We start from the raw sequence: 115,343 nt of genomic DNA on the forward strand, positions 1-115,343 counted from the left end.
AGTATTTGGCAAGCTATACAGCGAACTCGATTATGGGCATTCTTATTCAATGGCATAAAGAAGATTATTTGCTTGCGCCTGAGACATTAAACAAATATATTTATGAATTTTATCGCTTAAACGAAACTTTAAAAAAGGACAACTAAACTTATTGTATTAATGTCCTTCTTATTATCTCTGTACTTCACTTTCATAGGTAGCAATCCACTGATCTACCGTCATTTTTTTGCTCAGTTCCCCTATCAGGTCATATGGTATATGTTTTGTTGAGGTCCAGCGAATACAGCTTTTCCCCATATTCAGCTTTGTAGGCACCGCTTCGGCATAAGCTTCCTGAAACCATTTGAGAAGTTCAGGATTACTGTAGATGCCCATATGATAAAGCCCAATATGGCGCTTTTGTGGAGCAAGCGCCAAAAACGGTAATGGTGTGTTCGGTGTTACATGATACCCTTTTGGATAGGTTGTTATTGGTACATTATATACGATCATATTCCGGTCAATTGACTTTTCAAACCCTGGCGGCAAGTTTTCATCAATTGTCTCCATTAATTTTATATAAGCACCGTGCCACTTCTCATCAATTTGCGCGACAAATTCATCAATCATCCACTGCACCCCTATTCTGTTTATTATTTTGAGCGTAGCAGAAAACTGTAAAAAAATACATAAAAAACGCATGGAAGTAATGAAACTTCTCATGCGTTTTCGTTTAAATTATTTTGTATCTGCCGCTTTGCTTTCGGTACAAAAATAACTTTAATTATTTTGCAGCTTGGAATTTAGCTTCTACTACGTCCCAGTTCACTACGTTCCAGAATGCACCGATGTAATCTGGACGACGGTTTTGGTAGTTTAAGTAGTATGCGTGCTCCCAAACGTCTAAGCCTAGGATTGGCGTTTTGCCTTCCATTACTGGAGAGTCTTGGTTTGGAGTTGAAGTAACAGCTACACCGTCACCATCAACAATTAACCATGCCCAACCTGAACCGAAACGAGTTGTTGCAGCTTTTGCGAATTCTTCTTTAAAAGCGTCAAATGAACCGAATTTTGCATCGATTGCAGCAGCTACTTCACCTACTGGAGTGTTAGAACCGCCTGGAGCGATTAATTCCCAGAATAATGTGTGGTTAGCATGTCCGCCACCGTTGTTACGTACAGCAGTTTGTTTGTCAGCTGGTAAAGCATCGATGTTAGCGATTAACTCGTTGATGTCTTTGTCAGCGTATTCTGTACCTTCTACTGCTGCGTTTAAGTTTGTTACGTAAGTATTGTGGTGTTTAGAGTGGTGAATTTCCATTGTTTTTGCATCGATATGTGGTTCCAATGCGTCGTAAGCGTAAGTTAATTCTGGTAATTTGAATGCCATGTTAATATTCCTCCCTGGAACAAGTAATTAATGTTGATTACAATACTAGGTTATCAAAAAATGATTCCTCATTCAATGAAAAAAACAGTAATATTTGCATTTCAGTCTTTTGACGGAAAGGCTGCGGATTACTTATATTGCCTGTTGTTTGTAATCTTTCCTATACCAGTGTAAGCGATACCTATTTGATTTTACAAATATTTGCTCCTCATCATTTCAATCTGCTTCAATTATTAATAAAAAATTAAATGGCAATAAAAAACAAGACAATCATAACTACTTGAATGATCCCTTTTGTTACGACCGATGTTAAGAATCCTACAACTGATCCAACACCGACTTTAATTGCCTGCTGTAGATTGCTTCGTGTCACAATTAATTCACCAATGATCGCACCGATAAACGGCCCCGCGATGATACCCGCAAACGGTATAACAAATGGGCCGATCAATAAACCGATCGTGCTTCCCCACATACCTGCTTTTGATCCGCCAAATTTTTTCACTCCGATCAGATTCGAGATCGTATCTGCCGCAAATAACAGTGCAACAAATAGTAGTTCAATTACCCAGAACCACCACGACAATTCGGTGAAACTATAAAACAGCCCATAAACGATAAACCCGCCAAGTAAAAATAAGACGGATGGGATAATCGGATATACTAAACCGATAAACGCAATAATAAACAGCGCAATAATAAGTGTCCATGCAATAATATCCACTTATTTCACTTCCTTTCTAATCTTCTTCCTATTATGTTTTCACAAATTATACGTAATTTACGAAGAAAAGATTCAATTTAATTTTCCGAGTTCAAATCAAAATTTTTTCATGTTACACTACTTTGTAAAGGAGTATTCGATTATTATGAAAATTTCACATATGCAGTTATTTATACATAGTTTAACGAGCCCTAAAAAGCTGGGTGCATACCGAATTCTATCAATCGGAAAAGTGATGCAGTATGCCTTTTTAATGATTACCCTTATTACTGCTTTTTCATTCGGCCAATTTATTAATGCCGGGACAGCCGAGATTTTCGGCTATTCGGAAATTGAGGAGTATGCACAAAATATTCAGTGGATTGTTTATCCGATTGCCATTGTATTTTTATTTGTACTGAATACGTCGATCTATTTTATTAAAGTAAGTTTGTATGCACTAGCAGGCCAATTTTTCATTAGGCCGATGAGACGCCGGGGCGAATATCGTCAAGTATGGCGAACAGCTGTTTTTTCAAGTACGTGGGGAACAGTATTGACGATGTTCGGAAATCTGTTTTTGATCTCACAAACTATTATCACACTTAGTAGTATTTTTATTACAATGTTCTTTATAATCGTTGCCTTAACAAAATATCCCGTACAAAAATAATAAATTCTCCTTCTGAATCATATAGTTTAACAATCTATTAACGAGTTGAATTGTAGAGAAAAGGAGGATTTTTTTTGCGCTTTTTAATAGCTTCCATTGTTCTTTTGCTGTTTGCATTTGTCATTAAAGTAGATTTACAAGAAGGTACGCTCCCATTAGCATCCTTTTATGCTGCTCCACAATCATGTGAGGAAGGTGAACAAGGAAGCTACGTTGTCGTAAAAATCCAACAGGACGATACAATTTACAGCCTATTTTCAGCAACTCCCTCGCCTATTAAAACCACTTTTCCTGAAAGACTTGCCCAATTTTATCAACTTAATCCGCATTTAAATTTACAGCCACTTGTGCCTGGAGATACCGTCCTAATCCCAATCATCTCGAACGTGAAGGAAAATTGTCTAAATTGAATTCATAATGTTTCTTCCTTGTTCTTCTTTTCATACACTGATAAAATAAGGAACAGTGACGGCTTACATATCGTTATATCTATTAGGAGATGTAACACATTAAAAGCCTGAAAAGGAGAGAATTTTTCATGAGTGAAATCGTTCACCGTACGAAAACACGTCCTGTGCGTGTCGGTAACTTAACAATTGGTGGTAATAACGAAGTCGTAATCCAAAGTATGTGTACGACGAAAACACATGATGTAGAAGCAACTGTTGCCGAAATTAAACGTTTAGAAGAGGCAGGTTGTCAGATCGTACGTATTGCAGTACCCGATGAGCGTGCTGCAAATGCAATACCTGATATAAAAAAACAAATTAATATCCCATTAGTAGCGGATATTCACTTTGATTACAAATTAGCATTAAAAGCCATTGAAGGTGGCATCGATAAAGTACGTATCAACCCGGGTAACATCGGACGCCGCGAAAAAGTAGAGGCAGTTGTAAATGCGGCAAAAGCAAAAGGTATACCAATCCGAATCGGTGTTAATGCCGGTTCTTTAGAGCGTCATATCCTCGAAAAATACGGTTACCCTACTGCAGATGGAATGGTGGAATCTGCATTGCACCACATAAAAATTTTAGAAGACTTGGATTTCCATGACATTATCGTTTCGATGAAAGCATCAGACGTAAACTTGGCAATTGAAGCATATGAAAAAGCATCAAAAGCATTCAATTATCCACTGCATTTAGGTATTACAGAATCAGGTACATTATTTGCCGGTACTGTTAAATCAGCTGCCGGTTTAGGTGCGATTTTATCTAAAGGTATCGGGAATACTTTACGTATTTCTTTATCTGCAGATCCAGTGGAAGAAATTAAAGTAGCTCGTGAATTATTAAAATCATTCGGCTTGGCATCAAATATGGCGACATTAATTTCTTGTCCGACTTGCGGTCGTATCGAAATCGATTTAATTTCAATTGCCAACGAAGTAGAAGAATATATTTCAAAACTGAATGTTCCGTTAAAAGTAGCTGTTTTAGGCTGTGCGGTAAACGGTCCTGGTGAAGCACGTGAAGCGGATATCGGCATTGCCGGTGCTCGTGGCGAAGGGCTTTTATTCATGAAAGGTAAAACAGTTCGTAAAGTTCCGGAAGAAACAATGGTGGAAGAACTGAAGAAAGAAATCGATAAATTAGCTGCTGAAATGGTGGCTAAGCGTGAAGCAGAAGCTAATGCAACTGTGTAAAGAAAAGAGGTAATGGAAATGACAAACTTAAAACATCGGTTCGGCATTGATATTGACGGGACTGTTACATGTCCTGCCACATTGATTCCACATATTAATAAACAGTACAATATTAATATGACGCTACAAGATGTAACGGAATATGATTTTTTAAGTGGCTTTCCGCACCCTGTAGACCGCGCGCAGTTTCAAGCCTGGTTTAAAGAAAACGAGCCACGAATGTATGAAGTGAGTGAGCTTGCTGAAGATGCGCACCGCATTTTAACAGGCTGGCAAAACCAGTATGAGCTTTATTATATTTCTGCACGTGGAGAAAATGTTTTCGATATTACGAAAAACTGGTTTGATCAATTTAAAGTTCCTTACAACCATATCGAATGTATCGGCAGTCATAACAAAATTGCCATCGCAAAAAAGCATGCAGTAGAAGCTTTTTTCGAAGACAAACATGATAATGCAGTGGAAATTGCCGAAGAGCTTAAAATTCCTGTCATTTTATTTGATACGCCATACAATCAAATGCCTGTACCGAATAATGTCATTCGCGTTAATAATTGGGTAGAAGCTAACGAATGGATTCTTAAAAACTTTTAATTGAACGAATCAATTTTCATGTAACTAAAAGGGTCAACTCAGAGTAATCTTGCTGAGTTGACCCTTTTTTATTGGATTAAAAAATGCTGCCGCACTCCGTAATCGTTGTCGCCAAGTCTTCACGGTAATGATCATGCTGCAAGTTCAAGCTATTCACATTGACCTCGTTTCCGCCTAGTGAGGAATGGATATACTCATCATTACCAATATACATCGCTACATGGCCAGGGAAGAAAATCAGATCTCCCGGCTTTAAGTTGTCGCCTTCTATTTTCCTTAATGGGAAACCTTCCTCTATTTTCGCATCACGGTAAATAAAAGCACCGTTCAGCATATACGCCATTGATACAAGACCTGAACAGTCAATGCCTAAAGGCGTTTTTCCGCCCCATCGATATGGTGTTCCCATATAGCGAAAAGCAGTTTCCACGACTTGTTTGCGAAATTCTTCTTCATTTGTCGTATATACTTTAACACGCTCCTGAATCCAGGCTGACCGTACATACCCTTCTTCTCCTGTAACAAGCTGCACTTTTGCCCAAGTTGGATCAAGCCCTGCTTCCAGAATAACTTTAATAAAAGCGCCTCGTGTCAATGTCAGGATGTTTTCACTTTGTATTTTTGGAGCTTTAAGGACATCGGCAAAGCTTTGAGTAACGACATCATTTGCTTCATATACCCAGTTTACTGTAGGTTCAGTTCCAACGTACAAGTTGGATTTTAGTGTAAAGCCTTCGTAACGGTAAAACGTTCGTATTTTGACCCAATTATCATCAATTTCTTCTTGTACTTCGACTGGCATCCCGTACAACGCCTCATCGATTAACTCTGAATGTCGGTCTGGTGCTGCATGTAAACTTGCAATCTTCATTTTCACAACGGCATTCAATCAATTCCCTCCTCCTGTTTTGTAAAATAATCGTAGACTATTTTAGAAATAGTACCAATCGTTTGTCTCGCTTTGTCATTGTCGGTCACTTCTGTAATGAAAACTCCGATAAAATAATCGCGTTCTTTTGCCAAAACAATTCCAGTGTCATGGTCGACTGTATCGAGACCGCCTGTTTTATGCGCGATTTTTACATCATCTACGATATAGCGTTTAAGTGATTCGTGACTGCGCTGCCTGCTCAAAATATCGAGTGCAACTGCATTCCACTCTTTTGTAAGCAGCGTACTTCTATATATTTGCCGGAAAAGGTGTTGCATATCCTGCGCTGTTGTTTCATTATCAAAGCCAAGCTTTTGACGTTCAAAATCCATCATCTTCCGCTGGACCCGAGTATTATGTAAGCCAATTTCTTTAAAATAGTTATTGAATGCATCCATGCCTAATAAATCAATACATACATTTGTAGCTGTATTGTCACTCGTAATTGTCATCCAAAGTAACAGCTCGTGCAGTGTAGCTCGAGTTTGCCTCTGCTCAGTTATAATACTGAACTCGACCATGTTTTCCGGTGCAATTTCATAAACGTGATTCAAATTGCCGTTCGTTTTTTGCAAATGCGCCAAAATAGCAATGAGAATCGGCACTTTGATAATACTTGCACTGCTGAAAATTTCCTCGCCCCGATTTTCCCATACAATCTCGTTAGTATTGTAATCTTCGACAATGACATGCACTTTATATGGGCACTGTGCAATAATGCGATCAAGTTGTTTATGCATCGAACTAACCTACAACCCGAATTGATTTATTCGTCGCATCGACTGTTACGGTTTTACCAAGCGGCAATGACATCGTCGGCAGCACATGACCACATGTTACATCTTTTAATATTGGAATATTCAAAGGTACTAAAATTTCTTCAAATACCGTATCCAAACTCAAATTATTTTCTGGGTTATTTACATCCATTGGCCCACAATCTGTCCACGCACCCAGCACAATACCCGACAGCTGCTGAAGTTTCCCCGACAATGATAGCTGTGTCAGCATCCGGTCGATCCGCTGTACATTTTCATCGATGTCTTCCAAAAACAGAATTTTGCCTGTCAAATCAATCTCGTACGGTGTTCCTAGAGATGCTGCTACAAGTGTTAAATTGCCTCCAGCTAATTCCCCTGTAGCAGTACCGGGAACAACCGTGTTCATATTCTGGCCTTTCGCATTTTCCAGGAAATAATCACTCCATCCGGTATTCGTCACACTGTTGATGAAATACCCCCATGTATAGTCATCCATTTCAGGACGAATAAATTCCGTTGACGGCATCGGTGTATGGTACGTTACAAAGCCGCAGTGCTGACTGAATACAATATGCAGTGCTGTAACATCACTGTAGCCTGCAAATACTTTCGGGTTTTCTCTAATCATCTCCAGATCAAGCATCGGTAAAATTCGTGTTGCCCCATAGCCTCCGCGAATACAAAAAATACCGTCTATTTCAGGATTTCGGAACATGTCATTCAACTCTTTTGCGCGCAGCTCATCACTGCCTCCAAAATAACCGTGTCGCGCTCTGCACGTTTCCCCTACAACTACATGGAAACCCAGCTTCTCCACCGCCTGAATCGCTCGTTCGATACGATGTTCCGGTGTTGCTCCCGATGCGCTGATTAATGCTACAATATCGCCTTTTTTCAGTGACTTCGGAATTATCATTGCCATCGTCTACACTCCACTTCCGGCAAGCACCGCCCGATACTGTGCCTGCTCTTCTTGATTGGCCAATACGAAATGTCCTTCTTCAATTTCAACAAATTCGGGTGGGTCCATTTCATATTGATGGACAGTCGGATCATACACCTGCAGCTTTTTTCTGCGCTCTTTTAACGGATTCGGTTCTGGAACGGCTGCCAGTAATGCTTTCGTATAAGGATGCAGCGGATTATTAAACAGCTTTTCTGTTTCACCTAGTTCAACGATTTTCCCCTTATAAATGACCGCCGTCCGATCAGTTATAAAGCGGACAATCGACAGGTCATGGGCGATAAATAAATACGTTAACTCACGATGTTCCTGTAAGCTGGATAATAAGTTCAATACTTGAGCACGAATCGAAACGTCCAGCGCAGAGATCGGTTCATCCGCTACGATAAATTCCGGTTCCATGACAAGTGCTCTGGCAATACCGATACGTTGACGTTGCCCGCCTGAAAACTCATGCGGGAAACGTGAAGCAAATTCCGGCAGCAGTCCGACTTCCAGTAATGCTTTTTTTACTTTATCGATCCGCTCCTGTTCATTGGTGTACCGTTTATTGTTAATCAGGCCTTCCGAAACAATATAGTCAACCTTTGCACGTTCATTTAAAGATGCGCCCGGGTCCTGGAAAATCATTTGAATCTTTTGTGTAATTTCGCGGTCCCATGCACTGGAAATACGGCCATTAATCGGTTTTCCATGGAATAGAATTTCTCCGTTTGTTATCGGATTAATGCGCATAATCGCACGGCCAATCGTCGTTTTGCCTGAACCGGATTCCCCGACAAGCCCGAATGTTTCACCTTTATATATATCGAAGCTCACATTATCCACCGCTTTGAACTGTTTTTTACCTTGTCCAAAAACGATATCAATATTTTTCACTTCAATCAGTTTTTCATAATTAATTTTAGTCATTTGCATATTGTCTCCCTTCTGCGAAAAAGGCTTGCAACACTTCAGGGGGCTCTACTTTCGGTGCCTTTGGATCAAGCAGCCACGTGCGTGCATAATGGGTATCGGTCACTTTGAAAAAAGGCGGACGTTCAACAAAGTCAATTTTCAGTGCATATTGATTCCTAGGTGCAAACGCATCCCCTTTAATTTCTTTAAATAAATTCGGCGGTGTTCCTTTAATTGAATATAATTCTTCCCCTTTATTTCCCAATTGAGGGAGTGACGAAATTAAGGCCCATGTATACGGATGTTTCGCGTCGAAAAACACTTCCTCAGTTTGTCCAACTTCAATAATATCCCCTGCATACATAACTGCTATCCTGTCCGCAACTTTTGCCACGACACCTAAATCATGCGTAATATAAATTGTCGTCAACAAATACTTCTCCTGCAAATTTGTTAACAGCTGCAAGATTTGCGCCTGTATCGTTACATCCAGTGCTGTTGTCGGCTCATCACATATTAGGATTTGCGGGTTGCAGGCAACAGCAATCGCGATTACGATTCGCTGACGCATCCCGCCGGAAAATTCATGCGGGTATTGCTTATAGCGGCGCGCAACATCATGAATCCCAACATCACGCAGCAGCTGCAATGTTTTTTCATATGCTTCGTTCCCTTTTAATCCTTGGTGCAGCACGACACTTTCTTCAATCTGTTTTCCAATTGTTTTCAGCGGATTAAGCGAAGTCATCGGGTCTTGTGTAACCATGGCGATTTTTTTGCCGCGAACTTTGAGCCAATCCGCCTCTGTTTTGAATTTCGATAAATCATGACCATCAAAGTGGATTTGTCCATCCGCAATATAGCCGTTTTTATCAAGCAGACCCATGATAGACTTTACTAACACCGATTTCCCTGAACCTGATTCCCCTACGATTGCAAGACTTTCTCCCTTATATAAATCGAGCGAAATATCTCGGATAGCCGTCAATGTTTGTCCACGCAGTTTAAATTTTATGACTAGATTTTCGATGGATAATATTTTTTCCTGTTCCATATAACGCCCTCCTCTTTAAACGTGATTTTTCGGATCTGCCGCATCTGCAAATGCATTCCCGATAATATAAAAGGCAATTGTAATGACACTCAGCACGATACTTGGGAAAATAAGCTGATAACGTAAATCCGGTGACATCATCAGTACCCGTCCTTCATTGATCAAGTTTCCTAATGATGGCTCACTAACCGGCAATCCGAGGCCGATATATGTTAAAAATACTTCCGCACCAATTGCAGCCGGCACTGCTAAACTCATTCGCAGCATAATAACCGAAATTAAATATGGAAGCAGGTTTTTCAAGATAATTTTGTAGCCGGGCGTTCCTAATGTTTTGGATGCCAGATTGTACTCACGGTCGCGCAGTATAACGATCTGATTTCGCAGGAAGCGTGCCATTTCTACCCAGCCTGTTATACACATGGCGATAATGATCGTCGAGACGCCAGGTCGTAAAATATACGCCATTAAAATCAGCACAATCGTTGTCGGAATATTATCCACGATATTGTATAGTTGGGTGATCGGTGCCTCGAGTTTTCGCGAATAGCCCCATAAAGCCCCTACTGTAAAGCCGATCAGCACTTCGATAATAGCTACAGCAAAACCGATAAATAATGAAGTTCTTGTCCCTTCCCAAATTCGGGACCACAAATCCTGACCGATGGAGTTTGTCCCAAAAATATATTCATCATTTGGAGCAACATTCCGGTCCTGCATTCCTGTGTCCGGATTTAAATAAATTTGAGTCGGCGATTTCTGATCTGGTAAATAAGGTTGGACAAATGTAAATGCAATCAATACGATCACAAAGACAAGCAAAAATACAGCAATTTTATTTTTACTAAAGGAGCGGAAGGTCGAACGCCAATAAGAGTAATTGGAATAAGCTGTTTCTTCCGCTTTTGCATCATCGACAGCGGCAAAATCAAACATATGATCCTGCAGCTGTTCTGTTGATTTTTCCGAAATATTTTGAATCTCTTTCGTGAAAATTCCCATTAGCGTACACTGTCCCCTTTCCCTAGTTTAATTCGAGGGTCAACAATTGCCATCAGTAAGTCCCCTAAAATTAACCCAATGATCCCTAGTGAAGAAAATACAAGCACTAAACCTTGTACGACATTGTTATCCTGGCGCTGTATCGCATCTACGAGCAATCCACCCATACCTGGAATCGAAAATAATGATTCAATGTAAATCGAACCGGTAATCGTAAATAAAATTGTTGCAGGTAAATATTGCGCCATTGGTATGAATGCATTTCTCATCACATGGCGGAACATAATCGTACGTTCTGTCACACCTTTTGCACGTGCAAGCTTAATATAATCCTTGTTCAGCTCATCTACCATATAGCGTCGCATCCACATTGCATAAGAAGCAATCGGACCAAGTGCCAAACAGATTAACGGTAAGATAAAACTCCGTGGATTGTATTCATCAAACAGCATCGGCAAATTGAACCATTCCGAAATATACATTTGAATCATAAGGAAATACACCATCGCCGGTACTGCTACTACAATAACGATATAGCCTGTGCCGAGCCTGTCGAGCCAGCGTCCTTTAAACTGGGCCATTAAAATGCCCAACGGTACTCCAACTAGTAGTGAGAGCGCTACAGCCCCTAATCCGAACAAGATAGAATACATCATTTTATCTTGAATAATGTCAAGTACTGGTACATCTGTACGGTATGTAATCGATTTTCCTAAGTCGCCTTGAATAAGGTCAATGTAGAAGTTTTTTAGTTGGACTAACAACGGATCCCGTAAGCCAAGATTTGTTAAATAGATTTCCTGTTGTTCTGGCGACATCTTTTCTGCTGCCGCGCCTAAATAGCCTTCGTCAGGCATTAATCGTAACAGGGAGAAAACTATTGTAATGATGATAAATAACGTCAATATGGATTGCGCGAATCGTTTCGCAATATACTTTAACAAACACGTTCCCTCCTCAGTAATTCTTCAGCGTTATGCGTCCGGTGTCTTGTTTGTCGCTTGCGTCAATTACTCTTTTAATGAATTCGTAACATCGCCCGAATGAAGTATATAAAAGCAGAAAGGAGATGCAGAAACATCCTGTCATCTCCTAATCTACCTCCATTTAAAATGCCTCCGTATTAATTAGAAGTGTTTGCTAATGCTTCCGCACGTTCTTTTTCCCATGCTTCTTTAGCAGACTTGAATTCTTCATTACTCATTGGCTTTTCTAGGATAGACTGACCTTTAAACTTCTCGGATGTAACACCAAATGGCGAATATTGTGATTCAAATGGATTTAATTTTGAAGCAGTATAACCACCGCCGCCTACAGCATACGGAATAACAAATGCTTCCTCAATTAAAAATGCCTCTGCCTTTGCAAATAGCTCATAACGTACTGCCGGATCTACTTCTGCTTTTGCAGCTTCGACTAGCTTGTTATATTCACTGTTATAACCTTCTGCCATTTCCGGCTTATTATATGTTCCTCCTTCTGTAAATGGATCTGTATACGTGGACGGGTCAGCAAAGTCCGGACCCCAGTTTGCTTCGATCATTGAGAACTTACCAGGGCGACGTACTTCACCAAGGAATCCTGTCGCTGGACCTGCAAATAGTTCCACATCGATGTAATCAGCACCTAAAAGGTTTTCAAGCTGTTGTTCCACTACTTGTGAACGGTTTGCCCATTCTGGTGAACCAGAGTTGTATGGCAATAATACCTTTACTGGGAATGTTGCTTTACCAGCTAATGCAGCCAACGCCGCCTCTTTATGTTCAAGAGCTAAATCTTTGTTAAATGAATCTGTTTCTGTAATTGCTTTTAATGGCTCAAGCATTGTGTAATCTACACCTTCAACATCCACAAAGTTCTTCGGTGTAATTGTATTTGATAATAAATCTTGTGGATTGTATGGCTCGATTGTTAACATCGCCGATACACGGTCAAGCGCATGATAAAGCGATTTACGGAAATCTTTATTGTTTACTGCGACTTTCCAGTTTTCAGGCTCATACTCTGCATCATATTGTGGATCAAAGTTTAATGCATAGAAGTATGTGTAGAAGTTATTTGTGTTTTGGCGTACTAAATCTTTTTTGTCGTCACTGTTTAACCATTCATCCAAAATGGATGTCGGAATTAATGCACCATCAATTTCATCACGTAAGAACAGTTCAGGTGCAACTGTTGCTGCTTCTTTATTGTACTTATAGCGGATACGATCGATTTTCACTGTTTCTTTATCCCAGTAAGCATCGTTTTTCACAAGTACACGCTCATTCTGAGGTTCGAATTTATCTAAAATATATGCGCCATTATATAAAATATTCTCGCGAGTCGTTCCGAACGCATCGCCTTTTTCAGCTAAGAATTCCCCGTTTACCGGGAAGAAACATACATAGTTCAGCATCGATAAAAAGTATGGTGTCGGAGCTTCCAATGTATATTCAAGCGTTGTTTCATCAATCGCTTTAATACCTACTTCCGAGAAATCCGTTACTTCGCCATTGTAGAAGGCATCACCATTTTTCACGACTGTTGCAATCCACGCTGTTGCAGATTCGTTTTTCGCATCAAGCACATAATTTAAACCGTCTACAAAATCCTGTGCCACAACATTTTCTACATCTTTACCTTCATGGTCTACCCACTTTACATCATCACGAAGTTTGAATGTCCATACAGTTGCATCTTCATTGGATTCCCAGCTTTCTGCTAATCCCGGCTTAACAACTCCGTATTGGTCATATTCTATTAATCCTTCTACTAAATTTGCAGATAATGCAAATTCATTTGTTTCTGCTGTTTTTAAATAGTTCAGCGTTTTAATTTCACCCGAATACACTGTTCGATATTCCGATGCTTCACCAGAATCCGATGAATCACCACATGCTGCTAGTACGAGTACAAACATACAAAGTAATGCTAACAAAGATTTTTTCAAAATCATTTCCCCCATTTCTCTTTTCTATCTGGCTAAGTAAGCCTCTATTAATAACCCGATACCGGGAGCATCGGTCATCTGAATATTCTCCCCTTCGAAAATCGGCCCCCCTCCAATTGGATCTTCACTGCACAAACTTGGTCCATCTAAATCGACCATTGTGACATTTTTGCTGGCTGCTGCAAAATGCGCAGCTGCACTGACACTAATTTTTGTTTCAAGCATACAGCCAATCATACAAGCGACACCATTTGCCTCTGCAATGTGGTTAATTTGTTGTGCTTTCGAAATACCCCCTGTTTTCATCAGCTTAATATTTATTAAATCCGCGGCCCGCTTTTCAATGACCTCGATCGCTTGCTTTGGAGAAAATACACTTTCATCCGCCAAAATATTTGTAAACGTATTGCTTGTGACATATTGCATGCCCTTCACATCACTGTAGTGTACAGGCTGTTCAACGAGCTCGATATCCGCCCCCTTATCTTCAAGCTGTCCAATGATTTTTACAGCTTCTTTTGCATTCCATCCTTGGTTGGCATCAACTCTTAATGTAATTTCAGGTCCTACTGCTTTTCGAATTGCCATAACCCGTTCAACATCATCTACTGGATTTTTACCGACTTTCACTTTTATAATGGAAAAGCCCCGTTTAACAGCTGCTAAACTGTCTTTCACCATTTCATCTGTTCCATTCACGCTAATCGTGATGTCCGTTGTAATGTTCTTTCGATAGCCCCCTAGCAATTTATAAAGGGGCGCATTGTATTGTTTCGCCCATAAATCATAAAGAGCAATTTCGACCGCCGCTTTAGCACTCGTATTTTGGTAGAGACACGCATCGACCTTTTGACAAAGCAGCGCAATTTCATCAATTTCAACTCCGATAATCGATGGTGCTATCACTTCTTCTATCGCATAGCGGATTGATGAAAGTGTCTCTCCTGTAATGACATGGGTCGGCGCAGCTTCACCAATGCCGATTAGTCCGTTATCGGTAAAAATAAAGACGGCGATATTTCGTATACTATTTACTGTACGTAGTGCTGTTTTAAACGGGGTAATAAGAGGTGCATCGACAAGCCCCAACTCAACCTTTGATATTTTCATAGATTCACCTGCTTTAAGTTAAAAATTGTAACAGTCTCAACACTTCAAAATAATCAGTCGTTTCGAACTGGACTGTATTATGCGGTTTAAATGTTGCGCCTGGATAGAACGAATTCCGGTATGCTTTAATATGATCCTTATAAATAATTTCCACCGTAAAGTGTTTCGGCAATTCTATTTGAAGTTTTGTTCGCTCAATCTTCATCGCCTTTTCAACAAGATGTTTCGTCTGCTTTAATGTCGTTTGCGGACTTACATTAATTGTTGCATGACCGACTCCCTCTTTTGTTGCGAATGTGACGATTTGGTCATTGTAGCGGGCGATATGTTCTGTCAATGCCTGGTCTCCGCTGGCAAAAGCAACCGGTACATCATGGAGGGCTGCTGCATATGTATTTATTAAAAATTCACTAGCATATTCCCCGTTTATTTTGACATCCGCCAATAAGCTCAATGTATGGGCAAGCGGGTTCTTCTCACTTCCGCCCTCACTGTGATAGCCAATAAAAATCGCCCGGTCAAAACTGCTATCCAATCCGGCAACCATGCACATCGGCTCTTGTGTCCATCCGCGAATGATTTTTACATTCTCCGGCAAGTTTTCAATAAGAATATTTCGGCCGGAATCATGTGCATCCTTCAGTAAAATTTCATTAGCACCACCTGCAAATGCCCCTTCAATTGCGGCAAGCACTTCTTTTGTCATTTGTTTTTGAAACTGGGCGTAATCCGGAGCGCTCAGTTCGGTTTCACTCCACACGGTTGTGCCCGTTATCCCCTCGATGTCCGCACTTATATATACTTTCATTTATAACATTTCTCCTTTCATTTTTTATTTATTCATCAGTCTAGAATAACAATTTAGAAGATTTAGATTTTTCAGTCTTTTATTTATAATCTATAAAATACCATACTTATTTCGATTGTGGAAGTTTTTTCTAATAGTTTTCTCAATAAAATAATTAAATTATAAAGTGCCAAAACCTAGATAAATAGCATTATTTTAAAAAAGATTAAACATATTATCCCAATAGATATTATATTTTCATAAGAAAAAAGCCTTCTACATAGATGTTATGTAAAAGACTCAATAAACTTTCTAATGGAAAAATACATTATTCGACAAAATTATAACTTTGGACTTTATGATTATTTCTTCCCGCTGTAGTTTTAGCTTGCGACAAAGAATTCAGGATTGCTTCTTCTGTCGCTTCGACAGCTGCCATAAATAATGAGTTCATGACGTCATGATCTTCCCTAATCTGTTGGCGACTTTCCAGTTCACCATCGAATTGATGATTTACTGTACAGGCTGTTGTAAAACCGATGACAATATCTCCGCTCCCATGGGAATAATGGCTGCCTGTTCTCCCTAACCCTATGCCGCATCGTTTTATAACTCGTTTCAGCTGGCGGCTGCTTAATGGGGCATCTGTCGCCATTACAATAATAATAGAGCCATCTGTAGGACTAATTGTCGATTCTCCGTTGACAGCCGTTACCTTATACCGTTCTGTCAAAAATTCGCTCGCCTTGCCAAAGTTACTCAATACGAGGCATCCGACAGTATATTTTTGGCCAGCCTTATCTTCAACGATGCGTGAAGAGCTGCCAATTCCTCCTTTATAGCCAAAGCAAACCATACCTTTTCCTGCTCCGACTGCTCCCTCTTCTATAACATCTGTTTTAGCTTGCTGTATGGCTTCAATTGCATGTTCAGGTGTCACCGGAAAATGACGGATGGAGTTTAAATGGCTATCATTGCATTCGCCGACAACGATATTAACTGTACCAGTCGAAATTCCGATCTCTTCGTTTTGTTCAAGTAAATACCGGAGTGTCCCTTGTGATACGTTTGGTACCCCAAATGTATTAGTTAGCATTATCGGCGACTCGATTACACCAAGTTCATCCACTTGAACGAGACCGGTTGTTTTACCGAAGCCGTTTAATACATAGCTGGCTGCTGTTACCTTTTCCCGAAAAAGATTGCCTTGATGCGGTAAAATAGCCGTTACTCCGGTACAGGCAGCATCACCTGAATCATTTAACGGATAATCCAATGTCACATGCCCGACACTTATACCTTCAATATCGGTAATACAGTTTTTATCCCCTGAAGGCAATTGTCCAATCTTTATACCCAATTCACGTACTTTCATTGTCTGTTCTCCTTTAATCATTTATGTAGTTAGTTTTATCGTAAACAACTATTTCCCAAAAGAAAACAGAAAAAAGACACTTCCTCCCACGAGGTCGCATCTTTTTCATCATATCGAAATGAATTTATGATCTATTAATACTTCTCACTCACACAAAATTATATTTCCAGAATTCCTCTTGTCCAACGATCAACAAAGCTTTCAAAAGTAATGCCATATTTGTTGTACACTTCATGATACACAAAGTAAATTCCAAGTTTGTCTAGCAATTCATCATTAATCCGCATTAAAAATCACTCACTTTCGATTATTTAGATGATGGACTTTTCAGCGCCAAGCGATTCCTATCTATTTCTAATCATACCCAGAGTTGCGAACGTTATTCATCACCAAACAATGCAAACAATTTCGGTAAAGGATTTCTTTATTCAACCAATTAACGAACTGTTACAATTTTTTCACAATCTGTTTCAAAATCGGTGCGAATCTTTCATCACAATTTAGTAAGATGAATGAAATGACAGCATTGGAGGGATTCTAATGAGAAGATTTAGTTTAGTAATATTTACTGTAATTTTATTGGCTGGATGTGGTGATACGGTAGCGGATTTAAAAGAGGCGGCAGCAGGTATTAATTCCAAGGCAAATGAAGCAGCTTCAGCTATTTCAATCGATGTCCATTCCATTCGAGCTACTGAAATCGAATTCGACAATAAAACTTTTACTATTAACGACTTATTTAAGACTATATTACGCGATGTTCAATGGGATTATGACGACAGCGATGAAACCCAGCAGTTGAAAATCACAGGGACTTGGCAAGATAACGGTTTATTCGCCCATCATTCATTTTCTGCGAGCCAAAAAGAACTGTTAAAAGAAAATGACGAAGTAGAAGTTATTCTTTCATTTAACAACGGCACAATGGATGAAATAAAAACAAAAGTATCCATGAAAATGGATGGTCAGACACTTATAAAAGAAGATGGTCAGGAAATTCTTCATCACTTATACAAAACCTACACAAAATAACAATTTCTTTATTCTGCTTAAATCCGAATTTTCTATCCATTTTGTTTAGCATTAATACAAGAGGGAATATGATTATTATCTAAACTTTTAGGAGGTCATATTATGTCAAACGGATTTACAGATAAACTAAAAGGCGCAGGAAACAAAATTAAAGGTGAAGTAAAAGAAGAAATCGGTAAAAATACAAATGATCCATCTTTACAAGTGGATGGTCAGCGCGATCAGCTAAAAGGGGAAGCACAGGAAAGAGTTGCTGATGTTAAAGATAAAATTACAACTAAAATCGACGAATATCGAAAATAAGGTTTACAGAAACTAGTAAAATATTTACTAGTTTCTTTTTTATGCGTTAAAATAGTTAACATACTCTATTTTTTATCAAGTACTTTGGACTCAATTAAAAGGGATATTTTTATATTAATATAATCTCGCTTTAAATTTATAGGAATTTTGTTATACTTTAGTTAAAATACACATTACTTTTTAAAGGGGAAGTTAGAATGACCATTGATCAATTTATACCCCTATCAAAAGACCGCTTATTTAATTGGCTAAAAACCTTAAGTAACCAGCTTTCGAAAGGATCGCTCATCATTGATATAAATGATGAAAATTTACCTATTTTACATGCTAATCCACACTTTTTAAAATTTACATCATTTGAAATGAATGAATTGCTTCATCAAAATATCAATATTTTGAATGGACACAGAACGAATGCAACATCTATTGAAGAATTGAATTTACATTTAAAATCAAGTGTAGCAAAGAAATTTACGATTTTGCATTATACGAAAGAAGGATCCGCTTTTTGGAACTCGATTACACTGCATCCGATTCGAAATGAAGACAATGTAATTCAGTATATTTTATTAACTTGCGAAGATACAACGGAAGCAGAGTTAAATAAAATGGTTTATAAATTGGAGCATGAAGTTTATGAAGCGATTGATCATGAAGATAATCTGGAGTCAATTTTAAATTTAATTACCGAGAAGATAGAACTTTTCTATATTCGCGATGTGTATTGTGCCATCCACATTTTTGATGAAAAATGTGAAATTAAATCGTTAGGTACACATTCATTGCCATTGGAAATTATTAGAGAACTAAATATATTAGAAATTACTCCTAATACTAGCCTGAATTCGAACGCAGTTTATTTAAAGGACTTTGCTCCAAAAGATCATCGTTTAGATCTTTATAAACATTGGCAACTTAATTTTATCCATGGTTCATGGACAAAGCCTATTTTAACTCCTCAAAATGAAGTAAGCGGCATTTTGACCCTGTTCAACCAGGATGCAACAGAGCTAAAGCAAATTGATATTAATTACTTAAACCGATTGGCCTTGCTGATCCAATTAGCCATTAAATATGCTGAACAGAAAATTGAGCTTAGCAGACTTGCTTTTTTTGATGTTGAAACAAATTTACCAAACCTCCATTATTTCAAATCTGAATTATCAGAATGGATTAATGTCGGCAACTCGGGATTAGTCGCAATTCTACATCCTTCAGAATTTAATAAGGTCGTTGATTTATACGGAAGAAACGCCGGAGCCGATTTACTCCGTCAAGTGGCAGATCGAATGCAAATATATTTTCCGGAAAGTGATTCACTAATTTCACGTTTTTCAAATTCGCTCATTTTCGGAAAAGTTGACGAAAATGATTGTTTCCTTGCCTATAATAAGCATCTTGAATCGATCACACAATTGCCTTTTATAATCGATGGTAAAGAAATCTATATTACATTAAAAATCGGTTATACAGTATTTAATCAGTCGATGACAGTCGAACAAAGCATTCACCAGGCTGATATCGCCTTATCCAATGCACAGAAGCGGACTGGGACGAGCTATGCTGTATATGAAGATAATAGTACAAAACAATTGACGGAAGAAATGGATATCCTCAATCAATTGGCTTATGGGCTTCAACATGAAGAATTTGAAGTTTATTTGCAGCCTAAGATTAACTTCCAGACAATTGAAGTAGAAGGTTTTGAAGCACTATCTCGTTGGAATTCGAGCAAACTTGGTTTTATTTCACCAGTAAAATATATCCCGATCGCTGAACAAACCGGAAAAATTAAAGCGATTGATTTACTGAATTTTAAACAGATCCTTGTCTGGCTTCAAAATCGAATAAATGAGAATAAAAAGATTTTACCGATTGCGCTCAATATTTCGCCGGACCATTTTTACGATCCGAATTTCCTGCAAAATATAAGAGATATATTTTATCAATATAATGTCCCGCCGTATTATATAAAGCTGGAAGTAACGGAAAGTATTGAATTGGTGGACTTTAAAAAAGCAAAAGAGATTTTAAATCAACTAAGACTTATGGGCATTGAATGTTCGATCGACGATTTTGGAATCGGCTTTTCTTCATTAAGTTATTTGCCCCAGTTGCCCTTTTCTGAAATCAAAATTGACCGCAGCTTTGTCAGCGCAATGAATGAACCTGGGATGTATGCAATCGTTCAAACGATCATCCAATTGGCGAAAAATATTCAAATGCGTCCCATTGCCGAAGGAATTGAAACAGAAGAACAACTTGCAATGCTTCAACAACTTGGCTGTCCTGCCGGTCAAGGCTATTACTTCTATAAACCGATGTCTATTACCGAAGCAGAACAATTGCTGGACACGAAAAAAACAGCTGACGGGAAGTAAATCACCTTCCGTCAGCTGTTTTCTTAGTTAATAGTGTTCGGTAAATCTTTTGATATGAATGCGATTAAATCGTGTAGATTTTGCTCGCTCACTCCATGGCCTACCGGATAAGTTCTGAATGTTACGTCCGTGTCATAGTCGTTGAAAAAACGAACGGCATGCTCTGCCCATTCAATCGGAAAATCATAATCATATTCCCCGTGAGAAATAAAGATTTTAGATTTATCCATCGTTTTTTTACTATATTCAAGCGCAGCGAATTCCGGTAAATAACCGCTTAATGCTGCTGTTCCACGAATGGCATTGCCCATCACCATTGCAAGTGACTGTGCCATCGCTGCCCCTTGGTTGAAGCCAACAACATATATTTGCTGTTCATCCAAATTGAATTCCCAAATGGCTTCTTTAATAAATAATTCAATACCTTTCAGCACTTTATCAAAGATGGCACGATTCGGCTTACCCTCTTCTTCAAATGTATAAAATGCATAGCCGGGACGATGTTTAATCGGCCCTTGCAAACTAAAAATATGACAATTTGTTGAAAATGAATCAACAAGTTGCAGTAAATCGTTTTCATCGCTCCCTAATCCATGCAGTAAGAAAATCGCCGGTTGCTTATCTGCATCTACTTTAGGTGCTTTGTGTAAATAAATAAATGGTGTGTTCATTTTATATCTCCTTTTAAGAAAGCGTCATTTTATTGACAAGCTGGTCCGTGTAATAAGCCATATAGCCATCTAGCAATTTGATTGTTTCCTCGATATCGCCTTCTGTTAAAATATTTGCATTTTTAGCACAAGCAACTGCCAAAAAATCAATTCGGTATGCATGCTCTACCGATGCATACGCATAATCGTATATCACATCTTCATCTTCTATCTTTAATGCTTCATATTGCTGATGGAAAGCTTTCTTATAATCATCCATTTTCTCTCCGACACTGTTGCGAATTTGCATTTGCTGTGCCATTAATTCATTTTCGATATAAGAAACGCTTGGCACTTTTCCTGAACTGAATGTTTCCCGAACAAGATCTGTCCATGCAATTTTATTTTCCACATAATACGCAATATTTAACATTAATCGATCATAAAAATCAGTCGTTGATGTGGAGGAAGCTCTTTTTTCATCAATATTTTTTTGAAGCATTGTTTGGAATTTTTCAAGGTCCGCTTTATTCGATAGGAAATAAAGTGTCTGTTCGATATATGTAGTAATTTCTTTTTGCTTATTTTCTGCTGTCATTATTCATCCACATCCTTCATCTGATACTTCCATATTGCTTTATTATCGTACCATTCCTTCAGTAAAATCGCACGTTATCCAATTATTTGTATGGGCATATTGTATCTGAATTTGCTCTTTTTGCCAAAGCTTTTTTCTTATCGTCTAAACAATTAGCCAGGCTTCCGATTGATTTAGAAATGAAAAAATGCCACTTGCCATAGTAGACAAGTGACATTTTGAGCTTCGAATTAAAGTGCTTTTACTTTCGCAACTACATTTTCTACTGTGAAGCCGTATTCTTTTAACACAATTTTCTCTGGAGCCGATGCACCAAATTTATCGATTGCCAATACATCGCCTTCAAAGCCAACATATTTATGCCAGCCAAGTGATGCACCCATCTCAATTGCTAAACGCTTCGTCACAGCTTTTGGTAATACAGATTCTTTGTATTCCTTCGACTGTTTTTCAAAGCGGTCCATTGATGGCATTGATACAACAGATGCGTCAATTCCTTCTGCAAGCAATGCTTTTTTCGCTTCTACCGCCAAGCCAACTTCAGAACCAGTTGCAATTAACAGTGCATCCGGAGTTTCTTTAGCTGAAGCTGAAACAACATATGCGCCTTTTTCAACACCTTCGTATACTGTCTCTGTTGCAACATCCAATACCGGCAAGTTTTGACGAGATAATACTAATACAGTTGGCGTTGATTTGCTCTCAACAGCTAATTTCCATGCAGCTACAGATTCATTTGCATCTGCAGGACGGATCACTGAAAGATTCGGCATTGCACGTAATGATGCTAAATGCTCGACTGGCTCATGTGTAGGACCATCTTCCCCTACTGCAATTGAGTCATGTGTAAACACGTATGTTACAGGTAATCCCATTAATGCAGATAAACGAATTGCTGGGCGTACATAGTCGGAGAATACAAAGAAAGTACCGCCAAATACGTTTAAGCCTCCATGTAATGCCATACCGTTCAGCGCAGCACCCATAGCAAATTCACGAACACCAAACCAAATATTACGGCCTTCCGGAGTTTCAGCAAAGAAATCGCCAGCGCCTTTAATTGTTGTTTTGTTTGAGCCTGCTAAGTCAGCAGAACCTCCGAAGAATGATGGAGTAGTTTTAGCAATTGCATTGATTGCATCACCAGATGATGAACGAGTAGCTACTGCAGTACCTGCTTCATATACAGGTAATTCAGATGCAAAGTTCTCTGGTAATTTGTTTTCCATTGCGTTTACAAACTGTGCAGCCAGTTCTGGATATTCGTTTTTGTAGCTTTCGAATAATTCATTCCATGCTGTTTCTGCTTGTACACCTTGTACTTCACTTGCAGCTTTAAATGTATCATATACTTCAGTTGGAATGAAGAATGGCTCATGTTCCCAAGCGTATGCAGCTTTTGTTAAAGTAACTTCATCAAGTCCTAAAGGAGCACCATGTGAATCTGCTTTACCGGATTTGTTAGGAGAACCAAAACCGATAACAGTTTTCACTTCGATTACAGTTGGGCCGCCAGTATTTTGTTTCGCTTTTTCAATAGCTGAATTAATTTCCACGATATCTGTACCGTCTGCAACTTTTAAATAGTTCCAGCCGTATGATTCAAAACGTTTTTGGATGTTTTCCGAGAATGACTTTTCTAAATCACCATCAAGTGAAATGTCATTTGAATCATATAGGACAATTAATTTATCCAGTTTTAAGTGACCTGCAAGAGAAATCGCTTCTGCAGCAACACCTTCCATTAAATCTCCGTCACCGCATAGTGCAAATGTATAGTGGTCTACAATGTCTTTACCTGGCTTGTTGTATGTTGCTGCCAAGTGACGTTCAGCCATAGCCATACCTACTGACATTGCAATACCTTGTCCTAATGGACCAGTTGTCGCTTCTACACCAACTGTATGACCATATTCAGGATGTCCCGGTGTTTTTGAATTCCATTGACGGAAGTTTTTGATCTCTTCCATCTCTAATCCGTAGCCACCTAGATGCAATAAACTATATAAAAGCATGGAACCATGTCCAGCTGATAATACAAAACGGTCACGATTATACCAATTAGGATTTTGTGGGTTATGGCGTAAATGCTTCGTCCACAATGTATAGGCCATAGGTGCAGCACCCATTGGTAAACCCGGGTGACCTGAATTTGCTTTTTCAATTGCGTCGATTGATAGTGTACGGATTGCGTTAATTGCTAACTGATCCATCTGTTGTGTCATTATGTGACATCCTTTCCTCGTACGATATTTATACATTTTATAGTGTAGACAAATTTTCACAAGAAAACAATAATTTCTAAAAACGTCCCATAAAATATGTCATACTTTATATGAAATGTGACATATTAATGAAAAGTTGTTAGTTTAAGAATTTCTTCTGTGATTTAATTTGTTTTAATTTTTCAGGTGTCACATCATTGCCTTCTTCATCAATTACTTTCACATGCTCGATTGTATCGCGCATTGTAGTACGGAAAGTATCTAAATATTCTTTGCGCAGTGCTGTACGTTCCTTCGCCTGCTCTTCCGTCAATTTACCTTCTCTCGCTAATTTAGAAAGCTCATTAATACGAGCTAATTTTTCTTTTGATAACATTTGAATCTCACCTTTCTTCCTACCTACTACAAAGGTATAAAAAAAACGACTTGAAAACAAGTGTTTACTCTTCAAGTCGCTCCATATATTCAATATACCTTCTATGTACGGTCGCTTTACTGATAGAAATGCCCAAGCCCGACATAGTCGTAGCAATTTCCGCAAATGTTAAACCTTTCTGGCGAAGCTGAACAATTTCTTCGACAGGCACTTCTTTTCGTTCACGCCCTTCAATATTGCCACGGTTTTTTAAATTATTTTGCGGCTGGTATCCATTTTCTACAGCACGGCGCATTCCCCGGCGGATTTTTGCATTATGCATACGACGCTGATACTCTTCCACAATCGCCAAAATTTCTAGCAGCATTGTATCCATTTCATTTAATACGACAGGACCTGCATCATTCAATGTATATACTGTCGCTTCATATTTTTGCAGTAGGTGAAGCACTGCCATCCGGGCATTCCCTCGCCCTAAACGGGTCTCATCCTGTACAAATAATGCTTTTATGCCGCACTCTTTCATACAGTCAAGCATGTCGAGCAATCCGTCTCGATCAACATCATATCCACTATGCTGATCCATGAAAATCTCCACATCTTTATAGCCGAATGATTTTGCGTATTTTATCAGCTCCTCCTGCTGACGGGCTAGTGATGTTTCTTGTGTATTTTTATCCGTACTGACACGGCAATAAATTACTGCTTTAGTTTTTATCATTGTTCCCTCTCGCTACTTTAATCGATTGCATATCGGAGGATTCATTCAGCTGGGCAATGTATTGTGAATCTTTTTCTACAGGTACAACCAATACTTGTCCTAAAACAACTTTTTCATCCAGCATTCCGTTTTCCTTTTTTACTTCATTGATCCAATCATGCTTAGCCATTTTACCACCATATTGTTCTGCCAACGACCATAAAGTATCGCCATGCTCTATGCTTACGTGTTCGTATAATTCAATATTATCGTCCTGCATCATGAATAAAGCAATCATAAGTACAGAAAATAGTAGAAACATTGATGTGAAGCCATTTAATTTAATTCTTTTCATTAGAAAAACCCTCTTTCGAATGTATGTTCGGAATATTTGTTCTCATAATAATACGAACATATGTTTTTGTCAACCGTTTTTTTCGAACTTATGTTTGCATTCATGTTCGCATACTGCTATACTTACTTTAAGAAAAATAGCATGATAAAGAGGTGAGTTAGTTGACACAAAAAATTTCAAAGCGGCAGCAAGCTATTCTAACTTTTATAAAAGAGGAAGTTCGTGCTAAAGGCTATCCGCCATCAGTTCGCGAAATTGGAGAAGCGGTTGGTTTAGCTTCCAGTTCAACTGTCCACGGGCATTTAGCTCGTTTAGAAAGTAAAGGGCTTATCCGCCGTGATCCTACAAAGCCGCGTGCCATTGAAATATTGGACCAGGAAGAGATGAACATCGCGAAACAAGGTGTCATTCATGTTCCGTTGATCGGTAAAGTTACAGCTGGTCTGCCTATTTCAGCAATCGAGGATATTCAGGAATATTTCCCGTTGCCGGATGCTTACGGTTCACCGGAAGAGGAATTGTTTATGCTTGAAATTATGGGAGAATCCATGATTGAAGCCGGTATTTTAAATGGGGATTATGTTATCGTTAAAAAAACGTCTACTGCGAACAATGGAGAGATTGTCGTAGCAATGACGGAAGACGATGAAGCGACTGTCAAGCGCTTTTACAAAGAAAAAACTCATTTCCGTCTACAGCCTGAGAATAGCTCGATGGAGCCAATCATTGTCGACCAAGTTTCTATCTTAGGTAAAGTAGTCGGCCTCTATCGAAATATCCATTAATCATAAGCTTGCCATTCTAATAGAATCGGCAAGTTTTTTATTTTCAAAATAAAAAGCCCAGCCGTGAACGACTGAGCCTTTCATTATTTATTGCATGCTTCTACAAAACTATTAAATAAGCGCTGTGCATAAACATCCCCGTTCGGAGCCAATTCTTCCGGATGCCATTGCACCGCGACACAATATGGATGCGATTCATGTTCAATCCCTTCAATAATGCCGTCCTTAGCAATAGCCGAAACTACGAGCCCTTCTCCGAGCTTTCCAACCGATTGATGATGAAATGTATTTACACGGAATGAGTCATCTTTAAAAATCTCTTTAAATTTAGGTGTCTTTACTTCAACGGTATGTGCCAATTCCCCACGCTTTGAAGGTTGTTTATGTAAAATTGTATTTTCTACTTGTGAGGGTATATCCTGAATGATCGTTCCCCCAAATGCGACATTCATAATCTGTTGTCCGCGGCAAATACCGAGAACAGGCATTTGTCTTTTATAGGCTTCATTCACTAATAAAAGATCGCTGTCATCACGTTTTCGTACAACACTTCCGATATGACGGTGCGGTTCTTCATTAAACAACAATGGATCTATATCCGCTCCACCAATTAATACGAGGCCATCAATTAGATTTAATAATGCATCTACGTTTTCTTCTGTAGCATTGGGTATACAGATTGGAATACCTCCCGCTTGTTCAATCGAAGTTAAGTATGCGTTGTTAATATCCAATTTCTTGTCAAAATCATACATTGTAAATCCAATAATCGGTTTCATTCTTTTTATCCCCTTATTATTTATAGATAATTCCAATAATTTAAATTATACTATTTCGTTACACTAAATGACTACAAAAATAAAAAGGATTGCATAATCGCAACCCTTTAATCCTTAAACCGTTTCCATTTGTTTTATAAAATACCGTTTAATTTCTTTCCAGTTATGAACACGCATGAAACCTTCTTCTGACCGATTGTACGGCATCGAATACAATATGCCTGTTCCTTTAAATGCTGCGAGTTGGCGTGGGCTGTCATCAATTAAATAATCGGTATGTATTACCGCTTTATTTCCGCAAAACACAATGTTCTGTGTTTTAATAAAGGGTAAATGCTCCATCAACCAATCGTATTTTGCTGTAAATGATCCCGGTACATCCATTGCAGCTGTCGCAATAAAAATTTCATAATGCTCCTGCAGTTCTTGAATGACTTCTATTGCATCTTCATCCAGTACTTTTAAATCTCTGAAATAGTCTGGCTCATTTAATAAAGCAAATAATTTTTTCGCATCTTCTCGAGGCAAATCACGCTGTGTCGTCAGAAGAAACTCTTCATCTGTATAATTTGTTCCGAAATTCTCGTTATATGTAACACGTAATTTCGAATAAAAGTCAGCTAGCACCTGGTCCATATCGATAGCAATACTTTTTTTCATGTAATAAGCCTCCTTGAAATTTCCTAATTTTAGTTTATACAATTATATTGTGAAAAAACAAGGTATAAATCTTTACAATTAACAACGTACATATTTACGTTTAAAACCGATTCGCCCTTTTTCCACCTGTTTTTCAATTTCCGCATAAGCATGAAGCAGACCCGGTTTTTTTCCTTCCCGTTTCGTTTCAATTGGTCCGATTTCATTAGCAATTTGCACTGCCTCATCATGTAAAGGTTTAAATGAAACACCGACTGTCATAACAAAATTGTTCATAGCCACTTGTGTACGCTGCGGTGCTTGACGAATATTTTGTTTTACATACTCAAGCATATCCATTAACTTTTCCTTTGAAAATTCCTCATCTCTACGATTTCCGAGAAGCCAGCAGTAACAATGCCACCCTGCCGACATTTTCAGGTCCTCACTACTGGCAATCCATTTATCGCTTACTTCTTGCGCAATATCGGATTCCGACAATGTCACCGCAACAACATAATCGGAAATCATATAGAAATAGGCTTGCTCGATCCAGCGGTCATAATCTTCCTCGGTCATTGCTTTCGGATCCGCAATAATTCCTGCAAAATACATAGCATCATAGTTGCCTGTAGCATAGAGCTGTTCAGCCAGTTCCTGATCTATTTTTATTTGTTTTACGAACGGTTTCATCGAGCCAATCGTTACACCGAACACCGGCTCCTTTGCCCCATTGGACATATAAATCTTTTTTGTCCGTTCTTTTCCAAGTGCTTCTAATTCTTGCATCATTGTATCGAGTTTCATAATTTCCTCCTTCTATATTATTAAAATTATTTGTCTCTTACTATTATATGATTTAATCGCCCGTCATAACTAGCATTCTTTCCAATAATCGGCTTACTAGTTATAATTTTCATTTTAAACAGTTACGGCAAATATACGGCGACAAACACTCAAGCTTCATTGTCCTTTTATTGTTACCCGCACTTTGAAATTTAATAAAAAATTGGCAATTTATTTAACCGAATAATAAAACAACCTCTGAACAGAATAATCTCAGGAGGTGATATTGATGTCAAAAAATAAAAACAACATCAATAATAAAAACGTCGAATTCGGTATGGAAACGGACGTTAATCAAGTAAAGCAGCAAAACCAAAAAGCTGAAGCTAAAAAGCAGCAATCTTCCGGTTTGTTTGCAAACAGTGGTTTACAAAAGCAATCAAGTTCCTTGAATGCTGAATTCGGTATGGAAACTAACGTAAACCAAGTGAAGCGACAAAACCAGCAAGCTGAAGCCAAAAAACAACAAGCTTCTGGATCGTTTGCGAATAGCGGTTTACAGAAAAACTTTTCTTCCATGAATGCCGAATTTGGCATGGAAACAGATGTTAATCAAGTAAAACAGCAAAATCAGCAAGCTGAAGCTAAAAAGCAACAGTCTTCCGGTTTGTTCGCAAACAGCGGTTTACAGAAGAAGCTTTCTTCAATGAGCGCTGAGTTTGGCATGGAAACAGATGTTAACCAAGTGAAACAACAAAACCAGCAAGCCGAAGCTAAAAAACAACAAGCATCAGGTCAATTTGGTAAAAACAAATTCCAAAACGGCAATAAATAAAAATATTGAACCGGCAATTTTTATTGCCGGTTTTTTGTTATCAATTATATTGGTTATAATTTTAAATAATATGTATATATACACAAAAAAGAGCCGGAGTTTTCACCCCAGCGCTTTCTCTTAGTACATTTTCATATATTGGTCGCGTTCCCACTGATGGACAGTTGAACGGTACATATCGAACTCGATTTCTTTTGCTTCTTTAAAGTTAGCATAGATATGGTTGCCTAATGCTCGTTGAATAACTTCATCTTTTGCAAGTAAGTTTAAAGCGTCGTCTAAAGCTGCAGGCAAGTTATCGATGCCGTTTGCTTTGCGCTCTTCTTCGCTCATTACATAAATGTTGCGGTTAATTGCTGGTGGTGGCGTTGATTTTTTGCGAATCCCTTCCAGACCAGCCTCTAAGATTACTGCCATCGCCAAATATGGATTTGCTGATGGGTCTACCGAACGAACTTCTACACGTGTTGAAACTCCACGAGAAGAAGGAATACGGATTAATGGTGAACGGTTTTGTGCAGACCATGCTACATAACATGGTGCTTCATAACCTGGTACTAAACGTTTATAAGAGTTTACAGTCGGATTTGTAATTGCAGTAAAGCCTTGAACATGGTCAAGTACACCTGCCATGAATTGCATCGCTGTTTCAGAAAGACCTAACTCAGTAGACTCATCATAAAATGCATTTTCTTTTCCTTTAAATAATGAAACGTTGAAGTGCATTCCTGAACCGGCTTCACCGAATAAAGGTTTTGGCATGAATGTTGCGTGTAAGCCGTGTTTGCGTGCAATTGTTTTAACAACTAATTTAAATGTTTGGATATTGTCGCAAGCTGTAATAGCATCCGCATATTTAAAGTCAATTTCATGTTGTCCCGGTGCAACCTCATGGTGAGATGCTTCAATTTCAAAGCCCATTTCTTCTAGTTCTAATACGATATCGCGACGGCAGTTTTCACCTAAATCTGTCGGTGCCAAGTCGAAATATCCGCCGTGGTCATTTACTTCTAAGCTTGGCTCGCCTTTTGCATCCAGTTTAAATAAGAAAAACTCCGGTTCTGGCCCTAAGTTGAAATCTGTGAATCCTAGCTCTTCCATTTCCTTTAATACACGTTTCAAGTTGTTACGTGGATCGCCTGCAAATGGTGTGCCGTTTGGATTGTAAATATCACAGATGAAACGTGCTACTTTCCCTTTTTCAGCTGTCCATGGGAAAATCATGAATGAGTCATAATCCGGATATAAGTACATATCTGATTCTTCAATTCGTACAAAACCTTCGATTGATGAACCATCAAACATCATTTTATTGTCCAATGCTTTATCTAGTTGGCTTACAGGAATTTCTACGTTTTTAATTGTTCCTAAAATATCTGTAAACTGTAAACGAATGAATTTTACTTGTTGTTCTTCTACTAGACGTTTAATATCGCCTTTTGTATATTTGCCCACTAAATTCCACACTCCTAAATTTGTTCAGTACCGATTTTACTCGATCTTTTATAATTTACGCGCTATTGGTAAAAGCGCGATAAATCCCCTTGGCGAATCGATGTTTTTTGCATACGTTGTGCTTGACGCATTTCTTCACGTAAAATTTTACGTAAATCCGAATCGGAAATTTCTTTGCTCGCTTTCTGGGCTTCAGGGTCATTTTTCAATGCAAATACTTTTTTGATCCCTGCCATATTAATGCCCTGTTCAAGCATATCTTTGATTTCCAGTAAAGTATCGACATCATTTAAAGAAAACATGCGTCGATTTCCTTCTGTCCGGTGTGGCTGAATTAAATCATGCTCTTCATAATAACGGATTTGTCTTGCTGTCAGATCCGTTAATTGCATGACGATACTTATCGATAATAGTGGCATTGAACGTCGAATTTCACTACTCATTTAATTCACCTCCCTTATCGTTATATTACGACTTGTTATTTACAATGTCAAATGTATGTCAGAAAAACTAACATACCTCTTGTAAATGAGCAAATAGTTGACAGAATAAAGCGAATTTTATACACAATAAGAATCGCCCAATAAATGGACGATCCCTAAATATTATTTTAATTTTTGGATAGCGGAACAAATGGCATATTTTACATGTTCATATGTTAACCCACCTTGGATAAATGCGGTAAATGGAGGACGAATCGGACCGTCTGCTGTTAATTCAATACTTGATCCTTGGACAAACGTACCTGCCGCCATAATGACATCATCCTCATAGCCAGGCATATAGGCTGGTTCCGGCGCAAAGTGAGCGTTGATAGGTGAAGCAGCTTGAATTTCACGACAGAAAGCTACCATTTGTTCAGCTGTTTGGAATGAGACTGATTGAATGAGATCCGTACGAACATCCGTGTAATGCGGAGATGTTGTCATACCGATTTCTTCAAGCATTGCAGATGTAAAGATTGCACCTTTTAAACTTTGCGCAACGATATGTGGTGCCATGAAGAAGCCCTGGTAAAAATCTGCTAACGTATTTAACGAAGCTCCTGCCTCTGCACCGATTCCCGGTGACGTCATTCGATATGCACATTTTTCCACTAAATCTGCGCGACCTGCAATATATCCCCCAATTTTAGCAAAGCCCCCACCCGGATTTTTGATTAATGAACCGGCCATTAAGTCAACACCAACTTCTGTCGGCTCAAGCAACTCTACAAATTCACCGTAGCAGTTATCGACAAAAATAACGGCGTCCGGTGCGATTGCCCGTATTTTTACAACCATTTCAGCAATTTGCTCAACCGTAAATGACGGGCGCGTCGCATAGCCTTTTGACCGCTGAATCGCAATCATTTTCGTATTTTCATTTACTGCCTGCTTTACACCTTTCCAATCAATTTCCTTATTATCGATTAAACCTACATGGGAATAGCCGATTTTATAGTCCTTTAAGGAACCTGTATCTTTTTCGCCCCCGTCAACGATTGACTGAAGTGTGTCATATGGTTTGCCTGTAATATAGACCAATTCATCATCAGGACGTAAAACACCGAATAAACTTAATGTGATTGCATGTGTACCTGAGATGATTTGAGGACGTACGATAGCTGCCTCTGCCCCGAAAGTTTGCGCATATACACGCTCTAAATTATCACGGCCTTCATCATCATAGCCATACCCTGTTGAAGGATGCAGATGAAAGTCACTTACTTGATTTTCTCGAAAAGCTGCCAGCACCTTTTGCTGATTATAAAACGCACGTTCATCCACTTCCTGATGATAAGTGCGGACTTTTTCTTCCACTTTTGCTGCAAGCGTTAATGTTTCAGCAGTTAATATTGATTGAAATGCCATTTTTACTACTCCATTCTGTTCAAACTGTATCCATTATACATGAAAAAAAATAGTTTTGACGAATGTTTGAAAAACTGCTATTGTCATGGTCGAAAGGACATTAAGGGAGAGATGTGTATGGCTTGGGAAGTATTTAGTTTGATTGGAACGATTGCCTTTGCCGTTTCCGGGGCCATTGTGGCAATGGAAGAAGAGTATGATTTATTTGGGGTATACATATTAGGGATTGTAACAGCTTTTGGTGGTGGTGCCATTCGGAATATTTTGATTGGCCTTCCTGTATCGACATTATGGAACCAGGAGTTTTTGTTTCAAATTGCTCTTTTAGCAATTACGATTTTCTTTTTAATTCCGCATCATTTAATTAAACATTGGAATCGCTGGGGAAATGTGACCGATGCAATCGGCTTATCCGCCTTTGCCATTCAAGGAGCAATGCATGCGGTCCATCAGGATTTACCGATTGTAGCAGTCATTGTTGCGGCCGTGTTGACAGGTGCCGGAGGAGGGATTATTCGCGACTTGCTTGCCGGTAGAAGACCTATTATATTACGGCATGAAATTTATGGAGTTTGGGCAGCCAGTGCAGGATTTTTAATCGGCCTTGAAATTTTTGCGGGCGATCTGTTCTTATACTTATTATTTGTTATCATTACCTTCCTGCGCATATGTTCATATACAAAAGGCTGGAGCCTGCCATCGAAAAAAATTCATTATACAAAGTAGCATAAATTTAGGGAGTGTCGAATCAATCGACACTCCCTTTCTCTTGGAAATTATTTAAATTCTAATTCTCCATCATAGGCCATCATTCCGCCATCTAAATTCGTTACATCAAAACCTTGCTCTGCCAGATATTCGCATGCATTCGCACTGCGTACGCCGCCTTTACATACGACGATATAGGATTTTGAATTGTCTAGTTCATTAGTACGTTCAGGGATTGAGCCAAGTGGAATATGTACAGCACCTGGAATCATTCCGTGTTCCACTTCAAAATCTTCACGAACATCGATTACATTTAAATCTTCATTTGCATCGAGTAAGTTGATCAGTTCATCTGTTGCCATCGTTTTCATCAAAAATCCTCCAATACTTATAGCATCTTAGTAATTATAATCAATCAGACCAAAATTCGCTACAAGTTTGGCTGTGTTGTTACTCTTCTTCCGATAAAGCTACATTTTTGGACGGTACAAAAGTAGAAATTGCATGCTTGTAAATCAGCTGCTGTTTTCCTTCCGATTCCAATAGTACGGTAAAATTATCATATGATTTTATAAGTCCTTTTAATTGGAAGCCGTTTAACAAAAATACTGTTACAAAAACATTATTTTTACGTAAATTGTTTAAAAAAGTATCTTGCAAATTAATCGATTTCATCGTCGTTCAATCTCCCTTACCATAAAATACATGCAATAGTTACCTATTCGTTATGCGGACAAAATTTCCCTTTAATTTTAATAATTTTCAAATAAACTTTTTATTTTACTCCAATCATTACCGATCCACGCAATATCCATTTTGTTTCGGAAATAGGTAAGCTGGCGTTTCGCATAGCGTCTGGAATTTTGTTTAATCTGTCCAACTGCTTCATCAAGTGAAACAAGTCCATCAAAATGAGCATACAATTCTTTATAGCCGATAGCTTTAATCGCCTGGACATCACGTATCCCCGCATCATATAGCGCCCGAACTTCTTCAACAAGACCTGCTTCCATCATTAGATCCACACGTAAGTTAATTCTTTCATATAACTTTTCACGGTCCATATCCATCCCGATGATTAAATGGTTATATAACGGTATGTCCCCTCGATTGAATTGCTCTTCCGCTCTAGAAACTCCTGCAAGTTCTGCCATTTCCAGTGCCCGTATAACACGTCTTGTATTATTTGGATGGATAGATGCTGCAGCTGCCGGGTCCATTTGCAAAAGTTTAGCATGCATCGCTTCAGGGCCAAGTACTTCAAGTTCTTTATAATAGTTTTCGCGTGCTGCTTCATCAACTTCCTGTTTTGCAAATTGAAAATCATACAGGACAGATTGTACATATAGCCCCGTTCCCCCAACTATAATCGGCATTTTACCTCGGGCTTGGATCTCTTCAATTTTTCCGCGAACAAGCTGCTGATATTCTGCAACCGAAAACCCTTCCGTCGGTTCTTTAATATCGAGCAAGTGATGCGGAACACCTTCCATTTCGACTTCTGTAATTTTGGCCGTTCCAATATCCATATGACGATAGATCTGCATGGAATCTCCGTTTATTATTTCGCCGTCAATCTCTTTTGCCAAGCGAATACTTAGCGCTGTTTTTCCGGATGCAGTAGGACCGATAATGGCCACGACATCGATTTTATTATTCATCTTTTAACCACCGTACAATTATTTCTCTTACTTGTTCTTTCTTTTTTTCATTTAGAATTTCATGGCGCATCCCTTCAAATATATGAACCTTCACATGTTCTACACCGGCACGTGCAAGCAGCTTTCCTACTCGAAGCGCTCCTTCTGCTTCAGGCCCGGCAATCGGATCATATGTCCCGTTTACAACGAGTATTTTTAAATCAGAGCGGATGCGCGCATTTGCATGTTCATCTTCCATTTTAAGCATGCCTCCCGTTAGATCAACGAAAAATTGATTCGTTGGGATCACACCGCAAAATGGATCATCGATATATTTTTGTACTTCTTCTTCATCGGTAGTAAGCCAGTCAAAATTTGTTTTCGGATCCTTAATTTTTCGGTTAAAACTGCTATAACTAAGATCATTCATGAGATCACTCTGAATTTGTGCCCCTTGCATGTTTACCAGCTGCTTCGCGATAATATGCCCTGCCTTATGAAGCAATGTCGGGGATCCCGTCCCCGATAAAATCAGCCGTTCAATTTTATCGCTATACTGTTGAATAAAGTGGCGTGCTATAAAGGAGCCCATACTGTGACCGAATAATATAGGCCGTTCCGTTGTTTCTTTCTTTAAAAAGGAGAGCACTTCTACAACATCATCAACAACAAGTTCAAAACCATTTTCAGGACCGAAATAGCCAAACATGCCGTTTTTTTGCGCTGTAAAACCATGCCCTCGATGATCATGAGCTGTTACAAAATACCCTTCATCACATAGCTTTTCCGCGAAATTTTCATAACGCCCACTATGTTCCGACATCCCATGTAAAATATGAATATGTCCAATACGCTCTTTACTCGGTGCATAAGTACGGACGAAAATATCATGCCCGTCTGACACTGTGACAAAAAATGACCGTTGCTCCATAAAACCATCCCCTCGTTTATGAATTACATCACACGTTTAAACATTTTTTCCACTTCATATGAAGTAAAATGAATTAATACAGGTCGCCCATGCGGACATGTAAACGGATTGTCAGCATTTCGTAGATCATTGATCAGTCTTTCCATCTGTTCTTTATTTAAATAATGATTCGCTTTAATCGACTTTTTGCAGCTCATCATAATTGCCGCATCTTCACGTAATTTTTTTATATCCGTTTTCCGCGCACTTAACACTTGTTCGATCAATTCTTCGATAATTTCGTGTTCCTCGCCTTTCGGGAACCAAGTCGGGTATTCCCGTACAACAAATGAAGAAAGTCCGAATTCTTCCAAGAAAACCCCTACTTCTTCAAGTGCCTCCTTCGATTCTATTAGACGCAATGCCTCATCTGCCGCATAATGGAATGTTAATGGCATGAGGAGTGTCTGACGTTCGTTTGCATTCACTTCTCCGACTTTATCACGGAAATATTCATATTTGATCCGTTCCTGTGCTGCATGTTGGTCAATTAAATAAAATCCGTCTTCCATTTGGGCTACAATATACGTCCCGTGAATCTGACCGACAATTTCAACTTGCGGGAAATGCCTTTTTGATCCGGCTTCTTCCATTGGTGACTCTTCCAGAAAGGTGTCTTCTTCAACAGTTGGAAGTTCATCGAAATCGGACCGATTAGGCTGTTCACTGCTTTCTGGCACAGTTAAAGCTGTATGCACGACCGGTTGTTGCTTAGTCGGAACCGGCGCATACGGCTCTTTAACAACAGAAGCTTCACTTGATAATCGCTCAACGATTGTCGATAACTTTTCTTCATTGAAAGTAGGCTGTGTTGAAGATGCCGCTGCAGGGTTCCAAATATTCATCTGTTCAGTCGGCGTTCGAATTGGCTTCTCCTTTTTTTCAGCGAGCGGAATGCGGATTACATCCCGAATCGCAGCACGGATTGTATCTTCAATAAGCTTTAACAGTTCCGGTTCTTTACTTAAGCGTACTTGATGCTTAGCCGGATGGACATTGACATCGGTTAATTGCGGATCACCCTCAACATACAAAAGTACAATCGGAAAACGCTCTATCGGTAAATACGTATGGTATGCATCTGTAATCGCCTTCTGAATCACGAAATGTTTGACCCAGCGTCCATTGACGAAAAGTGACATATAGTTTTTTGAAGCACGTGTCACCTCAGGCAAACTTGCAAAACCATGAATTTTATAATCTTGATTTTGACCTTCAAACGGCAGCATTTTCTTCGCATTATGTGCACCGTAAATGGCTGCCAATACTTGCTGAACTTGGCCGCGCCCGTTCGTTTGCAATAATGTTTGCCCATTGTGCACAAGTTTAACCGCAATCGTTGAATAGCCAAGTGCAATCCGGTTAACAAAATCGATCGTATGCCCAAGCTCAGTCTGAATCGTTTTTAAATATTTCAGGCGTGCCGGTGTATTAAAGAACAGCTGTGCAACCGTAATATCTGTCCCTCTGCGCGATGCGGTCGGTTGATGCTCCTTCAAATGACCGCCTTCCATATACAAATGCACACCTCCATTCCCGTCCGATGTGCGTAATGTTAACTTTGAAACCGAAGCAATCGATGCCAATGCTTCACCACGGAAACCAAGTGTCCGAATGCGGAACAGATCCTGTTCTTTTTCTATTTTTGATGTGGCATGGCGCGAAAAGGATTTAAGCGCGTCTTCCTCGTCCATACCACTTCCGTTATCAATGACTTGTATCGACTGAAGGCCAGCTTCTTCCAGGAAAATTTCGATTGACGTACTGCCCGCATCGATTGCATTTTCTACTAGTTCTTTTACAACAGATGAAGGGCGTTCGACTACTTCACCGGCTGCAATTTTATTCGATAGCCACTCATCCATTATTTGAATTTTCCCCAAAACCGTTCCCTCCTTTATTGATTGCCTAATAATTTTTGCTGCAGTTCATGCAATAATGTCATCGCCTGCATCGGTGTTGTACCCATCACATTCAGTTTTTTCAATGCATCGAGCACTTCTTGTTGTTCCGGTGCGATTGATGGTTCTTCCTCTATTGAAAACAATGAAAGCTGCAAATCGTTCTCCGCCACCTGTTCTGCTAATTGCGGATTTTGTGGTTGTTCTTGTTCAGAAATAGCTTGTGGCTTTTCGGTATTCGTTGATTCAAACTGCTCCAGCAAAATACGGGCACGCTGTAAAATCATTTCCGGCATTTCCGCAAGCTCCGCCACATGAACACCGTAACTTTTATCTGCGGCACCCTTTTTCACTTTATGCAAAAATACAACTCGGCCGTCTTGCTCGGTTGCACTGACATGGACATTTTGCAGTCGTGCCAGCTCGTTTTCCAAATCGGTCAGTTCATGATAGTGGGTTGAAAATAATGTGTTTGCTCCGATTTCATCATGAATATATTCCATCATTGCCTGTGCAAGACTCATCCCGTCATATGTTGAAGTACCGCGTCCGATTTCATCAAATAACAGCAAACTGTTTTTAGTTGCATGTGTAATGGCATGCTGTGATTCAAGCATTTCCACCATAAATGTGGATTGACCTGCCGCTAAATCATCGGCTGCACCGATTCGCGTGAAAATCTGGTCGGTAATCGGTAGGATCGCTTCCTCTGCCGGTACATAGCATCCCATTTGCGCCAAAACGACAATTAGTGCAACTTGGCGCATATACGTACTTTTACCCGACATGTTCGGACCGGTAATCAGCATCATATTTTTATCATCTGTCAGCACACAATCATTCGGGACATAGCTTTGTTTATTGAGCATTTTTTCAACGACCGGGTGTCTTCCTTCAATAATTTTCAAAGCACGTCCTTCATGGAATACCGGCTTTGTAAAACGATATTTATCCGTTACAGTCGCAAAGCTCATCAGAACATCAAGCTCACTGATTTCGGCAGCCAATGCCTGGACACGAGGTATATATCCTTTTAACTGTTCACGCAATGCTACAAATAAATCATATTCCAATGCAAGGCTCTGCTCTTCAGCATTCAAGATCAGTGCTTCTTTTTCTTTTAATTCTTCTGTAATAAAACGCTCGGCATTCGCCAAAGTTTGTTTACGTTCAAAGCGTGCCAGGTCCGTATTATTCAAATGGGATTTTGTAATTTCGATATAGTAACCAAACACGCGGTTATAGCCTATTTTTAAATTTTTAATTCCTGTCAGTTCACGTTCTTTCTGCTCAAGCTGGGCAATCCAGTCTTTCCCGTTTCGGGATGCATCACGATATTCATCCAGCTGTGCATTGTAGCCATCGCGAATGACATCGCCTTCTTTGATCGAAATTGGCGGATGGTCGGTAATCGCTTCTGCCAGCAATTGTTCAATATCGGCACAAACGTCCAGCTTTTGACCAAGCGCCATACAATTTTCCAACCTGCTGTTAACAAGCTTTTGCTGAATCTCGGGTACTTGTCGTAATGATTCGCGAAGCTGTGCCAGATCGCGTCCCCCAACGGAACCAAATGCTACACGCCCTGCCAGACGCTCTAAATCATATACATTTTTCAGCAGTGTCGTTAATTCGTCGCGCAAGAAGAAATCTTCCAGTAATTCCGTAACAATCGCCTGTCTTGCTTCAATCGCATTTTTCTTTGCGAGCGGCTGGTGCATCCACTGTTTCAGTTTTCGGCCTCCCATAGCTGTTACCGTTTCATCCAAAAGCCACAGCAATGTACCTTTCGAATCCCCGCCGCGTATCGATTGGATCAACTCCAAATTACGTTTGGAATTTGTATCGATGCGAAGGAAATTATCAGCTTCAGAATAGGCAAACGGCTGAATATGCGATAATGAACGCATTTGTGTACGTTCCACATATTGTAGTAGTCGCTTTGCCACACCTTGCAGCTGAACCGGCAAATGTGCAACATACGGATCTGCCTTTACCGGATCCATTTCTTCTGTTTCAAGTGACAGGACGATACCTCCTGCTTCCGCATAATCGGCAAGCAGTAACTGTAGCTGTTCCGTCACAATAAGTTCTTTTATCGCATATGCTTGTACTTGCTGAATTAATTGTTTTGCACTTCCTTCAATTAACGAGCAGTTTGCTTCGCCTGTTGAAACGTCCAAATAGGCAAATACGATTTCATCATCTTCATTACTTTCAGCCGCAGCAATAAAATGATTCGATTTTCCGTCAAGCGCTTTCCCCTCTGTAATCGTTCCAGGTGTAATTACTTGTACGACTTCACGTTTCACAACACCTTTTGCATGCTTTGGATCTTCCGTCTGTTCACATACTGCCACTTTAAAACCTTTTGCGACAAGTGTTTCGATATAACCCTGCGCGGAGTGATGCGGTACCCCGCACATCGGAATCGGATTATCGGTATTGCCGGCACGCGCTGTTAATGTAATTTCCAGCAGCTGTGATGCTTTAATGGCATCATCAAAAAACAGCTCATAAAAATCGCCTAAACGGTAAAATAAAAAAGCATCTTTGTAATCTTGCTTTACGAGCAAATATTGTTGCATCATCGGTGTATATGTAGTCATGTTTATTTCCCTCACTTGCTAAAACTTGTACAAGTATTATACCATTTGACTCGCATTTTGCCTTGCAAACACAAAGAAAAGGAATTGTCTGAAAGTAATCTTCAAACAATTCCCATCTGTTTTCGATAGAGTTATACAATTTTTTCACGACTAAACATTTGCTGTCAGAAGATAGACGTTTTACGAAAATGAAGAGGAATCATAATCTTTGCCAAAATCTTTTCCGCCAGAGTCGGACGATGATGACGACGAGGATGAGGATGAAGAACTGCTGGATGGTTGTTGTGAACTTTCTTCAAACGACCATTCATCTTCAAAATCCAGTGGGTGTACATTAATGACAATTGTCGTTTCCCCAATAATTTCCACTAAAAATTCGCGCTCAACCGTCACTTGAATTTTGTCGCCTTGCTTTGTAATAATTGCCTCAATACAATTCGGCGCTTGTAATACACGGACTTTTACATCATTTGAATCAACTTCTTCTCCATCACGGAATGACAGTTTGACACGATCCTTATAGGAAATTGTCTCTGTATGCACTGCCGTTTTTGAATGATTGTTATATGCATACCAAACATTCACATCAAACTTCCCTGTCACCTCAACAAATTTACCATTACGTTTCGCTTGGTATTGATGATTAATTACCCAGCAACCTAATATGCTCGTTGGCGCATTCGGTGGACAGAGCGTTTCTACACATTCGGTACGCTTCTTCCCTTTCGCAATAACTGCTTTCGTCACAATTTGACGTAAACGCTTCACCGAACATCTCTCCTTTCTTCAACTGCTCGACTTATTGTATGCGGCAGGTGCCTAAAGGGTGAAATGAGTTTTTAGAAAAGAAAAACTACCACAATCCTTTATTGTAGTAGCGCTTTTCCTATTGCTTCGCTCAAATGTTGCTCAGTGCTGTTGTACCCGTAAGCGGGATATGGCCTACATAGTGCTTTGTTGTTTAGCCCATATTTTTATTTCACTGAGAGTTTCATTTGCTGAAAGAAATTTTTATTTCGTTATCCAGTAGTTGATTAATTTGTTTAATCGGCATTGGTTTATAATAATAATACCCTTGCCCGACCTGACATCCTAATCGCTTCAGCTCAAGATGCTGTTCTTCTGTTTCGATTCCTTCTGCTACCGACACCATGTTCAAGTTATCAGAAAGCTGAATAATGGTTTTTATGACGGCATTCATCCGCGGATTCGCTAAATCATCGACAAAACTTTTATCGATTTTAATTTCATTAAACGGCAGTTCCTGCAAATAACTAAGTGATGAATAACCAACACCAAAATCATCAATTGAGGTTTCAATACCAAGCTGTTGCAGCTCATCGATTATTTTTTTGGCCCTTAAGACATCTTCCAGTTCGACACTTTCGGTTATTTCAAATTTTATAAATTTCGGATCTATTTTATAACTTTCTATAAGGGCAATGGAACTTTCCACAAATGCCGGATTATAAAAATGACTCGGTGAAATATTAATTGATACTTGATACAATTTTAATCCTGCATCGTGACGTTGTTTTTGCCATTGAAGCACCTTTTTAAAAATTTCGAGATCAACTTTATAAATATTGCCGGTATTTTCTGCAACCGGAATAAATAACGTTGGAGAGACAAAACCTAAATCCGCCGAATTCCAGCGTGCCAGTGCCTCAAAACTTTCGATTTCCCCAGTCATCAAGTTTACTTTCGGCTGAAGCATCGGGAAAAATTCACTATTTTTTAAACCTCGCGTAAAATGAGCCAGTACATTCATCTCTTGTTCGACAGACTCAATTAAACCCATATTAAAATTCTTAATAACAGTGCCCGTTACTTTAAGGGCACTTGATAACGCATTATCCGCCTGGCGGACTGCTTCTATGTAGTTGATAATGGAACTAAAAGATGAAGTTCCTATTTTTAATGTTAAATACACTTCTTTTCCATCAATATAATACGGCTCAGATAAAACCTGATCAGCTTCAAAAGGCGGAATATTCAATTCCCTTAATGACAGCCGTGTCGCAACAATAATCGCTGAGTGTGTGTATCTTGCAATGATCGAGTCTTCGAATGTCGAGATATTCTGAATTCGATTTGCAAGCTGACGCAGTACTTCATCACCGCCTTGGCGGCCATACAAATCAATAATATTTTGATATTCTCCCGGCTCAATAATATATAAATGCCCGTTCGACTGTTCAGCAGCAAAATCACTTAAAATGATTTTAAAGCGCTCATAATTATTTAATCCGGATGCAACATCCTGAAAAGCAAGACGGTGAATTGCAGTTTTCTGATCAAAATACTTTAATGCGAGTGTAACGATCGGTGCAATTCGATTCATAAATTTTATTTCAATCGTTTTTGGTTCTGCCCTTTGCTCAAAGTACATTGTAAATAAGCCGATTGTTTTTTCTTCTGAATTTAAAATCGGCTGCCTCCACATTGAAACTAAACGGTATTTTTCAATAATTGGCCGATATGCTTCATGATAATCTGACTGCCTTAAATCTTTAATGATGAGCGGTTTATTGATTTTTCTTTTGTCTCCGATATCCAATAACAATACTTTTTCATCAAGCTTCTTCAGATCTTTCCACATTTCACCGTAAATATTAATCATCCGGTCATTTTCATCAACTAGTACGATGGAGCAGTGGCATTTCTTCCCGAATGTTACTTCAACCGATCTGCAAATATTGCGTAATACATTTTCAAGCGGATGCCCTGTTTCCAGGCTAAAGTAGACTTCACGTTCCAGCTCAATTAACGACTCGATGTTCATGGAGTCTGTTACATCTTTCATTATGATGACACAATATTGGAGTACTCCTTGCTGATTGAATACTGGTAAATGCCTGACTTCGTTCCAAAATGCATAGCCATCATTTCGGTAATGAAAGGACGATGTTTTAAAAGTAAGTCCATTTTCAATACTTTCCTGAATCGAATTCTCATTTAATATGTCAGTAAGAGGCCCTTGTAGTAATGACAGTGTTGACCCGATCACATCATCTTCATCGTATCCTGTTGTTTGAATAAAGATCTGGTTTACAAAGTCTATTGTATAACCATTATTCGGGTTAATAATTGCTACTGCCGCATCAATCTGCCGGGCCATCTGACATAACCAATTGTACATTCCTTCATCACTTACACTTAGATTGTCAAATTCGCACATAGGCAAAGTCCTTCCTATATAGTTCTAACTAACTTAAATTATAACAAAACAGAGTAGGAATATCGACACTATTATTTACACATATTGCTAAGTATCTAGATTGTTAAATCTAAACAAAAAATGCCCGAAAAAAAAGTAATATCATTGGGTGAGGAGAAATTCGTTATTTAGAAACGGATATTATGGAAAATTGATTGGAATGAAGGGCGACTCCAGCGGGAACAACAAAATTTATTTTGCGACGAACGCGGAGCGACAGGAGCACCGACGCCTGAGACGTTCGTGTAAGGCCGTGCCCGCGGAAAGCGTCCCGGAATGGAAATCAATTTTTAACGCTCAGCAAAAAAATGCTATTTTTCTCTCTGAGAAAAATAGCATTTTTTGGGTTACATCATAACCTCTTAATTATTTTATGAACATGAGCCTGGTGTGCTATTACGTACTTTTGATCCTGTTTCGCCTTTTAATACATCGCCGCCTGTAGAAGCAATGACTTCATCTGTGACATTATTTGCAATGGCATTTGATACTAATTGTAACAATTCATTTACTTCTGTCTGAGATTGTTTAAATTGTTGAACGACTGGTAATTCGTCGATTTCTGTTTCAATTCCTGTAATCTTACCTTCAATCATTTTCAGCGCTTTTTCTTTCCCTAAGTGCTGGAAATTAACGGCCTGCTTTTGCAGTGCTTTCAATGAGGCAATCTTTTCGCGTACAAATTGGTTTTCGTTAATTTGTTCTTCCGCTTTTTTGAAAAATTCTACTTCTTCGGTATTCGCAATCATATGGGCAATTTCTTTTGCTTTTTCTACAATCTCATCTTTTGTATACAATTTTGTTGTCATCTTACGAACTCCCCCTCTTTTGTCACTTCTTCTACAAACTCACCCATTAAAGAGTAAGATTTTGCTTCTAAAATTTTTACCTTCACAAGCTTACCAATATATTTTGGATCTGCCTTAAAGTTAACAAGACGGTTTTTGCGCGTATAGCCAGCTAACACATCATCGCGTCTTTTACTGCTGCCTTCAACTAAAACTTCAACTGTTTGACCTTCCAAGTCTTTGAGCGCTTTTGCAGAATACTCCCCGACAATCGCATTCAAGCGGTGCAGACGGTCTTTCTTTTCTTCCTCTGTTACATTATCGACCATTTTTGCAGCAGGTGTTCCTTCACGAGGCGAATAAATATACGTGAATGCCATATCAAAGCCGACTTGGCGATACAAATCAAGCGTTTCCTGGAATTGCTCTTCTGTTTCATTCGGATAGCCTACAATGATATCTGTTGTCAATGTTACTCCCGGAATTGCCGCTTTAATCTTATCGACTAATTGGAGGAAATGCTCACGTGTATATTTCCGTGCCATAATTTTTAAAATTTCGTTTGAACCCGACTGGACCGGTAAATGGATATGATCGACGAGATTTCCGCCTTTTGCCAATACTTCGATTAAATAATCATCAAAGTCGCGCGGATGACTTGTTGTAAAGCGAATACGCGGAATATCGATTTTACGGAGTTCATCCATTAAATCACCAAGTCGGTATTCGATATCATCAAAGTCTTTCCCGTATGCATTGACGTTTTGGCCTAATAGCATAATTTCTTTATAGCCTTGTGCTGCCAATTCACGTACTTCCTGAATAATTTCTTCAGGGCGGCGTGAACGTTCCTTGCCTCGTGTATATGGAACGATACAATATGTACAGAACTTGTCGCAGCCGTACATAATATTCACCCAAGCTTTAATCGAACCAATACGTTTTTTCGGAAGGTTTTCGATAACATCACCTTCTTTTGACCATACTTCGACAACCATTTCCTTAGACATATAAGCATCGTGTAAAATATTCGGTAATCGGTGGATATTATGTGTCCCGAACACCATATCAACATGCTGATACTGTTTTAATATTTTGTTCACGACAGATTCTTCTTGCGACATACATCCACAAACACCAATTAGCATTTCCGGATTTTTACGTTTATATTTTAACAGGAAGCCTAGCTCACCAAATACTTTATTTTCCGCATTTTCACGGATTGCGCATGTGTTTAGTAAAACGACATCCGCTTCTTCAATCATTTCGGTCGGTGTATAGCCAAGCTGCATGAAAATACCAGCCATTACTTCAGTATCGTGCTCATTCATTTGACAGCCGTATGTTCGAATATAAAACTTACGATCCTGTCCCATTCCTAAATATTTTTCTTCGATATCAAAATCTTTATGGTACTTTACTTCTTCTTTACCGCGTTTTTTCGCGTCTTTTAGTGAAGGAGCCGTAAATACTTTCTCGAAATATTTACTATAGTCTTTTTCTTCTTTAGGTTGTTTAATCTGCTGACTAGCTAGTCGTTGTTCTTCATTCATCGACTACTTGCCCCCCTATCATTTATTACCTTTACTCATTTCATCATTATAGCGAACTGTTACTGGTTGTTACAAGCTAGCCGATAAATTGTTTGTAACTATTCAGGTCATTATCGCGTAAAATTGTAAAAAATGTGACACTCAATTTGATGACTTGTGCCCAGTTCATTTCATATTTCGCTTCGAATTGATGCTTCGGCAGACGCAGAACATCTTGAAAAAGTCGTTTCGCTTCAATGTTTTGCTGCGCTAAATACGCTAAAAACGCCAAAAACAGCTTGTGGTCCTCCAGTTGCAATGCTTTGTTTTCCAGCAGTGCATCTACCCGGCTTCCCGGGGAGTTGGCACGTTCAAACAATTTATTCAATTCACTTTCCAGTTTTTCATTTTTATATTGCAAAAAATTTAAAATATCGGTCATATTTTCTACCTCATTTTTAAAAAACATTTCAGTAAACTAACATCTAAAAATAAAAGGCAGAAAGATTGCTCTATCTGCCTTTTAAAAAATTATTTACTATCGTCCATTTTCAGTACGGCCATGAATGCTTCTTGTGGAACCTCTACTGAACCTACTTGTTTCATACGTTTTTTACCAGCTTTTTGCTTTTCTAGTAATTTACGTTTACGTGAAATGTCACCGCCGTAACATTTTGCAAGTACGTTTTTACCCATTGATTTAATTGTCGAGCGGGCAATAATTTTTTGACCGATCGCTGCTTGCACCGGTACTTCGAATTGTTGACGTGGAATCAGCTCTTTTAATTTTTCTACAATTACTTTTCCGCGTTCATATGCAAAGTCTTTGTGTACGATGAAGCTTAACGCATCGACTTGTTCACCGTTCAATAGAATATCCATTTTGCTTAACTTAGAAGGCTGGTACCCAATTAATTCATAATCGAATGACGCATAGCCTTTCGTATTTGATTTTAGGAAATCAAAGAAGTCATATACAATTTCCGCTAAAGGCATTTCATAAACGATTTTCACACGTGTGTCATCGATGTAATCCATCCCTGAGAAGTTACCGCGTTTTTTCTGGCAAAGTTCCATAACTGCACCAACATAATCGTTTGGTACCATAATTGTTGCTTTTACATATGGCTCTTCAATGCGGTCGATTTTTTGCGGATCTGGCATCATTGACGGGTTATCCACTTTTAATACAGAACCATCTGTTTTTGTTACTTCATAAATTACAGAAGGTGCAGTCGTGATTAAATCAATGTTGAATTCACGCTCAATACGTTCCTGGATAATTTCCATGTGCAATAGCCCTAAGAATCCGCATCGGAAACCGAAGCCTAATGCCTGAGAAGTTTCTGCCTCATATTGTAGTGCAGAGTCGTTTAACTCCAGTTTTTCAAGTGCTTCACGTAAATCGTTGTATTTTGCTGTGTCAATTGGATATAGACCGCAATATACCATCGGATTTAGTTTACGGTAACCTGGAAGCGGCTCTGTAGCAGCACGGCTGCCCGCGAAAGTTACCGTATCACCTACACGTGTGTCCTGAACATTTTTAATTGATGCTGTTAAATAACCTACATCACCAACTGTCAATTCAGCTTGTGGTACGGATTTCGGTGTATGAATACCTACTTCGATTACTTCGAATTCGGCACCCGTTGCCATCATTTTAATTTTATCTCCGGCTTTAACAGTACCATTCACAATACGGATTGAGATGATAACACCCTTATATGCATCATAAACAGAGTCGAAAATTAATGCTTGTAATGGAGCATCGGGATCACCTTGTGGAGCAGGTACTTTTTCAACAATCTGTTCTAAAATATCCTGGATTCCAATTCCTGCTTTTGCAGATGCAAGTACTGCTTCAGAAGCGTCCAGCCCAATTACATCTTCCACTTCAGTGCGAACACGCTCTGGGTCTGCAGCAGGCAAGTCGATTTTGTTGATAACCGGTAGGATTTCCAGATCATTGTCCAATGCCAAATATACGTTAGCCAGCGTTTGCGCTTCAATTCCCTGTGCAGCATCGACTACTAAAATGGCACCTTCACATGCCGCTAATGAACGTGATACCTCATATGTGAAATCGACGTGACCCGGTGTGTCGATCAGATGGAAAGTATAAATCTCGCCATTTTTAGCATTATATTTCAATTGTACAGCATTTAATTTAATTGTAATTCCGCGCTCACGCTCCAGATCCATCGAATCCAGCAGCTGAGACTTCATTTCACGTTGTGTAACGGTTTGCGTCGATTCCAAAAGACGGTCTGCAAGTGTTGATTTCCCGTGGTCGATATGTGCAATAATCGAGAAATTTCGGATATTTTCTTGTCGTTTTAAACGTTGTTCTCGGTTCATGTATAATTCCTCTCCTAATTAGAAAAAACACCTGAGCCCTTTTAGGGTTGGTGTCACTACATATGTAGATTATTCATCCATTTACTTTTCTACTAAAATACAGCCTCTATCTCCACCAATTTGAAGTAATGGAACAATAGAGGCATAACTTATTTTAAATTATACTATGAATTGTAGTGAAACGACAACAGCGAACCTTCACCTACAATAGGAAAACCGCATTTCGCGCCTAACTTTTGCGAAATGCGGTTTTTCATATTGGAGCGAATAGCCATCCTGAAATTGCTCAACATGTCTCACTACCCGCCTGCTATTTGTAAATCAATTAATATCTATGCTGCTGATTCAACGAAAGCAACCCGGATCGCCTGAGCTAAAATTGCCATTGTTCGCTGAAGCTCTTCTTCCGTGTTGTCGATACCGCCAAATTCAATCAGCATTACATTTGTTGCAAGATCCTGATTATAAACACCGTCAACACCAGTACCCGACTTTTTAATAATACCGCGTGAAACGCCTGGCACAATACGGTTTACTTGCTCACTTAGCATTGTTGCATAAGCTAAATTTGCTTCATATGCAGGATGTTCCGCGCCGACAACAAAAGCAATTTTTGCATACTGTTCATTGTTTGCTGTAAGTGTCGTCACTTTTTTAGGGGCTGAATCTCGATGAAAATCAATTACAAGATCATATTCGCTTTCCTCCAAATACTGGGCCAATACAGGTCGAGCCACTTTGTATGCCTGGTGAAATGTTGCATTAACCTGTTTCATTTCGGTCATGACATCAAAGTCTACAATATGTGGGGTTAAATCGTTTAATTCCAGATAATGCTGCATCATTTCCTGAAGTGAAAAAATATTCATTTCTTCATCATAAACTGCCTGCATCCCTTTTGTTTTTTTGACGATCGGCTTATAGGATTCGTGTGAATGTGTGAACATCAACAGTACATCGAATGGATCGACTTTCGGTTCTTCAGGTACTGTGACAACTGGCTCTGCCGCTGCATAAACAACGTGTGGACGTTCACTTTTAGTTTTTTGTGTAGTCATTTCATTATTTGGAAAAGGGAATTGCCCAATAATGATAGGCAGTGAAAATAAAAATAAGAACAATAATGAGAAGCGTTTTAGTTTCCGCAAACACATCACCCTTTCTCCAATACAATATGGGAAAAGAGTAAAACTTAGAACGTATAACTAGTTTTTATTGTTCAGAAAATAAATTGCCGGTTAATTGCCGGCTTTTTGTTTTTCTTCAAGCCATGTAAACAAGCTTTCTCCAAGTAAAAATGCATATTGGCTTAGCCAGAAGTCGACCTCTTTCGGTGTAACCATCAATCGCTCCGGATGGGTACTGAATACTTCTTCAAATAACTGTCTTCGATCTTCAGTCGGCCATGTTGCCCACTGACCGAAAATCGGCTCAACTTTCGTTAAATCGACTTCCTCGTTTACAGGTGTCCAGCTTGTTACTGAGAGCTTGCCGGACGGTTTGTCTCTTTCCTGTATTTTAGCCGCAATTGATCTGAATGCTACATCAATTGCATCGGCGATTAAAATTGGTGCTTCCACAACTGTCGGGACCCCGATTGCTGTTACCGGGACGCCGAGCACTTCCTTGGAAACTTCCTTGCGGTGGTTGCCGACACCACCTCCTGGATGAATCCCGGTATCTGTCAGTTGAATTGTCCGGCATAAACGTGCACTTCCGCTTGTTGCAAGCGCATCGATAATAATGACGAGTGCAGGTTTAATTTTTTCTGCCAATGCATGGATATAATCACTTGTTTCAAATCCTGTTTGGCCGGTAACACCTGGCGCATACAAAATAAACTTCGGTGAATCCAATTCCGACTGTTTTTTATGCATGGCATCAATCGTATAAGGACCAATTGCATCCGGGGTAATCGTCTTGTTCCCTAAGCCGATCACTAAAATTTTTGAATCCGCCGTAATTTTCACGTCTTTATGCAAATCGTGCAGGTAATGGATTAAAGATTCCTGCATTTGCTCAAAACCATGACGGTCTTCTGATGTAAGTGTAGGGATTGACAACGTTATATACGTCCCCTGCTTTTTACTTATTCTTTCTTCCCCTGTAGCATTCACTTCAACTTTTGTGATTTTGACACGATTTTGTTGAGATTCTTCCATGTGAATGCCACGTTCGTGTTCCAGTGTTTCCTTTTGCTGTTTTGTCTGATGTTGGACAACTTCTGCTGTTTCATCAATTAAATCTGTTCGATTCCAATCAATTTTTTTCATAATGCACCTCCACAATTCAGTTTGTTCAAACTGTCAAGTAAATATTCTTTGCATTTATGTATTGCAATTCCTTCAATCCTTTGGTAGAATGATTTTTGTTGTATTGACACATGAAATAAGTGAGAAAATACTCATCTCGTACCTAAATCTAGGAGGTGAAAGAAATGCCAAACATTAAATCTGCTATTAAACGTGTAAAAGTTAACGAAAAAGCTAACGCTGCTAACGCACAAGCAAAATCTGCAATGCGTACTACAGTTAAAAAAGCTGAGCAAGCGATCGCAACAGGTGCTGAAAATGCACAAGAATTAGTAGTTGCTGCTTCTAAAGCATTAGATAAAGCTGCTTCTAAAGGTCTTATTCACAAAAACGCGGCTTCTCGTAAAAAGTCTCGTTTAGCGAAAAAAGCTTAATTGTAAACTTATAAAGCCAACTGTGCATCTGCACAGTTGGCTTTTTTCATTGTTTCCTAGATTTTTATAGTTTCTTCATTAAAAACAGCTCTAGATGACGTTCACGGTTACCACCTGTTGTTTTCAGCTGAAGATCTACTTCCGCCAGACTATAGAGCGCTTGGAGTAACCGCTGGTCGGATGGGCGGTTTCTCTGCCCTGAAATGACCTGCACCCGGTACGGATGAATTTTAAGCTGTTTTGCAATCTGTTGCTGATGGTACCCTTTTTTTTGCAAATAGAAAATATTGGTCATCGTCCGGATATTGTTTGCTAAAAGTCCTACAAGTTTGATCGGTTCTTCTTTTTGACGTAAAAGATCATGATAGATTTTGAGAGCCTCTTCCTGATTGTGGTCCAAATAGGCATTCAGCATTTTAAATGCATCATGCTCAAGCGTTTTCGCTACTAAATCCTCAACAAGCTCACGTGTTATTTCATAATCTTCACCTAAATACAAGGCCATCTTTTCTATTTCCATTTGAAGCTGGAGCATATTCGGACCAACCATTTCAAGCAGTTTACCGACAGCTTCATCGGTGATCGCTTTTCCATGCTGCTCAGCTTCGTTTTTTACCCATATATTCAAATCGTTGTTTTGTGGAGTTTCCGCGACGATTACTGTAGATTTTTCTTTCATAAGCTTCGTTACTTTTTTACGCTCATCCAACTTTTCGTACGGCGCGATAAATATGGTGATGGCTGTATCAGTAGGATGGTGCAGCCAGCTTTCAAGGCGCTTTAAATCATGGTCAATCTTTTCCTTGCCTTTTTCAGTCGCTTTTAAAAATGATGAATTTTTAGCAATTATTAATTTACGTTCCGAGAAAAAGGGAATCGTATCCGCTTCATCAATAACATAATCAATCGGTTGTTCATTTAAGTCAAAGGTCATGACTTCCGCTTCTTCATTTTTTTGAAGAGCCGCCTTCAACTGCTTAATTGTTTCATCTACAAAATAGGATTCTTCTCCTACAAGCAAGTAAACCGGTGCGAAATTCCCCTTTTTAAAATCTTGCCATACTTTTGTTATCATACTGGGAACCTCCTTTACTTTTGTAGTTCTAAGTATACCATTTTTTACGTTATTGAGGATGTCCAGTTTCACATCTCAATATGCCTCGGAAAAGAATTTATGTTGCCTATCTCTTTTATAGTTATTTATGGATTTTTCTAGAAGTTTACACCAAACCAATAAACCAATAAAAGGAATAATTAGCATTTCATATAGCATTTCTAGTTAGAATATTCTATAATTATTGAAGATTAGGAGGGATACTTATGGCAGGACATCAAGATCCAAACTATGTAGCTGAAAACCCGTTTGAAGGTCGTGGCCGAGCGATGAAAAGCAATGACTTCCCAGATGCCGGTTACGGTTTCGCCATCGGTGGCGGATTCTTCATCGTATTGTTTATTATTGCAACAATCGTAGAAGCAGCTACACGTCTGTAATTCCTTTAAAGTGGGATGGTTTCTTGTTAAAAGGAGAAACCATCCCATTTTTTATTTCATAAAAAGAGAATTGGATTTTTCAATGTACATTTGATTTTGAGAGAAAGAAACTTCTATCGTACCTTCTAATCCCGTTGTCGAGTATGGGATTTTTTTCGTCTCAAACCGATTCACAACATCAATATGCGGGTGATTATAGCGGTTATTTTCACCTGCCATAAACACGACAAATATAGGATTTGTTACTGTTATAAATTCTTCGATGCTTGATGTTTTACTTCCATGGTGCCCCGCCTTCAATAGATCGATATTACGTAATTTCTCGTTGTAAAGCCGAATCAGCTCCCTCTCGCCTTCCTGCTCCAAATCCCCTGTAAACAATGCCCGAAATGCCCCATGCTTTACGAATAGAACGAGCGAATCATTATTTCCTTCATATTCGATTTCCAATGGCCATAAATATTCAAAAGCTGTTTCTCCGATTTGCCACTTGTGACCGGCCATTTTCTCTATCAGTTTTGTATTTGTTTTCTCTAGCTCATGTAAAAAATCGTTCATAACCGGCTTGGTGATCGAACCTGGTGTCACATGAGCCTCTTTTACAATCACTTCCCGCAACACCTCTTCAGCCCCCTCTACATGATCGGCATCCGCATGTGACAGCATAAATGTATCGATTGTTTGGATTCCTCGACCTTTCAAATAAGGAACAACAACTTGACGACCAACTTCATAGGGAGTTTTGCGCTCTTTCCATGTTTCCTGTTCAAACCGTAATAAACCCCCTGCATCAATGACAATGACGGATCTTCTGTGAGGCAATTCAATGACGATGCAGTCCCCTTGGCCGACGTTGACAAAGGCAATTTTCAGATCACTGTACAAAAATGGCTGTACATGAAATAAAAAGGCAGGCAGTACTAAAGCAAAGATGACTTTCTTTAACGGTGCTTGCTGGTCAAGCAAATAAATAGTTAAAAAAACAGAAATGTATAAAATGACAAACCACATAATCGAAGGTTTTCCCGGGTTCCACATTTGAACAATCGGCTGCTGAATGAAGAGAATGAAATTTGTCAGCGCTGTACGCAGCGGCTCATATATAAAAAAGAGAATGGAGTCAAACGGGAATGGCAAAAAAGTCAGTACAAGGACAAATAGATTGGCTGGTAAAATAATATAGGAAAAAAGAGGAACGAAGAAAATATTGGCGATAAAAGAGGAAAGGCTGATTTCGTAAAAGTGAAACAGTAATAAAGGATAAACGAGGATTTGGCAAACGAACGTAATGTAAAAGGATTGTACCCAAAAGTTTGAGTAGCGGGCTATAATGCGGCTGGAATAAACTAAGCTGTAAGTGGCCAAATAGGATAGCTGAAAGCCGACTTGAAAAACTGCACCAGGCTCTAATAATACAAACACAATAAAGCTGAGTGACAATGCATCATCCATCGGTATTTTCCAACGAACATACTGCGCAAGCAATACGAATTCCACGACACTAACCGCACGCCAAATAGACGGTGCCCCTCCTGCTAAAATTGCATATAATGGCAATAAAATAAGCAATAATACTGAAGCGACTTCTCTACGTATTCTCAAGCGAAGCAATAACTGAAAAAACAGGAATGAGACAAGTGCGACATGCAAACCCGAAATCGCGAATAAATGGGTAATCCCAAGCTTTTGATATGCACGGTTTAATTGTTCGTCGACATTTTCCTGGAAACCGATTAATAGAGCTTGTGCCTCTGCTGCAAGAGATGGCGGGAAGGTTTCTTCAATATGTTTTTTTAACTGAAAGCGCTGTTCATAAATTGGTTGCATGAAATTTTTATTTTGTCCAAAATATTGGAGCTGTTGAATTTCGATAATCCCTCTTGCATTTTTACTTTGCAAATAGCGGGCCATAGAAAAGCCATAGCGGTGTGCGGGGAAAGATGGGGATACTTGCTCCCCGGTTACAATAAAATTTGTACCAGCAAGCTGCTGTGCCTCGAAGCGTTGTTTTTCCTTTTCGGTTTTCAATTCATAGGTGACATATACTTTGTTACCGGATTCATCAAGCATGAATCCTCTTAGCATTACACCATTTATATTGTACTCGTCAGTCCATGTTAACAATGCCGGTAGTTTAACCGGAAGTGAAAGCTTATTAACTTCATAGGAAAAATAGCTGTAACTTCCAATGCCAACTATTAAAATAAAAAACAGATGAATGTTTGCCAATCGCTTATAATGACTAAACACCAACAATAACGCAAGCAGGAAAAGAAGCCTTCCCGATTCAAATGCAGCAAGTGCACTGATACAAACCGACAAGGCGTAAAATATCCAGTTATGCTTGAACAAGTTTACCAAATAAAGCATGCATCTTCTCCTCTAATGGGAGCAACTGATCACGGCTTGCACCTAACTCACGAAGCTTTTCGAGCATTTCAGCGGTTAATGCGAACTTTTCATCTTGTAGAAAGTCGATTTTTGCTTCATCAAATGGAATATGTGCAACATGGACATCTGCTTTTTTGAACAGTTCCATTGCGTATATATTATTTTTATAATCTTTTGCATAGTACACATTTTTGATGCCGGCTTGAATGATTGTCTTTGTGCATGGCAGGCATGGGAAATGCGTAACATATAGATCCGCTCCATTTGATGGCGTACCATATTTTGCACATTGCAGTAATGCATTCGTTTCGGCATGTACTGTGCGGACACAATGGTTGTCCACAACGTAGCACCCTTCCTCGATACAGTGTTCGTCACCTGAAATCGATCCATTATATCCGCCGGCAATGATGCGCTTTTCCCGTACAATTGTCGCTCCTACTGCAAGACGGCTGCACGTGCTTCTTAATGCGAGTAAATGACTTTGCGCCATAAAAAATTGATCCCAAGTAATTCGCTCCATATGATAACCCCCAAATGTTTTGTCATCTATCAGTTTATACGTAGTTCCTGACATTCGCAATGTAAGTTCGGTCAGAAATTTCACTTTATTTTACGTCGATTAAGTCCTTTAACTGCTCAAATGTTTTGTCCCCGATTCCCGTCACCTTTTTCAAATCCTCAATGACTTGAAAATTCCCATGTTCGGACCGATGCTGAATTATTGCCCCAGCTTTGGATGGACCAATTCCCGGGAGCTGGGTTAACTCCACTTCCATCGCTTTATTTATATTAATCTTCCCGGTCGTACTTCCACTGCCGGAGCCGGTTGCCGGACCTGCCTGTATTATCTGTTCCATTACCTCTGCAGGCTCTTCGCCCGTTTTAGGTATATAAATTACCATTTCATCCTGAAGCTTTTGGGCATGGTTAATGAGCACCGGATTTGCATCGTCTGTGTAACCTCCTGCCGCTTCAACGGCATCGACAATCCGTTGTTCTACGGATAATGTATAAACACCCGGATATTTTACCGCTCCTTTTACATCAACCATTATTGGCTTTTGTTCAGTTTCAATTTCCGTGTCCGGATTTGCGGAAGGTTCTTCAATAGCTGGAATTGTCATTTGGTCTATTGTTTCTATCGTAGCACTGTTCGAGGAATCGAGGAATAATAAGTAGATTAATACCGCAGCAACGATACCGCCCAGAATGGCGAGTTGCTTTTTATACTTCTCCAGAAATGGCTGCAAAATAAAAAACACCCTTTCATAAAGAAGGTTTTATATATGGAGCTTACATCCACTATACAAATTCCGCTTCTTTATGAAAAGGTATTTCCATCAAAACTGCTGAAACTTACTTTTTCAGCTATTTTTATTTAACCGCCCGAATAAAAATTCGTTCGCTTTCATCAGTCGGTTGTGTTGTCGACCAGTCTGCCGTCACTTCAACATGAGAAAAGCCGATTCCTTTCAGCCATTTCGCATATTGCTCATACTCAAATGTGCGCTGATAATGTTCTTCATCAAAACGTTCATACAGGCCGCTTTCTGTTAGTACAAAAAACGTCATTTGATGGTACACTGAATGGGGTTCTTCACCCGGCTCTGTATGCCAAACATATGAAATTTCGCCGTCATCAAATGTAAATGGACCATCCAGAAAAATATAGTCCATTTTATATAACGAATGTACATCAAAGAATAGTTGTCCGCCTTCACGAAGACTGTCAAATATCCGTTTCAATGTTTCCTCGACATTTTGCTGCTCTTTTACATAATTGATCGAGTCAATTGGAATGATAGCAACATCCAACTCGCTGAAACCATCCAGTTCGTCCATTGACATAGCATATAGAGGCATTGAAATTTTTTCATCCTCCATACGGGCACTTGCAATGGCAAGCATGTCTTCCGATAAATCAATGCCAGATACAGCGTAACCCGCTTTATGCAGCATTAATGCAAGCGTTCCTGTACCACAGCCAATATCGAGCAGATTTTTAAAGTTCTGTGCAGGTGCATAAGACTGAATCCATTCCACATATTCCGTATACGGGATATCTGTCATCAATTCATCATAAACTTCCGCAAAACGCTCATAACTATTCATTGTCCATTTGTGGCGTGTCTAATTGTGGTGCATCTCCCCATAGACGCTCTAGGTTGTAATAGGCACGCTCATCTTTATGGAAAATATGTGCAACAACATCACCCATATCGACTAAAATCCAGCGTGCAGTATCAAAGCCTTCAAACTTACGTACTGTGTAGCCTGCTTCTTCTGCTTTTTCTTTAATTTCACGTGCAATTGCCTGTACTTGGCGCTCTGAGCTACCTTCTGCAATGATGAAGTAATCTGCTAAAAGTGAAATTCCCTGCATATTTAATGCAACGATATCTTCTCCTCGCTTGTCATCGATTGCTTTGTACGTAATATTTAATAACGTTTCATTCATGTATGTTTATTCCTCTCTTATTAAGCTGTTGTAGCATTCAATTGAAACAGGGTAAATTGCTTGCTGAGACAAAACTAAAAAACTGAGCGTATGTGCCACACATGCCCGGAATGCATCTTCTAAACTGATGTCTGCCATTGCTCTTAGTTCCTCAACACCCTGAAACTTACGATTTGGTTCAATCATATCTGCTACATAAATAATTTTCTCAAAAGTTGTCATATTCGCACGTCCGGTAGTATGGTAACGAATTGCATTTAAAATGGCTTCATCATTAATTTGGAATTCCGTCTCGACAATCCAGGCACCGACCGGACCATGCAATATTTCTGCATTCCAGTCAAGCAGACGCGCCTCCAACTGCTGTTCAATCACGACTTGCTTCATCCAGTCAACATCCGCATATTTAGCGATATCATGGAAAATAGCCGCAATCTCTGCTTTTTGTGGATTTTCGCCGTATTGATGAGCTAAACGGATTGCTGTTTCCATTACACCAATCGTATGAATATACCTTTTTTCAGGCATTCGATCTTTAATCGCTGCCAGCATCGTTTGACGATCCATACAAACCTTCCTTTCGAATATACTGTTCAACAGCAGCAGGCAATAAAAACTGTAAAGGTGCCTCTGTTTGCTGCAATCGGTTTCGAATATATGTTGAAGAAAGGTCAATTTGCGGAGCTTCCACCATACACACGTCGTAGGAAGATTTTGCTTCACTGCCCGGGCGCTTCACTCCAACAAATGTGACAAGTTCCATTAATTCATCGATACGGTGCCATGTATGCAAAGAATCGATCATGTCCCCGCCGATAATAAAATAAAACTGTGTTTGTGGTTCACGTTCACACAATGCTTTCATTGTATCGAATGTATAGGATACCCCTCCGCGCTCCAGTTCATATGTTTCCACATGAAAATACGGAATGTTCTGGATCGCCAGCTCAACCATCTGCAAACGCTGCGCATTTGTAGCCGAGCGGGACAAATCCTTATGCGGCGGTTTTGCATTCGGCATAAAGCGTACTTCCGTCAAATCAAGCGCTGCATACACTTCATTGGCCATCATTAAATGTCCAATATGCGGTGGATTAAAAGTTCCGCCAAAAAGACCGACTTTCTTCATTACACTTCACCTTATTTCATAGCTACTTTTGGTAATACGATTTTTTTGTTGTTGCGTGATTCTTTATATAAAACAACTGTCAACCCGATCAGTTGAACAAGCTCGGCGCGTGTACCGGCAGCCAGTTCTTCCGCCACGACATTTTTGTCTTCTTCACAGTTGTCTAAAATGCGTACTTTAATAAGTTCGCGCGCTTCCAATACATCGCGTAATTGTGCAATCATTGCATCATTTACGCCACCTTTCCCAACTTGGAAAATTGGATCTAAGTGATGTGCCTCAGCACGTAAAAAACGTTTTTGTTTACCTGTTAACATAATTTCCTCCTAATTGCGCCGTTAAACGGGCAATCATTGCATTTGTATTTGGATAATGACCTAACCAGTGTTCGTAAGCAATCGCACCTTGATGCACGAACATGCCTAACCCATTGACAATTGTCGCCCCTTTTTGCTCAGCCGCTTGCAAAAATGGCGTCATTAATGGATTATACACAATATCTGCAGCAATTGCGCCTGCCGGGAACTTTTCAAGCGAAAATGGTAATGCAAAATCGCCCGTAGTCATTCCTGCTGGTGTTGTTTGAATAAAAATTTCATAATTAGCCAGGCTTTGTTCTGCTTCTTGCATTGAAACAGCTTGGCCAGCATGTAATTCATCAATAATTTGCTGTGCTTTTTCAACAGTACGGTTGGCAATTGTTATATTCGTATAATCTGTCAGTTGAAGGGCAAATGCAATACCGCGGGCTGCGCCACCTGCTCCGATCAGTAAAACCGGTGCATTACGTTTCGTAGTACCGATCACATGCTCAAGTGATTTCACAAAACCCGGACCGTCCGTATTATAGCCCTTTAATTTACCTTCTGCAGTGCGCACGACCGTATTGACCGCACCCATTTTTTCGGCAAGCTCGTCAAGCTCATCCAGGAACGGAATAATCGCTTGTTTATGTGGAATCGTTACATTCCAGCCGCTTGTCCCTAACAGTTTAAATGATGCAACAGCTTGTTGTAGATGTTCTGGCTTCACGTGTATCGGGATATACGTTGCATCCACATTCGCTTCTTCATACCATGCATTATGCATTTCCGGAGATTTTGACTGTGCAATCGGATCCCCAATAACCGCAAACCACTTTTTCATCGACAATTCCCTCTTTCCTACTACCGTTCATTCACTGTAAAATAATTGAATTGATGAAAAGAAGGCGAATTTGCCCGCCTCCCTTCATTCCAATCAACTAACTTCAGATGATAAAAATTTTATCCGACTTAGGTGGAGAAACCGTTCTTTTAAATCAGTGATGGACGAATGAATACTTCTACGCCTTTTGGTGCGTGTGCTGCTACGACAACATTGGCATGCTGTACTGTAATCCAGCCTAATCCTGAAATAACTACATCAGTTTTCGGTTCTTTGATCGAAAACTCGTGACGTACTAATGGCGGTAATTGATCAATATGTTTAGACGTTGGAGGTGCCAGTAACTCACCTTTATGTTCTTCATATAATTGATCCGCACGTTCCAGCTTCGTACGGTGGATCGGTAAATCATTCGCAACATGTACAGTAAATGCCGAACGCTCGCCTTGAATAAAATCAAAACGGGTAAGAGCACCGATAAATAGTGTTTGTCCAGGATTTTGCTGATACACTTTTGGTTTAATTTCTTTTTTCGGCATAATATATTTTAATTCACTCGAATCGATATGGTGTGCCATTTGGTGGTGATTGATAATACCAGGTGTATCATATAAAGATGATCCGTCATCAAGCGGAATGCCAATCATATCAAGCGTAGTTCCTGGGAAATGAGAAGTTGTAATAATTTCTCCCTCACCTGTAGCTTGCTTAATAATACGGTTAATAAACGTCGATTTGCCGACATTTGTACAACCTACAACATATACATCTTTGCCGTTACGGTATTCTTCAATCGCTTCAACGACTTCCTGCATGCCCATTCCTTTATGTGCCGAAACAAGCTTCACATCAACCGGCTTTAATCCAAGTGCTTTCGCTTCACGTTTTAACCAGTTGATTACTTTCTTTTCTTTTACCGATTTTGGTAAAAGGTCTGCTTTATTTGCTACTAAAAGAACCGGATTATTTCCAACGAATCGGTGTAAACCTGGTAGCCAGCTGCCATTGAAATCGAAAATATCCACGATTTTCACGATCAGACCTTGCTGTTGACCAAGACCGTTTAAAATACGTAAAAAATCATCATCCGTTAAGCTAACAGGTTGGATTTCATTATAGTTTTTTAAACGGAAACAACGTTGACAAATAATCATTTCCTTTTCCAGCGAGGATGCAGGTGCATACCCTAATCCATTTTTATCTTCAGTTTGAATCACTGTTCCACAGCCAATACATTGTGGCATTTCATTCATTCACAATTTCCTCCTAACTACTATTGCACCTTCATGCAAAAAAACTTGGGTCGCTTTTTAGTCTTCCCAAGGATACTTTCCTTTTCGCTTTAGATCGTTATATACACGACGTTCGACGAATCGGTTAAATTTTGTAACGAGTCCATCAGAGTCAGCAACAGGACGTACTAAAAACGTGTAAAGTTTTTGACGTTTTGCACCCATCACATCTGTTAATAGCTGATCTCCCAGCATCGCAACTTCATGGCGACGTAGACGCAGCTGAACAAGGGCCGCATAATATGCTGCACCTAATGGTTTTTTGGCACGGAAAATAAACGGTATGCCATGCGGTTCTGCAAACTGGCGCACCCGTGCTTCATGATTGTTTGAGGCGATGATAATTTTTATGCCTGCTTCACGCATCATTTCAAACCATTGTACAAGCTCTTCCGTTGCGTCAGCGCGGTCCCATTCAACAAGCGTATTATCTAAATCTGTTATGATCCCTTTAATGCCTAAATCCTTTAATTTTTCCGGTGTAATTTCATATACACTGCGAATAAATTCATCTGGTAATAAAAAGTTGTACAAAGCCGTAACCCCTAACTCAAAATTTATTTATTCATTATACCATAGTAGCAAAGGCTTCTCCCATTTTTATCTTCGCCCCATTTGTAACATTCTCGGTAAATTCAATTGCATTTTGTTCAAATAACATCACTACGGTTGAGCCAAACGCAAAATAGCCGACTTCTTCCCCTTTTTTCCACTGTGTTGACGTATTTGTAAGTTCAATTGAATTCACAAAAGTCGCTCCTACTTTAATGAATGCTGTATAATGTTGTTTTTCATAGTTAATTTCGCTAATCATACGATAATTATGACTGATCGGTTTTTTTCCATATTGTAAACCCATCTGGTTTACTGGATAAGACTTTTGCCCAAGTATGTATTGTCGTTTAACAACACCATCAATAGGGCTATGGATACGGTGATAATCTGCAGGACTTAAGTAAAAAACAATATATTTGCCATTATTATACCTCTTTGCCTGTGTTTCATTTCCCATTAAATCAATTAAAGAATACGGCTTATTTTTCACAGAAAACATTTCCTGATCCTCAATATTGCCGAATGCTTCTATTTTTGCATCAACAGGACTTGCAAATATATTTTTGCGAACATCTACCGGACGCACTTCTTCTTTCAACTGCCGAACAAAAAAATCATGCAGGCTAGTAAATTCTTTTGTAGATTTTGAAACTTCTTGTATGTTAATTCCGTATATTTGACTATAGCTACGAATAAAATTTTTACTTAAGCGTGATTGTGCAATCTGTTGTAAAATTTTCGAAGAGATTTTACCATTTGATAGTTCTATCATATTCCGGTATAATTTTTCCTTCATTCTAGGTCCTCCGTTAAGTATTGAATAAAGTGAAACTTCAATCAGTTGGGTGCTTTCTTCATCCCCACTGATTAGAAGGAACACAAGCTAAAACCGTCACTTCCTGTGACAACGCTTGTGTGACCAACATCATATTGGCCCGAACCAATCGGGCTTTTAAGGGTAGTTTTACTACCCGTTAATGCGGGATAAAAGTAAATTATATAATGACTGGCCAAACAAAGATAGGTTTTAATATGAATTAACTATTACCTTTTTTTAATAGAACAAGTATAATAGAATTTAGCCGATGTGCAAGGGAGTGTTTTCCAATGTTTCTACTTCAAAAAGTTGATTCAACGTTTAAAAAAATAAAAGCAAATGCTGCTAATATTATTACAATTACAAATATGTCGTTTGGTGGAGCTGCAATTATGGCTACACTAAATGAGTATCATAGCTACAGTGTATTATTAATTTTTATCGCTGCTTTTTTAGATCGGTATGATGGAAAAGTTGCCCGTAAATTTAATCAGGAGTCTGAATTGGGAAAACAGCTTGATTCCATGGCGGATATTATTTCTTTCGGTGTAGCACCTGCCCTGTTAATGTATGAAATGGCATTAATGAATGCAGGATTTACCGGTATGATGATGCCAGTATTATTTATTGCTGCTGGTGCGTTGCGTTTAGCTCGATTCAATGTGATGGATTCAACAGGTTATTTCGTAGGGCTGCCGATTACAGCGGCGGGTACATTACTAACTATTTCTTATTTCTTTACAAATATGTTATCCGAAACGTTTTACTTAATTCTTTTCCCGGTATTGGCACTATTGATGGTAAGTACGTTTACATTAAAAAAAGTGTAAGAGCAGAAATATCGCTCTTACACTTTTTTCATTTCTGTGCAAAATTCATCATATACTGTCGAAAAGATGAAAGGATGTTAATTGCTTGAGCGGTTTTGTGACAGCATTGGTTCAACTTTGGCTTGAGCTTCCCGCATTATTAGGCTATTTAAAAGGGCAGACGTTTTATAAACCGTTATCACGCGAGGAAGAAGAAGAAGTCATCAATCGTTTTATTAAGGGGGATGAAAGCGCTCGTGTCGAATTAATCGAGCGAAATATGCGTCTTGTTGCACACGTCGTAAAAAAATTCCACCCTTCACACGATTTGCTTGATGATTATATTTCAATTGGCACGATTGGTCTTATGAAAGCCGTAAGCAGTTTCACACCAGAAAAAAAGACCCGTCTTGCCACATATGCCGCCCGATGTATCGAAAATGAAATTCTGATGCATCTTCGTGCACAAAAAAAAGTGCAAAAAGATGTCTCGTTATTTGAGCCGATTGGTGTCGATAAAGATGGGCAGTCTCTTCAAATCCGTGATTTACTGCAGCTTGACGAACCTTCAACAATTGAAAAAATTGAACGACAGGAGGATTTTGCCCAGCTGTATCGCTATTTGGATACATTAGATCCACGTGAACTCGAAATTATTTCCTACCGCTATGGACTTCAAAACTTCGACCCGCATACCCAAAAAGAAATTGCCAAAAGGCTCAATATTTCACGCAGTTATGTCTCACGCATTGAAAAACGGGCACTTATTAAGCTTTACCAGCAGTTTAAGCATGGAGAGAAAGAATAAGCTATATCAAAAAGGCAGATATATTTCCAGCATTCAATAAAGAAAATGCCCAATCCTTTAATGTGATTGGGCATTTCTACGCTGATTCGAATTATAGTTTTGTAATTGCGTTTAATACGATTTCTGTTGAGTGTTTCGCTGCAACAGGTAAAAACTCATCAAATGACATGCTCGATTCTTGTCCTGCAATGTCTGATAATGCACGAATGACAACAAACGGTGTATTGAATTGATGGCATACTTGCGCTACAGCCGCCGCTTCCATTTCCACGGCTTTCATTGTAGGGAAATCTTTTCGCACTGCATCAACACGCTCAGGGTTGCTCATAAATACATCGCCTGAACAAATAAGACCTACACTGTAATTATGCTCTCCCACTTCTTTAACTGCCTGTTTTGCAACTTCCATTAATTGTTCATCCGATTTATAAGCTGCCGGCATCCCAGCCATTTGACCGATTTCATAGCCAAAAGCAGTGACATCCACATCATGATGACGTACTTCATCCGAAATGACGATATCCCCAACTTTTAATGCTGCATCAAAACCGCCTGCAGATCCTGTATTAATGACCACTTTCGGATTAAACTTTTCCAATAGGATTGTCGTAGACATTGCCGCATTCACTTTACCGATACCGCTTTTTAACAGTACGACTTCTTTGCCTTCATATGTACCTGTTGTGTATTCACTGTTTGCTATTGTTTCTGTTTGCGTATTTTGTAGAGCAACGCGTAATAATTCTACTTCCTGCTCCATTGCACCGATTACTGCTATTGTCATTTATTCATTCCTCCAATTAAACTTGCTAACAATTCTTCTTTATTGTGAACCTTCTAATGTTGTTAAAACTTCAACTTGAACCGGTTTCCAGCCTTCATTGTCAACCCATTCTATGCTTACACGGTATTTTTGCTCTTTGTCCATCGATGTGACAACGGCAATTGCACTTTCCGTACTACCATTATTATTCACACGTAGAACAATACTGTTTTCCTGCTGTAAATCAATGACACTAAAAATTGCTTTTAGTTTTTCTTCGTAATCAATATGCCCTTTTTCATATGTCGACATATGTTCACCTGTTTGTGCCGTCGGATAGGCAGGCCAATTCGGATTTGTAATGACTTCTTTTACTGACGGATCATCGGAAGGACTTACCATGTCACCTGATTCAGATGTTGGCTGTTCGTTTTCAGTTTCATCTGTAACAGTATCTTCCTCTTCTAATTCTTCCGGTACATTTGTTTCTGTTTCATTATCTTCCGATTCTTGTCCAGCGTCATCTTCCGGGACATCAGTTGCTTCTTCTGCCGGCGAATCTTGCTCAGCTTCGTTTTTAGGTTCTGGCTCTTGAGTAATAATAAATATTAATGTTGCCACAATTAACACAGCGACAATAGCGATTAAATAGTTTAATCTTTTATCCGCTTTTTGAAATTTCGTCTGTTTTGATTTTTGTTCAGCATACTGTTGTCGTGTTTGAAATCGTCTTTTACGTTCCATTTCAATTCCTCCTATGCACACTTATTTTAGCATTATAACAGCGGAGGTTGCACGGAAATTGAACATTGGAAACTCTTCCAAAATTATCAACATAAGAAAAGCAGCTAGCAATTTGATGCTAACTGCTTCATAAATTATTTTACTTCTAAAATAATAACTTCCATTTCTCCGCCTGGTGTTGTCAGTTTAACAACATCATCTACATGCTTGCCCATTAAAGCTTTAGCAATCGGAGAGTCATTTGAAATTTTACCTTCCATCGGATCAGCTTCAGCTGAACCAACAATTGTGTAAGATTCTTCAAAGTTTGCACGTTTACCGTTGATCAGTTCATCAAATGTAACTGTCTTACCTAAAGAAATTGTATTTGATGAATCGTCCTCTGTAATAATTACAGCATTACGCAGCATTTGCTCGATCAATGAAATACGACCTTCCACAAATCCTTGCTCTTCTTTTGCTGAATCATACTCAGAGTTCTCAGAAAGGTCACCGAAGCTGCGTGCTACTTTAATACGTTCTACTACTTCCGGACGCTTTACTGTTTTTAATGTGTTTAATTCTTCTTCTAATTTTTGTTTTCCATCAAGTGTCATTGGATATTGTTTTTCGTTTGACATTATTCCCACTCCTTAGTATTAACTTGAAAACGTTTACTTTTGGCGTTTTCTATTTCTATTTCTAAAAAAATACGTACAAATTTAAAAGTTATTTTCACGTATTTTGTTCATAAATAACAGAAAACCCGACTACTAGTTTACGGTATGTGTAAATCCCTTCTTTTAGAAGAAGTTTACACCGTAATACGGGCAGCCGAATTTTATGATTAATTATTTATGTTGTTCTCTCAATTTAAAATGTAATTAATGTAAATACTACATCATCATATTACAAGTTTGATTCAGTTTCAAGAATTGTTTTTATTTTCGTTACCATTAAGTCAATTGCAACGTTATTTTCTCCGCCTTCAGGGATAATTACGTCCGCATATCGCTTAGTCGGTTCGATAAACATATTGTGCATTGGACGCACTGCTGTTAAATACTGATCGATTACCGAATCAGCTGTACGACCACGCTCTTTAATATCACGTTGAATGCGTCGGATAATACGCAAGTCAGAGTCCGTATCTACAAATAATTTAATATCCATTAAATCACGCAGACGCTCGTCCTCCAACACTAAAATTCCTTCGACGATGATTACATCTTTAGGTTCTACATGAATAACTTCATCTGAACGCGTATGCTGTACATAATCATAGACCGGTTTTTCCACTGATTCATAGGCAAGTAAACGATGAATATGCTCGATCAGCAAATCATTGTCAAACGCAAGCGGATGATCATAGTTTGTTTCCAGACGCTGTTCAAACGTCATATGGCTTTGGTCTTTATAATAATAATCCTGTTCGATTACAACTACTGAATGTTCACGAAAAACATCGTATATAGAACGTGTCACGCTCGTTTTACCTGAGCATGAACCACCGGCAATTCCGATTACAACTGGACGGTTTGACATTTAATTATTCTCCTTTCGCATCATATCAAAATGTGATAATGAGCGATCAACTTTAAATTTAACGATTTGTAGTGGGTGGCGGGCAACATCAAGTTCATTGCCTTTTTCATCCCAAAGCTGGCCAACCGTCATTTTGAATGTATCCATATTAGGGCCGAAAAATTCAACCGTATCGCCTGACTTGAAATAGTTGCGTTGTTCCAATGTAACCATTTGTGTTTCGGCATCATAATCCATTACAAAACCAGCAAAATCCCACTTCATTTTATGTGAATGGAAACCAAACATTTGTTGTTTATAACTTGGCTCACCTTCAAAGAATGACGAAGCAGTTGCACGGTTTGCACAGCGCGCCAGTTCTTCCAGCCATTCTTTTTCGAATGTAAAGTTATCCGGGTCTGCACAGTAAGCATCAATTACTTTACGATAAACGGAAATAACCGTTGCAATATAGTGAATCGACTTCATACGGCCTTCCACTTTTAATGAATCAATCCCTAACTCAATCATGTGAGGAATGGATTCGATTAATTTCAAGTCTTTCGGGCTCATTGCAAACGGTGCTTCACCTTCGTTAAACAATGCTACTTCTTCACCGTCGTTATTTTCATATAAATCATAATCCCAACGGCAAGACTGACAGCAGCCGCCACGGTTTGAGTCACGGGCAGTCATATGGTTTGAAAGTGTACAGCGTCCGGAATAAGCGATACACATTGCACCGTGCACGAATGCTTCGATTTCAATGTCTACCTCTTCTTTCATTTTACGCATTTCTTCCCCGCCAACTTCACGTGCTAAAACAACACGTTCCAAACCTTCTTCTTTCCAGTACTTTACCGCTTTCCAGTTGGATAAAGACTGTTGTGTAGAAAGATGGATTTCTAAAGAAGGGGCGCACTTTTTACAAGTTTCAATAATTAACGGGTCTGCAACGATAATCCCTTTTACGCCTGCTCCCTCGATTGCTTGCAAGTATTCTTCCAAACCGTCCATATTTTCGTTATGCGCGAAAATATTTGTTGTTACATATACAACGGCTCCGTATTTGTTGGCAAATTCAACGCCTTTCTTCATTTCTTCAATTGTGAAGTTCCCTGCGTTTGAACGTAAACCAAATTCCTGACCACCGATAAATACAGCGTCAGCACCGTAGTGTACGGCTACTTTTAATTTCTCCAAGCTTCCTGCAGGTGCTAGAAGCTCTGGTTTTTTCGTAATTACTGTTTTTCCGTTAATAGTTTCACGGATCTTTTCATTTTGAATTAACTGTAGCATACTGCGTTCGTTCTCCTTCCTAGTAGACTGTTTCCTTGTAGATGAAGCCAGTATCCAGTGGACGTAACGCTGGCTGAATTGTTTCGATTTGCTCAAATAGCTCGGATTTAATGTCATCGTACGCATCTTCGCCTTGATCAAAATACGTATCAATTGCTTGACGGTAAAGTTTTGTAACCGTCACCATATAATCAAACGTTTGAAGAACACCATCAATTTTGAATGAATCGATACCCGCCTCAAACAATTCATTTAACTCTTCGATAATACACATATCATTCGGAGAGAAAATATGTGTGCCATTCATATCCTCATAGATTGGATATTTATTTTTACGTTCTTTATCGTGAAGGAACATATTTTTGTTTTCTTTACGATTTTCAATTTCCATCGCTTCGTCACGGTACAGGAAATAGTTTCCTAAAAGTGAGCGCTTAGATTGGAACATACAAGTCATACCATGTACTTGTACTTCGATTTCATGCTTTGTATTTTCTTTAATTTCAAGTACTTCATCGACGGAAAGTTCCCGTGCCAATACAGCACGCTTACTTCCGCGTTCACCCCAATAGTTCACTTGGAAGAAGTTTGTTGCAGTCGTTTCGGGGTTCCAATGCAACGGAATTGTTACATTATTTTCACGCACTGCGATAATTACTGCCGGGTCCCCGAATAGTAGTGCGTCTACCCCAATACGCTGCATCTGTACTAAATATTCATCCAATGCATCTAAACGATCGTTGTGGAACAATGCATTGACCGCTACATAAACCTTTTTACCTTCAGCGTGAATCAGCTTTGTTGCTTCTTCCACCTGTGCTACTGTAAAGTCTCCAGCTAAACGTAAGCCAAATTTTTGTTCACCGATCACGAAAGCATCTGCACCTGCCTGAAGTAGTGCTGTAATATGCTCAATGGATTGTGGTGTTACTAATAATTCTGGTTTTTTCACACTAATCACCTCTTCAAACAAATTAACAAACCATCACCGACAGGGAAAAAGGCACTCGAATAGTCCGGATGTGCCATGATCCAGTCTGAAAATGTTTTTAAGTTGCGGATCATCGTTCTTTTTCTTCTAGGTACTTCTTTTATATCTAAATCTGATAATCCGTGCATATACATATTATCAATGTATAAAACGCCACCCGATGGTACGAGTGTTGCGTATTTTTCGAAAAACTTCATGTATTGCCCTTTTGCCGCATCAATAAAAACAGCATCAAAAGTAGTAGGAAGTGTTTCCATATCTACCTCTAACGCATCACCTTCTATTACTTGTATGCGGTTTGCCACCTCTGATCTTGCAATGAATTCCTTGGCATACTGAACTCGCGACACATCGCGTTCTATCGTCACAATTTGACAATCAGGAAGTGCTTGAGCCATTCGTATAGCAGAATAACCAATTGCCGTTCCAATTTCCAAAATCGATTTCGGATTTTGAATTCGCAAAATTTGATTCAGTGACTCAATCCCGGCAAGCTGCATGATCGGTACATGATTCTGTTCTGCGAAGTGTTCCATTTCCAATAGTAATTCATCCCGTTCAGGAATGAAGGAAGCAATATAAGCGTCTGATAATTCCATTCGTCATTCTCCCTTTACCTGGTTGTTTGCGCACATCTTTCATTCACAAGAAAAAAGACGAAACGAAAATGTTTGCGCCTACAAAATTGTTATATAAGGACAAAAAATCACAATTTATAATAGCATGAAAAGAAAAGGAATGCGAACAATTTACTGAATTCCATCGTAAAACGGAAATTTCAAGCCATTCGATTCCTTTTCTATAACTTAACTTTCTTAACGTAAATATTTTTCGATGTTCGCTAAATGTTCATCATACGTTTTAGCAAAATGATTTATGCCTTCTTTATCTGCCAGGAAGTATAAATAATCTGTTTGTGAAGGGTTCAACGCCGCTTCAATTGATGTTTTTCCGGCTCCCGCGATTGGTCCTGGAGGCAATCCAACATTTTGATACGTATTATACGGGTTGTCCACTTCCAAATCTTCATACAGCACGCGATCTTTATGCGAGCCTAATGCATACAGTACGGTTGGGTCTGTCTGTAAAGGCATCTCAATTTCCATACGGTTATAGAATACACTCGCAATTGTTTCACGATCCGTTTGCGCAGTTGCCTCTTCTTCAAGTAATGATGCAAATGTCAGCAATTCATGAACCGATGTTTCGCGTTCTTCCAATATAGGAGTATATTCGGAAACAATGGTATTCATCGCAGAAAGCATTGTGCCGATAATTTCCTCAATCGTTGGGTTTTCCTCAAAGAACGGATATGTTGCCGGATATAAATAACCTTCTAACGGATGACGGATATTTTCCTTTAAAATAGCTTCTGACAATAAATCAGGATATTCAGTGATTAATTGCTCGACATACGCGGCATCCGTCACTTTTTTCATGAAGTCCTCTGCCTTATGAGAAGTATTTCTCTGTACAACATCAGCTACTTGCTCGAGCGTTAACCCTTCTGGCACTGTCATTGTAAATACAGGCTCGCGATACACACGACCTGTCTTTAAGCTTTCAATAATTTCGTCGAGTGTCATGGATTTCGTTAAAGAATAACTGCCGGCTTGGAATTCCGATTCATTTTTAAATTTAGTGTAATATTTAAAAATCTGCGCATTCTTTACAATGCCCTTATCTTCTAGAATAGTTGATATTAATGTAATACCTGAGCCCATCGGAATTTCGACTTCAACTTTTTCGTTCGATTCCGGGTCCATTGGTTCCAATGCCGATGTCACATAGTTGTATCCTGCGAAACCGACAATGGCAATAATAAGAAGAGCTACAAGCGCGATGATTCCCACAATTTTACGCACCGTTTTAACTTCCCCTTTACGCTCTTTCATCTTATTGAACATTTCTTGCTTCTTATTTTCGTCTAGCACGGGAGTCCCCCCTTTTTCTCTTCCATAATGATACATAAAAATCTCTTTCGACACAATATAGAGGCACGAAAGGTATGGAAATTCTCACTATTTGCGACGTTTTATAATAGAAAATGTTCGTTTTTGTCTATTTTTGAACAATAAAAAAACCTTACTGTCGTATACATAGTCAGTAAGGTTCTTAAAATTAGTTTTGTGCTAATGAGTTTAATACTTGTTCTACCATTTCCCACTCTTCATCTGTTTCGATAGGAAGCAAGTCTGCTACTTCACCGTTATCGCCAGTGGTATAAGCAGAAGCGTATACTTCCTCCAGTACAGGCTCATCGTCTTCCATAATTGCGTAGAATAAGTAATTTTTGCCGTTGCTTTCGAAGCGGTGCAATATTTGGCACATAACTTCTTCATCATCTTCATTCGTGATTGTGAAGTAATTTGTCTGATCCGAGCCAAATTCAGCAAGCACCGTATTCATAACTTCTTCAACCATTGCCCATTCTTCATCTGTTTCAATATCTGAAAAGCCGCTCATTTCGCCATTCTCATCAAGAACATAGCGAAGTGCAGAAATACCTGCTTCTTCATCACCGATTAATGAGAATAAAACATAAGAATGCTCTTCCGAATCAAATGTAAATACAACGCGGCATTGCTGCTCTCCGCCGTCTTCTTTTTGCAAAATAAAAATATTTTCTTCCATACTAATTCCTCCCAATGAATGAATAAAACAGAGCAGGTTCATCACCCACTCTGTTTTTATCGTGTCAAATGAATTATTCTTCTTCGCCTAATTCGTCTTCAATCTGATTTAATACTTCTTCGATTAAATCCCATTCTGCTTCTGTTTCGATCGGCGTTAATTCGCCATCTTCACCGTTTTCAGCAGGAACGAATGCAGAGGCAAAGATTTCAACCGCGCCATCTTCATCTTCTTCTGCGCCTACTAAAGAATATAATACGTATGATTTACCGAATTCTTCCGAATCGAAAGTGTGTAAAATTTCGCAAAGTTGTTCGTTGCCGTTTTCATCGACTACTGTAATGTGATTTTGTTGTTCTGACATGATCGTCACCTCTTCATAATATTTAGGCATTGGTGCCTGTTGTTGCTCAATTCATTATACATAAAGCCTTTTCGGATAAGTACAAAAAAGCCTCATGTGGAGCAACTTTAGTTTTTACTATCTAAATAACCTTGTAAAATCATGACAGCAGCCATTTTATCAATAACTTGCTTTCTTTTTTTACGGCTTACGTCTGCTTCGATCAGCATACGCTCAGCAGCCATCGTTGTCATACGCTCGTCCCATAGCTTAACAGGAAAACCGAATGTATCTTCCAGCAGCTTTTTATAGCTTTCGGAAGCTTCCCCTCTGGGACCGATTGTATTATTCATGTTTTTCGGGTAGCCTACAACAAATTCTGTTACATTGTGTTCCTTTACAAGCTCATTAATACGTTCAATACCAAATTCGCCTGCCGCTTCATCGATTTTTATTGTCTCGATTCCTTGCGCTGTCCACCCTAGCGCATCGCTAATTGCAACGCCGACTGTTTTCGAGCCGACGTCTAAACCCATAATTCTCATTTATCCGCCTCAGTATTCTTTCTAATATAAAATCTAACGAGTTCCTCTAAAATCTCGTCACGTTCAAGCTTGCGGATTAAATTACGTGCGTCCTGGTGGCGAGGGATGTATGCCGGATCGCCAGATAATAAATACCCTACAATTTGATTTGTTGGATTATACCCTTTTTCCTCTAAAGCCGTATACACCTTCAGCATCACTTGCTTTACTTCTTGTTCCATGGATTCTTCTGGAAAACTGAATTTCATTGTTTTATCGAAAGAACTCAAGACCAGCACCTCGCTTTCAGCAATGAGGAGATGGAGCACACTCTCCCATCTCCATTTATATCATTATAACTTATTCCTGCAAGCACTTCAAATATGCCAGTAGTAAAATTTAGATGTTTAGAAAGATTTTACATGTTCGTAAACTGCATTTAACGCTTCTTCCAGTTTAGCAGCATCTTTTGCACCGGCCATTGCCATATCCGGACGACCGCCACCTTTACCGCCGCAAGCTTCAGCAACTTGCTTCACAATGTTCCCAGCGTGATAGTTTCCACCTACGATATCTTTCGTTACACCCGCGCATAACATTACCTTCTCGCCATCGACAGCACCAAGAACAATAACAGCTGAATCCATTTTTTCTTTTAAATCATCCATCATTTGGCGTAATTGATTATTGTCTTTTGCTTCTACACGAGTTGCAAGTACTGTCACATCACCAATTTTTTGTGCGGCATCCAATACTGCGCCAGCTTGTGCATTTGCAATTTTTTGAGACAATGAATCATTTTCGCGTTGAAGTTCTTTGTAATCCGCTTGAAGTGTCGCCACACGAGTTGCCACGTCTTTAGCATTTGATTTTAAAAGTCCCGCTGCTTCATTTAAGATCGCTTCTTCTTCTTTAATCGCTTCGTATGCCGCTTTTCCTGTAACAGCCTCGATACGGCGTGTACCTGCACCGATACCGCTTTCAGATACGATTTTGAAAATGCCGATTTCAGATGAACGGCTTACATGCAATCCACCACAAAGTTCGATAGAGTAGTCTGAAACGGCTACAACGCGGACAACATCACCATATTTTTCACCGAACAGTGCCATTGCACCCATCGCTTTTGCAGAATCGATATCCATTTCCTGAATAACGACTTCGATATCTTCCCAAATCTTTTCGTTCACTGCACGCTCAACTTGTGCAAGCTCTTCTTTCGTTGCAGCGCCAAAGTGAGAGAAGTCAAAGCGTAAACGGTCCGGTCCTACATAAGAACCTGCTTGTGCTACATGGTCACCTAATACGTCTTTTAATGCACGGTGCATTAAGTGTGTTGCTGTATGGTTTTTAAGGATTAATTTACGTTTTGCTTCATCTACTTTTGCAGTAGCCATATCACCGACATTCATTTCACCTGATTCAACTACAACTGTGTGCAATGGCTGACCATTTGGTGCTTTTTGAACATCTTTTACGATGGCAGTGAATCCATCTGCTTCAATGATACCAGTATCGGCAATTTGCCCACCCATTTCAGCATAGAACGGTGTTTCGGATAGAATAACTAACGCTTCTTCACCTTCAGAAGCAGTTGAAGTTTCTTGTCCGTTCACTACAATTGCAGCAACTTTTGCAGAAGCTTCAAATGCATCGTAAATAAATGTAGATTGTTGTGTTAAATTTGACAGCACTTCATTTTGCACTTGCATTGAGTCCACATCAGCACGTGCATTACGTGCACGCTCACGCTGTTGTTCCATAGAAGCTTCAAAACCTTCTTGGTCAACTGTCATGCCAACTTCTTCGGCATACTCTTCCGTTAACTCAATCGGGAAACCGAATGTATCATATAGACGGAATGCATCAGCACCAGGAATAACTGTTTCGCCTTTTGCTTTTTGACTTTCTGCAACTTCGTTGAAAATTGTTAATCCGCCATCAAGTGTTTCATGGAAGCGCACTTCTTCGTTTTTAATAACGCGTTGAATAAATGCTTCCTTTTCTTTTACTTGCGGATAGAAATCATGCATAATCTCTCCGACAGTCGGCACTAATTCAAACATAAACGGCTTTTCGATGCCGATTTTTTTCGCATATCGAACAGCACGACGTAATAGACGACGCAATACATAGCCGCGGCCTTCATTTGATGGCAATGCACCGTCTCCGATAGCAAATGCTACTGTACGGATATGGTCGGCAATTACTTTAAATGGTGTATTCACATCTTCAGTCGATCCGAAAATTTCATTTAAATCCACTTCATGAGGACGTTTGTACGTACGGTTTGCAAACGTTTCTGTTTTTTCAATGATTGGCATGAAAAGATCTGTATCAAAGTTTGTTGGTACGTTTTGTACAACAGAAACGATACGTTCAAGACCCATACCTGTATCGATATTTTGCTTTGGAAGTGGTGTATATGTGCCATCCGGATTGTGGTTGAATTGAGAAAATACAAGGTTCCAAATTTCAAGGTAACGCTCGTTTTCCCCGCCAGTGTACATTTCTTCCGCCGGTGCACCAACACCGTACTCTTCACCGCGATCATAGAAGATTTCAGAGTTTGGACCAGATGGACCTTCACCGATATCCCAGAAGTTGCCTTCAAGTCGGATTAGGCGCTCTTTCGGAATCCCGATTTCGTTGTGCCATACGTCATATGCTTCCTGATCTTCAGGGTGGATTGTTACCGATAACTTTTCTGGATCGAAGCCCATCCATTTTGGGTCGGTTAAAAACTCCCAAGCGTAATGAATAGATTCTTTTTTAAAGTAATCTCCGATAGAGAAGTTCCCCAACATTTCAAAGAATGTATGGTGACGCGCTGTTTTCCCTACGTTTTCGATATCGTTTGTACGAATCGATTTTTGTGCATTAGTAATACGCGGATTATCTGGAATGATACGTCCGTCAAAATACGGTTTTAATGTCGCCACCCCTGAATTGATCCATAAAAGTGATGGGTCATTAATTGGAACTAATGGTGCTGATGGTTCAATATGATGCCCTTTTTCTTTAAAGAAATTCAAATAAAGACGACGAATTTCAGAACCTGTCATAATTTTTGTTGTCATGATAATTTTCCTCCTAATTTTTATTGAAGTCGATGAATTTTGGTACGATTAATTACACCTTCACGTAAATAAGTGCTTCGTTCACCGGTAATCTTAATAATCCGCTGAAGAAAACAAAAAAAGCCCTCATCCCGGTAAAGGGACGAAGACTATTATCTCGTGGTACCACCCTAATTTATAATGCGCTATGCATTATATCTCAAGTGCTTGTAACGTAAGCAAACGGCAGTGATTAGCTGCACTCTGGAGTAGCTTTCGATATTTATTCGGGGAGATTTTTTCAGCCGGGAAATCTCTTTCTGCTCACGAAGTCCATACGTACTTGTTCCATCATCGTTTTCATTTTATTATGCTCTTCATTATAAAAAATAGACATCGTGCTGTCAATCGGCATTCCTTAATAATTAAAACGTTTTTTTGTCAGTAAAATTAAAAGTATCGCAGGCACTGTACATATAATCATTCCCAAAAACGCCAAACCTGGCTCGATTTCATAAAGTGCCCCACCTAATAATGTAAGAATCGCTGCACTTAAACTCATTGCAAGTGCCGAATAAATCCCCTGTGCATTTGGGATCTGCTCCTGTGGTAAAGCCTTGGAAATATAACGGATAAAGGCATAATGGGCCATGGCAAATGACAGGGCGTGAAGTGCCTGAGATATGATAAACATCGGCATATTCGGAAATGCGTAAACTAGTATCCAACGAATGCTCGAGCCAATTGCTGCAACAAGCAATAATGAAGAAGGCTTCCATTTTGTTAAAATTGTATCGGCCTTATAAAAATAAACAACTTCAAATATTACTGCGACATTTAAAATCATACCGATATAAAACGGATTTACATTCAGATCCTGCAAATAAATATATCCATAGTTATAGTAAGATGCGTGCGCCCCCTGAAGTAAAATGACGACAAACAATACGATGATAAAGCTTTTTACTTCAAATAGCCCTTTCATCGAGAGCGTTTTTCCGTTCTCTTTTACAGGCACTAAACTTAAAACTTGAGGTGCAGGCATGAATTGAATGATGAGTAGTCCCGTTAAACCTAAAATCATCATCCATAATATCATTTGCTCCCCGTACATCCCGCTGATCATACTGATGATTAGTACAGCGACGACAAACCCAAACGATCCTAACGAACGCGCTTTCCCATAATGTATGGATCCATGTTGCATTAATGTGGAAGCACTGCTCTCAACAGCAGGTAATAATGCCGGGTAAAAAGCACTGAACAGCAACGTCATTAAAAATAAGCCGCTGAATGAATTAATCGGTATGTATAGCAGCGTCACAATTAATGAACTTGCAGTAAAAAAAATCAGCACATTTTTGTTGCTCATTACTTTAGAAACAAACGGGAAAATAAACATCGTTGAGATGGCCCGTGCTACCAGTCCAAAGCCCATTATGATGCTCGCTTCGGAAACCGTAAGCCCTTTATCGTTAATTAGCCAACCTGTCCAATATGGCAGGAAAATACCCCATGTAATAAAGAACATAAAGAAGTTTTTCGCGAGCCAACGCTGATTATTCATAGTCTTCATCCTTTTTCGTTTTTATTAAGTTGAATATTAACATGAGAAATACTACAATAATGTGATAAATCTCATATTCTACCGAAAGGAGTTGCTCTATAATTTGAGAAAGTTACCAATAGATGAAAGTCTCTCATATATCGAACAATACCCGATTTCCCAATATTTTTCGTTTGATATTGTTCCATATATCCATGTGTATGAATTCGATAAAGGCGAATTTATTTTCCATGAGCATTCCTTCCCCGACTATTTGTATTACATGGTTGAAGGGAAAGCTAAATTATATATTACCCATAAAAACGGGAAAATTTCGCTCATCGATTTTATTACGGCTCCAACATTCATGGGTGAAATGGAACTTTTAAATGCTGAACGCTATTCAAAAGGCATTCAAACTTTATCAAAGTCAGTATGTTTTGCGATTTCGATTCAGGAAGTGAAGGAAAAATTATTGGCAGATCCTGTGTTTCTGAAAATGCTCTGTATTTTTTTAAGTCACAAAGCAACGACAGCAACAGCAAAATATACACAAAACCAGGCCTATCCGTTGGAAAACCGATTAGCCTCATTCATTCTACTATCATCAGACCAACAATTCTATAAAGAAAAACATACTGAGGTATGTGATTACTTAGGCGTATCTTATCGCCACTTGCTATTTGTTCTTGCACAATTTAGCGAAGCCGGTTATATAACGAAACAAAATCGCGGGTATGTTCTGACAAATCGATCTGAACTGGAAAAACTCGCATCAGAAATTACGTATTAAAAAAAGACTGCGCTAAATATTTTTAGCACAGTCTCTTGAACACTGAAAGATATTAAATAAACATACCAGCAATTGCAGCTGATAGTAATGATGCCAATGTACCTGCAACAACAGCTTTAATCGCAAGCTGTGCAATCATTGGCCGCTTATCCGGTGCCATACCACCTAAACCACCGATTAAAATACCCATTGAGCTTAAGTTTGCAAAACCACAAAGTGCAAACGAAATAATAATGGCTGTTTTGTCGGATAGCTCGCCGATAACCGGACCGAAGTTAGAGTAGGCAACAAATTCATTTAAAATTAATTTTTGACCGATAAATGAACCTGCACGTACTGCTTCATCCCATGGAACACCGATTAAAAATGCTAATGGCGCAAAGACATAGCCTAATAAACCTTCAAGTGTTACATTATCAAAACCGAATAATCCTGTAATACCGCCTAAAATACCGTTTAATAAGGCAATTAACGCGATGAAACTTAATAGCATTGCCCCAACGTTTACAGCTAATTTCAATCCGTCAGATGCACCAACAGCCGCTGCATCAATAACATTTGTCGCTTCAGAATTACGCTCTAATTTAAAGTCATCTTCATTTACTTCTTCTGTTTCAGGGATCATTAATTTCGCCATTACCAGTCCAGCTGGAGCAGCCATGAAACTTGCCGCCAGTAAGTATTCAAGTGGAACACCTAATAATGAATAACCGATTAATACCGAACCTGAAACCGATGCAAGTCCACCTGTCATAACAGCGAACATTTGCGATTTCGTCATTTTATTTAAAAATGGACGAATTACAAGCGGCGCTTCTGTTTGTCCAACGAAAATATTGGCAGCAGCGTTTACTGATTCCGCTTTTGTTGTACCTAATACTTTTGATAAGAAACCACCGATAATCTTAATGACAAATTGCATAATCCCCAAGTAATAAAGGACAGAAATTAAAGATGAGAAGAAAATAATAATTGTTAATACGCTCATCGCGAATACAAATCCAACATTTTCCGGATTTGCTAAACCGCCGAATACGAAGTTAATCCCTTCATTGGCATAACCAACTAGTTTCTGCACACCTTCAGAAAGTTGCATAAGCTTCTCACGGCCGTAAGACCACTTTAATACGATAAATGCAAAAATCAACTGGACAACTAATCCTGAAACAATAATTCTCCATTGAATTGCTTTACGGTTATTAGATAACCCGATGGCAATCAGTACGATTCCCAGAATACCTATGATTCCCCATACGAAATCCATGTATGTGCACCTTCTTTTTAAGTTTTGAAAACCTTTTCATTTTCTAAAATTTGACATCAAACTTCGGACGTCATATAAGTTTTTTTCATACTAACATATCCACACAAATAATATTAATTAATAGTTTCTTTCAAAATTTCTGATTTTTTCGCAAAAAGTTATCATTTTTTTATTATGCCCCGTTTTGTTTCAAACTTTTATTATATTCAAAACATTTTCCCTCTACCCTTGAACATAAACACATCATTTAATAAATTTGTCCAAAATAGTACATTTCATGAGCAATAAAAAACTAGCCATTCCCATTCAAACATGAACGAAAATGGCTAGTTCTATTCTTCATTGAAGTCGTATGGCGAAATATTTGCCATACCAATTAATGGATGAATATATGGTGCTGTTTCTGCTGTTAAGTGATTTGGCAACGATTCCCCAATTTTATGTGAAGCCGAAACATTCAAGAGACCAAGCTGCTCTGTAGAAGAGTTTTGTTTCACTTCTTTAACGGACGCTTCTTTCTCTTCTATTTCCGGTGACTCTACTGTCTTTTCTTCAGTGGTAAATTCGGGATTTAGTCGTCCCTTTAATGTTGTTAATCGGGTTAAATCATCTGTTTTTGCTAAACCGTTCGCTAATACATCCGGCTCACCGCATAAAATTAAAAAGTTTTTAGCACGTGTAATACCCGTATAAAGTAAATTTCTGCGAAGCATTTTCGAATAACCGCGGACAATCGGCATGATGACAGTTTGAAATTCCGAACCTTGGGATTTATGAATCGAACAGCAATAGGCCAATGTTATCTGATTTAAATCAGCACGTTGGTATGTCACTTCAATCCCATCATAGCTGACGATAAGCAAATCCTGCTTTTCCACTGTTTCCTTTGCACGGATTATGGAAATCACTTCACCCATATCCCCGTTGAATACATTATTATCCGGCTGATTCACTAGCTGCAGCACTTTGTCCCCGATACGATAAATTGTATCACCGAAAACAAGTTCTTTTCTCGTGCCATCATTCGGATTTACAAGCTGCTGAATTTCTTTATTTAAATTATCAATACCTGCAGGTCCTTTGTACATTGGCGCTAATACTTGAATATCTCGAATTGCCTGACCTTTCGCAAGCGCACCTTTTACAATTTGTGTGACAACACTCGTTACTTGTCCTGCTCCTGCCTGAATAAAAGAACGGTCCGTTGTTTTTGCAGTCAATGTATTCGGAACTTTACCTTTTTTTATTTGGTGGGCCATCTCTATAATTGTAGACCCTTCCGCCTGACGGTAAATATCCGTTAATTCAACGGTTGGAATTTGCTTGGATGCAAGTAAATCCTTTAATACTTGCCCTGGTCCAACAGGCGGTAACTGATCCTGGTCTCCTACAAAAACGACCTGTACATCTTCATGCAATGCTTTTAAAAGCTGATGTGCCAGCCATGTATCCACCATCGACATCTCATCGATAATGATGAGTCGTCCTACTACTTCACGTTCTGTTTCTTCATCTTTTTCCTGCCCGTTAAAACCTAGCAGCCGGTGTATTGTCATTGCAGGTAAACCAGTCGATTCCGCCAGTCTTTTCGCTGCGCGTCCTGTAGGTGCTGCAAGGACGATCGGAAACGGTTCCTCTTTTTCGGCATACGTTTTGGGGTTTAATGATAACCCGTGAAGTTCAGCATATACTTCGACCAAACCACGGACAACGGTCGTTTTTCCCGTACCCGGTCCGCCTGTTAAAATCATCACTGCGGAATTAATTGCCGTTTCAATCGCCTGTGCCTGTGTTGGCGCATATGTCACATCATATTGTTCTTCAATATCACCAATCGCTTTTCGGATTTCATCTTTCGAAAAACTTTCGGCCATTTTATTTTTTTCTTTCAGTTCATTAATCTTACTTGCAATGCCCACTTCGCTGAAATAAAGTGACGGCAAGTACATGCGTGTTTCTTCCCCGCATATTTTCGAATCCTCTCGCATTTCGATTGCCGCTTTCGAAATCGCTTCATAAGGAATTTCAATGCGCTGACTTTGTTCAAGTATATTTTTCACCATCGGAAGCACCATTTCCGCGTCCAAATAAACATGTCCTTCAGATAATGCTGCATTTGTCAGTACATGAAAAATGGCTGCTTTTATCCGATCTGGATGATTCCCAGTTATCCCCAGTTTTGCACCAAGTTCATCCGCACGTATGAATCCGACCCCTTCCACTTCCTCAATCAAACGGTAAGGGTTTTCTGTCAGCAGCTGAATTGTTTCTTCACGATACGCCTGATAAATCTTCATCCCGAGCTGAGGTCCGAAGCCCCAATCGTTCAGCCGTACCATCACCCGTTCCAATCCAAGGTTTTCCTCGATCGTTTGGCGAATATGTAATTTCTTTTCAGCAGATAAACGGGGAACAGCATCAAGTGCTGACGGATCCTCCAGTATTTTCGTGAGGGCATCCATTCCGAGCTTTTCTACGATTGTCTCTGCCGTTTTTCTGCCGACCCCTGTAAATAAGTCACTTGATAAATAATGGACAATCCCCTGCTCTGTTGTCGGCACTTCTTTTTCAAATGTGTCAATTTGAAACTGCATCCCGTATTTTGGATGACTTTTTAACTGCCCAGTAAAGCGGTATAGTTCATCATTTACTAATTGAGGGAAATAACCGACTACGATGATTTCTTTTTCGTCATACTGAATATTTGTTTCTTGAATTTTGACACGAACAATGGAGTACATATTCGTTGAATTATGAAAAATTGTTACAATTGGTCGACCTAAAATAAAAAGCTTATTTACGTCAAACAAATTTAGATTTTCCGCCATTTTCATGCCACGCTTTCTAATAAATTGTAAGCCCATTTTATCATACCGAATATAGCCTGTCCTACAATAATGCAAACAAGCCATTACGTCTGATTTTTCTATTAATTTAGCACACTAAAATGTTATGATACGTATAGAATGTAAGAGAAAGTAGTGAAGAAGATGAATTTTAGACCTTGTATTGATTTACACGACGGAAAAGTGAAGCAAATCGTCGGGAGCACTCTTGGATATGACAATAAAGAAGTAGTTGAAAATTTCACTTCTGACCAGGATTCCTCGTATTACGCTTCATTATTTCTGCAAAACAAACTGACTGGCGGACATGTTATCATGCTTGGTCCCGGAAATGAAGAAGCGGCGATTTCTGCCTTGGAAGCTTATCCGAACGGTCTTCAAATAGGCGGCGGAATTACTGCAGATAATGCACAAAAATATATTGATGCCGGTGCTTCGCATGTCATTGTGACATCATATATCTTTCATGACGGGCAGCTAGATATGGATCGTCTGCAGCAATTAGTAAAAAAAATCGGCAAAGAAAAACTTGTCCTAGATCTGAGCTGTCGTAAACATGATGGTAAATGGTATGTTGTAACAGATAAATGGACAAAATTCAGCGACTTCGAAGTAAATGCGCAGTCGATTAAGGAAATTGAAGAATATTGTGATGAACTGCTCATTCATGCGGTTGATGTGGAAGGAAAACGCAGTGGCATGCAGGAAGATTTAGTCCGTGATCTGGCGGAATGGACTTCGATTCCGACAACGTATGCTGGAGGCGTCCGTTCAATTGATGATTTGAAAAAATTCGAATCACTTTCAAATGGCAAATTACACGTAACAATCGGCAGCGCCCTTTCCATTTTCGGCGGTGAACTGGACTTCCAAACAGTAGTGAATTATTGCGAAGGTAATTGAATAAACAGAGTTCAATGAATTCCGTAAGAGACGGACATAACAAAAAGCCCATTTTTCTATCAAAGAGAAATGGGTTTATTTCTATACACTGCATTTTACATATTGAACATTAGACGTTTTGCGATCATCTGGAACTCTTCCGGACCGATTCCCGGTGCAAACTCTTCCGGCAATTCATCTAGATCCGGCATCTTTGCACCTTTTGGCGTGCCCTCTTCTACAATGAGCGGTGCATTTGTTAATGGATGCGGGCCTTTCCAGATTTTATTTATATCCTGATAATCCCCTACGTAATTCCACGTAAATAATACATTTCCATAGCCACGCTCTTCATATTTTCTTGCGTGGTCAAATACATGATTGTCAAGGCTAGGAATCGGAAGCATCCGTGTTACATCTACACCAGTCGCCATTTCCAGCGCTTTTGCATAGGCAATAACATGTGTTCCGCCTCGCACCAGTAAATAGCCGATCATTTCACGGGCTGTCGGATGATCCGTCATTTCATAAACACGCATTTTATGTGTCCGCGCGCCGCATTCCAAGAAGAAATTATGCAGTAAGTCGAGCACTAAATTCCCGCTGGAAAATACATACTCCCCATTCCAAGGTTTCCCCATCGAATCGACTGGTAAAGCTGTCTGCGCAGAAGCGATAAAGCTCTGCGTATTGCGCATATTTTTGGCGTTCATCATCGGTGCCAGATTTGGGTTACCGGAAAACGTCGTATCTTTACTGAGTAGATTGATTGTAGTCGCTACAAGTTCCACATGCCCAAACTCTTCTGCTGTAATACTCGCAACTAAATCATAAAAAGGTTTTAATTTCTTTTTTCCACGGAAATTGAATGACTGATACATATAGTTATTCAAAGTCGACATTTCGCCAAACTTTCCGCCTAATAATTCCTGTACCGCACTTGCAGCGTTTGCGTCTCCATATTCAACCTGTGGTAAATCAATAAGTAATCGATTGACGCGTTGAAACAATAAAGCACCCCCTAATTGTCATAGTAAGCTTATGACGATTAGGGGGTGCGTAGACCACATTCATTTCATTTTTTTAAAAATGGCATAATCCAAACAATTTTGTCGATACGGATATAGAACGGCGTTTGGCACACATCAAGTACAATATAGTCCGGACAGATTGCGGCCAATATCCCTTGCTGAACACGATTTCCCTCTTGCTGGACGGCAACCATTTGCCCTAAATAGTTTTGGATCGCTTCAAGCCAGTACGCGTTTGGATATGTGTTCATTTGAACCAAAAAATCACTCCTTTGTATGCATACTGTACAATATGCGAAAAAGGAGTGATCCGTTCATCGATTATTTGCCTTAGACTCGATCGTGATCGTTACAGGACCATCATTAATGAGTGCAACATCCATCATCGCACCGAAAACACCCGTTTCCACATGCAGTCCATTCGATTTTAATTGTTCATTGAATGCTTCCCATAATGGCTTTGCCTGTTCCGGTCTTGCCGCTTCAACAAAACTAGGTCGCTTCCCTTTACGAGTGTCGGCATAAAGTGTAAATTGTGAGATTGATAGAATATCACCGCCTGCTTCAGCAATGGAACGATTCATCTTGCCGTCCTCATCTTCCCAAATACGCAAGTCGGTAATTTTTTTCGCTACATATTTAATATCTTCTTCTGTATCACTATGTGTAATGCCGACAAGCAGCACATAGCCTTTTTGAATGGCACCTGTTACTTGTCCATCGACTGTAACAGATGCCTGTTTTGAACGTTGTAATATTACACGCATCTTTTCCCCTACTATCTATTAATTAATTACACGCTGAACGGAGTAAATATCCGGAAGCTGTTTAATTTTTTCGACAACACGATGTAGTCCTGAAATATTGGTAATGGCAATTGTTAAATGAATCGTGGCAATTTTTTCACGATCTGCACGACCTGTAACTGCCAAAATATTTGTTTTCGCTTCACTGACAGCATGCATGACGTCATTTAAAATGCCTGGACGGTCGAATGCCGAAATCTCGATATCCACAGGGTAGTCTTTGCGAATCTGTGTGCCGTCATTTTCCCATTCCACTTCAATAAGACGTTCCAGGTTTCCATCTTCCTGGATATTTGGACAATCTGCACGGTGCACTGAAACACCTCGGCCTTTCGTAATAAAGCCGACAATATCATCACCCGGTACCGGAGTACAGCAACGTGATAAACGAATTAATAAATTATCGATTCCTTTTACAATAACACCTGATTCCGTACGCTTTTTCGGTGTCGGATTGTTCATGCTTTTAACGATTTTTTCGAGTGCTTCTTCCTGCTCACGCTCTTTGCGCATTTTTTCAGCAAGACGATTGACGATTTGCTGAGCCGTAATTCCGCCTACGCCGACAGCCGCATATAAATCATCTTCATGTGTATAGTTGAATTTTTCAATCACACGTTTAATATTTTCTGTTGTTAAAACTTCCTTCATATCAAACTCTTGAGCCTTTATTTCTTTTTCAACGAGTTCCTTCCCTTTAACAACACTTTCTTCACGCACATGCTTTTTGAAAAATTGCTTGATTTTGTTTTTCGCCTGTGAACTTTGTGCAATTTTAATCCAGTCTCGGCTCGGACCGAATGATTGTTTTGATGTTAATACTTCGACAATATCCCCTGTTTTTAAAGGAGTATCAAGCGGTACCATTTTACCGTTAACTTTTGCTCCAATTGTTTTATTCCCTACTTCCGAGTGTACGCGGTAAGCAAAGTCAATCGGTACAGAACCGGATGGAAGCTCAATAACGTCTCCTTTTGGAGAGAATACATATACCATGTCCGAGAATAAATCGAATTTCAACGATTCCATAAACTCGGCAGCATTGGATGATTCATTTTGGAACTCGAGAATTTCACGGAACCAAGTCAGCTTCTGGTCAATTGTTTCGGCATTTTGTTCTACGGTTTTGCCTTCTTTATAAGCCCAGTGTGCCGCGATACCGAACTCTGCTATTTTGTGCATATCCTTTGTACGGATCTGCACCTCAAGCGGATCCCCATATGGTCCGATGACAGTTGTATGTAGGGATTGGTACAGATTTTGCTTTGGCATCGCAATATAATCTTTAAAGCGTCCGGGCATTGGCTTCCATAATGTGTGGATTATTCCGATTACCGCGTAGCAATCCTTAATACTATCGACTAAAATACGTACCGCCAGTAAATCATAAATTTCATTAAACTGCTTTTTTTGTAATACCATTTTACGGTAAATACTATATAAATGTTTCGGACGGCCAAAAATATCCGCTTCAATCTCCACTTCTTTCAGCTGGGAATTGATTTCGTCCATTACGTTATCCAAATAAGCTTCACGTTCATCACGCTTTTTCTTCATCAAGCTGACGATCCGGTAATACTGCTGCGGATTTAAATAGCGTAATGCCGTATCCTCCAGCTCCCATTTCACTTTCGAAATCCCTAATCTGTGTGCTAATGGTGCGAAAATTTCCAGTGTTTCCTGAGAAATTCGGCGTTGTTTTTCAGCCGGTAAATGCTTTAATGTCCGCATATTGTGCAGACGGTCCGCCAGTTTTATTAATATCACTCGGATATCCTGAGCCATCGCAACGAACATTTTCCGGTGGTTTTCCGCTTGCTGCTCTTCTTTTGACATATATTTAATTTTCCCAAGCTTCGTTACCCCGTCCACAAGCTTGGCTACTTCTTCACTAAATTCATTTACTAGATCTTCGCGTGTCACTTCCGTATCTTCCACGACATCATGCAAAAATCCTGCCGCTACTGTTTCAGGATCCATCTGCAGCTCAGCCAAAATACCCGCCACTTGTACCGGATGAATAATATATGGTTCTCCTGAGCTGCGGAACTGCTCTTTATGTGCTTCTTTTGCTACCTCAAATGCTTTAACAACAAAGGTAACATGTTCTTCGTTCATATAAGATTTGACGAGCTCGAAAACATCTTCGGGCGCCAATATTTGTTCTTTCGCCATTATGAGTCCACCTGTTCTTTCTATTTTCGCTTTAAGTATAAGTTCAATTGTATAAAATATATCTACTAAATGTAAAGGCACGTGGGCATTTAGTTTTGCAGAAAGTCGAAATTTGTAGAATTATTGAACAGCTTCTAGTATATAATTCATTGAAAAAAAACTATCCCGCAAAGTTTACGCGGGATAGTTCAGTGGATTAATATTGAATTAAAGTTTTAATTGGAATATTGTTGATTTTGTTGCGGCCGTTCAATTCTGTAAGCTCGATAATGAATGCAGCACCCACTACTTCGCCGCCTAATTGCTCGATTAAGCGAACAGTAGCTTCTACTGTACCGCCTGTTGCAAGCAAGTCATCACAGATTAAAACTTTTTGGCCTGGTTTAACTGCATCTTTGTGCATTGTTAATGTGTCAGTACCGTATTCTAATCCATAATCTGCAGAAATTACTTCACGTGGAAGCTTTCCTGGTTTACGAACTGGTGCGAAACCGATTTCTAATGCATAGGCAACCGGACAACCAATAATAAATCCGCGTGCTTCAGGACCTACGATGATTTCAGCGCCAACTTCTTTTGCATATTTTACAATTTCATCAGTCGCATATTTATATGCCGGACCATTATCCATGATTGTTGTAATATCTTTAAAGCTGATGCCCTCTTTCGGCCAATTTTCAACTGTTGTTACGTATTGTTTTAAATCCATTCTTCCTATGTCCTCCTCAAGAACTCAATCGTTCATTAAACCATTGCTTAAGTTCACTGTATGTTGCATATAACAGCTTCTGCTCAAGTTCAATTTGTTGTGAACGCAATTTATATGACGGTGCTTCGGATAATGCTTTTTTTGGTGCATTTTCGTTTACTGTCGTCAAACCATTCTCTATTGTAACAAATCCTAGCTCAAAAAACACTTTTGTCATAAATTTAATTACTTCTATATTTAGTCCGATATGTTCGGATAATTGTCGAATATGTTGTTTCAAATTAAAGTCAGGACGTTTTTTCAGGAATCCGTAATACCATTTAAAGTGTTCCCTTGTCGGCATTCCATTAAAATATGCTGATTGATCGGTATATAAATGTGCATAGATTCGTTCAATTTGAACCTCTTCCAGTAATTTTTCCAATGTGGATACATTTTCCGGCAAATCGAGTAATACGATATTTTTGTGTAATTTTTCGGCTTCTGTTCCAACTGTGAAATATATAATTTCTTTCGGCATTTCCTGTTCAAAATGGACCTTTGTCTGTTCGGAAAAAGCAATAAAATCCGTTTTTTCCACGTTAATTTTAGCAAGCCAGTTTGCAGTTTTGCTTTTCCCGCGGTAATCATATAGTTGCCATTCATTAACCCGAACATCCTGTATCATGAATTGCGGTTTTTTATTGCCCTGCCATTCATTGATCTGCAAATCCCCAACTAATGATAAGGCAACTCCATATGAAATTTCATCATGTAAGGACCCTTTGTTGAACCCAATTGCATCAAGAGAGCCATACGGATCTTCCAGCTCCATCTTCAGATGATTTTCTCCGGAACCAATTTTGCGCATCGATTTTACTTTTACATCCTGAATGCCAAAAACCGGCTTCGGAAATTCTGTGCCAAATGGGGCCAATTGCCGCAGTTCTTCAATCGCATCGACGGTAATTTCACTTAGCTCAATCGGCACATCAATCTGCATCTTCTGTATAAGCTGCTCTTCGGTTAAACAAAGTCGAGCCTGTTCATTTAAACGTATACGCAATGAATCCACATGTTCAATCGGAAATGTCATTCCCGCTGCCATTGGATGTCCGCCGAAATGCGGTAAAATATCACGGTTTTTCGCCAACTCATTATACAGATGGAACCCTTCAATACTTCTCGCGGAACCTTTTGCGATTGCTTTTTCATGATTGAGTGAAAGAACGATTGTCGGACGATAATATTTTTCAACTAGTCGCGACGCAACAATCCCGACAACACCCGGATTCCAACCTTCTCCCGCTACTACTAAAACAAGGGAATCTTTTATGGTAACATCATTTTCAATCATTGCCATTGCTTCATGTGTAATGTTTTCTACAATTTTTTTCCGTTCTGTATTTTTATCATTTAATTGGATTGCCAATACATTTGCCTGTATCGGGTCTTCACTCATTAAAAAATGCACACCCGGTTCGGCACTGCCTAAACGCCCAATTGCATTAAGACGCGGGCCAAAATAAAAACCAACTGTTTCTTCATTAATATCTCTCTGGTTTGCCCCTGAAGCATCACAAATGGCCTTAACCCACGGATTTGGAGACTGTTTTAATGCCTGCAACCCGCGCTGTACTAAATAGCGGTTTTCGCCAACAAGCGGCACTAAATCGGCAATTGTCCCAACCGCCACATATTCAAATAAATGGTCCGGCAACTCGCCATATAATGCATGTGCCAATTTGAATGCAACACCTACCCCTGCCAGCTCGCCAAACGGGTAATGACCTTCTGGTACACGTGGGTGGATAATAACATTGGCATCCGGTAAAACATCCCCCGCCTCATGATGATCGGTAATAATCACATCCATACCAAGTTCTCTGGCCATTTTTACTTGCTCAATCCCGCTTATCCCATTATCGACCGTAATAATTAAATTTACGCCATCTTCATAAGCTTTTTTGAAAAGTTCTACGTTCGGTCCATATCCATGAATAAACCGATCCGGAATGACAAAGCTGACATCTGCCCCCAGATCAAGTAAAGCATTGAGCAGAACAGTTGTACTTGTAATACCATCGGCGTCGTAATCACCGTAAACGAGAATCTTTTCACCGTTATCCAATGCTTGTTCAATACGCATAACCGCATCTTCCATCCCGGCCATTAGAAACGGATCATGGAACTGGGTTTCATCAATTTTCAGTAATGGCTTTGCTTGTTCTATTGATGTGCAGCCACGGGCAATTAAGATTTTTGCTGCGATCGTTGAAATATTCAGCTGTTCAGTAAATTGTTTTACAAGTTGTTCATCTTGTTTTGTTATTGTCCATAATTTTTGTGACTGTATCATATATATTCACTTCCTCACGCAGTTCATTATAACGGAAATCTATTACGTTTCCCAAAGTTTCTTCTGATATTAATAGAAAAATTGATATGTAATTTCAGGAAGAGTGTTTAATAAAATGGATACATTATACTGTCATCAAACTGTTTCTTTACCGAATATGTTAATCAATTAAAAAAGCTATTTGAAACGTTTTTCCTGTTTCAAATAGCTACTATTAGTCAGCATCCCTTTTGCCTAATTTTTCGGCATTTCCTCATTATCCCGAATTTCTTCTGTCACAAATGCGGAAGCACTCCGTTCCCGGAGCTCGTTTTTCAATCGGACAATCTCAGCATCCTTCTCATTAATCAGTACATGCGCTGCTTCAAGTTCTTTTCGAACTGCTTTCGTTTGCTTTTTACCTCCATACATACGGAATGCCGAAAAACAAAAGCTGATGATAAAACCGATTAATACCGATCCTAAAATGATTAATATCAACGGCCAGCGCGCTTCTCCAAAAACATAATTGACCTGCACGCTATCCACATTTACTGTAGCAAAGATGGCAATTATAATAGCAAAAATAAGTCCAACTACCAATGTCCATTGAATTTTCATATTAGTCTCCTCTCATGCTTTATTTAAGGAATTTATTCCTTTTTTTCGATGAGGGTAAACAAAAACCGCGTAATTTGCAGAAGTGCAATTACGCGGTTAATATTCTTAAACTTGTGGCTCGTCTGAACCCCATTGTTTTTTCTCTTTTTTCACAACAGAAGTACCTTTTTTGTCCATTTCACGGCATTTTAGTGAATACCAAACTTGTGCCGCAATACAGATTGAAGAGTAAATCCCTGTAATTAACCCGATTAATAGAGCGATTGAGAAGTTTTGAATAGAAGGAGCACCTAAGAAAATCAATGCTATAACTACTACAATAACCGTCAATACTGTATTAACGGAACGTCCCATAGTTTGACGAAGAGATTTGTTGACGATCAACGCAAGCTCTTCTTTCGTCGTAATTTTTTCGTGACGGTCAATATTTTCACGAATACGGTCAAACGTTACAATGGTATCGTTTATTGAATAACCAACAATCGTTAATACTGCAGCGATAAATGTAATATCTACCTCTAAACGCAGCATACTGAAAATCACGATAATAAAGAATACATCATGCAGTAATGAAATAATGGCACCTAGACCCATACGCCATTCAAAGCGAATCGCTACATAAATAATAATGCCGAGTGCTGCCAATACCAATGCATACATCGCATTTTCTGCAAGTTCTTTTCCGACTGTAGCCGAAACAGTACTTAAGCTTGGCTCATGACCGTACTTTTCGTTTACCTGCGCAGAAAAATCAAGTACTTCTTGTTGAGTGAAGTCATCTTTATAACGCATTACCGCAATTGTGTGTTCATCGCCTGAGATTACAACATCATCGTTTGCAAAGCCGATTTCATCCAGATAATCTACAACTTCTTCTTGTACTAGCGCCGTATCGGATTTAATCTCTACCCGTGTACCTTGAGAAAAATCAATTCCCAGATTCAGCTTGAATACGCCGAGTACAACAATACCTGCAACTAAAATAATTGTAGATATCACATAGAATTTTTTACGGTTTCCAACGAAATCAAATTTATCGAATTTCGTTGTTAAATCTAGTGAAGTAATTCCTTCATCAAGTGAATGCTGTTTCGATCTACTAATTCCGAACCATGCCGGATTATTGAAGTAGCCGCTGTTTACAAGTAGCCCCTGCAATAAGCGAGAACCCCATACAGCAGTTACAAATGATAGTAAAATCGAAATGATTAACGTCGTTGCGAAACCTTTAACAGAACTTGTACCGTAGTAGAATAATACGACAGCAGCAAGCAAAGTTGTCAGCTGTGCATCGATAATTGCTGATAAAGATTGCTTAGAACCTAGTTTGAATGCGTCTTTTACAGAATGGCCAACACGCAGTTCTTCACGAATACGTTCTGCTGTTAAAATGTTCGCATCAACGGCCATCCCGATCCCTAATACAATTGCTGCAATCCCCGGTAATGTTAATACAGCATTAATACCATTAAAGACGATTAATACTAAATATGTGAATACCGATAATGTAATAATTGAGATAACGCCCGGTAAACGATAATAGATCAGCATGAACAGGAAGATTAGCAGTACGCCGACAACCCCTGCAAATACTGTATCATTTAATGCGTCTTTACCGAATTGTGCTCCAACCGATGTTGAATAAATTTCCGTTAACTTAACAGGTAAAGAACCTGCATTTAATACAGACGCAAAGTTTTTCGTTTCTTCTACTGTGAAGTTGCCCGAAATCATAACATCTGTTGTATTTAATACTTGTGTTACAGAAGCAGCTGACTGGAATTTCTGTTCGCCTGGTGGTTTTTTGCTTTCTTCAGCGTATGAATCTACGCCCTCTTCAAAATCCAACCAAACAACTAATAAGTTATTCGGTGCGCCCATGCTCATAACTTTCTGAGTCACTTCCGCAAATTTAGCCGCGTCTTTCAATGTTAAAGTTACGATTGGCTGGTTCTGCTGGTCAAATGACGCTGCTGCGCCACCTTCCTTTAAATCTGTACCATCCAATAAAATATTGTCATTTACATCACGGAAAGTTAAATTCGCTGTACTAGATAATAGCTCACGAGCAGAATCCTGATCTGTCAAACCGGCAAGCTGAACACGAATTCGGTCTTCCCCTTCTATTTGAATGCTTGGCTCACTAACACCGAATGCATTTATACGATTGTTTAATGCCGTCGTTGTATCCGCCAGTACACTCTGGGTAATCGCCTGTCCATCAACAAGTGATTCCACTTTATAAAGTACTTCAAATCCACCTTGAAGGTCCAATCCAAGTTTTACATCGTTTAAAACCTTCTCTACCGTTGTGCCCATTCCTGTAAATAGCAATGCTACGACAAGAACGAACGTAATGATACGGTTTGCTAATTTCATTAAAAAATCCTCCTCAATATCACACTAAAAGCGGTGTGATGTAAAACGTAAAAATTACTTTCCACAAACTATGTATTCATTTCAATAATTTCCTGAATTACTTTTCAAAAATAACAATCCAATAGTTTGAAAAGCACAACACTCTCATTATGAAACAGCTAGTGGAAACTGTCAAATTATTACTAGATAATTTATTATATAATTCTTATTTTTCCCTACTCTTTAAGCGGTTGAAATAAACTTTGGAGCTCTTCATTGGAAAGATTCAAGTTCAATTCATTGCGCTTAAAATCCCTTATTTGCATATAGCTTAGCACTTCCGAAGCCGTTGCACCGAAAATGCCGGATGTCAGCTCATGCAACCGCATATTTTGCACATCTTTTTTGCGCCACACCTTATCAATGCAATATTTCCATAAATCCTGTTCTGTTATTGAATCATATCCATAGTAATGGAATTCTTCAATTTTGTTCGTCAATATAAGCTGTACCTTTTCGTAAAGGCCGAAAAATGGAATTTGCATGTCGATCACTCCTGAACTTAGGTTTTAACTGCGATTACTACTGCATACTTTATTGTATATGAATGAAATTAAATTGAGAAGGGAGAAAGCAGAAGTTATTTGGGCTCATTTCTAAAAGGAACATTATTTTTAATGTTTGTCATATTTATTTCAAAATGTCTTGGGTTTATGTACAGAATGCAGTTTATGCGTATTGCCGGGGAGGAAGCGGTCGGGCTCTATATGACGGCTTATCCGACATTTATATTTTTCATTTCGCTTATTCAATTAGGTATTCCGATTGCCATTTCCAAGCTGATTGCAGAATACCATGCGAAAAAGAAAACGGAACATGTCACATCCGTAATGAAAGCGGCAATCAAAATTTCCGCCATTTCAATTATTTTATTTAGCCCTTTCATTTATTTTGCTATTCCGTATATCGCAAAAGTGCTTTTACATAATGAAAACCTTATTTTCACTCTTTATATTAGCCTTTTCACAATTCCAATCGTGATCTTTTCAAGCTTAATAAAAGCATATTTGCAAGGTTTAGCGAAAATTGCACCAACTGCATGGGCACAGCTTCTTGAGCAGCTTGTACGGATTGGTCTCATTGTCGTATTGTTGCCTTATTTCATTTCGGAATCGCCTGCATTGACAGCAGCAGCCGCTATGGGGATAACTGCAATTGGTGAGATTTTTTCATTACTGTTTTTGGCGATTTTCTATAAGCGCTCAAGTAAAATGTTCAAAAAGGGATCAACAGGCACTTCCTTCACAAAGCCGATTTTTAATATTGCATTGCCATCAGCCGGCAGTAAGTTGTTTGGTACCTTTACATGGTTTTTGGAACCGATCATTTTCTTAAAGGCACTGACGGTTTCAGGATTGGCTGCAGGCGCCGCCACTACATTATACGGAATCATCTCAGGTGTGCACATACCACTATTGCTGTTCCCTGCTTTCATACCTGCTGCATTGGCAATAGTCCTAATTCCTGCTGTAAGTAGCGCATTGGCGAGCAACAATTACCCGTTGCTGAATAAGCGTATTACCCATTCATTACGGCTATCTTCATTAATTGGCTGTATGGCCGCTACTGTATTTTTCATACACGGTGATGAGTTGACAATGGTGCTGTTCCATTTGGAGGAAAATCGCGGCTATATGAAAATATTGGCACCTATTTTTTATTTTTACTATATACAGAGTCCGCTTCATTCCATTTTACAAGCACTTGATGAAGCACAGGCTGCCATGATGAATTCCATCTATGGGGGAATCGGGAAACTGTTTTTACTGTTTTTCCTTGCTTCACAACCAGCCATACAGGAAAAAGGTGCGATTATCGCAATAGGCTTTGGCGTACTTATCACATCCTTTTTACACATCGCTTCAATTAAACAACAGAAAAAAATCAACGTCGGTTTTAGATTTTTCGTTCTGCCTTACGGAATTTTTATCCTTACATCGATTGTGCAGCCGATCATTACTGTGGGATTGCCGCTAATTGTAAGCTGTTCGATTACAATCGGAATGGTATTACTTCTACTGTTCCTTACTAGACAAATTCGTTTTACTGATTTCCAGTATCTTCGTTCAATTTTTTCGCGCTCGTAATTGGACAAACCACTTTCCGTCTTCATAGCTGCAGTAAAAAATATCCCTTATATTCGGATAGCCGTTAACCAGTAATTCACGAACGAGCCAGTCTTCATCTTTACCAATAATTTTTAAATGTCTTTTATCAACATAGCCATCCAAAATGAGAGGCAAAATAAATCCGCCCTGATTCTTTTGATAAATCGATAGCTTTCCTGATTGCTCCAAAAAAGCATAGGCAACATCCTGTATAGAGCAGACTCCCTGTTCACGTAATTGCTGGAGTAAGTCATCGAGATTGTAGCGCTGCTTTTTCATCTCCATCTCACAGATAAATCCGTCGCGGATAACAAGAGAGGGATCGCCTTCAATAAAGTCACGCAGCTTTTTATTTTTTAATATGAGCCAGGAATTTAAATATTGAATTAAAAATAATAAAATAATAGGCAAAACGGCTTTGAAAAATTGCCGGTCATAATCGTCCAGTGCGATTGCAGCTACTTCAGCCATCAATACGAATATCGCCAAATCGACAATACTGAGTTCACCAACTTCACGTTTGCCCATTAGACGGAAAACGATGAGTAAAATAATATATAAAACAATTGTTCGAAATATAATTAATGTATAATCTTCCAATTGATTCACCTCTCATACAATAGCTTGTTCTAAATTGCATGAAAGATACAAAAAAGCTTGTGGAAAATAAATTTCCACAAGCTTTTTTAAGAACATTTATACCGATTCTACACGGCCAATTGCTTGGCGTTCGAATTTTAAACGTGTATTTCCGTCAACGATTAAATAGACAGTCGTATCTTCAATTGCATCAACTTCTCCGTGTAAGCCACCTACAGTAACTACTTTATCACCACGTTTTAAGCTGTTTTGCATTGTAGCAGTTGCTTTTTGACGTTTTTGTGCCGGACGAATTAAAATGAACCACATCGCAACGAACATTACGATAATCGGTAAAAATTGTACTAAACCTTCCATTTTCAAATTGCCCCCTTTCTCTATCTCTTTCTCACTTACCTAGTATAGTATAGAATTGCACGTTATTGCGCAAAAAACTCTTTTTTTTCTTAAAAAATTATATTAAATTTCGGAATTCGAACATATTTTTAGAAGTTTTTAGCATTTGGTTTATTGTAACCGTACTTTTCAAAGAACTCTTCTTTGAAATCACCTAGACGGTCTTCGCGGATAGCCTGGCGGACATCTTCCATTAATTTAATAAGGAAGCGCAGGTTGTGGTATGACGTTAAACGTAAACCAAATGTTTCTTCCGTACGTAATAAATGACGCACATAAGCACGTGTATAATTTTTACATGTGTAGCAGTCGCAATTTTCATCGATTGGCGTAAAGTCTTTTGCATATTTTGCATTTTTGATGACCATACGTCCTTCAGATGTCATTAATGTACCGTTACGTGCAATACGTGTTGGTAATACACAGTCAAACATATCGATACCGCGCATAGCTCCATCGATTAAAGAATCCGGTGAACCGACCCCCATTAAATAGCGTGGTTTATTTGCCGGCATCATAGGTGCAGTAAAGTCCAATACTTTGTTCATAATATCTTTAGGCTCACCAACTGATAAACCGCCGATTGCATAACCCGGGAAATCCAGCTCAACTAAAGCTTCAGCCGATTTACGGCGCAGCTCTTCATATTCTCCGCCTTGAATAATACCGAACAGTCCTTGCTCGTCAGGGCGCTGGTGTGCTTCTTTACAGCGTTTTGCCCAACGTGTTGTACGGTCAACAGAAGCTTCCATGTATTCGTATGTCGCCGGGAATGGCGGACATTCATCAAATGCCATCATAATATCAGAACCTAAGTCGTTTTGGATTTCCATCGCCTTTTCCGGTGATAAAAACAGCTTGTCTCCATTTAAATGGTTACGGAAATAAACGCCTTCTTCTTCGATTTTACGGAATTTTGATAATGAAAATACTTGGAATCCGCCTGAATCCGTTAAAATTGGACGATCCCAGTTCATGAATTTATGCAGTCCGCCTGCTTCTTTCACGATATCATTCCCTGGACGCAACCATAGATGATATGTGTTTGACAGAATAATTCCTGCATTCATTTCTTTTAATTCTTCAGGGCTCATTGCTTTTACTGTCGCTTGTGTACCGACCGGCATAAATGTTGGTGTTTCAAATGAACCGTGTGGTGTATGGACAATACCTAATCGCGCACCTGTCTGTGCACATGTTTTAATCAATTCATAACGAATTGGTGGTTGTTTTGTTGTTTCAGTCATAATAAAAAAATCCTCTCGTTTCTAAAGTAAACACAGTACTTCGAATGAAAACACCTACTAAGTTTAGTAGGTGTTGCACAAATCATTATTGTATATAGGTTTTTGTTTAATTGCAAATTACTTAGCCGGGCGGATAAACATGGCATCGCCAAAGCTGAAGAAACGGTATTTTTCCATAACCGCTTGTTCATAGGCGTTCATAATTGTTTCCTTTGAAGCAAGTGCGCTGACAAGCATTACTAATGTCGACTTCGGCAAATGGAAGTTAGTAATGAGTCCGTCGATTGCTTTATATTCATATCCAGGATAAATGAAAATATTTGTCCATCCTTGAGAAGCGACAATTTTTCCGTCATTTTTCGATGCGACTGTTTCAAGTGTTCGAGTTGAAGTTGTCCCTACCGATATAACCTTGCCCCCTGCTTGTTTGACACGTTCAATTACAGCCGCTGCCTCTTCTGTCACACTGTAAAATTCAGAATGCATATCATGGTCCTCAATCGTATCCACACTTACAGGGCGGAATGTACCAAGTCCTACGTGCAGTGTAATAAATACGACTTCTACACCTTTTGCTTTAATCGCTTCAAGTAAAGGCTGCGTAAAATGCAGACCCGCTGTTGGTGCCGCTGCAGAACCTCGCTCTTTCGCATAAACCGTTTGATAACGATCTTGGTCATCCAACTTTTCCCGGATATATGGCGGTAATGGCATTTCACCAAGTTGATCTAAAATTTCATAAAAGATCCCGTCATATGTGAATTTAAAAGTACGGCCGCCGTGATCCAGCTCACCCGTACAAGTTGCCGTCAATAGTCCGTCACCAAAAGTGACGACAGTACCTGTTTTTACACGCTTTGCTGGCTTTACTAACGTCTCCCACTCGTCGTCATTTGTCTGTTTTAACAGTAATAATTCAATGTTCGCACCCGTATTAGCTTTGGCACCCATTAAGCGTGCCGGCAATACACGTGTATCATTCAACACAAGGCAATCCCCTGCATTTAACTCATCTAAAATATGACCGAATGTGTGATGCTCCACTTCCAGTGAGTTCGGATTTACTACCATTAAACGGCTCGCTGTACGGTCCAATAATGGTGTTTGGGCAATTAATTCCTCTGGTAAATAAAAATCAAAATCTTCTACTTTCACGTTCAAAACTTCCTTCTATTCATTTTGTGTCGGTGGATAACCGAAATGGTCGTAACATAGATTTGTCGCAATTCGGCCGCGTGGTGTCCGTTGGATAAATCCGATTTGCAGTAAATATGGTTCATATACATCTTCAATCGTAATGCGCTCTTCACCGATCGATGCCGCTAATGCATCCAATCCGACAGGCCCCCCGCCGAATCTTTCAATCATTGACTGCATAAGTTTATGATCGATATGATCAAGTCCACGAGGATCGACTTGTAGCAGTTCTAATGCCTGCTCAGCAAGACTTGTGGAAACAATGCCATCTGCCAATACTTGTGCGTAGTCACGGACACGCTTTAACAATCGATTTGCAATACGAGGTGTCCCTCGGGACCTGCGGGCGATTTCAAATGCCGCATGCTTATCGAGCGTAACACCGAATAATTCGCCGGAGCGGATTACTATTTCAGCGAGTGACTGTTCATCATAATACTCGAGGCGGGATAATACACCAAAACGGTCACGAAGTGGAGCAGATAAAGCACCCGCTCTCGTTGTTGCACCGACGAGTGTAAATGGCGGCAATTCCAATCGGATCGAACGGGCTTCAGGACCTTTTCCGACAACGATATCTAGACAGAAATCTTCCATTGCCGAATAAAGCACTTCTTCAATCGCTCTAGGCAGGCGATGAATTTCATCGATAAAAAGTACATCCCCTGCTTCAAGTGAGCTTAAAATCGCTGCTAAATCCCCAGGCCGCTCAATCGCAGGACCGCTCGTCATCTTTACATTTACATCCATCTCATTTGCAATGACGATCGCTAACGTCGTCTTCCCTAAACCTGGTGGACCATAAAGGAGAACATGGTCAAGACTTTCCTGACGTAGCTTAGCGGCTTCGATAAAGATTTTCAGGTTTTCTTTCACTTTATCCTGGCCTATGTATTGCGCGAGACGCTGTGGTCTTAAAGATAGCTCAAACTGCTGCTCGGCATCTGTTGCTTCACCAGAAAGTACACGGTCTGACATGATTCTCACTCCTTTTTATTTCAATTTCAACAACAGCTTTAATGCCTGTTTAATATAGGCGTCTGTCGTCGTTAACTTTTCGTCTTCACTTAATTGCGGTCTGATTTTATCTAATTCTTTTTCCGAATAGCCTAATGCGACAAGTGCCAGCATCGCTTCCTGCAACTCATGCTCATTCGGATTCACTCCAAATAATGGCAGTTCATTTTCGGCGCTCGGTAACTCAACATGGTCAAGCAGCATGTCCAGCTTCCCTTTTAAATCGAGAATCATTTGACGCGCTGTTTTCTTCCCGACACCTGGGAAACGGATTAAAAATGCTTCATCTTCCATTTCAATTGCCTGGATGACTGAAGTTGGATTTCCGCTCGCTAAAATAGCAAGCGCACCTTTGGGACCGATGCCTGATACTTGAATCAGTTTTTTAAATAATTCACGTTGCTCCAAACTATTGAATCCATATAAATTTTGGGCATCTTCACGCACTTGCAATGACACATAGATTTGCTGTTCACTTGCAGATGTACGGAATACAAATGGATTTGGTGTATAAAGCATCCAGCCAATGCCTTGTTGCTCTAATACAATATATTCTGGTGTAACCCTAGTAACCTGTCCTTTTAAATAATCATACATCTTTTTATCCCTCACATTTCTCGCTCTATTATAGCATAAGAACTGTGAATTACCGAACGTATGTTGCACCAAAAAAGAAAAGACCGTCCTTAAAGACAGCCTTTAATAGTTTATCATATTCTTCTCCATCTAACATCGATTATAAACTGCCAATTAGTTTTGCAATGTATCAATTTGTCTTGCAAAAGAATCATAATTTTTCATCCAGTCATAAACAATCGATTGAATAAACGGATAGCAGGAAAGCTTTTGCCGGTCGCTGAGTTTCAAATAGAATAGACATTCCCTTAATATTTCATTCGGGAAAAACAGATAATGAAGCTTTTCCTGCGCTTTATGCAAATAATGATGGTCATTTACAAGTGGCTGGATCTCATACTGAACATGCGGCAATACGCGATGAAGCCATAAAATAATTTCATCTGACGCCTCTCCTAAAGAGGCTAAATCAAAATCAATAAGTTTCACGTCTTCACCACGTAGCATCACATTATGATGAACAACATCCCCATGTAAAATCGTTTGCTTTTCACTCGGAACTGTAATTTGAGCCATTAAACCTAAGGCATAAGAAGCATGATTGACTAAAATATCATAATTGCTTTTTAATAAACGTCTTAGTTCTCTTTCATGATTGATAAAACGCTCAAATCTCCTCGTCCACTTCTCCTGTAATTGATACGTGGACAAGATGCCCGTTTCCGCCCAAGGAATGACCTCATTTGTTTCATGCAGTTTTTCGATTGCATGGAGGGAAAGCTGCTGATGTTCAAAACGTTTATACTCCGCACTTTTCCCTTCAAACCAAAACTGCTTTAATATATGGGGCTCTTCATTTTCAACAAGTGGAATATGATATGGAAATTGTATATTTTCAAGCTCTCGATGAATTGCTTTAACTTTCTGCGCAACAAAACCATTCTCATAGTACTTCATAAAAAAGGACCCTTTATGTGTATCCCACTTCCAGCAATTTTCTTTAATTACTATTGACATGATTTCGGCGGATGTGGCATTGGTTGCATTTGAGGCATCTGATTTGCTGGATATGGCATCATTTGTTGCATTGTATTTTCTGTATACGGCATCATGTGTGGGTGACAACAAGGGTTTGGTTGACGCATCATGTGGTCAATTTCTTCATAATACTGATGTACTAGGTGATCCTTATCCTGGCAATGATCTCCTTTTAATGAAGACTCTTCATGAAAAATTGGCTGCATCTGCATTTGCATCGGCACCGACATGGGCTCCATATACATATTTGGTTGCATATGCATTGGAGATTCCATTGCCATTTGGTTGCATTTTGAACATCCAGGCATTTGTGGCATTGGCATTGGGTGCATATACATTGGAGATTCCATTGCCATTTGATGACATTTCGAACATACAGGCATTTGCGGCATTGGCATTGGCATTGGCATTGGCATTGGCATATGGTGACACGTTGGACACACAGGCATTTGTGGCATTGGCATTGGCATCGGCATTGGCTGGATATATTGCGGTTGTTCGATAAAAATCGGTTGCTGTGGTTGCTGCGGAGGTGGTTGAACAACCGGTTGCTGTGGCATCGGCATTGGTTGCGGTACTGTCACCGTATTTTCAAATGTCGGCTGAACATGTACATGTGTTTGCCAATTCGGCATTGGCATCGGCATCGGCTGAGGTTGCTGGAAATAAATATCCCCTTGCCAAAGCGGCTTTTGCGGCTGTGGCATTGGCATCGGAACCGGTATTGGCGCTGGCGCTGGGGCCGGCTTAACCATTTGCTCTTTTTTCGGCGCTGGTGCTGGTGTTGGCACTGGGGCCGGTGTTGGTACAGGCTGCTCTTTAACAGACTTTGGCTGCTCCTTCATAGGTTGCGGCATTTCTTTTTTCGCTGTCGTGTCCGGTAAATAGATTTCCATTCCCGGAACAATATAGTCAGGGTTTGCTAAATGGGCATTTAATCGCTTTAACTCATCAAAGCCAACCGCGTATTGTTTCGCGATTTTCCACAAAGTATCTCCCTTTTGAACAATATGAACGCGCACTTCTTTCCTCCTTTTCTCGTAATAGCATATGCACAAATTGTGCTATTGCCACAATGTTCACGCTTAGCAAGCGGTAAATATGATAAGATGAAAAGGAACTGGTATGCTAATTGAGGTGAATAGATTGAAAAAATTATTAGGTGAAGAACGGCGTCTGGAACTGCTTGCATTGTTAAAAACTGCTGAACAGCCAATGACAGGTACAGATTTAGCGAAGCATACAAATGTTTCAAGACAAGTCATCGTCAATGATATGAATTTATTGAAAGCACGAAATGAACCGATCGTAGCAACAAGCCAAGGGTATATTTATATGCACAATGTCCAGCAAACACGCCTTCAGCGAAAAATTGTCTGTATGCACAATCCAAATGAAGCAAAAGAAGAACTTTTCATATTGGTCGATTGTGGGGTTACGGTCGAAAGCGTTATTGTCGAACATCCGGTGTATGGAGAAATTACCGCTTCGATTATGGTATCTAACCGCTTGGAAGTCGAGCATTTTGTAAAACGCGTCCAGGAAACTAATGCATTGTATCTTTCTGCATTAACGGATGGTACACACTTACACGTCATTAGCTCAACTTCTGAAGAAAGCTTGAATCTGGCCGAAGAGAAATTACGCCAGCGCGGCTTTTTAATTGAAAACTAAGTTAAAACAGCTTATTCAGAAGACACTTGTCAGATGAATAAGCTGTTTTTCTTATGAATAATTCCGTTGAATACCACTTCTGATGAATGTTTTCCGGCGATATACACTTAGTGCAATCCCGATGACAAATGAGTTTATTAGGAGAGGTGTAAAACCATAGCTTATAAATGGAAGCGATAATCCGATAATCGGCAACCAGCCAAGTATCATGGCAACAGAATATCCAAACTGCATGCAATAAAAAGATACTGTTCCAATTACAAGCATTTTGCCATAGGAACGGGTTAATCGGTTCACTTTCCAAAGTATACGAATGGCGATGGCAAATAATACCGAAACAATGGCAATCCCTGCAATATATCCGAATTCCTGAATAAGCAGTACTAATGCAAAGTCTGTATGCCCTTCCGGAATGTAACGAATCGTTTCTGCCCCCAACCATCCTGCTTCATCTAGTGCATTTTTAACTGCCAAATAAACATAGCCTTCCGTTGTCGCATAGCTAGCCGGATCCAAAAATGCGTATAACCGTACAAGCTGATAATCGTGCAGCCGGGGAACGACCAAGAACATGCTGCTCGCTATAAACCCGCTTACCAATATACTTGTCACAACTTTTGTCTTGGCGGAATAGTCGCTAACAAAAAATAAAACCGTCACTACCCCGGCATAAATGAGGGCCACTACCAGGCTTGGTGCACTTAAAATAAACCATAACGGCAAAACAAATAAGACGATTAACTGCCAGCTTTTAAGTTTTCTTTGCGTAAAAAAGCCTGCCCAAGCAATGAGCAGCAACGGTAAAACGGTCCAAGCCTGAATCTGAATCGGTCCTACCATTAAATAGCTTTGCCCTTGCACCATAGCTGTCGGAAAATAATTTAATACCATTAACAAAATAAGGGCACCAAAATATATAGCTAAACTGAAGCGTTCCAGCTTACGATAATCGATATACATTAATGCTGCAATCAATATTACGGCAAATAAAAGGTGCAGCCATTTATTTCGTATAAAATAACCGGTCATATCAGTCCCAAAAATGATGGTACTGTCAAATGATAAAATCGGGATAAAACTTGCACCTAATAGAATGGCAACCAAACTAATCAGCAACCAGTCCATTTTCGGCCGGTGAATTTCGTCCATCGATTTCCCGATTTCGGACGGAGATCCCATTTCTTCGATTGCTTTTCGTTCGGCTTCCTCCGGTGTATATCCTTTTTTCATCCATGCATTTTTCGAATGTTCAATATGATGCTTTAATTCGTCATAAACATGAACCTGAGCTTCCTTCGAACGAATAAAGGCGGTTACTTTACTTAAAAACCTTTCACTCTGCATGCATGCGCACCCCCAATAGACGTTCCTTCAATGTCAGTTTCACATGCCCGTCTTGCTGTAATTGTTTTTTACCGCTTTTCGTTAACTCGTACCGCTTAATGCCTTCCTCCCAATTAGCACGTACAAATCCATTGCTTTCCTGTTTATGAAGAATTGAATAGACCATCCCCTCATTGTTGACGACATCCTGTATTCCCCTTACATGGAGTAATTGCGTAATTTCAATACCGGACTTTGCTTCAAAAAGTAGTGATAAAATAACCTTTTTCAATTCATCAGCGCTTATCTGTCGCTGAACATTTTCTTTGTGCTGATCTGTAAACTTCGTGCTGGAAAAGGCAGTGCGATCCATCGCTTTTTTCAAATTTTTTAAACGATCATCCATTTTCTTCACGCTCCAGATGTTGTTTTAATAGCTGCTTCCCTTTTCGAAGTCTTGTTTTTACTGTGCTCTCATTAATTTGCAGTACATCGGCCATTTCCTTCATCGTCTGATCTTCGTAATAACATAAATAGATTACTTCACGGTATTTGACCGGCAGCGCCATGACCGCCTTTACTAAATTATCATCTTCCTGCTGCTGGATAACTTCCTGTTCTACGGAAATACTGCTTTCCACTTGCATAAAAACTTCATCATCTTTTGCTTCAACATTTTTGGCATACCAGCTTTTCAGATAATCTTTTGATTGGTTAATTGCAATGCGCCAAAGCCAAGTTTTTAACGACGAGCCATATTGGAAAGAAGGAAGTGCTTTGTAGCATTTCACGAAAATTTCCTGTGTCAGATCCTCGGCAACCGAGTTGTTATGTACATATTGCATGACAAGCTTTAATACGTCTTCTCCGTAATGTTGCATTAGTTCATCTATAATCGCTTCATTTGTTAAGTTAGCGGTATCATTTATTAAATAACCTTCCACCGAAATACCTCCTTTCATCAATTAGACGAGCCCCATTATAGGAAAGTTTGATTTCTTAAACAGAATTTCTAATATCTTTGCAGATCTTATAAAATAAATTATTATGTTCTAATAAAATGGCGATCTTCTAATATACCGTCCCGATGTTCTAATACTTTGCAGCAATATTCTAATATAAACGGTACGCCCATTTTTTTCAGCCCTATACGTATTAAAAAACTCGAATGCGTCTTCAAAATTCATCCAAGTTCTAATAACCACGTTGCTTTTTCTGATAAACGGCTTAATTTTTCTAATAACCAGCACCATTGTTCTAATAAAACGCCCGACGCATCCTAATAAACAAAAAGAGCACTCCGCATAAAGCAGAGTGCACCTGTACATTTTATAAAAATCGTTTTCGCTGTTCTGGTGACGGTAACATGCATTCCTGCTTTTTCCCGAACCATTTGTAGCGGTTTTTGGCAATCCAGCGATACACAAGATCGCGAACCGGTTTTGGTACAACGATAAATACATAAAACATCTTCCACAAACCTGATAAATTTCGTGTAATTTTAAGCGCGGCCGTCGATTCCGTATAATGTCGATCATTTTCTATATACACAATACTGTCCGTTGTTTCCGGCACATCATACTTTTTCAACAAAGCTACTCCCACATCACTTTGAAGCGAGGCAAACTGAAACAATGCTTTCGGGTCACGTTTTATAATAAACTGGACGCTAGCATCACAGAAATTGCACTCTCCATCAAATAATAAGATTCGCTTCATGCTTTTCACCTCATTCCGGTGTGACGTATGTATAATATGTCCCGAGTGACTTCACTTTGCAGCCTAGCGCAATCAGTTCTTCCACTGCGCCTTTCATCATCGGTTCCTCTTCATCTGCTAGTATATCAGTTATGAAGAAATAATTCCCGAGTCCTGTTTTAAGTGGTCGCGATTCAATTTTGCTCAAGTTCAGTTTACGCCAAGCAAATACCGAAAGTACTTGATGCAGCGCACCAGACACATCTGTTGGTAATGTAAGCATAAAGGTTGTTTTCGGCTGTGCATGCAACGGTACTAAACCATGCTTAATATTTTGCTTCGATAAAACGAAGAAGCGCGTATGATTAAAATGGAAATCATGGATATTATGTTCGAGTATATGTAAATTATATTTTTCAGCGGCAGAAAGGTTCGCAACTGCAGCGATATAGCGGTCTTCTGTTTGTGAAACAAGCTCTGCTGCGGCAGCTGTTGAAGAATACGAAGTCTGCCTTACGTCACCATGATTATAATATAAATATTTATGGCATTGTGCCAAAGCATGCGGATGTGAATAAATCTCTTCGATTGCCTCGCTATTTTCCGCGAATTTTTTATTTACTAATAAATGCTGCTGGATTTTCGACATGACTTCAGCTGTAACGAAAAGCTCGGATTCATGATACAAATAGTCAATTGTCAGCGGAACAGAGCCTTCCAGCGCATTTTCCACAGGGACAACCGCCAGCTCAACTTTCCCCTCTGATACAGCTTCTATACATTCCGGAATAGACTTGTACGGAATATGCCAATCATTCGGGAACAAACCCTTTGTCGCTAAATATGTAAATGATGCTTCCGGACCTAGGTAAGCAACTCTTTTTTCCCAATTTTTCTCTGACATTAATAAGCACCTCGATTATAAGTTCTAAATTTTCTGGAAATTCAATCAATAAAGAAAGCTGTCCAATATGCCCTAAAACTTATTGGACAGCAATTTTTATTTAATTATATTCTGATGAAAATGCACAGGGACATCTCACTTGAAGAAAAGTTAAAATGCGCCTGAACTGATCACTTCAGCAGATTCGATAAATTCAAGTTGATTTAAGCTGCGAATAAGTTCATCCAGCTCATAAGACATGCTTGTAACATCTAAAGAAAGCGTCACATTGGCACGTCCTTGAATCGGAATCGTCTGGTGAATCGTCAGTACATTGCAATGGGCATCAGATACAGTTTCGAGTAATTTGGCAAGTGTACCTTTTCGATCTTGCAATTGAATGAAAACCGTTAAAATACGTTCTTGCACAATCGAATGGAAAGGAAAAACCGCATCACGATATTTATAAAATGCGCTGCGAGATAAATCCACTTCTTTTACCGCATCCCAAATGGACGAAACAGATCCTTTTTGCAATAATTGTTTTGCTTCCAATGTTTTTTGCATCGCATCTGTCAGGACATCTTCACGCACTAAATAATATCGCTGATTTGCTACGTTTTTCATCGTCATCCCCCACTTAATTAGTCGACAAAGTCAAATTCAAATTCCATTAAACGTACAGTATCGCCATTTTGAGCACCGCGTTTACGTAACTCTTCATCGACACCCATCGCACGTAACTGGCGAGCAAAGCGTCGAATACCGTCTTCACGGCTGAAGTCAGTCATTTTGAATAGGCGTTCGATTGTGTATCCTGAAAGCACATATGCACCATCATCATCACGTGTAATTTCGAAGTCGCCACCTTGGCCTTCATGCTTGTACATTACTACCGCATCTGACTCTTCGTCGATTACATCATGCAATAAGAACTCCGGTGTTACTTCTAAAAGATCAGCAATTTCAAATAGCAACGGCTTTAAACCTTGGCGGGAAACGGCTGAAATCGGGAAGATTTTTACGTCTTCGCCTACTTTCTTTTTAAACTCTTCCAAGTTTTCTTCCGCATTCGGCATATCCATTTTGTTTGCTACGATAATTTGAGGACGCTCAAGTAATCGTAAATTATATTGTTCAAGCTCGTTGTTGATTGTTACATAATCATCATAAGGTTCACGGCCTTCCATACCGGACATATCGATTACGTGTACGATGACACGTGTACGCTCAATGTGACGCAGAAACTGCATCCCTAATCCGACACCTTGGTGTGCGCCTTCGATTAGACCAGGTAGATCTGCCATTGCGAATGAACGGCCATCATCTGTTTCCACCATACCTAAGTTCGGGACTATCGTTGTAAAGTGATAAGCGCCGATTTTAGGTTTTGCAGAAGAAACAACAGATAGTAATGTTGATTTACCTACTGAAGGGAAACCAACTAATCCAACATCTGCTAATACTTTCAACTCCAAAATTACTTCCAGTTCCTGACCCGGCTCGCCTTTTTCGGCTAATTCCGGTGCAGGGTTAGAAGGTGTCGCAAAACGGCAGTTACCGCGTCCGCCACGGCCGGCTTTAGCAATAATAGCTTGTTGGCCATGTTCAACTAAATCGGCAATGACTGTTTTTGTTTCAGCATTCATTACAACTGTTCCCGGTGGCACTTTAACGATTAAATCTTCTGCACGACGACCGTGCATCCCTTTACTCATTCCGTGCTCTCCGCGTTCAGCTTTGAAATGACGTTTGTAACGGAAATCCATTAATGTACGTAATCCTTCTTCTACTTCAAAAATAACGTTACCGCCACGTGCTCCGTCTCCACCTGCCGGACCACCATTTGGTACATACTTTTCACGACGGAAGGCAACCATTCCATCCCCGCCGTCTCCACCTTTAACATAAATCTTTACGTGATCGACAAACATTTCTTTCACTCCTCATACGTGAAGAACATATTTCCAACTTGTATTCGTTTGTTCATATGTTTCCACATTAAAAATATTCTGTTCTATTGAAAATGGCGACTGTTCCCATTTTCCCTTTAAATGAAATGAAATATTCCATTTATCTTCATATGTTTCGATGTTTAACAGTAATTGATGCTCTTCATATGGATCAAGCTTGTCGTAAACATGAATAATTGTGTTTTCCAAGTATTGAACAATCGCTTCATCGTACTTGCTTTGTATTGGTGTACTTACATCACTTGTCATGTTTAGCTGTAAAGCCGGATAACGCCAACATAGGGTATGAAGCCATTCAACTGTTTGCGTTAATTGAAGTCGATTGATGTTCGAAAGTATTTTACAATGTTCAGACTGGTCAAAAATCACCTTTTTTGCCTCGTCCACTCGTCCTAAATCTAAGTTCATCTGAATTAAATGAAGCTGATTCAAATAATCATGATTCGCAAAGCGCAATGCTTCACTTACAGTTAATTTTGAAACGGTCATTTCACACACTCCGTTTTCCAATATTATTAGTATAACAAGTATTTCATCTATTTTCCTTCCATACTTCATACTCATACATATTCAATACTTAAGAAAATTTCAATCATCCATTTCCATAAAGGCATCTCTGCATTCAACTATGAATTTGTGTAAAAACTTAAAAAAAGGACTGCAATAAATGCAGTCCTTTCATTGCAAGAATTATGCTTCTTGAGCTGTAGGGTATACAGATACTTTTTTCTTGTCGCGACCATAGCGTTCAAATTTAACAACGCCGTCAACTTTTGCGAATAATGTATCGTCACCACCGCGGCCTACGTTTGTACCTGGGTAAATTTTTGTACCGCGTTGACGGTAAAGAATTGAACCACCAGTTACGAATTGACCATCAGCGCGTTTAGCACCAAGGCGTTTAGACTCAGAGTCACGTCCGTTTTTAGTAGAACCTACACCTTTTTTAGATGCGAAGAATTGAAGATCTAAAGTTAATAATAACATTCTGTTCCACCTCCTAGATCATTTTATATTTCAATTCGATATATTCTGAATAGCTCGCAGTCATTGTATAGAACTGCGTTACCATTGTGTTCAGAATAACTTGTAATTTAGCGTCTGTTTCATCATTCAGTTCAGCTTGTGGAACAGTTACTTTTAAGTAACCACCTTCAGCACCTTGTTCGATTTCAGGAGTAATTCCTGTAATTTGCGGGATTGCGTTTACTGCACCAAAGGCAACAGCAGAAGCACCTGCACAAACTAAATCACGACCATAGATATCCGATAAAGCATGTCCTGAAATTTCAAATCCATACGATTTACGATTTTCATCACTATAAATAGTTACTGTAATCATGTCCGTCACCTACTTATTAAGCGTTGATAGCTTCAACTACTAATTTTGTATATGGTTGACGGTGACCTTGCTTACGACGGTAGTTCTTTTTCGCTTTAAGTTTGAAAACAGTAATTTTCTTTTGCTTACCTTCTTTAACAACTTTCGCTGTTACAGTAGCGCCAGCAACTGTTGGAGCTCCAACTTTAACTGTTTCTCCACCTACGAATAAAACTTTGTCAAAAGTAACGACTTCGTCAGCAGCCACACCTAGTTTTTCAACATAGATTTCTTGACCTGCTTCAACTTTGATTTGTTTACCACCAGTTTCGATAATTGCGTACATTAAAATGCACCTCCTCTTAGACTCAGACTCGCCCGGAATTGCAGGTGACCTATAAAGATACTTAAACCTGTTCAGCGCGGTTGCAGTAGCACGGGTGCTACAAACAATAACATTAAAATACTACCACACCGAAATTATCAAGTCAACCGCTTCATTACTATTTTTTCAAAAGCAGAACGGTATTTTCGATATTTCCAATCTCCAATTACTTTGCTCCATAAAAAGAGGCATATAATTGCTAAAGATAATGTTTGCGGCAATAAATATAATAGTACGATAATTGTTACCGTAAGTAAATAAAAAGAAGCCGTTAAATAAAATTCGAAAATTTTAGAAAACGGCCGCCGTTTCAAAATACTGTAACATACTATTCTTCCACCATCGAGTGGCCAAATAGGAATAAGATTAATAGCAAGAATAAATAACTGCACTTCTATTAATCTCGCACTCAGCATATCAGGCAGAAATAAACTGATAAAGATTCCCACACATGTTGCAACCGGTCCGCCAATAGCGATAATGATCAGCTGCTGATAAGATAATTGCAATTCATCCTTGATCGTCATCTCCCCGCCGTACGGAACAATTTTACATTGCGTTATTTTTGCTCCGACTAGCTTTGCAGCGATAAAATGACCTAATTCATGAAATAATAGCGAAACAATAATAATACTGTATAAAGCAATATCACCATATAAAACAATTGATAAGAGCAGTAACAAAAATAATGGATGAATCGTAACTTTCATCTAAATCGGCTGTTCCTTTAGCCAGCGAATCGTTTCTTCCATATTTAAAACTTCCCCGTTACGTTCAATCTGAATGTAGAGTTCCCCACTTTTTTTCGTTGCGACAATAGTTCCTTTTGTCACTGTCGTGTATGGTAAAACATAGAAGTCGTCCACAAATCCAAATGTAACCGTATCGCCTGTATCATAAACAACCGAGACCGTTTTTCCGTTATACTTTGTATGTCCCGTAAACACAATCATCCCATCATACAATGCATTTAATACGAACGGTTCTTCATACACGAGTAAATATCCGTCATTAAAACGATCAATCGTCTCAAACAGCTGTAATTGACTAATCGATACATCTGCACTAACAGGGAGCTGCTGGTCTTCATTAGACAACATATTCACAACCGCTTTTCGCATCATGACTAAATCATCTGAACTATAGACAATGGAATGAATGACACGTTTTGTAGCGATATCCCCATAATAATTACAGCTATAAATAACAACAAAGACAATACTCGCGATGAGCCACTGCCATTTTTTCAAGCTCACCATCCAATCTTTTTGCACTATTATATGTCAGGAACGACAATACAATTCAAGAAAGCCTGTACATAGAAAAAAGCTGTAAAGAATAATTGATTTTATCCCATACAGCTTACTTCTTATTTAAATAATGCTTTTAGTTTCGCGAAAACGCCTTTTGGCTGATCATCTTCCAAGGACATTAACGGCACAGAATCACCTAATATACGGCGTGAGATATTACGGTATCCCAGTGATGCTTTGTTGTTAGGATTCATGACAATTGGTTCACCTTTATTGGATGAACTAATAACATCTTCACTATCGACAATGATTCCCAATAAATCAATCGATAAATGTGTAGTTACTTCTGTAATATCCATCGCATCTCCGTTGTTCATCAAACTTTTACGGATTCGGTTAATAATAAGTTTCGGCGGTTCGATCGGCTCCTGCTCCAATAGTCCGATAATTCGATCCGCATCTCTTACTGCTGAAATTTCAGGTGTCGTCACAACAATGGCACGATCCGCACCAGCGACCGCATTGCGGTAGCCTTGCTCAATACCAGCCGGACAATCAATTAAAATATAGTCAAACTCACGCTTCAACTCATCTATCAAAGCTTTCATCTGTTCTGGGTTGATGGCGTTTTTGTCTGTGTTTTGGGCAGCTGGCATCAAGTATAAACGTTCATCTACACGCTTGTCCTTTACTAATGCCTGATGCGTTTTACAGCGGCCTTCAATTACATCCACTAAATCATAAATGATCCGATTTTCCAAGCCTAATATAACATCTAAATTACGCAGTCCGATATCCGTATCGACTAGACAAACTTTCTTTCCTTGAAGTGCCAATGCCGTTCCTAGGTTTGCAGTCGTAGTAGTTTTCCCTACCCCACCTTTTCCTGAAGTTATAACGATTGCTTCTCCCACATTAGCGGCCCCTTCCTTATATAAGGTAGCTTTTTGAGCTCCAGTATCATCAGTATTCTTAGAGAATAATAATTCTTCATCACTCATTTAGCTTCCTCCTTTGAATGTTGATAAATTCGGTCGTACATTTCTTATTTCCTGGATTCTATCATATGCTATTACCTTATTTTCTCCAAGATAGGCAAAAATTTGATCGGTATTATCTAATATATATTGCGACTCGTTCGTCATTACTTCCACATAATTCCCAATTAATATATGTGTCGGTTCAAAATGTGACGCGGATACAATTGCTTGTTCATTGCCACCCATGCCTGCATGCACAATGCCTTTTAACTTACCCGCAATATGTACATTACCCCCTGCCTCAATACGTCCGTTTGGATTGACATCACCTAACACAAGTATATCACCTGTTACACGAATCGTTTGTCCGGAACGCACAATGCCTACATATGTTTCAAAGCGACTTGTCTCAAGCAGTTTATGGCTTTCTTCTAATGTAATGACATCACTTTGAATCTTTTTCACACATAGTTTTTGCTGTTCTTCCACAATTTCAGTAAGCTGGTCTTTTTGTTCTTGTGTACAGTAACGTCTTCCTAAGTGCAATTGTACATCTATTTTACCATCCAGATGGCCGTCTGTAACTTTTTTTCCAAGTTCTTCTACCAACTCGGAAAAAGAACACTGGTCATCCAAACGAAGTACTAACCCATCTTTTGTTCCTTTAATATGGATAAGTTGTTTTTTCATAGCTTTTTCAAGTCACCTCGCGCTACATAATAACGAAAAAAAACAAGCGGATTACAGATCCGATTTGTTTCTTTTCGTTTTTTTTAAATGCTATTGTGCCCGTTGAAATACACGAGCGCTAAGACAATATTTAAACGCCCATGCAAGCATTATCAAAAATAATAGATTACCAATTGTTGTCGGAACTAATCGATTCACTAGAAACGGCTGAAGCGCCATCGTTGTAAATTGGAGCATATAGAAAAATTCATATACAACAAATTCGAAAACAATCATTAGCAATAATGCCAAAATCGTAGAAAATACTAAATGTGGATGAACACGTTTTACACACCATGCCGCGACATAGCAGATAGCGGGATATAAAACCGTATAAAGACCAATAATATTAATATAAAACACATCAAAACAAAGTCCAAAAATAAGACCATAAATCATGGCTTTTTTTCGGCTGTAATAAATGGCTAGAAAGATTAAATATAAAATTAAAAAACGCGGAATCAAATAATAGATTCCTTCCCCCAACTGCAATGGGGAGAAAACGGCGAATTCAGATTCAAGCAAAAATAGCAAGACAGCAACGAAGCCAATTAAAAATCGAGCGAGCATTACTCATCCCCCTCATTTTCATCGGCTGGTCCATTTACTAAATCTTCATTTGTACTTCCACCGTCAGAACCATCTACAGAAATTGTTTTGCGCTTAGCAATAATAACATGTTCGATCATTGAAAAATCTGCTGCTGGTTTGACATAGGCCATTTTCGTTAAACCGAAATCATCAGTTGTTACTTCTGTAATCTCACCGATTAAGATACCTTTCGGGAAGATTCCGCCAAGTCCGGAAGACAATACTTTTCCGCCTTCTTTTAGATCAACTTTGGAATCGATACGCTTTAATAATAATTCGTTACGCTCAACGTCATAACCTTCTACTAAACCATGAATTTCCTTATTCTTTTCATCATGTACTACTGCTGATACACGATAGTTTTCATTATTCGTATAAAGCAATTCCACTTCGGAAGTATAAGGTGTTGCGATGACAATTTTACCAACTAGCCCTCGAGAAGTCATAACAGCCATGTTTTTTTCAACACCATCTGCTGTCCCTTTATTTAATATAATTTTTTCTTCCCACTGATCAGGGTTTCTCGCGATGACCGTCGCCTGAATTGGGTCGAAATCACGCAAACTTTCCTCGATTGATGCGAGTTCACGCAATGAAGAATTTTCGGCCTTTAATGTACTTACTTCCGCCTTCAGGACGGCAAAGTCTTCTAGACGCATTTTTAAGCGCTGGTTCTCTTCATACGTATTTAACAGCGAATCAATATTGCTAAAAATACCTGTTATGTAATTAGCCGGCTTTGCGACAAGCGATTGTGCAAAGCCAACTGTATCTTTAATAATTTTCTCGGGTAATGTTGCGTTATGACGATCACGTAAAGAGAAACCAATCAATGCCACTAGAAAAATCACGCTTACTAATAGGACAATTAACTTTTTATTAGAAAAATGTGGCACTGCCAGTCCTCCTTACTTCAATTGTTGCGCGCGAATTAAAGCGATGTTGTCTAATGCTTTACCCGTTCCGATTGCAACACAATCCAACGGATCTTCAGCAATAAATACAGGCATTTTTGTTTCATCGCTGATTACTTTATCTAGATTGCGTAATAATGCACCACCGCCTGTTAAAACAATGCCGCGCTCCATTACGTCTGCAGATAATTCAGGTGGTGTTTGTTCCAATGTTTTCTTAACGCCATCTAAAATAACTACAATAGCTTCATGTAAAGATTTTGAAATTTCATCTGATGTAATTTCAATTGTTTTTGGTAAGCC

The 115,343-nt window shown here is 39.3% G+C and carries 123 protein-coding genes and 1 other annotated feature (2 of these 124 running past the window's edge); of the genes, 19 read left to right on the forward strand and 104 right to left on the reverse strand.

The genetic code is table 11. The annotated features are described in order from the left end of the window. Window positions 1–146 carry the 3' end of a TetR/AcrR family transcriptional regulator gene (locus AC0VXV_RS12490; RefSeq protein ID WP_475528492.1) on the forward strand. It extends 427 nt beyond the left edge of the window, so 146 of the gene's 573 nt are visible here — the last part of the coding sequence; its start codon lies beyond the left edge, outside the window; it ends in the stop codon at window positions 144–146. Window positions 147–171: 25 nt separating this feature from the next. Here the strand turns inward: AC0VXV_RS12490 and AC0VXV_RS12495 are convergent, their stop codons facing one another. From AC0VXV_RS12495 to AC0VXV_RS12505, 3 genes are all read right to left on the reverse strand, one after another. Beyond that, window positions 172–609 carry a DUF1801 domain-containing protein gene (locus AC0VXV_RS12495; RefSeq protein ID WP_475528493.1) on the reverse strand — a complete coding sequence of 146 codons (438 nt, stop codon included), beginning with the start codon at window positions 607–609 and terminating at the stop codon, window positions 172–174. Window positions 610–763: 154 nt separating this feature from the next. Continuing rightward, entirely contained in the window at window positions 764–1,369 is a 606-nt protein-coding gene (locus tag AC0VXV_RS12500) for a superoxide dismutase (protein ID WP_008408572.1), read from the reverse strand. 244 nt (window positions 1,370–1,613) lie between these two features. After that, a complete protein-coding gene (locus AC0VXV_RS12505) occupies window positions 1,614–2,093 on the reverse strand; it encodes a DUF456 domain-containing protein (RefSeq protein ID WP_475528494.1) in 480 nt (159 codons plus the stop codon). A gap of 145 nt (window positions 2,094–2,238) precedes the next feature. Between AC0VXV_RS12505 and AC0VXV_RS12510 the strand changes: the two genes are divergently transcribed. The 4 genes from AC0VXV_RS12510 to AC0VXV_RS12525 all read left to right on the forward strand — a co-directional run bounded on the left by AC0VXV_RS12510 (window position 2,239) and on the right by AC0VXV_RS12525 (window position 4,987). Beyond that, window positions 2,239–2,745, forward strand: a complete 507-nt coding sequence (locus AC0VXV_RS12510; protein WP_475528495.1) for a DUF1189 family protein — start codon at window positions 2,239–2,241, stop codon at window positions 2,743–2,745. Window positions 2,746–2,819: 74 nt separating this feature from the next. Next, on the forward strand, window positions 2,820–3,155 hold the full coding sequence (locus AC0VXV_RS12515; protein WP_475528496.1) for a hypothetical protein: 336 nt from the start codon (window positions 2,820–2,822) through the stop codon (window positions 3,153–3,155). Between the two features lie 128 nt (window positions 3,156–3,283). Beyond that, window positions 3,284–4,393 carry a flavodoxin-dependent (E)-4-hydroxy-3-methylbut-2-enyl-diphosphate synthase gene (gene ispG, locus AC0VXV_RS12520; RefSeq protein WP_475528498.1) on the forward strand — a complete coding sequence of 370 codons (1,110 nt, stop codon included), beginning with the start codon at window positions 3,284–3,286 and terminating at the stop codon, window positions 4,391–4,393. An 18-nt stretch (window positions 4,394–4,411) separates the two neighbouring features. Beyond that, window positions 4,412–4,987, forward strand: coding sequence for a 5' nucleotidase, NT5C type (locus AC0VXV_RS12525; protein ID WP_475528499.1), 576 nt, complete (start codon window positions 4,412–4,414; stop codon window positions 4,985–4,987). Window positions 4,988–5,063: 76 nt separating this feature from the next. On the opposite strand, the gene AC0VXV_RS12530 is transcribed toward AC0VXV_RS12525, so the two are convergent. From AC0VXV_RS12530 to AC0VXV_RS12580, 11 genes are all read right to left on the reverse strand, one after another. Continuing rightward, window positions 5,064–5,876, reverse strand: coding sequence for a C40 family peptidase (locus tag AC0VXV_RS12530; protein ID WP_475528501.1), 813 nt, complete (start codon window positions 5,874–5,876; stop codon window positions 5,064–5,066). Then, the gene (locus AC0VXV_RS12535; protein WP_475528502.1) at window positions 5,873–6,658 is read right to left on the reverse strand and encodes a serine hydrolase; all 786 of its coding nucleotides are present in this window, start codon (window positions 6,656–6,658) and stop codon (window positions 5,873–5,875) included. Before AC0VXV_RS12535 ends, AC0VXV_RS12530 begins: the two co-directional genes overlap by 4 nt. A 4-nt stretch (window positions 6,659–6,662) precedes the next feature. Then, window positions 6,663–7,601, reverse strand: a complete 939-nt coding sequence (locus tag AC0VXV_RS12540) for a S66 peptidase family protein (protein ID WP_475528503.1) — start codon at window positions 7,599–7,601, stop codon at window positions 6,663–6,665. Between the two features lie 3 nt (window positions 7,602–7,604). Continuing rightward, entirely contained in the window at window positions 7,605–8,555 is a 951-nt protein-coding gene (locus AC0VXV_RS12545) for an oligopeptide/dipeptide ABC transporter ATP-binding protein (protein ID WP_475528505.1), read from the reverse strand. After that, window positions 8,548–9,594 (reverse strand): ABC transporter ATP-binding protein, encoded by a 1,047-nt coding sequence (locus AC0VXV_RS12550; RefSeq protein ID WP_079527841.1) that lies wholly within the window; start codon window positions 9,592–9,594, stop codon window positions 8,548–8,550. The genes AC0VXV_RS12545 and AC0VXV_RS12550 overlap by 8 nt, the downstream gene beginning before the upstream one ends. Before the next feature lie 15 nt (window positions 9,595–9,609). After that, on the reverse strand, window positions 9,610–10,596 hold the full coding sequence (locus AC0VXV_RS12555; protein WP_475528506.1) for an ABC transporter permease: 987 nt from the start codon (window positions 10,594–10,596) through the stop codon (window positions 9,610–9,612). Then, window positions 10,596–11,540: an ABC transporter permease gene (locus AC0VXV_RS12560; RefSeq protein ID WP_475528507.1), complete on the reverse strand. Its 945-nt coding sequence runs from the start codon at window positions 11,538–11,540 to the stop codon at window positions 10,596–10,598. Before AC0VXV_RS12560 ends, AC0VXV_RS12555 begins: the two co-directional genes overlap by 1 nt. A gap of 179 nt (window positions 11,541–11,719) precedes the next feature. Continuing rightward, window positions 11,720–13,498, reverse strand: coding sequence for a peptide ABC transporter substrate-binding protein (locus AC0VXV_RS12565; protein ID WP_475531463.1), 1,779 nt, complete (start codon window positions 13,496–13,498; stop codon window positions 11,720–11,722). A 54-nt stretch (window positions 13,499–13,552) separates the two neighbouring features. Further along, on the reverse strand, window positions 13,553–14,638 hold the full coding sequence (locus AC0VXV_RS12570) for a dipeptide epimerase (RefSeq protein ID WP_475528508.1): 1,086 nt from the start codon (window positions 14,636–14,638) through the stop codon (window positions 13,553–13,555). Window positions 14,639–14,651: 13 nt separating this feature from the next. Further along, window positions 14,652–15,446, reverse strand: coding sequence for a M55 family metallopeptidase (locus AC0VXV_RS12575; RefSeq protein WP_475528510.1), 795 nt, complete (start codon window positions 15,444–15,446; stop codon window positions 14,652–14,654). A 307-nt stretch (window positions 15,447–15,753) separates the two neighbouring features. Further along, window positions 15,754–16,800 (reverse strand): P1 family peptidase, encoded by a 1,047-nt coding sequence (locus AC0VXV_RS12580; protein ID WP_475528512.1) that lies wholly within the window; start codon window positions 16,798–16,800, stop codon window positions 15,754–15,756. A gap of 540 nt (window positions 16,801–17,340) precedes the next feature. On the opposite strand from AC0VXV_RS12580, the gene AC0VXV_RS12585 reads away from it, so the two are divergent. From AC0VXV_RS12585 to AC0VXV_RS12595, 3 genes are all read left to right on the forward strand, one after another. Next, a complete protein-coding gene (locus tag AC0VXV_RS12585; RefSeq protein WP_475528513.1) occupies window positions 17,341–17,832 on the forward strand; it encodes a 23S rRNA methyltransferase in 492 nt (163 codons plus the stop codon). Window positions 17,833–17,934: 102 nt separating this feature from the next. Continuing rightward, window positions 17,935–18,135 (forward strand): CsbD family protein, encoded by a 201-nt coding sequence (locus tag AC0VXV_RS12590; RefSeq protein ID WP_079527857.1) that lies wholly within the window; start codon window positions 17,935–17,937, stop codon window positions 18,133–18,135. 197 nt (window positions 18,136–18,332) lie between these two features. After that, the gene (locus AC0VXV_RS12595; protein WP_475528514.1) at window positions 18,333–20,516 is read left to right on the forward strand and encodes an EAL domain-containing protein; all 2,184 of its coding nucleotides are present in this window, start codon (window positions 18,333–18,335) and stop codon (window positions 20,514–20,516) included. 23 nt (window positions 20,517–20,539) lie between these two features. Here the strand turns inward: AC0VXV_RS12595 and AC0VXV_RS12600 are convergent, their stop codons facing one another. The 6 genes from AC0VXV_RS12600 to yneA all read right to left on the reverse strand — a co-directional run bounded on the left by AC0VXV_RS12600 (window position 20,540) and on the right by yneA (window position 25,420). After that, window positions 20,540–21,187, reverse strand: a complete 648-nt coding sequence (locus AC0VXV_RS12600) for an alpha/beta hydrolase (RefSeq protein WP_475528516.1) — start codon at window positions 21,185–21,187, stop codon at window positions 20,540–20,542. A 13-nt stretch (window positions 21,188–21,200) separates the two neighbouring features. Then, window positions 21,201–21,764, reverse strand: a complete 564-nt coding sequence (locus AC0VXV_RS12605) for a DNA helicase (RefSeq protein WP_475528517.1) — start codon at window positions 21,762–21,764, stop codon at window positions 21,201–21,203. Window positions 21,765–21,994: 230 nt separating this feature from the next. Next, the gene (gene tkt, locus AC0VXV_RS12610) at window positions 21,995–23,989 is read right to left on the reverse strand and encodes a transketolase (protein ID WP_475528518.1); all 1,995 of its coding nucleotides are present in this window, start codon (window positions 23,987–23,989) and stop codon (window positions 21,995–21,997) included. 139 nt (window positions 23,990–24,128) lie between these two features. Continuing rightward, window positions 24,129–24,365, reverse strand: coding sequence for a DUF896 domain-containing protein (locus AC0VXV_RS12615; protein ID WP_079527868.1), 237 nt, complete (start codon window positions 24,363–24,365; stop codon window positions 24,129–24,131). A 64-nt stretch (window positions 24,366–24,429) separates the two neighbouring features. Continuing rightward, entirely contained in the window at window positions 24,430–25,086 is a 657-nt protein-coding gene (locus AC0VXV_RS12620) for a YneB family resolvase-like protein (protein WP_475528520.1), read from the reverse strand. Then, complete coding sequence (yneA, locus tag AC0VXV_RS12625) at window positions 25,073–25,420, reverse strand: cell division suppressor protein YneA (RefSeq protein ID WP_475528521.1); 348 nt, start codon at window positions 25,418–25,420, stop codon at window positions 25,073–25,075. The genes AC0VXV_RS12620 and yneA overlap by 14 nt, the downstream gene beginning before the upstream one ends. Window positions 25,421–25,581: 161 nt before the next feature. Here yneA and lexA point away from each other — a divergent pair, with 161 nt between their 5' ends. Beyond that, window positions 25,582–26,205, forward strand: a complete 624-nt coding sequence (gene lexA, locus AC0VXV_RS12630) for a transcriptional repressor LexA (RefSeq protein WP_475528523.1) — start codon at window positions 25,582–25,584, stop codon at window positions 26,203–26,205. 83 nt (window positions 26,206–26,288) lie between these two features. Here lexA and AC0VXV_RS12635 read toward each other — a convergent pair whose 3' ends face one another. The 3 genes from AC0VXV_RS12635 to AC0VXV_RS12645 form a co-directional block, all read right to left on the reverse strand. After that, the gene (locus tag AC0VXV_RS12635; RefSeq protein WP_475528525.1) at window positions 26,289–26,984 is read right to left on the reverse strand and encodes a gamma-glutamyl-gamma-aminobutyrate hydrolase family protein; all 696 of its coding nucleotides are present in this window, start codon (window positions 26,982–26,984) and stop codon (window positions 26,289–26,291) included. 114 nt (window positions 26,985–27,098) lie between these two features. Then, window positions 27,099–27,644, reverse strand: a complete 546-nt coding sequence (locus tag AC0VXV_RS12640; protein WP_475528527.1) for a 5' nucleotidase, NT5C type — start codon at window positions 27,642–27,644, stop codon at window positions 27,099–27,101. Window positions 27,645–27,722: 78 nt separating this feature from the next. Beyond that, the gene (locus tag AC0VXV_RS12645; protein ID WP_475528528.1) at window positions 27,723–28,430 is read right to left on the reverse strand and encodes a DNA alkylation repair protein; all 708 of its coding nucleotides are present in this window, start codon (window positions 28,428–28,430) and stop codon (window positions 27,723–27,725) included. Window positions 28,431–28,698: 268 nt separating this feature from the next. On the opposite strand from AC0VXV_RS12645, the gene AC0VXV_RS12650 reads away from it, so the two are divergent. Further along, window positions 28,699–29,244, forward strand: a complete 546-nt coding sequence (locus tag AC0VXV_RS12650; protein WP_475528529.1) for a gamma-type small acid-soluble spore protein — start codon at window positions 28,699–28,701, stop codon at window positions 29,242–29,244. A 120-nt stretch (window positions 29,245–29,364) separates the two neighbouring features. Here the strand turns inward: AC0VXV_RS12650 and glnA are convergent, their stop codons facing one another. The 3 genes from glnA to AC0VXV_RS12665 all read right to left on the reverse strand — a co-directional run bounded on the left by glnA (window position 29,365) and on the right by AC0VXV_RS12665 (window position 32,552). After that, the gene (gene glnA, locus AC0VXV_RS12655) at window positions 29,365–30,699 is read right to left on the reverse strand and encodes a type I glutamate--ammonia ligase (RefSeq protein ID WP_475528531.1); all 1,335 of its coding nucleotides are present in this window, start codon (window positions 30,697–30,699) and stop codon (window positions 29,365–29,367) included. A gap of 62 nt (window positions 30,700–30,761) precedes the next feature. Then, the gene (locus tag AC0VXV_RS12660; protein ID WP_079527887.1) at window positions 30,762–31,142 is read right to left on the reverse strand and encodes a MerR family transcriptional regulator; all 381 of its coding nucleotides are present in this window, start codon (window positions 31,140–31,142) and stop codon (window positions 30,762–30,764) included. Window positions 31,143–31,304: 162 nt separating this feature from the next. Then, window positions 31,305–32,552 (reverse strand): methionine gamma-lyase family protein, encoded by a 1,248-nt coding sequence (locus tag AC0VXV_RS12665; RefSeq protein ID WP_475528532.1) that lies wholly within the window; start codon window positions 32,550–32,552, stop codon window positions 31,305–31,307. Window positions 32,553–32,669: 117 nt separating this feature from the next. On the opposite strand from AC0VXV_RS12665, the gene AC0VXV_RS12670 reads away from it, so the two are divergent. After that, window positions 32,670–33,278 (forward strand): trimeric intracellular cation channel family protein, encoded by a 609-nt coding sequence (locus tag AC0VXV_RS12670; RefSeq protein ID WP_475528534.1) that lies wholly within the window; start codon window positions 32,670–32,672, stop codon window positions 33,276–33,278. Between the two features lie 50 nt (window positions 33,279–33,328). Here the strand turns inward: AC0VXV_RS12670 and AC0VXV_RS12675 are convergent, their stop codons facing one another. From AC0VXV_RS12675 to gpr, 14 genes are all read right to left on the reverse strand, one after another. Next, window positions 33,329–33,631 (reverse strand): rhodanese-like domain-containing protein, encoded by a 303-nt coding sequence (locus tag AC0VXV_RS12675; protein WP_475528535.1) that lies wholly within the window; start codon window positions 33,629–33,631, stop codon window positions 33,329–33,331. 79 nt (window positions 33,632–33,710) lie between these two features. Then, window positions 33,711–33,935, reverse strand: a complete 225-nt coding sequence (gene hfq, locus AC0VXV_RS12680; protein WP_079527893.1) for an RNA chaperone Hfq — start codon at window positions 33,933–33,935, stop codon at window positions 33,711–33,713. A 77-nt stretch (window positions 33,936–34,012) separates the two neighbouring features. Further along, window positions 34,013–34,921 (reverse strand): tRNA (adenosine(37)-N6)-dimethylallyltransferase MiaA, encoded by a 909-nt coding sequence (gene miaA / locus AC0VXV_RS12685; protein ID WP_475528537.1) that lies wholly within the window; start codon window positions 34,919–34,921, stop codon window positions 34,013–34,015. After that, complete coding sequence (locus AC0VXV_RS12690; RefSeq protein WP_475528538.1) at window positions 34,914–35,831, reverse strand: alpha/beta fold hydrolase; 918 nt, start codon at window positions 35,829–35,831, stop codon at window positions 34,914–34,916. Before AC0VXV_RS12690 ends, miaA begins: the two co-directional genes overlap by 8 nt. 23 nt (window positions 35,832–35,854) lie before the next feature. Beyond that, entirely contained in the window at window positions 35,855–37,753 is a 1,899-nt protein-coding gene (gene mutL, locus AC0VXV_RS12695; protein WP_475528539.1) for a DNA mismatch repair endonuclease MutL, read from the reverse strand. A gap of 14 nt (window positions 37,754–37,767) precedes the next feature. Further along, the gene (gene mutS / locus AC0VXV_RS12700; RefSeq protein WP_475528540.1) at window positions 37,768–40,380 is read right to left on the reverse strand and encodes a DNA mismatch repair protein MutS; all 2,613 of its coding nucleotides are present in this window, start codon (window positions 40,378–40,380) and stop codon (window positions 37,768–37,770) included. 180 nt (window positions 40,381–40,560) lie between these two features. Next, a complete protein-coding gene (cotE, locus tag AC0VXV_RS12705; RefSeq protein WP_475528541.1) occupies window positions 40,561–41,148 on the reverse strand; it encodes an outer spore coat protein CotE in 588 nt (195 codons plus the stop codon). A gap of 223 nt (window positions 41,149–41,371) precedes the next feature. Beyond that, window positions 41,372–43,561 carry a sensor domain-containing phosphodiesterase gene (locus AC0VXV_RS12710; RefSeq protein ID WP_475528542.1) on the reverse strand — a complete coding sequence of 730 codons (2,190 nt, stop codon included), beginning with the start codon at window positions 43,559–43,561 and terminating at the stop codon, window positions 41,372–41,374. Between the two features lie 410 nt (window positions 43,562–43,971). Next, window positions 43,972–44,409, reverse strand: coding sequence for a YlbF/YmcA family competence regulator (locus AC0VXV_RS12715; RefSeq protein WP_087615997.1), 438 nt, complete (start codon window positions 44,407–44,409; stop codon window positions 43,972–43,974). Further along, the gene (gene miaB / locus AC0VXV_RS12720; RefSeq protein ID WP_475528543.1) at window positions 44,406–45,941 is read right to left on the reverse strand and encodes a tRNA (N6-isopentenyl adenosine(37)-C2)-methylthiotransferase MiaB; all 1,536 of its coding nucleotides are present in this window, start codon (window positions 45,939–45,941) and stop codon (window positions 44,406–44,408) included. The genes AC0VXV_RS12715 and miaB overlap by 4 nt, the downstream gene beginning before the upstream one ends. Before the next feature lie 76 nt (window positions 45,942–46,017). Beyond that, entirely contained in the window at window positions 46,018–46,362 is a 345-nt protein-coding gene (locus AC0VXV_RS12725) for a hypothetical protein (protein WP_475528544.1), read from the reverse strand. 89 nt (window positions 46,363–46,451) lie between these two features. Then, window positions 46,452–48,281, reverse strand: a complete 1,830-nt coding sequence (gene lepA / locus AC0VXV_RS12730; protein WP_475528545.1) for a translation elongation factor 4 — start codon at window positions 48,279–48,281, stop codon at window positions 46,452–46,454. Window positions 48,282–48,613: 332 nt separating this feature from the next. Continuing rightward, window positions 48,614–49,435, reverse strand: a complete 822-nt coding sequence (spoIIP, locus tag AC0VXV_RS12735) for a stage II sporulation protein P (RefSeq protein WP_475528546.1) — start codon at window positions 49,433–49,435, stop codon at window positions 48,614–48,616. Between the two features lie 84 nt (window positions 49,436–49,519). Next, on the reverse strand, window positions 49,520–50,554 hold the full coding sequence (gene gpr, locus AC0VXV_RS12740) for a GPR endopeptidase (RefSeq protein WP_475528547.1): 1,035 nt from the start codon (window positions 50,552–50,554) through the stop codon (window positions 49,520–49,522). A gap of 164 nt (window positions 50,555–50,718) precedes the next feature. Here gpr and rpsT point away from each other — a divergent pair, with 164 nt between their 5' ends. Then, window positions 50,719–50,967: a 30S ribosomal protein S20 gene (gene rpsT, locus AC0VXV_RS12745; protein WP_079527920.1), complete on the forward strand. Its 249-nt coding sequence runs from the start codon at window positions 50,719–50,721 to the stop codon at window positions 50,965–50,967. A 64-nt stretch (window positions 50,968–51,031) separates the two neighbouring features. Here the strand turns inward: rpsT and holA are convergent, their stop codons facing one another. Further along, a complete protein-coding gene (gene holA, locus AC0VXV_RS12750; protein ID WP_475528548.1) occupies window positions 51,032–52,042 on the reverse strand; it encodes a DNA polymerase III subunit delta in 1,011 nt (336 codons plus the stop codon). 245 nt (window positions 52,043–52,287) lie between these two features. Here holA and AC0VXV_RS12755 point away from each other — a divergent pair, with 245 nt between their 5' ends. Continuing rightward, complete coding sequence (locus tag AC0VXV_RS12755; RefSeq protein ID WP_079527924.1) at window positions 52,288–52,461, forward strand: YqzM family protein; 174 nt, start codon at window positions 52,288–52,290, stop codon at window positions 52,459–52,461. 51 nt (window positions 52,462–52,512) lie between these two features. Here AC0VXV_RS12755 and AC0VXV_RS12760 read toward each other — a convergent pair whose 3' ends face one another. The 12 genes from AC0VXV_RS12760 to AC0VXV_RS12815 form a co-directional block, all read right to left on the reverse strand. Beyond that, window positions 52,513–54,831, reverse strand: coding sequence for a DNA internalization-related competence protein ComEC/Rec2 (locus AC0VXV_RS12760; protein ID WP_475528549.1), 2,319 nt, complete (start codon window positions 54,829–54,831; stop codon window positions 52,513–52,515). After that, window positions 54,800–55,375: a ComE operon protein 2 gene (locus AC0VXV_RS12765; RefSeq protein WP_475528550.1), complete on the reverse strand. Its 576-nt coding sequence runs from the start codon at window positions 55,373–55,375 to the stop codon at window positions 54,800–54,802. Before AC0VXV_RS12765 ends, AC0VXV_RS12760 begins: the two co-directional genes overlap by 32 nt. A gap of 85 nt (window positions 55,376–55,460) precedes the next feature. Beyond that, window positions 55,461–56,105 (reverse strand): helix-hairpin-helix domain-containing protein, encoded by a 645-nt coding sequence (locus tag AC0VXV_RS12770; protein ID WP_475528551.1) that lies wholly within the window; start codon window positions 56,103–56,105, stop codon window positions 55,461–55,463. A gap of 124 nt (window positions 56,106–56,229) precedes the next feature. Continuing rightward, on the reverse strand, window positions 56,230–56,967 hold the full coding sequence (locus AC0VXV_RS12775; protein ID WP_475528552.1) for a class I SAM-dependent DNA methyltransferase: 738 nt from the start codon (window positions 56,965–56,967) through the stop codon (window positions 56,230–56,232). Then, window positions 56,960–57,313 carry a ribosome silencing factor gene (gene rsfS, locus AC0VXV_RS12780; protein WP_475528553.1) on the reverse strand — a complete coding sequence of 118 codons (354 nt, stop codon included), beginning with the start codon at window positions 57,311–57,313 and terminating at the stop codon, window positions 56,960–56,962. The genes AC0VXV_RS12775 and rsfS overlap by 8 nt, the downstream gene beginning before the upstream one ends. A gap of 6 nt (window positions 57,314–57,319) precedes the next feature. After that, complete coding sequence (gene yqeK, locus AC0VXV_RS12785; protein WP_475528554.1) at window positions 57,320–57,880, reverse strand: bis(5'-nucleosyl)-tetraphosphatase (symmetrical) YqeK; 561 nt, start codon at window positions 57,878–57,880, stop codon at window positions 57,320–57,322. Continuing rightward, window positions 57,849–58,442, reverse strand: a complete 594-nt coding sequence (locus tag AC0VXV_RS12790) for a nicotinate-nucleotide adenylyltransferase (RefSeq protein WP_475528555.1) — start codon at window positions 58,440–58,442, stop codon at window positions 57,849–57,851. The genes yqeK and AC0VXV_RS12790 overlap by 32 nt, the downstream gene beginning before the upstream one ends. A gap of 11 nt (window positions 58,443–58,453) precedes the next feature. Next, window positions 58,454–58,759: a ribosome assembly RNA-binding protein YhbY gene (gene yhbY / locus AC0VXV_RS12795; protein ID WP_475528556.1), complete on the reverse strand. Its 306-nt coding sequence runs from the start codon at window positions 58,757–58,759 to the stop codon at window positions 58,454–58,456. Beyond that, entirely contained in the window at window positions 58,746–59,588 is an 843-nt protein-coding gene (gene aroE / locus AC0VXV_RS12800; protein WP_475528557.1) for a shikimate dehydrogenase, read from the reverse strand. The genes yhbY and aroE overlap by 14 nt, the downstream gene beginning before the upstream one ends. 149 nt (window positions 59,589–59,737) lie before the next feature. Continuing rightward, the gene (gene yqeH / locus AC0VXV_RS12805) at window positions 59,738–60,841 is read right to left on the reverse strand and encodes a ribosome biogenesis GTPase YqeH (RefSeq protein ID WP_475528559.1); all 1,104 of its coding nucleotides are present in this window, start codon (window positions 60,839–60,841) and stop codon (window positions 59,738–59,740) included. 57 nt (window positions 60,842–60,898) lie between these two features. Further along, a complete protein-coding gene (locus AC0VXV_RS12810; RefSeq protein WP_008407628.1) occupies window positions 60,899–61,414 on the reverse strand; it encodes a YqeG family HAD IIIA-type phosphatase in 516 nt (171 codons plus the stop codon). 34 nt (window positions 61,415–61,448) lie between these two features. Beyond that, on the reverse strand, window positions 61,449–62,231 hold the full coding sequence (locus AC0VXV_RS12815; RefSeq protein ID WP_475528561.1) for a phosphatidylserine decarboxylase: 783 nt from the start codon (window positions 62,229–62,231) through the stop codon (window positions 61,449–61,451). 311 nt (window positions 62,232–62,542) lie between these two features. On the opposite strand from AC0VXV_RS12815, the gene pssA reads away from it, so the two are divergent. Then, window positions 62,543–63,082: a CDP-diacylglycerol--serine O-phosphatidyltransferase gene (gene pssA / locus AC0VXV_RS12820; protein WP_079527946.1), complete on the forward strand. Its 540-nt coding sequence runs from the start codon at window positions 62,543–62,545 to the stop codon at window positions 63,080–63,082. Between the two features lie 85 nt (window positions 63,083–63,167). Next, complete coding sequence (gene sigK, locus AC0VXV_RS12825; RefSeq protein ID WP_079527948.1) at window positions 63,168–63,869, forward strand: RNA polymerase sporulation sigma factor SigK; 702 nt, start codon at window positions 63,168–63,170, stop codon at window positions 63,867–63,869. Between the two features lie 91 nt (window positions 63,870–63,960). Here the strand turns inward: sigK and mtnN are convergent, their stop codons facing one another. From mtnN to AC0VXV_RS12895, 14 genes are all read right to left on the reverse strand, one after another. Next, window positions 63,961–64,653, reverse strand: coding sequence for a 5'-methylthioadenosine/S-adenosylhomocysteine nucleosidase (gene mtnN / locus AC0VXV_RS12830; RefSeq protein WP_475528562.1), 693 nt, complete (start codon window positions 64,651–64,653; stop codon window positions 63,961–63,963). A gap of 39 nt (window positions 64,654–64,692) precedes the next feature. Next, window positions 64,693–65,376 (reverse strand): YrrS family protein, encoded by a 684-nt coding sequence (locus AC0VXV_RS12835; RefSeq protein ID WP_475528563.1) that lies wholly within the window; start codon window positions 65,374–65,376, stop codon window positions 64,693–64,695. A gap of 134 nt (window positions 65,377–65,510) precedes the next feature. Beyond that, window positions 65,511–65,996, reverse strand: a complete 486-nt coding sequence (greA, locus tag AC0VXV_RS12840; RefSeq protein WP_475528564.1) for a transcription elongation factor GreA — start codon at window positions 65,994–65,996, stop codon at window positions 65,511–65,513. A gap of 268 nt (window positions 65,997–66,264) precedes the next feature. Further along, window positions 66,265–66,900, reverse strand: coding sequence for a uridine kinase (udk, locus tag AC0VXV_RS12845; RefSeq protein WP_079527956.1), 636 nt, complete (start codon window positions 66,898–66,900; stop codon window positions 66,265–66,267). Further along, complete coding sequence (locus tag AC0VXV_RS12850; RefSeq protein WP_475528566.1) at window positions 66,901–68,178, reverse strand: peptidase U32 family protein; 1,278 nt, start codon at window positions 68,176–68,178, stop codon at window positions 66,901–66,903. Window positions 68,179–68,197: 19 nt separating this feature from the next. Beyond that, a complete protein-coding gene (locus AC0VXV_RS12855; protein ID WP_475528567.1) occupies window positions 68,198–69,130 on the reverse strand; it encodes a peptidase U32 family protein in 933 nt (310 codons plus the stop codon). 5 nt (window positions 69,131–69,135) lie between these two features. Beyond that, window positions 69,136–69,768 (reverse strand): O-methyltransferase, encoded by a 633-nt coding sequence (locus tag AC0VXV_RS12860; protein WP_475528568.1) that lies wholly within the window; start codon window positions 69,766–69,768, stop codon window positions 69,136–69,138. A 216-nt stretch (window positions 69,769–69,984) separates the two neighbouring features. Further along, on the reverse strand, window positions 69,985–71,103 hold the full coding sequence (mltG, locus tag AC0VXV_RS12865; RefSeq protein ID WP_475528570.1) for an endolytic transglycosylase MltG: 1,119 nt from the start codon (window positions 71,101–71,103) through the stop codon (window positions 69,985–69,987). Between the two features lie 187 nt (window positions 71,104–71,290). Next, window positions 71,291–71,803 (reverse strand): DUF1292 domain-containing protein, encoded by a 513-nt coding sequence (locus AC0VXV_RS12870; protein WP_475528571.1) that lies wholly within the window; start codon window positions 71,801–71,803, stop codon window positions 71,291–71,293. Between the two features lie 73 nt (window positions 71,804–71,876). Next, the gene (locus AC0VXV_RS12875) at window positions 71,877–72,167 is read right to left on the reverse strand and encodes a DUF1292 domain-containing protein (RefSeq protein ID WP_014823362.1); all 291 of its coding nucleotides are present in this window, start codon (window positions 72,165–72,167) and stop codon (window positions 71,877–71,879) included. A gap of 107 nt (window positions 72,168–72,274) precedes the next feature. Beyond that, on the reverse strand, window positions 72,275–72,691 hold the full coding sequence (ruvX, locus tag AC0VXV_RS12880; protein WP_008407654.1) for a Holliday junction resolvase RuvX: 417 nt from the start codon (window positions 72,689–72,691) through the stop codon (window positions 72,275–72,277). Continuing rightward, a complete protein-coding gene (locus AC0VXV_RS12885; RefSeq protein WP_014823361.1) occupies window positions 72,688–72,960 on the reverse strand; it encodes an IreB family regulatory phosphoprotein in 273 nt (90 codons plus the stop codon). The genes ruvX and AC0VXV_RS12885 overlap by 4 nt, the downstream gene beginning before the upstream one ends. Window positions 72,961–73,077: 117 nt before the next feature. Beyond that, the gene (gene alaS, locus AC0VXV_RS12890; protein ID WP_475528572.1) at window positions 73,078–75,750 is read right to left on the reverse strand and encodes an alanine--tRNA ligase; all 2,673 of its coding nucleotides are present in this window, start codon (window positions 75,748–75,750) and stop codon (window positions 73,078–73,080) included. 397 nt (window positions 75,751–76,147) lie between these two features. Further along, window positions 76,148–77,296, reverse strand: coding sequence for an MFS transporter (locus AC0VXV_RS12895; protein WP_475528574.1), 1,149 nt, complete (start codon window positions 77,294–77,296; stop codon window positions 76,148–76,150). Window positions 77,297–77,399: 103 nt separating this feature from the next. Between AC0VXV_RS12895 and yeiL the strand changes: the two genes are divergently transcribed. After that, window positions 77,400–78,068 carry a transcriptional regulator YeiL gene (gene yeiL, locus AC0VXV_RS12900; RefSeq protein ID WP_475528575.1) on the forward strand — a complete coding sequence of 223 codons (669 nt, stop codon included), beginning with the start codon at window positions 77,400–77,402 and terminating at the stop codon, window positions 78,066–78,068. Between the two features lie 52 nt (window positions 78,069–78,120). Here the strand turns inward: yeiL and AC0VXV_RS12905 are convergent, their stop codons facing one another. Further along, complete coding sequence (locus AC0VXV_RS12905) at window positions 78,121–79,332, reverse strand: NupC/NupG family nucleoside CNT transporter (RefSeq protein WP_475528576.1); 1,212 nt, start codon at window positions 79,330–79,332, stop codon at window positions 78,121–78,123. Between the two features lie 332 nt (window positions 79,333–79,664). Beyond that, the gene (recD2, locus tag AC0VXV_RS12910) at window positions 79,665–82,160 is read right to left on the reverse strand and encodes an SF1B family DNA helicase RecD2 (protein ID WP_475528577.1); all 2,496 of its coding nucleotides are present in this window, start codon (window positions 82,158–82,160) and stop codon (window positions 79,665–79,667) included. A 162-nt stretch (window positions 82,161–82,322) separates the two neighbouring features. On the opposite strand from recD2, the gene hisA reads away from it, so the two are divergent. Beyond that, window positions 82,323–83,081, forward strand: a complete 759-nt coding sequence (gene hisA / locus AC0VXV_RS12915; protein ID WP_475531464.1) for a phosphoribosylformimino-5-aminoimidazole carboxamide ribotide isomerase — start codon at window positions 82,323–82,325, stop codon at window positions 83,079–83,081. A gap of 95 nt (window positions 83,082–83,176) precedes the next feature. On the opposite strand, the gene AC0VXV_RS12920 is transcribed toward hisA, so the two are convergent. The 9 genes from AC0VXV_RS12920 to AC0VXV_RS12960 form a co-directional block, all read right to left on the reverse strand. Further along, window positions 83,177–84,070 carry a manganese catalase family protein gene (locus tag AC0VXV_RS12920; RefSeq protein WP_350477580.1) on the reverse strand — a complete coding sequence of 298 codons (894 nt, stop codon included), beginning with the start codon at window positions 84,068–84,070 and terminating at the stop codon, window positions 83,177–83,179. 65 nt (window positions 84,071–84,135) lie between these two features. Continuing rightward, window positions 84,136–84,342, reverse strand: coding sequence for a YuzF family protein (locus AC0VXV_RS12925; protein ID WP_251689991.1), 207 nt, complete (start codon window positions 84,340–84,342; stop codon window positions 84,136–84,138). Between the two features lie 63 nt (window positions 84,343–84,405). Next, a complete protein-coding gene (dtd, locus tag AC0VXV_RS12930) occupies window positions 84,406–84,858 on the reverse strand; it encodes a D-aminoacyl-tRNA deacylase (protein ID WP_475528579.1) in 453 nt (150 codons plus the stop codon). A gap of 18 nt (window positions 84,859–84,876) precedes the next feature. After that, complete coding sequence (locus AC0VXV_RS12935) at window positions 84,877–87,072, reverse strand: RelA/SpoT family protein (RefSeq protein ID WP_350477578.1); 2,196 nt, start codon at window positions 87,070–87,072, stop codon at window positions 84,877–84,879. 196 nt (window positions 87,073–87,268) lie between these two features. Next, window positions 87,269–87,781: an adenine phosphoribosyltransferase gene (locus AC0VXV_RS12940; RefSeq protein ID WP_008407673.1), complete on the reverse strand. Its 513-nt coding sequence runs from the start codon at window positions 87,779–87,781 to the stop codon at window positions 87,269–87,271. 16 nt (window positions 87,782–87,797) lie between these two features. Then, the gene (recJ, locus tag AC0VXV_RS12945) at window positions 87,798–90,119 is read right to left on the reverse strand and encodes a single-stranded-DNA-specific exonuclease RecJ (protein ID WP_475528580.1); all 2,322 of its coding nucleotides are present in this window, start codon (window positions 90,117–90,119) and stop codon (window positions 87,798–87,800) included. A gap of 234 nt (window positions 90,120–90,353) precedes the next feature. Beyond that, on the reverse strand, window positions 90,354–90,719 hold the full coding sequence (locus tag AC0VXV_RS12950) for a LapA family protein (RefSeq protein ID WP_475528581.1): 366 nt from the start codon (window positions 90,717–90,719) through the stop codon (window positions 90,354–90,356). A gap of 105 nt (window positions 90,720–90,824) precedes the next feature. After that, window positions 90,825–93,098 (reverse strand): protein translocase subunit SecDF, encoded by a 2,274-nt coding sequence (gene secDF / locus AC0VXV_RS12955; RefSeq protein WP_475528582.1) that lies wholly within the window; start codon window positions 93,096–93,098, stop codon window positions 90,825–90,827. A 215-nt stretch (window positions 93,099–93,313) separates the two neighbouring features. Further along, a complete protein-coding gene (locus tag AC0VXV_RS12960) occupies window positions 93,314–93,622 on the reverse strand; it encodes a post-transcriptional regulator (protein WP_475528583.1) in 309 nt (102 codons plus the stop codon). 132 nt (window positions 93,623–93,754) lie between these two features. Between AC0VXV_RS12960 and AC0VXV_RS12965 the strand changes: the two genes are divergently transcribed. Next, the gene (locus AC0VXV_RS12965; RefSeq protein WP_475528585.1) at window positions 93,755–95,224 is read left to right on the forward strand and encodes a putative polysaccharide biosynthesis protein; all 1,470 of its coding nucleotides are present in this window, start codon (window positions 93,755–93,757) and stop codon (window positions 95,222–95,224) included. Here the strand turns inward: AC0VXV_RS12965 and AC0VXV_RS12970 are convergent. The 8 genes from AC0VXV_RS12970 to AC0VXV_RS13005 all read right to left on the reverse strand — a co-directional run bounded on the left by AC0VXV_RS12970 (window position 95,204) and on the right by AC0VXV_RS13005 (window position 102,338). Next, the gene (locus AC0VXV_RS12970; RefSeq protein WP_475528587.1) at window positions 95,204–95,845 is read right to left on the reverse strand and encodes a DUF421 domain-containing protein; all 642 of its coding nucleotides are present in this window, start codon (window positions 95,843–95,845) and stop codon (window positions 95,204–95,206) included. The two genes, AC0VXV_RS12965 and AC0VXV_RS12970, sit on opposite strands and share 21 nt — an antisense overlap. Window positions 95,846–95,941: 96 nt before the next feature. Continuing rightward, the gene (gene yajC, locus AC0VXV_RS12975; protein WP_014823349.1) at window positions 95,942–96,202 is read right to left on the reverse strand and encodes a preprotein translocase subunit YajC; all 261 of its coding nucleotides are present in this window, start codon (window positions 96,200–96,202) and stop codon (window positions 95,942–95,944) included. A 128-nt stretch (window positions 96,203–96,330) separates the two neighbouring features. Continuing rightward, window positions 96,331–97,488, reverse strand: coding sequence for a tRNA guanosine(34) transglycosylase Tgt (tgt, locus tag AC0VXV_RS12980; protein ID WP_079528009.1), 1,158 nt, complete (start codon window positions 97,486–97,488; stop codon window positions 96,331–96,333). Between the two features lie 117 nt (window positions 97,489–97,605). Further along, window positions 97,606–98,643, reverse strand: coding sequence for a tRNA preQ1(34) S-adenosylmethionine ribosyltransferase-isomerase QueA (gene queA / locus AC0VXV_RS12985; protein WP_475528589.1), 1,038 nt, complete (start codon window positions 98,641–98,643; stop codon window positions 97,606–97,608). A 15-nt stretch (window positions 98,644–98,658) separates the two neighbouring features. Continuing rightward, on the reverse strand, window positions 98,659–99,663 hold the full coding sequence (ruvB, locus tag AC0VXV_RS12990; protein ID WP_475528591.1) for a Holliday junction branch migration DNA helicase RuvB: 1,005 nt from the start codon (window positions 99,661–99,663) through the stop codon (window positions 98,659–98,661). 15 nt (window positions 99,664–99,678) lie between these two features. Further along, window positions 99,679–100,299: a Holliday junction branch migration protein RuvA gene (ruvA, locus tag AC0VXV_RS12995; protein WP_475528593.1), complete on the reverse strand. Its 621-nt coding sequence runs from the start codon at window positions 100,297–100,299 to the stop codon at window positions 99,679–99,681. 153 nt (window positions 100,300–100,452) lie between these two features. After that, complete coding sequence (locus tag AC0VXV_RS13000) at window positions 100,453–101,235, reverse strand: phosphotransferase (protein ID WP_475528595.1); 783 nt, start codon at window positions 101,233–101,235, stop codon at window positions 100,453–100,455. 50 nt (window positions 101,236–101,285) lie between these two features. Then, a complete protein-coding gene (locus AC0VXV_RS13005; RefSeq protein ID WP_475528596.1) occupies window positions 101,286–102,338 on the reverse strand; it encodes a LysM peptidoglycan-binding domain-containing protein in 1,053 nt (350 codons plus the stop codon). Between the two features lie 124 nt (window positions 102,339–102,462). On the opposite strand from AC0VXV_RS13005, the gene AC0VXV_RS13010 reads away from it, so the two are divergent. Beyond that, window positions 102,463–102,990, forward strand: coding sequence for a transcription repressor NadR (locus tag AC0VXV_RS13010; protein ID WP_350477565.1), 528 nt, complete (start codon window positions 102,463–102,465; stop codon window positions 102,988–102,990). A 51-nt stretch (window positions 102,991–103,041) separates the two neighbouring features. On the opposite strand, the gene AC0VXV_RS13015 is transcribed toward AC0VXV_RS13010, so the two are convergent. The 18 genes from AC0VXV_RS13015 to AC0VXV_RS13100 form a co-directional block, all read right to left on the reverse strand. After that, entirely contained in the window at window positions 103,042–104,334 is a 1,293-nt protein-coding gene (locus AC0VXV_RS13015; RefSeq protein WP_475528598.1) for an FtsW/RodA/SpoVE family cell cycle protein, read from the reverse strand. Further along, window positions 104,324–104,719 (reverse strand): helix-turn-helix transcriptional regulator, encoded by a 396-nt coding sequence (locus AC0VXV_RS13020; protein ID WP_475528599.1) that lies wholly within the window; start codon window positions 104,717–104,719, stop codon window positions 104,324–104,326. Before AC0VXV_RS13020 ends, AC0VXV_RS13015 begins: the two co-directional genes overlap by 11 nt. After that, the gene (locus tag AC0VXV_RS13025; protein ID WP_475528601.1) at window positions 104,712–105,257 is read right to left on the reverse strand and encodes a sigma-70 family RNA polymerase sigma factor; all 546 of its coding nucleotides are present in this window, start codon (window positions 105,255–105,257) and stop codon (window positions 104,712–104,714) included. Before AC0VXV_RS13025 ends, AC0VXV_RS13020 begins: the two co-directional genes overlap by 8 nt. Window positions 105,258–105,642: 385 nt before the next feature. Further along, window positions 105,643–106,032 (reverse strand): thiol-disulfide oxidoreductase DCC family protein, encoded by a 390-nt coding sequence (locus tag AC0VXV_RS13030; protein ID WP_475528603.1) that lies wholly within the window; start codon window positions 106,030–106,032, stop codon window positions 105,643–105,645. A gap of 10 nt (window positions 106,033–106,042) precedes the next feature. Beyond that, the gene (gene pheA, locus AC0VXV_RS13035) at window positions 106,043–106,915 is read right to left on the reverse strand and encodes a prephenate dehydratase (protein ID WP_475528604.1); all 873 of its coding nucleotides are present in this window, start codon (window positions 106,913–106,915) and stop codon (window positions 106,043–106,045) included. Window positions 106,916–107,065: 150 nt separating this feature from the next. Further along, the gene (locus AC0VXV_RS13040) at window positions 107,066–107,521 is read right to left on the reverse strand and encodes an ACT domain-containing protein (RefSeq protein WP_008405215.1); all 456 of its coding nucleotides are present in this window, start codon (window positions 107,519–107,521) and stop codon (window positions 107,066–107,068) included. Window positions 107,522–107,538: 17 nt separating this feature from the next. Next, complete coding sequence (gene obgE / locus AC0VXV_RS13045; protein WP_350477559.1) at window positions 107,539–108,828, reverse strand: GTPase ObgE; 1,290 nt, start codon at window positions 108,826–108,828, stop codon at window positions 107,539–107,541. Between the two features lie 12 nt (window positions 108,829–108,840). Continuing rightward, window positions 108,841–109,356, reverse strand: coding sequence for a Spo0B domain-containing protein (locus AC0VXV_RS13050; RefSeq protein WP_475528606.1), 516 nt, complete (start codon window positions 109,354–109,356; stop codon window positions 108,841–108,843). Window positions 109,357–109,557: 201 nt separating this feature from the next. Further along, the gene (rpmA, locus tag AC0VXV_RS13055; protein WP_008405208.1) at window positions 109,558–109,854 is read right to left on the reverse strand and encodes a 50S ribosomal protein L27; all 297 of its coding nucleotides are present in this window, start codon (window positions 109,852–109,854) and stop codon (window positions 109,558–109,560) included. Window positions 109,855–109,867: 13 nt separating this feature from the next. Then, on the reverse strand, window positions 109,868–110,209 hold the full coding sequence (locus AC0VXV_RS13060; protein ID WP_008405207.1) for a ribosomal-processing cysteine protease Prp: 342 nt from the start codon (window positions 110,207–110,209) through the stop codon (window positions 109,868–109,870). Window positions 110,210–110,225: 16 nt separating this feature from the next. Continuing rightward, the gene (gene rplU / locus AC0VXV_RS13065; RefSeq protein ID WP_079528040.1) at window positions 110,226–110,534 is read right to left on the reverse strand and encodes a 50S ribosomal protein L21; all 309 of its coding nucleotides are present in this window, start codon (window positions 110,532–110,534) and stop codon (window positions 110,226–110,228) included. Window positions 110,535–110,548: 14 nt separating this feature from the next. Beyond that, window positions 110,549–110,626, reverse strand: a sequence feature (ribosomal protein L21 leader region). A 45-nt stretch (window positions 110,627–110,671) separates the two neighbouring features. After that, on the reverse strand, window positions 110,672–111,283 hold the full coding sequence (locus tag AC0VXV_RS13070) for a site-2 protease family protein (RefSeq protein ID WP_475528608.1): 612 nt from the start codon (window positions 111,281–111,283) through the stop codon (window positions 110,672–110,674). Next, complete coding sequence (locus AC0VXV_RS13075) at window positions 111,284–111,823, reverse strand: hypothetical protein (RefSeq protein ID WP_475528610.1); 540 nt, start codon at window positions 111,821–111,823, stop codon at window positions 111,284–111,286. Between the two features lie 119 nt (window positions 111,824–111,942). Continuing rightward, complete coding sequence (gene minD, locus AC0VXV_RS13080) at window positions 111,943–112,740, reverse strand: septum site-determining protein MinD (protein ID WP_475531465.1); 798 nt, start codon at window positions 112,738–112,740, stop codon at window positions 111,943–111,945. 87 nt (window positions 112,741–112,827) lie between these two features. Next, window positions 112,828–113,496 (reverse strand): septum site-determining protein MinC, encoded by a 669-nt coding sequence (locus tag AC0VXV_RS13085; protein ID WP_475528612.1) that lies wholly within the window; start codon window positions 113,494–113,496, stop codon window positions 112,828–112,830. Window positions 113,497–113,586: 90 nt separating this feature from the next. After that, the gene (mreD, locus tag AC0VXV_RS13090; protein WP_475528614.1) at window positions 113,587–114,105 is read right to left on the reverse strand and encodes a rod shape-determining protein MreD; all 519 of its coding nucleotides are present in this window, start codon (window positions 114,103–114,105) and stop codon (window positions 113,587–113,589) included. Beyond that, window positions 114,105–115,022, reverse strand: coding sequence for a rod shape-determining protein MreC (gene mreC / locus AC0VXV_RS13095; RefSeq protein WP_413078391.1), 918 nt, complete (start codon window positions 115,020–115,022; stop codon window positions 114,105–114,107). Before mreC ends, mreD begins: the two co-directional genes overlap by 1 nt. A 12-nt stretch (window positions 115,023–115,034) precedes the next feature. Beyond that, on the reverse strand, window positions 115,035–115,343 hold the end of the coding sequence (locus tag AC0VXV_RS13100; RefSeq protein ID WP_079528052.1) for a rod shape-determining protein. 708 nt of this gene lie beyond the right edge of the window; 309 of the gene's 1,017 nt are visible here — the last part of the coding sequence; its start codon lies beyond the right edge, outside the window; its stop codon occupies window positions 115,035–115,037.

The organism is Solibacillus sp. iso_87, assembly GCF_056173085.1.

Coding starts and splice junctions, on each gene's coding strand:
- AC0VXV_RS12650 (WP_475528529.1), top strand. CDS start 28,699: ATGTCAAAAAATAAAAACAACATCAATAATAAAAACGTCGAATTCGGT.
- lepA (WP_475528545.1), bottom strand. CDS start 48,281: ATGAACCGAGAACAACGTTTAAAACGACAAGAAAATATCCGAAATTTC.
- AC0VXV_RS12965 (WP_475528585.1), top strand. CDS start 93,755: ATGTTTGTCATATTTATTTCAAAATGTCTTGGGTTTATGTACAGAATG.
- ispG (WP_475528498.1), top strand. CDS start 3,284: ATGAGTGAAATCGTTCACCGTACGAAAACACGTCCTGTGCGTGTCGGT.
- AC0VXV_RS12670 (WP_475528534.1), top strand. CDS start 32,670: ATGGCTTGGGAAGTATTTAGTTTGATTGGAACGATTGCCTTTGCCGTT.
- recD2 (WP_475528577.1), bottom strand. CDS start 82,160: ATGGCGGAAAATCTAAATTTGTTTGACGTAAATAAGCTTTTTATTTTA.
- secDF (WP_475528582.1), bottom strand. CDS start 93,098: ATGAAATTAGCAAACCGTATCATTACGTTCGTTCTTGTCGTAGCATTG.
- rsfS (WP_475528553.1), bottom strand. CDS start 57,313: ATGAATGAAACGTTATTAAATATTACGTACAAAGCAATCGATGACAAG.
- greA (WP_475528564.1), bottom strand. CDS start 65,996: ATGTCAAACGAAAAACAATATCCAATGACACTTGATGGAAAACAAAAA.
- AC0VXV_RS13015 (WP_475528598.1), bottom strand. CDS start 104,334: ATGCAGAGTGAAAGGTTTTTAAGTAAAGTAACCGCCTTTATTCGTTCG.
- miaB (WP_475528543.1), bottom strand. CDS start 45,941: ATGAATGAAGAACAACGACTAGCTAGTCAGCAGATTAAACAACCTAAA.
- AC0VXV_RS12660 (WP_079527887.1), bottom strand. CDS start 31,142: ATGAGTAGTGAAATTCGACGTTCAATGCCACTATTATCGATAAGTATC.
- AC0VXV_RS12690 (WP_475528538.1), bottom strand. CDS start 35,831: ATGGAGCAACGGTCATTTTTTGTCACAGTGTCAGACGGGCATGATATT.
- AC0VXV_RS12895 (WP_475528574.1), bottom strand. CDS start 77,296: ATGAATAATCAGCGTTGGCTCGCGAAAAACTTCTTTATGTTCTTTATT.
- rplU (WP_079528040.1), bottom strand. CDS start 110,534: ATGTACGCAATTATCGAAACTGGTGGTAAACAAATCAAAGTTGAAGCA.
- AC0VXV_RS12535 (WP_475528502.1), bottom strand. CDS start 6,658: ATGCATAAACAACTTGATCGCATTATTGCACAGTGCCCATATAAAGTG.
- yqeK (WP_475528554.1), bottom strand. CDS start 57,880: ATGGATCGTCAAACGATGCTGGCAGCGATTAAAGATCGAATGCCTGAA.
- AC0VXV_RS12570 (WP_475528508.1), bottom strand. CDS start 14,638: ATGAAAATATCAAAGGTTGAGTTGGGGCTTGTCGATGCACCTCTTATT.
- yhbY (WP_475528556.1), bottom strand. CDS start 58,759: ATGTTAACAGGTAAACAAAAACGTTTTTTACGTGCTGAGGCACATCAC.
- AC0VXV_RS12555 (WP_475528506.1), bottom strand. CDS start 10,596: ATGGGAATTTTCACGAAAGAGATTCAAAATATTTCGGAAAAATCAACA.
- AC0VXV_RS12575 (WP_475528510.1), bottom strand. CDS start 15,446: ATGAAAGTATATATAAGTGCGGACATCGAGGGGATAACGGGCACAACC.
- AC0VXV_RS12760 (WP_475528549.1), bottom strand. CDS start 54,831: ATGCTTTATTTGGTAAACTTGTTCAAGCATAACTGGATATTTTACGCC.
- AC0VXV_RS12595 (WP_475528514.1), top strand. CDS start 18,333: ATGACCATTGATCAATTTATACCCCTATCAAAAGACCGCTTATTTAAT.
- AC0VXV_RS12940 (WP_008407673.1), bottom strand. CDS start 87,781: ATGGATTTAAAACAATACGTAACAACAGTTGAAAATTGGCCGAAAGAG.
- mreD (WP_475528614.1), bottom strand. CDS start 114,105: ATGCTCGCTCGATTTTTAATTGGCTTCGTTGCTGTCTTGCTATTTTTG.
- AC0VXV_RS12540 (WP_475528503.1), bottom strand. CDS start 7,601: ATGGCAATGATAATTCCGAAGTCACTGAAAAAAGGCGATATTGTAGCA.
- rpsT (WP_079527920.1), top strand. CDS start 50,719: ATGCCAAACATTAAATCTGCTATTAAACGTGTAAAAGTTAACGAAAAA.
- ruvB (WP_475528591.1), bottom strand. CDS start 99,663: ATGTCAGACCGTGTACTTTCTGGTGAAGCAACAGATGCCGAGCAGCAG.
- miaA (WP_475528537.1), bottom strand. CDS start 34,921: ATGAATAATAAAATCGATGTCGTGGCCATTATCGGTCCTACTGCATCC.
- AC0VXV_RS12835 (WP_475528563.1), bottom strand. CDS start 65,376: ATGGAACGTAAAAGACGATTTCAAACACGACAACAGTATGCTGAACAA.
- yqeH (WP_475528559.1), bottom strand. CDS start 60,841: ATGAATGAAATGCCACAATGTATTGGCTGTGGAACAGTGATTCAAACT.
- AC0VXV_RS13020 (WP_475528599.1), bottom strand. CDS start 104,719: ATGGATGATCGTTTAAAAAATTTGAAAAAAGCGATGGATCGCACTGCC.
- ruvX (WP_008407654.1), bottom strand. CDS start 72,691: ATGAGAATTATGGGTTTAGACGTCGGCTCGAAAACAGTCGGCGTTGCA.
- AC0VXV_RS12775 (WP_475528552.1), bottom strand. CDS start 56,967: ATGAATAGTTATGAGCGTTTTGCGGAAGTTTATGATGAATTGATGACA.
- dtd (WP_475528579.1), bottom strand. CDS start 84,858: ATGCGTGTAATATTACAACGTTCAAAACAGGCATCTGTTACAGTCGAT.
- AC0VXV_RS12675 (WP_475528535.1), bottom strand. CDS start 33,631: ATGAAAACGATGGCAACAGATGAACTGATCAACTTACTCGATGCAAAT.
- tkt (WP_475528518.1), bottom strand. CDS start 23,989: ATGACACAACAGATGGATCAGTTAGCAATTAACGCAATCCGTACACTA.
- AC0VXV_RS12500 (WP_008408572.1), bottom strand. CDS start 1,369: ATGGCATTCAAATTACCAGAATTAACTTACGCTTACGACGCATTGGAA.
- AC0VXV_RS12710 (WP_475528542.1), bottom strand. CDS start 43,561: ATGTGCGAATTTGACAATCTAAGTGTAAGTGATGAAGGAATGTACAAT.
- AC0VXV_RS12935 (WP_350477578.1), bottom strand. CDS start 87,072: ATGGCGAAAGAACAAATATTGGCGCCCGAAGATGTTTTCGAGCTCGTC.
- AC0VXV_RS12905 (WP_475528576.1), bottom strand. CDS start 79,332: ATGGATTTCGTATGGGGAATCATAGGTATTCTGGGAATCGTACTGATT.
- mutS (WP_475528540.1), bottom strand. CDS start 40,380: ATGACTACATATACACCGATGATGCAACAATATTTGCTCGTAAAGCAA.
- AC0VXV_RS12790 (WP_475528555.1), bottom strand. CDS start 58,442: ATGAAGAAAGTCGGTCTTTTTGGCGGAACTTTTAATCCACCGCATATT.
- AC0VXV_RS12725 (WP_475528544.1), bottom strand. CDS start 46,362: ATGACCGATATTTTAAATTTTTTGCAATATAAAAATGAAAAACTGGAA.
- AC0VXV_RS12755 (WP_079527924.1), top strand. CDS start 52,288: ATGGCAGGACATCAAGATCCAAACTATGTAGCTGAAAACCCGTTTGAA.
- AC0VXV_RS12605 (WP_475528517.1), bottom strand. CDS start 21,764: ATGACAGCAGAAAATAAGCAAAAAGAAATTACTACATATATCGAACAG.
- recJ (WP_475528580.1), bottom strand. CDS start 90,119: ATGATACAGTCACAAAAATTATGGACAATAACAAAACAAGATGAACAA.
- AC0VXV_RS12640 (WP_475528527.1), bottom strand. CDS start 27,644: ATGAAAAAAAGTATTGCTATCGATATGGACCAGGTGCTAGCTGACTTT.
- spoIIP (WP_475528546.1), bottom strand. CDS start 49,435: ATGTGTTTGCGGAAACTAAAACGCTTCTCATTATTGTTCTTATTTTTA.
- AC0VXV_RS13085 (WP_475528612.1), bottom strand. CDS start 113,496: ATGAAAAAACAACTTATCCATATTAAAGGAACAAAAGATGGGTTAGTA.
- AC0VXV_RS12585 (WP_475528513.1), top strand. CDS start 17,341: ATGAGAAGATTTAGTTTAGTAATATTTACTGTAATTTTATTGGCTGGA.
- AC0VXV_RS12565 (WP_475531463.1), bottom strand. CDS start 13,498: ATGTTTGTACTCGTACTAGCAGCATGTGGTGATTCATCGGATTCTGGT.
- gpr (WP_475528547.1), bottom strand. CDS start 50,554: ATGAAAAAAATTGATTGGAATCGAACAGATTTAATTGATGAAACAGCA.
- AC0VXV_RS12525 (WP_475528499.1), top strand. CDS start 4,412: ATGACAAACTTAAAACATCGGTTCGGCATTGATATTGACGGGACTGTT.
- AC0VXV_RS13040 (WP_008405215.1), bottom strand. CDS start 107,521: ATGAAAAACGTAGCAAATCAGCGATATTATTTAGTGCGTGAAGATGTC.
- hisA (WP_475531464.1), top strand. CDS start 82,323: ATGAATTTTAGACCTTGTATTGATTTACACGACGGAAAAGTGAAGCAA.
- AC0VXV_RS12615 (WP_079527868.1), bottom strand. CDS start 24,365: ATGTTATCAAAAGAAAAATTAGCTCGTATTAATGAGCTTTCTAAATTA.
- pheA (WP_475528604.1), bottom strand. CDS start 106,915: ATGTCAGAGAAAAATTGGGAAAAAAGAGTTGCTTACCTAGGTCCGGAA.
- AC0VXV_RS12925 (WP_251689991.1), bottom strand. CDS start 84,342: ATGAACACATATCCAAACGCGTACTGGCTTGAAGCGATCCAAAACTAT.
- AC0VXV_RS12545 (WP_475528505.1), bottom strand. CDS start 8,555: ATGACTAAAATTAATTATGAAAAACTGATTGAAGTGAAAAATATTGAT.
- AC0VXV_RS13000 (WP_475528595.1), bottom strand. CDS start 101,235: ATGAAGTACTATGAGAATGGTTTTGTTGCGCAGAAAGTTAAAGCAATT.
- AC0VXV_RS12590 (WP_079527857.1), top strand. CDS start 17,935: ATGTCAAACGGATTTACAGATAAACTAAAAGGCGCAGGAAACAAAATT.
- AC0VXV_RS12495 (WP_475528493.1), bottom strand. CDS start 609: ATGATTGATGAATTTGTCGCGCAAATTGATGAGAAGTGGCACGGTGCT.
- AC0VXV_RS12860 (WP_475528568.1), bottom strand. CDS start 69,768: ATGGAATTATCAGACGCTTATATTGCTTCCTTCATTCCTGAACGGGAT.
- AC0VXV_RS13050 (WP_475528606.1), bottom strand. CDS start 109,356: ATGACCGTTTCAAAATTAACTGTAAGTGAAGCATTGCGCTTTGCGAAT.
- rpmA (WP_008405208.1), bottom strand. CDS start 109,854: ATGTTATTATTAACTTTAGATCTTCAATTCTTCGCATCTAAAAAAGGT.
- AC0VXV_RS12815 (WP_475528561.1), bottom strand. CDS start 62,231: ATGAAGGAAAAATTATACCGGAATATGATAGAACTATCAAATGGTAAA.
- AC0VXV_RS12875 (WP_014823362.1), bottom strand. CDS start 72,167: ATGTCAGAACAACAAAATCACATTACAGTAGTCGATGAAAACGGCAAC.
- ruvA (WP_475528593.1), bottom strand. CDS start 100,299: ATGTATGATTATTTAAAAGGACAGGTTACTAGGGTTACACCAGAATAT.
- udk (WP_079527956.1), bottom strand. CDS start 66,900: ATGTCAAACCGTCCAGTTGTAATCGGAATTGCCGGTGGTTCATGCTCA.
- AC0VXV_RS12600 (WP_475528516.1), bottom strand. CDS start 21,187: ATGAACACACCATTTATTTATTTACACAAAGCACCTAAAGTAGATGCA.
- AC0VXV_RS12950 (WP_475528581.1), bottom strand. CDS start 90,719: ATGAAAATTCAATGGACATTGGTAGTTGGACTTATTTTTGCTATTATA.
- AC0VXV_RS12645 (WP_475528528.1), bottom strand. CDS start 28,430: ATGAAACTCGATACAATGATGCAAGAATTAGAAGCACTTGGAAAAGAA.
- AC0VXV_RS12550 (WP_079527841.1), bottom strand. CDS start 9,594: ATGGAACAGGAAAAAATATTATCCATCGAAAATCTAGTCATAAAATTT.
- AC0VXV_RS12635 (WP_475528525.1), bottom strand. CDS start 26,984: ATGAAACCGATTATTGGATTTACAATGTATGATTTTGACAAGAAATTG.
- hfq (WP_079527893.1), bottom strand. CDS start 33,935: ATGAAATCGATTAATTTGCAAGATACTTTTTTAAACAATTTACGTAAA.
- mtnN (WP_475528562.1), bottom strand. CDS start 64,653: ATGACAATAGCAGTAATCGGTGCAATGGAGCAGGAAGTAGAATTATTA.
- pssA (WP_079527946.1), top strand. CDS start 62,543: ATGTTTCTACTTCAAAAAGTTGATTCAACGTTTAAAAAAATAAAAGCA.
- tgt (WP_079528009.1), bottom strand. CDS start 97,488: ATGACTGAAACAACAAAACAACCACCAATTCGTTATGAATTGATTAAA.
- AC0VXV_RS12620 (WP_475528520.1), bottom strand. CDS start 25,086: ATGATAAAAACTAAAGCAGTAATTTATTGCCGTGTCAGTACGGATAAA.
- AC0VXV_RS12715 (WP_087615997.1), bottom strand. CDS start 44,409: ATGACAACAAAATTGTATACAAAAGATGAGATTGTAGAAAAAGCAAAA.
- AC0VXV_RS12665 (WP_475528532.1), bottom strand. CDS start 32,552: ATGGCATTTCAATCAATATTAACTGCTGAAACATTAACGCTTGCAGCA.
- AC0VXV_RS12870 (WP_475528571.1), bottom strand. CDS start 71,803: ATGGAAGAAAATATTTTTATTTTGCAAAAAGAAGACGGCGGAGAGCAG.
- obgE (WP_350477559.1), bottom strand. CDS start 108,828: ATGTTTGTCGATCACGTAAAGATTTATGTTAAAGGTGGAGACGGCGGG.
- AC0VXV_RS12850 (WP_475528566.1), bottom strand. CDS start 68,178: ATGCTACAGTTAATTCAAAATGAAAAGATCCGTGAAACTATTAACGGA.
- AC0VXV_RS12765 (WP_475528550.1), bottom strand. CDS start 55,375: ATGGAGCGAATTACTTGGGATCAATTTTTTATGGCGCAAAGTCATTTA.
- AC0VXV_RS12580 (WP_475528512.1), bottom strand. CDS start 16,800: ATGAAAGTACGTGAATTGGGTATAAAGATTGGACAATTGCCTTCAGGG.
- holA (WP_475528548.1), bottom strand. CDS start 52,042: ATGATAACAAAAGTATGGCAAGATTTTAAAAAGGGGAATTTCGCACCG.
- yajC (WP_014823349.1), bottom strand. CDS start 96,202: ATGGAAGGTTTAGTACAATTTTTACCGATTATCGTAATGTTCGTTGCG.
- AC0VXV_RS12960 (WP_475528583.1), bottom strand. CDS start 93,622: ATGCAAATTCCATTTTTCGGCCTTTACGAAAAGGTACAGCTTATATTG.
- AC0VXV_RS12510 (WP_475528495.1), top strand. CDS start 2,239: ATGAAAATTTCACATATGCAGTTATTTATACATAGTTTAACGAGCCCT.
- alaS (WP_475528572.1), bottom strand. CDS start 75,750: ATGACAACAAAAATTATGACAGGTTCTGAAATTCGTCGTCTTTATTTG.
- AC0VXV_RS13060 (WP_008405207.1), bottom strand. CDS start 110,209: ATGATTACAGTAACTATTTATAGTGATGAAAATCGTAAATCGTATGGA.
- yneA (WP_475528521.1), bottom strand. CDS start 25,420: ATGAAAAGAATTAAATTAAATGGCTTCACATCAATGTTTCTACTATTT.
- aroE (WP_475528557.1), bottom strand. CDS start 59,588: ATGAAAAAGTGGTTTGCGGTTATTGGGGATCCGATTGCACAGTCAAAA.
- AC0VXV_RS13030 (WP_475528603.1), bottom strand. CDS start 106,032: ATGAAGCGAATCTTATTATTTGATGGAGAGTGCAATTTCTGTGATGCT.
- AC0VXV_RS13070 (WP_475528608.1), bottom strand. CDS start 111,283: ATGAAAGTTACGATTCATCCATTATTTTTGTTACTGCTCTTATCAATT.